Annotated in this window: 84 protein-coding genes and 8 pseudogenes (2 of these 92 only partly in view); 51 read left to right on the forward strand and 41 right to left on the reverse strand. The window is 62.2% G+C overall.

The features are described 5' to 3' along the window. From nthB to QFZ33_RS11245, 8 genes are all read left to right on the forward strand, one after another. Nucleotides 1-580 carry the 3' portion of a nitrile hydratase subunit beta gene (nthB, locus tag QFZ33_RS11210; protein WP_307027450.1) on the forward strand. The gene continues 125 nt to the left of window position 1, outside the view, so only the last 580 of its 705 coding nucleotides appear in the window; its start codon lies off the left edge, out of view; it ends in the stop codon at nucleotides 578-580. Between the two features lie 23 nt (nucleotides 581-603). Continuing rightward, the gene (gene nthA, locus QFZ33_RS11215; protein WP_307027451.1) at nucleotides 604-1,236 is read left to right on the forward strand and encodes a nitrile hydratase subunit alpha; all 633 of its coding nucleotides are present in this window, start codon (nucleotides 604-606) and stop codon (nucleotides 1,234-1,236) included. Next, on the forward strand, nucleotides 1,233-1,595 hold the full coding sequence (locus QFZ33_RS11220; protein WP_307027453.1) for a nitrile hydratase accessory protein: 363 nt from the start codon (nucleotides 1,233-1,235) through the stop codon (nucleotides 1,593-1,595). Before nthA ends, QFZ33_RS11220 begins: the two co-directional genes overlap by 4 nt. Before the next feature lie 102 nt (nucleotides 1,596-1,697). Beyond that, entirely contained in the window at nucleotides 1,698-1,892 is a 195-nt protein-coding gene (locus QFZ33_RS11225; RefSeq protein WP_307027455.1) for a hypothetical protein, read from the forward strand. 18 nt (nucleotides 1,893-1,910) lie between these two features. Further along, nucleotides 1,911-3,365: an amidase gene (locus QFZ33_RS11230; protein ID WP_307027457.1), complete on the forward strand. Its 1,455-nt coding sequence runs from the start codon at nucleotides 1,911-1,913 to the stop codon at nucleotides 3,363-3,365. A gap of 43 nt (nucleotides 3,366-3,408) precedes the next feature. Then, nucleotides 3,409-3,606 (forward strand): CbtB domain-containing protein, encoded by a 198-nt coding sequence (locus QFZ33_RS11235; RefSeq protein WP_307027459.1) that lies wholly within the window; start codon nucleotides 3,409-3,411, stop codon nucleotides 3,604-3,606. Continuing rightward, a complete protein-coding gene (locus tag QFZ33_RS11240; protein ID WP_307027461.1) occupies nucleotides 3,597-4,379 on the forward strand; it encodes a CbtA family protein in 783 nt (260 codons plus the stop codon). Before QFZ33_RS11235 ends, QFZ33_RS11240 begins: the two co-directional genes overlap by 10 nt. Next, a complete protein-coding gene (locus tag QFZ33_RS11245; RefSeq protein WP_307027463.1) occupies nucleotides 4,376-4,870 on the forward strand; it encodes a histidine phosphatase family protein in 495 nt (164 codons plus the stop codon). Before QFZ33_RS11240 ends, QFZ33_RS11245 begins: the two co-directional genes overlap by 4 nt. A gap of 106 nt (nucleotides 4,871-4,976) precedes the next feature. On the opposite strand, the gene QFZ33_RS23910 is transcribed toward QFZ33_RS11245, so the two are convergent. Together QFZ33_RS23910 and QFZ33_RS11250 are read right to left on the reverse strand one after the other, a co-directional pair. Further along, the gene (locus QFZ33_RS23910; protein WP_373427260.1) at nucleotides 4,977-5,189 is read right to left on the reverse strand and encodes an SDR family oxidoreductase; all 213 of its coding nucleotides are present in this window, start codon (nucleotides 5,187-5,189) and stop codon (nucleotides 4,977-4,979) included. A 67-nt stretch (nucleotides 5,190-5,256) separates the two neighbouring features. Further along, on the reverse strand, nucleotides 5,257-5,772 hold the full coding sequence (locus QFZ33_RS11250) for an OsmC family protein (RefSeq protein ID WP_307027465.1): 516 nt from the start codon (nucleotides 5,770-5,772) through the stop codon (nucleotides 5,257-5,259). 1,647 nt (nucleotides 5,773-7,419) lie between these two features. Between QFZ33_RS11250 and QFZ33_RS11255 the strand changes: the two genes are divergently transcribed. From QFZ33_RS11255 to QFZ33_RS11270, 4 genes are all read left to right on the forward strand, one after another. Further along, nucleotides 7,420-7,728, forward strand: a complete 309-nt coding sequence (locus tag QFZ33_RS11255) for a hypothetical protein (protein WP_307027466.1) — start codon at nucleotides 7,420-7,422, stop codon at nucleotides 7,726-7,728. A gap of 36 nt (nucleotides 7,729-7,764) precedes the next feature. After that, nucleotides 7,765-8,460: a hypothetical protein gene (locus tag QFZ33_RS11260; protein WP_307027468.1), complete on the forward strand. Its 696-nt coding sequence runs from the start codon at nucleotides 7,765-7,767 to the stop codon at nucleotides 8,458-8,460. Between the two features lie 515 nt (nucleotides 8,461-8,975). Continuing rightward, on the forward strand, nucleotides 8,976-12,746 hold the full coding sequence (locus tag QFZ33_RS11265; RefSeq protein ID WP_307027470.1) for a hypothetical protein: 3,771 nt from the start codon (nucleotides 8,976-8,978) through the stop codon (nucleotides 12,744-12,746). Nucleotides 12,747-14,278: 1,532 nt separating this feature from the next. After that, a complete protein-coding gene (locus QFZ33_RS11270; RefSeq protein ID WP_307027471.1) occupies nucleotides 14,279-16,366 on the forward strand; it encodes a helix-turn-helix domain-containing protein in 2,088 nt (695 codons plus the stop codon). 311 nt (nucleotides 16,367-16,677) lie between these two features. On the opposite strand, the pseudogene QFZ33_RS23915 reads toward QFZ33_RS11270, so the two are convergent. The 6 genes and pseudogenes from QFZ33_RS23915 to QFZ33_RS23920 all read right to left on the reverse strand — a co-directional run. After that, nucleotides 16,678-16,791: pseudogene (locus QFZ33_RS23915) on the reverse strand (transposase); the annotation flags it as partial. A 267-nt stretch (nucleotides 16,792-17,058) separates the two neighbouring features. Beyond that, the gene (locus tag QFZ33_RS11280) at nucleotides 17,059-17,970 is read right to left on the reverse strand and encodes a hypothetical protein (RefSeq protein ID WP_307027475.1); all 912 of its coding nucleotides are present in this window, start codon (nucleotides 17,968-17,970) and stop codon (nucleotides 17,059-17,061) included. 52 nt (nucleotides 17,971-18,022) lie between these two features. Further along, entirely contained in the window at nucleotides 18,023-21,367 is a 3,345-nt protein-coding gene (locus QFZ33_RS11285) for a WD40 repeat domain-containing protein (protein WP_307027477.1), read from the reverse strand. Next, nucleotides 21,364-22,014 (reverse strand): hypothetical protein, encoded by a 651-nt coding sequence (locus tag QFZ33_RS11290; RefSeq protein ID WP_307027479.1) that lies wholly within the window; start codon nucleotides 22,012-22,014, stop codon nucleotides 21,364-21,366. Before QFZ33_RS11290 ends, QFZ33_RS11285 begins: the two co-directional genes overlap by 4 nt. Before the next feature lie 52 nt (nucleotides 22,015-22,066). Next, nucleotides 22,067-22,384, reverse strand: a complete 318-nt coding sequence (locus QFZ33_RS11295) for a hypothetical protein (protein ID WP_307027481.1) — start codon at nucleotides 22,382-22,384, stop codon at nucleotides 22,067-22,069. 834 nt (nucleotides 22,385-23,218) lie between these two features. Continuing rightward, nucleotides 23,219-23,770, reverse strand: coding sequence for an HNH endonuclease (locus tag QFZ33_RS23920; RefSeq protein ID WP_373427346.1), 552 nt, complete (start codon nucleotides 23,768-23,770; stop codon nucleotides 23,219-23,221). 469 nt (nucleotides 23,771-24,239) lie between these two features. On the opposite strand from QFZ33_RS23920, the gene QFZ33_RS11300 reads away from it, so the two are divergent. The 4 genes from QFZ33_RS11300 to QFZ33_RS11315 all read left to right on the forward strand — a co-directional run bounded on the left by QFZ33_RS11300 (nucleotide 24,240) and on the right by QFZ33_RS11315 (nucleotide 29,249). Continuing rightward, a complete protein-coding gene (locus QFZ33_RS11300) occupies nucleotides 24,240-25,109 on the forward strand; it encodes a hypothetical protein (protein WP_307027484.1) in 870 nt (289 codons plus the stop codon). A gap of 133 nt (nucleotides 25,110-25,242) precedes the next feature. Continuing rightward, the gene (locus QFZ33_RS11305) at nucleotides 25,243-25,629 is read left to right on the forward strand and encodes a hypothetical protein (RefSeq protein WP_307027486.1); all 387 of its coding nucleotides are present in this window, start codon (nucleotides 25,243-25,245) and stop codon (nucleotides 25,627-25,629) included. A 1,606-nt stretch (nucleotides 25,630-27,235) separates the two neighbouring features. Further along, nucleotides 27,236-27,838, forward strand: a complete 603-nt coding sequence (locus QFZ33_RS11310) for a hypothetical protein (RefSeq protein WP_307027488.1) — start codon at nucleotides 27,236-27,238, stop codon at nucleotides 27,836-27,838. Between the two features lie 229 nt (nucleotides 27,839-28,067). Then, entirely contained in the window at nucleotides 28,068-29,249 is a 1,182-nt protein-coding gene (locus QFZ33_RS11315) for a hypothetical protein (RefSeq protein WP_307027490.1), read from the forward strand. A gap of 747 nt (nucleotides 29,250-29,996) precedes the next feature. Here the strand turns inward: QFZ33_RS11315 and QFZ33_RS11320 are convergent. From QFZ33_RS11320 to QFZ33_RS11360, 9 genes and pseudogenes are all read right to left on the reverse strand, one after another. After that, nucleotides 29,997-30,194, reverse strand: a complete 198-nt coding sequence (locus QFZ33_RS11320; RefSeq protein WP_307027492.1) for a hypothetical protein — start codon at nucleotides 30,192-30,194, stop codon at nucleotides 29,997-29,999. 1,189 nt (nucleotides 30,195-31,383) lie between these two features. Then, on the reverse strand, nucleotides 31,384-32,871 hold the full coding sequence (locus QFZ33_RS11325; protein WP_307027495.1) for an NAD-dependent succinate-semialdehyde dehydrogenase: 1,488 nt from the start codon (nucleotides 32,869-32,871) through the stop codon (nucleotides 31,384-31,386). An 86-nt stretch (nucleotides 32,872-32,957) separates the two neighbouring features. Beyond that, nucleotides 32,958-34,617: pseudogene (locus tag QFZ33_RS11330) on the reverse strand (thiamine pyrophosphate-dependent enzyme). Nucleotides 34,618-34,941: 324 nt separating this feature from the next. Beyond that, the gene (locus QFZ33_RS11335; RefSeq protein ID WP_307027497.1) at nucleotides 34,942-35,607 is read right to left on the reverse strand and encodes a 4-carboxy-4-hydroxy-2-oxoadipate aldolase/oxaloacetate decarboxylase; all 666 of its coding nucleotides are present in this window, start codon (nucleotides 35,605-35,607) and stop codon (nucleotides 34,942-34,944) included. 15 nt (nucleotides 35,608-35,622) lie between these two features. Continuing rightward, a complete protein-coding gene (locus QFZ33_RS11340; protein ID WP_307027499.1) occupies nucleotides 35,623-36,534 on the reverse strand; it encodes an ABC transporter substrate-binding protein in 912 nt (303 codons plus the stop codon). A gap of 22 nt (nucleotides 36,535-36,556) precedes the next feature. Then, nucleotides 36,557-37,588 (reverse strand): amidohydrolase family protein, encoded by a 1,032-nt coding sequence (locus tag QFZ33_RS11345; RefSeq protein WP_307027501.1) that lies wholly within the window; start codon nucleotides 37,586-37,588, stop codon nucleotides 36,557-36,559. Further along, complete coding sequence (locus QFZ33_RS11350; protein WP_307027503.1) at nucleotides 37,585-39,168, reverse strand: FAD-binding oxidoreductase; 1,584 nt, start codon at nucleotides 39,166-39,168, stop codon at nucleotides 37,585-37,587. Before QFZ33_RS11350 ends, QFZ33_RS11345 begins: the two co-directional genes overlap by 4 nt. Beyond that, nucleotides 39,165-40,943: an FAD-dependent monooxygenase gene (locus tag QFZ33_RS11355; protein WP_307027505.1), complete on the reverse strand. Its 1,779-nt coding sequence runs from the start codon at nucleotides 40,941-40,943 to the stop codon at nucleotides 39,165-39,167. The genes QFZ33_RS11350 and QFZ33_RS11355 overlap by 4 nt, the downstream gene beginning before the upstream one ends. Before the next feature lie 115 nt (nucleotides 40,944-41,058). Continuing rightward, the gene (locus QFZ33_RS11360) at nucleotides 41,059-41,919 is read right to left on the reverse strand and encodes an IclR family transcriptional regulator (protein WP_307027507.1); all 861 of its coding nucleotides are present in this window, start codon (nucleotides 41,917-41,919) and stop codon (nucleotides 41,059-41,061) included. A gap of 549 nt (nucleotides 41,920-42,468) precedes the next feature. On the opposite strand from QFZ33_RS11360, the gene QFZ33_RS11365 reads away from it, so the two are divergent. The 13 genes and pseudogenes from QFZ33_RS11365 (at nucleotide 42,469) to QFZ33_RS11420 (ending at nucleotide 56,735) form a co-directional block, all read left to right on the forward strand. After that, nucleotides 42,469-43,596: an alcohol dehydrogenase catalytic domain-containing protein gene (locus QFZ33_RS11365; RefSeq protein WP_307027509.1), complete on the forward strand. Its 1,128-nt coding sequence runs from the start codon at nucleotides 42,469-42,471 to the stop codon at nucleotides 43,594-43,596. 169 nt (nucleotides 43,597-43,765) lie between these two features. Next, entirely contained in the window at nucleotides 43,766-44,191 is a 426-nt protein-coding gene (locus QFZ33_RS11370) for a cupin domain-containing protein (RefSeq protein WP_307027511.1), read from the forward strand. A gap of 123 nt (nucleotides 44,192-44,314) precedes the next feature. Then, nucleotides 44,315-45,835 (forward strand): SLC13 family permease, encoded by a 1,521-nt coding sequence (locus tag QFZ33_RS11375; protein WP_307027513.1) that lies wholly within the window; start codon nucleotides 44,315-44,317, stop codon nucleotides 45,833-45,835. 866 nt (nucleotides 45,836-46,701) lie between these two features. Next, nucleotides 46,702-47,664, forward strand: a complete 963-nt coding sequence (locus tag QFZ33_RS11380) for a PDR/VanB family oxidoreductase (RefSeq protein WP_307027515.1) — start codon at nucleotides 46,702-46,704, stop codon at nucleotides 47,662-47,664. A 72-nt stretch (nucleotides 47,665-47,736) separates the two neighbouring features. Continuing rightward, nucleotides 47,737-49,020 carry a cytochrome P450 gene (locus tag QFZ33_RS11385; RefSeq protein ID WP_307027517.1) on the forward strand — a complete coding sequence of 428 codons (1,284 nt, stop codon included), beginning with the start codon at nucleotides 47,737-47,739 and terminating at the stop codon, nucleotides 49,018-49,020. Between the two features lie 460 nt (nucleotides 49,021-49,480). Next, nucleotides 49,481-49,606 carry a variable surface lipoprotein gene (locus QFZ33_RS23925; protein WP_373427261.1) on the forward strand — a complete coding sequence of 42 codons (126 nt, stop codon included), beginning with the start codon at nucleotides 49,481-49,483 and terminating at the stop codon, nucleotides 49,604-49,606. Then, a complete protein-coding gene (gene hxlB / locus QFZ33_RS11390) occupies nucleotides 49,606-50,205 on the forward strand; it encodes a 6-phospho-3-hexuloisomerase (RefSeq protein ID WP_307027520.1) in 600 nt (199 codons plus the stop codon). Before QFZ33_RS23925 ends, hxlB begins: the two co-directional genes overlap by 1 nt. Before the next feature lie 58 nt (nucleotides 50,206-50,263). Continuing rightward, nucleotides 50,264-50,887: a 3-hexulose-6-phosphate synthase gene (gene hxlA, locus QFZ33_RS11395; protein ID WP_307027522.1), complete on the forward strand. Its 624-nt coding sequence runs from the start codon at nucleotides 50,264-50,266 to the stop codon at nucleotides 50,885-50,887. A 156-nt stretch (nucleotides 50,888-51,043) separates the two neighbouring features. Then, on the forward strand, nucleotides 51,044-52,597 hold the full coding sequence (zwf, locus tag QFZ33_RS11400) for a glucose-6-phosphate dehydrogenase (RefSeq protein ID WP_307027524.1): 1,554 nt from the start codon (nucleotides 51,044-51,046) through the stop codon (nucleotides 52,595-52,597). Beyond that, nucleotides 52,594-53,599 (forward strand): annotated as a pseudogene (locus tag QFZ33_RS11405) (glucose-6-phosphate dehydrogenase assembly protein OpcA). Before zwf ends, QFZ33_RS11405 begins: the two are co-directional and overlap by 4 nt. A 681-nt stretch (nucleotides 53,600-54,280) precedes the next feature. Next, nucleotides 54,281-55,102, forward strand: coding sequence for an IclR family transcriptional regulator (locus tag QFZ33_RS11410; RefSeq protein ID WP_307027526.1), 822 nt, complete (start codon nucleotides 54,281-54,283; stop codon nucleotides 55,100-55,102). 117 nt (nucleotides 55,103-55,219) lie between these two features. Continuing rightward, the gene (locus tag QFZ33_RS11415) at nucleotides 55,220-55,381 is read left to right on the forward strand and encodes a hypothetical protein (RefSeq protein WP_307027528.1); all 162 of its coding nucleotides are present in this window, start codon (nucleotides 55,220-55,222) and stop codon (nucleotides 55,379-55,381) included. Between the two features lie 805 nt (nucleotides 55,382-56,186). Beyond that, the gene (locus QFZ33_RS11420) at nucleotides 56,187-56,735 is read left to right on the forward strand and encodes an AMIN-like domain-containing (lipo)protein (protein WP_307027530.1); all 549 of its coding nucleotides are present in this window, start codon (nucleotides 56,187-56,189) and stop codon (nucleotides 56,733-56,735) included. A 690-nt stretch (nucleotides 56,736-57,425) separates the two neighbouring features. On the opposite strand, the pseudogene rraA reads toward QFZ33_RS11420, so the two are convergent. Both rraA and QFZ33_RS11430 read right to left on the reverse strand, forming a co-directional pair. Next, nucleotides 57,426-57,749: pseudogene (gene rraA, locus QFZ33_RS11425) on the reverse strand (ribonuclease E activity regulator RraA); the annotation flags it as partial. Nucleotides 57,750-58,065: 316 nt separating this feature from the next. Beyond that, nucleotides 58,066-58,302 (reverse strand): Lsr2 family DNA-binding protein, encoded by a 237-nt coding sequence (locus QFZ33_RS11430; RefSeq protein WP_307027532.1) that lies wholly within the window; start codon nucleotides 58,300-58,302, stop codon nucleotides 58,066-58,068. A 929-nt stretch (nucleotides 58,303-59,231) separates the two neighbouring features. Between QFZ33_RS11430 and QFZ33_RS11435 the strand changes: the two genes are divergently transcribed. Continuing rightward, nucleotides 59,232-59,498 (forward strand): hypothetical protein, encoded by a 267-nt coding sequence (locus tag QFZ33_RS11435; RefSeq protein WP_307027533.1) that lies wholly within the window; start codon nucleotides 59,232-59,234, stop codon nucleotides 59,496-59,498. A gap of 113 nt (nucleotides 59,499-59,611) precedes the next feature. Further along, nucleotides 59,612-60,091: a hypothetical protein gene (locus QFZ33_RS11440; RefSeq protein ID WP_307027535.1), complete on the forward strand. Its 480-nt coding sequence runs from the start codon at nucleotides 59,612-59,614 to the stop codon at nucleotides 60,089-60,091. A 1,691-nt stretch (nucleotides 60,092-61,782) separates the two neighbouring features. Here the strand turns inward: QFZ33_RS11440 and QFZ33_RS11445 are convergent. Both QFZ33_RS11445 and QFZ33_RS11450 read right to left on the reverse strand, forming a co-directional pair. Continuing rightward, nucleotides 61,783-62,589 carry an IclR family transcriptional regulator gene (locus QFZ33_RS11445; RefSeq protein ID WP_307027537.1) on the reverse strand — a complete coding sequence of 269 codons (807 nt, stop codon included), beginning with the start codon at nucleotides 62,587-62,589 and terminating at the stop codon, nucleotides 61,783-61,785. 142 nt (nucleotides 62,590-62,731) lie between these two features. After that, nucleotides 62,732-63,452, reverse strand: a pseudogene (locus QFZ33_RS11450) (catalase); the annotation flags it as partial. A gap of 58 nt (nucleotides 63,453-63,510) precedes the next feature. On the opposite strand from QFZ33_RS11450, the gene QFZ33_RS11455 reads away from it, so the two are divergent. Further along, the gene (locus QFZ33_RS11455) at nucleotides 63,511-63,837 is read left to right on the forward strand and encodes a DUF6457 domain-containing protein (protein WP_307027540.1); all 327 of its coding nucleotides are present in this window, start codon (nucleotides 63,511-63,513) and stop codon (nucleotides 63,835-63,837) included. Nucleotides 63,838-64,081: 244 nt separating this feature from the next. On the opposite strand, the gene QFZ33_RS11460 is transcribed toward QFZ33_RS11455, so the two are convergent. Together QFZ33_RS11460 and QFZ33_RS11465 are read right to left on the reverse strand one after the other, a co-directional pair. Next, on the reverse strand, nucleotides 64,082-65,980 hold the full coding sequence (locus QFZ33_RS11460) for a BCCT family transporter (protein WP_307027542.1): 1,899 nt from the start codon (nucleotides 65,978-65,980) through the stop codon (nucleotides 64,082-64,084). A gap of 705 nt (nucleotides 65,981-66,685) precedes the next feature. Further along, nucleotides 66,686-68,098, reverse strand: a complete 1,413-nt coding sequence (locus QFZ33_RS11465; protein ID WP_307027544.1) for an MFS transporter — start codon at nucleotides 68,096-68,098, stop codon at nucleotides 66,686-66,688. A 744-nt stretch (nucleotides 68,099-68,842) separates the two neighbouring features. Between QFZ33_RS11465 and QFZ33_RS23930 the strand changes: the two are divergent. After that, nucleotides 68,843-68,950 (forward strand): annotated as a pseudogene (locus QFZ33_RS23930) (LuxR C-terminal-related transcriptional regulator); the annotation flags it as partial. 207 nt (nucleotides 68,951-69,157) lie between these two features. On the opposite strand, the gene QFZ33_RS11470 reads toward QFZ33_RS23930, so the two are convergent. From QFZ33_RS11470 to QFZ33_RS11485, 4 genes are all read right to left on the reverse strand, one after another. Beyond that, nucleotides 69,158-69,427 carry a MoaD/ThiS family protein gene (locus QFZ33_RS11470; protein ID WP_307027546.1) on the reverse strand — a complete coding sequence of 90 codons (270 nt, stop codon included), beginning with the start codon at nucleotides 69,425-69,427 and terminating at the stop codon, nucleotides 69,158-69,160. A 6-nt stretch (nucleotides 69,428-69,433) separates the two neighbouring features. Continuing rightward, a complete protein-coding gene (gene moaA / locus QFZ33_RS11475; RefSeq protein ID WP_307027547.1) occupies nucleotides 69,434-70,561 on the reverse strand; it encodes a GTP 3',8-cyclase MoaA in 1,128 nt (375 codons plus the stop codon). 503 nt (nucleotides 70,562-71,064) lie between these two features. Next, nucleotides 71,065-72,480, reverse strand: coding sequence for a ferredoxin reductase (locus QFZ33_RS11480; RefSeq protein WP_307027549.1), 1,416 nt, complete (start codon nucleotides 72,478-72,480; stop codon nucleotides 71,065-71,067). Further along, nucleotides 72,477-73,781 (reverse strand): aromatic ring-hydroxylating oxygenase subunit alpha, encoded by a 1,305-nt coding sequence (locus tag QFZ33_RS11485; RefSeq protein WP_307027551.1) that lies wholly within the window; start codon nucleotides 73,779-73,781, stop codon nucleotides 72,477-72,479. Before QFZ33_RS11485 ends, QFZ33_RS11480 begins: the two co-directional genes overlap by 4 nt. Before the next feature lie 162 nt (nucleotides 73,782-73,943). Between QFZ33_RS11485 and QFZ33_RS11490 the strand changes: the two genes are divergently transcribed. Further along, a complete protein-coding gene (locus tag QFZ33_RS11490) occupies nucleotides 73,944-74,876 on the forward strand; it encodes a LysR family transcriptional regulator (protein WP_307027553.1) in 933 nt (310 codons plus the stop codon). 1,380 nt (nucleotides 74,877-76,256) lie between these two features. On the opposite strand, the gene katG is transcribed toward QFZ33_RS11490, so the two are convergent. The 7 genes from katG to QFZ33_RS11525 all read right to left on the reverse strand — a co-directional run bounded on the left by katG (nucleotide 76,257) and on the right by QFZ33_RS11525 (nucleotide 86,159). Then, complete coding sequence (gene katG / locus QFZ33_RS11495; protein WP_307027556.1) at nucleotides 76,257-78,551, reverse strand: catalase/peroxidase HPI; 2,295 nt, start codon at nucleotides 78,549-78,551, stop codon at nucleotides 76,257-76,259. Between the two features lie 404 nt (nucleotides 78,552-78,955). Continuing rightward, the gene (locus tag QFZ33_RS11500; protein ID WP_307027558.1) at nucleotides 78,956-79,450 is read right to left on the reverse strand and encodes a molybdenum cofactor biosynthesis protein MoaE; all 495 of its coding nucleotides are present in this window, start codon (nucleotides 79,448-79,450) and stop codon (nucleotides 78,956-78,958) included. After that, entirely contained in the window at nucleotides 79,437-80,318 is an 882-nt protein-coding gene (gene fdhD / locus QFZ33_RS11505) for a formate dehydrogenase accessory sulfurtransferase FdhD (protein ID WP_307027560.1), read from the reverse strand. Before fdhD ends, QFZ33_RS11500 begins: the two co-directional genes overlap by 14 nt. Next, the gene (locus QFZ33_RS11510) at nucleotides 80,306-81,622 is read right to left on the reverse strand and encodes a molybdopterin molybdotransferase MoeA (RefSeq protein ID WP_373427262.1); all 1,317 of its coding nucleotides are present in this window, start codon (nucleotides 81,620-81,622) and stop codon (nucleotides 80,306-80,308) included. The genes fdhD and QFZ33_RS11510 overlap by 13 nt, the downstream gene beginning before the upstream one ends. A gap of 111 nt (nucleotides 81,623-81,733) precedes the next feature. Next, nucleotides 81,734-82,951, reverse strand: a complete 1,218-nt coding sequence (fdhA, locus tag QFZ33_RS11515; RefSeq protein ID WP_307027562.1) for a formaldehyde dehydrogenase, glutathione-independent — start codon at nucleotides 82,949-82,951, stop codon at nucleotides 81,734-81,736. Between the two features lie 284 nt (nucleotides 82,952-83,235). Then, complete coding sequence (gene folE / locus QFZ33_RS11520; protein WP_307027564.1) at nucleotides 83,236-83,835, reverse strand: GTP cyclohydrolase I FolE; 600 nt, start codon at nucleotides 83,833-83,835, stop codon at nucleotides 83,236-83,238. Then, entirely contained in the window at nucleotides 83,832-86,159 is a 2,328-nt protein-coding gene (locus QFZ33_RS11525) for an FdhF/YdeP family oxidoreductase (RefSeq protein WP_307027566.1), read from the reverse strand. Before QFZ33_RS11525 ends, folE begins: the two co-directional genes overlap by 4 nt. A 582-nt stretch (nucleotides 86,160-86,741) precedes the next feature. Between QFZ33_RS11525 and QFZ33_RS11530 the strand changes: the two genes are divergently transcribed. After that, the gene (locus tag QFZ33_RS11530) at nucleotides 86,742-87,437 is read left to right on the forward strand and encodes a GntR family transcriptional regulator (RefSeq protein WP_307027569.1); all 696 of its coding nucleotides are present in this window, start codon (nucleotides 86,742-86,744) and stop codon (nucleotides 87,435-87,437) included. Here the strand turns inward: QFZ33_RS11530 and pabB are convergent. The 5 genes from pabB to purU all read right to left on the reverse strand — a co-directional run bounded on the left by pabB (nucleotide 87,421) and on the right by purU (nucleotide 94,359). Further along, nucleotides 87,421-89,244: an aminodeoxychorismate synthase component I gene (gene pabB / locus QFZ33_RS11535; RefSeq protein WP_307027571.1), complete on the reverse strand. Its 1,824-nt coding sequence runs from the start codon at nucleotides 89,242-89,244 to the stop codon at nucleotides 87,421-87,423. The two genes, QFZ33_RS11530 and pabB, sit on opposite strands and share 17 nt — an antisense overlap. A gap of 26 nt (nucleotides 89,245-89,270) precedes the next feature. After that, nucleotides 89,271-90,146 carry a bifunctional 5,10-methylenetetrahydrofolate dehydrogenase/5,10-methenyltetrahydrofolate cyclohydrolase gene (locus QFZ33_RS11540; RefSeq protein WP_307027573.1) on the reverse strand — a complete coding sequence of 292 codons (876 nt, stop codon included), beginning with the start codon at nucleotides 90,144-90,146 and terminating at the stop codon, nucleotides 89,271-89,273. Further along, on the reverse strand, nucleotides 90,143-90,769 hold the full coding sequence (locus QFZ33_RS11545) for a cyclodeaminase/cyclohydrolase family protein (protein WP_307027575.1): 627 nt from the start codon (nucleotides 90,767-90,769) through the stop codon (nucleotides 90,143-90,145). Before QFZ33_RS11545 ends, QFZ33_RS11540 begins: the two co-directional genes overlap by 4 nt. 128 nt (nucleotides 90,770-90,897) lie before the next feature. Then, nucleotides 90,898-93,390, reverse strand: a complete 2,493-nt coding sequence (locus QFZ33_RS11550) for a GcvT family protein (RefSeq protein WP_307027577.1) — start codon at nucleotides 93,388-93,390, stop codon at nucleotides 90,898-90,900. Between the two features lie 54 nt (nucleotides 93,391-93,444). Continuing rightward, nucleotides 93,445-94,359 (reverse strand): formyltetrahydrofolate deformylase, encoded by a 915-nt coding sequence (purU, locus tag QFZ33_RS11555; RefSeq protein WP_307027579.1) that lies wholly within the window; start codon nucleotides 94,357-94,359, stop codon nucleotides 93,445-93,447. A gap of 137 nt (nucleotides 94,360-94,496) precedes the next feature. On the opposite strand from purU, the gene QFZ33_RS11560 reads away from it, so the two are divergent. The 16 genes and pseudogenes from QFZ33_RS11560 to QFZ33_RS11635 form a co-directional block, all read left to right on the forward strand. After that, a complete protein-coding gene (locus QFZ33_RS11560) occupies nucleotides 94,497-95,177 on the forward strand; it encodes a GntR family transcriptional regulator (protein WP_307027581.1) in 681 nt (226 codons plus the stop codon). 201 nt (nucleotides 95,178-95,378) lie between these two features. Next, the gene (gene glyA, locus QFZ33_RS11565; RefSeq protein WP_307031774.1) at nucleotides 95,379-96,677 is read left to right on the forward strand and encodes a serine hydroxymethyltransferase; all 1,299 of its coding nucleotides are present in this window, start codon (nucleotides 95,379-95,381) and stop codon (nucleotides 96,675-96,677) included. After that, nucleotides 96,677-97,894, forward strand: coding sequence for a sarcosine oxidase subunit beta family protein (locus tag QFZ33_RS11570; protein ID WP_307027583.1), 1,218 nt, complete (start codon nucleotides 96,677-96,679; stop codon nucleotides 97,892-97,894). The genes glyA and QFZ33_RS11570 overlap by 1 nt, the downstream gene beginning before the upstream one ends. 27 nt (nucleotides 97,895-97,921) lie before the next feature. Next, nucleotides 97,922-98,338, forward strand: a complete 417-nt coding sequence (locus tag QFZ33_RS11575; RefSeq protein ID WP_307027585.1) for a sarcosine oxidase subunit delta — start codon at nucleotides 97,922-97,924, stop codon at nucleotides 98,336-98,338. Then, nucleotides 98,335-101,295, forward strand: coding sequence for a sarcosine oxidase subunit alpha family protein (locus QFZ33_RS11580; protein WP_307027587.1), 2,961 nt, complete (start codon nucleotides 98,335-98,337; stop codon nucleotides 101,293-101,295). The genes QFZ33_RS11575 and QFZ33_RS11580 overlap by 4 nt, the downstream gene beginning before the upstream one ends. After that, nucleotides 101,288-101,926, forward strand: coding sequence for a sarcosine oxidase subunit gamma (locus tag QFZ33_RS11585; RefSeq protein WP_307027588.1), 639 nt, complete (start codon nucleotides 101,288-101,290; stop codon nucleotides 101,924-101,926). Before QFZ33_RS11580 ends, QFZ33_RS11585 begins: the two co-directional genes overlap by 8 nt. Next, nucleotides 101,927-103,300 carry an L-serine ammonia-lyase gene (locus tag QFZ33_RS11590; protein WP_307027590.1) on the forward strand — a complete coding sequence of 458 codons (1,374 nt, stop codon included), beginning with the start codon at nucleotides 101,927-101,929 and terminating at the stop codon, nucleotides 103,298-103,300. 105 nt (nucleotides 103,301-103,405) lie between these two features. After that, nucleotides 103,406-104,320, forward strand: a complete 915-nt coding sequence (gene pdxS / locus QFZ33_RS11595; RefSeq protein ID WP_307027592.1) for a pyridoxal 5'-phosphate synthase lyase subunit PdxS — start codon at nucleotides 103,406-103,408, stop codon at nucleotides 104,318-104,320. A gap of 16 nt (nucleotides 104,321-104,336) precedes the next feature. After that, a complete protein-coding gene (locus tag QFZ33_RS11600) occupies nucleotides 104,337-104,552 on the forward strand; it encodes a hypothetical protein (protein ID WP_307027595.1) in 216 nt (71 codons plus the stop codon). Between the two features lie 109 nt (nucleotides 104,553-104,661). After that, nucleotides 104,662-105,861 (forward strand): pyridoxal phosphate-dependent aminotransferase, encoded by a 1,200-nt coding sequence (locus QFZ33_RS11605; RefSeq protein WP_307027597.1) that lies wholly within the window; start codon nucleotides 104,662-104,664, stop codon nucleotides 105,859-105,861. After that, nucleotides 105,858-106,817, forward strand: coding sequence for a 2-hydroxyacid dehydrogenase (locus tag QFZ33_RS11610; RefSeq protein ID WP_307027599.1), 960 nt, complete (start codon nucleotides 105,858-105,860; stop codon nucleotides 106,815-106,817). The genes QFZ33_RS11605 and QFZ33_RS11610 overlap by 4 nt, the downstream gene beginning before the upstream one ends. Before the next feature lie 266 nt (nucleotides 106,818-107,083). After that, nucleotides 107,084-108,637, forward strand: coding sequence for a Re/Si-specific NAD(P)(+) transhydrogenase subunit alpha (locus QFZ33_RS11615; RefSeq protein ID WP_307027602.1), 1,554 nt, complete (start codon nucleotides 107,084-107,086; stop codon nucleotides 108,635-108,637). Further along, a complete protein-coding gene (gene pntB / locus QFZ33_RS11620; RefSeq protein WP_373427263.1) occupies nucleotides 108,634-110,106 on the forward strand; it encodes a Re/Si-specific NAD(P)(+) transhydrogenase subunit beta in 1,473 nt (490 codons plus the stop codon). Before QFZ33_RS11615 ends, pntB begins: the two co-directional genes overlap by 4 nt. Nucleotides 110,107-110,200: 94 nt before the next feature. Next, entirely contained in the window at nucleotides 110,201-110,413 is a 213-nt protein-coding gene (locus tag QFZ33_RS11625; RefSeq protein ID WP_307027604.1) for a hypothetical protein, read from the forward strand. Nucleotides 110,414-110,478: 65 nt separating this feature from the next. After that, nucleotides 110,479-110,868: pseudogene (gene aspA, locus QFZ33_RS11630) on the forward strand (aspartate ammonia-lyase); the annotation flags it as partial. 461 nt (nucleotides 110,869-111,329) lie between these two features. Continuing rightward, nucleotides 111,330-111,608: pseudogene (locus QFZ33_RS11635) on the forward strand (DUF4193 family protein); the annotation flags it as partial. A 541-nt stretch (nucleotides 111,609-112,149) separates the two neighbouring features. Here the strand turns inward: QFZ33_RS11635 and QFZ33_RS11640 are convergent. Further along, complete coding sequence (locus QFZ33_RS11640) at nucleotides 112,150-112,941, reverse strand: DeoR/GlpR family DNA-binding transcription regulator (RefSeq protein ID WP_307027606.1); 792 nt, start codon at nucleotides 112,939-112,941, stop codon at nucleotides 112,150-112,152. A 108-nt stretch (nucleotides 112,942-113,049) separates the two neighbouring features. Beyond that, nucleotides 113,050-115,343, reverse strand: partial view of a 4-hydroxythreonine-4-phosphate dehydrogenase PdxA gene (gene pdxA / locus QFZ33_RS11645; protein ID WP_307027608.1) — the 3' portion only. 73 nt of this gene lie beyond the right edge of the window; the window shows 2,294 of its 2,367 coding nt (coding positions 74-2,367); its start codon lies off the right edge, out of view; its stop codon occupies nucleotides 113,050-113,052.

Genomic DNA, 115,343 nt, shown 5'->3' on the forward strand with positions numbered 1-115,343 from the left:
TGGCGTCTGGCTCACAGCTGACGAGGTACGCCATGCAATTGAAAAGATTGGCCATGGCACGTATCTGACCGCAAGCTACTACGAGCACTGGCTGCATGCCTGGGAGCCGCTACTCATCGAGAAGGGCTTCCTCACCGAGGAGGAACTGCGGTCGCGACAGCAAGCCGTCCGGGACGGCGTGGATGTCAGCGTGCAGGGACCGCCGACGACTCAAGCCGAAATCGACGAGCTCTCGAAGGCCCTGGCGAAAACCATCTGGGAAGGCGTCCCCGCCGACCGGAAAATCGACGCCCGCCCGGCCTTCTCAGTGGGAGACCGTGTAGTTGCTGTGCCCCGGCCGGTCCCGACGCACACTCGCTCACCCCGATATATCTGGGGCCACACCGGCACGGTAGTAATCAGTCACAGCGGCTACATCCTTCCCGATGCAGTGTCGCAGCACCTGGGTGAAAACCCGGAGTACCTGTACTCGGTGAAATTTGAGGGCAACGACCTTTGGGACGACCAGGCTGAGCCCGGCACACACTTCATCGTGGATCTGTGGGAGAGCTACCTGGCCCCTGCAGGGACGACAAACTAAAACCAGACAAGAGAGGACGAACAATGTCTCACGATCATGGCGCTGGCGGCCACCATCCCGGGGAACTCTCAGACGGCGAGGTCAGGGCGCGTGCCCTGGAATCACTGTTTCGCGAGAAGGGATACATCAAAGGCAACGTCGTTGACGAAATCATCGACACCTACACACACGACATCGGACCCCTGAACGGCGCCCGCGCCGTTGCCAAGGCCTGGGTCGATCCGGACTACCGCGAGCGGCTCCTTGCCGACGCCACCTCTGCACTGAAAGAGCTGGGGATCGGTGGGCTGCAGGGCGAGCATATGGTCGCCGTTCCCAACACCAACGAGGTACACAACGTGGTGGTCTGCACCCTTTGCTCGTGCTATCCGTGGCCAGTCCTTGGTCTGCCGCCCCGCTGGTACAAGGACGCCCCATATCGGGCGCGTGTGGTCCGTGAACCCCGTAAGGTACTCGCCGAGTTCGGTACAACCCTCCCCGCGGAAACCAATATTCAGGTATGGGACTCCAGCGCGGAGGTCCGTTACCTTGTGGTGCCGCAGCGACCTGCCGGCACGGAAGGCCTGAGCGAGGAGGACCTCGTCCCACTCATCACACGGGACTCCATGATTGGTGTGACACTACCGTCGGTTCCCTCCGAGGCGGTGGCAAAATGAGCCCCAACTGCCCCTCACCGGCTGAGGTCTCTGAATCCACCTCCCGGGTCCGTCTTGACGATTTGAATGGCGATGCCGCGGTACCCCGCAGCAACGGAGAGATCATTTTTGATGCGCCTTGGCATGCCCGCGCCTTTGGGATGGCAGTAAGCCTCTGCCAGGATGGCCACTTCGAGTGGTCCGAATTCCAGAAGGCCATCTCGAATGAAATCGCCCGCACAGGCCAACAAGGCGTTGACGAGTACTACGAATGCTGGCTGGCAGCGCTTTCGGAGGTCATGTCGTCACAAGTGGATCCGACCGACTTGGCCGAACGCGAAGGCGAGTTCCGCAGCCACGACCGCGACGAAGTGTTCTAGTCCGTTCGAAAAGCTCCGCCGGCAGCAGCGCCGAACCGGCTTCCCCACCACTTACGGATATCTGCTGCCGGCTCGTACACACCACCGGACGGAAGGGCACAAGTGACTACAACCCCCCACACACATCGAACTGTCGTCGAAGCGTTGCTGCAGCAGCACCAGCTCGAGGTACCGGCGGAGGAGCTGGACCTGCTGGTCCAGGCTTACCCCGCACGCCGCGCTGCCGTACAGGCTCTCTATGAACTTGACGGTGTCCGATACGAAGAGCCGGCCGTTATTTTCGAACCCCGAGTCTGACCAGGAGTCATTTCCTCAATGAGCATTTCCCCCCTCGCCGGCACCGGCGGAGAGCAACGTCCAGCGACGTTGGCCGAAATGGCAGCCGCGATACGTTCCGGCAAGACAACCAGCGTGGCCGCCGTCGAACAATCAATCGCTGCGGCGGACAAGTACGACGAGGCGGTCGGCATGTTCCTGGCGCGCTTTAATGAACAGGCGCTGGAAGCAGCCACAGCAGCAGATGAAGCCTTGGAGGCCGGAAAGCCGGTTGGGACGCTGCATGGTGTGCCCTTGGGCATCAAAGACATATTCGGGACCACTGAGGGCCCGACCACGGCGCAATCCCTCGTTCATGACCCGCAGGTACTGCAGGGCGATGCAGCTGCAGTGCAGCGGCTTCGCCAGGCCGGAGGCATCATCATGGGCAAGCTGACGACGATGGAATTCGCCACCGGTGAACCGGACCCGACCAAGCCCTTCCCGGTCCCACGATCATCCTGGTCGCTGAAGCACTGGGCCGGGGGAAGCAGCTCCGGTTCGGGCAGCTCGGTCTCACTGGGTGCAGCGTACGGGGCACTGGGAAGCGACACCGGAGGGTCAATCCGCATCCCGGCCGCTTACTGCGGCATATCAGGACTCATGCCGACCTACGGACGGGTACCAAAGTCGGGAACGGTGCCGCTTGGCTTCACTGTCGACCACGTAGGTCCAATGGCACGTTCGGCGCAGGACTGCGCCCTCATGCTTGACGTTCTCGCGGGCCCGGATGCGTCGGATCCCACAGCATCAGATGTTCCTGTGGGGCAGTACGCTGCCGGTCTCACAGGCGACCTGGCAGGCGTGCGCATAGGCGTCGACCGCATGGAAAACGTAACGGACGAGTACGATGCCGCCCTCTCCCCGGCATTCGATGCAGCGCTGGAGGTGTTTGCCAAGCTAGGCGCCGACATCGTGGAAGTGAAGATTCCGCACTACGCGGAGATGACCACCGTGGACGAGATCCTGATGTACGGGGAGGCACTTACTTATCACCTTCCCGACATGCAGCGACGGTGGAAGGACTACGGGCTGGCGACCCGCCTTGCAATAGGCACGGCACTCTTTTACAGCGCCACCGACTATGTCCAGGCCCAACGTGCGCGCCGTGTTGGGCAAAAGGCCATCAAGGAGACGTTCAAGCATGTTGATTTGATCCTGATGCCGACTGCCGGCGGCGGAGCGGCGGCCTTGGAACGGATGGAAAAGGGTTACTTCCACGGTTTCGGGCCCATCTACACCGCCTACTGGGACACGCTGGGCAATCCCGTCCTCGGTATTCCTTTCGGATTCACCGACGAACAGCTTCCACTTGGCCTCCAGATTGCAGGCCGGCCGTTCGAAGAGGAGCTCATTCTCAGGGCGGGGGACGCTTTCCAACGCCTGACTGACTGGCACCTGAGGGTGCCGGACCCGCTCGCCCAAGTCGTCGCCGCTCCAGCGCCGAAACTTTGACCATCGACCACATCCAACTCCATCAACGCAAGGAGAAGCAATAATGAGCACCATCATCCCCTCCCTGGTCCGGCGCAGTCCAAGTGCCTTGGCGGTCGTCGGAGCGCTGTTCGCCGTGGCGGCGTCGCTAGTCGTTCTTTACCTGGTGCAGTTCGACGCAGGGCAACTGTCCCGGGCGGGCATGCTGCTTCACGAAGTCATGCACGATGGCCGGCACCTCCTGGGCGTCCCATGTCACTGACCGCAGTCAAGAACGTCGTCGATCTTACGCTGCGCAGCGCTGTACTCCGCGGCCTGCTCGCAGGGCTGATCGCCGGTCTCCTGGCCGGTGGCGTCGCCTATGTCACCGGGGAAAGCCTGGTGGATCAAGCCATCTCAATAGAGGAAGCCGGCGCCGCTCCGCACAGTCATGACTCGACTGTGGCAGGGGAAGATCACAAACACGGCACTGAAGACAGCCCGCTGATTTCACGCGACGGGCAACGCGCCGGACTGTTTCTGGCGACGTCTTTAACCGGCGGCGCCTTCGGGGTGCTGCTCGCCGTCGTTTGGTTTGCACTGACTCGAAAGCTGGTTAATGGGCCAAAGACGCAAACCATCCTGTCCCTCGCAGTGGCAGGATGGACCGCCACAGCCGCAGTTCCCTGGCTCTTGGTACCGCCAAACCCTCCGGCCGTGGGTGCCACCGAAACAATCGACTATCGAACCCACCTATGGGTCATTGCTGTGCTTCTTGGCCTGACGGCCGTTATCACCTGGTTCATGGTGTGCCGGTGGGAGGAATCCCGGCCCGGATCATCAATACTCCTCAAAGCTCTTCCAGGCCTGGCAGCGGCAGCCATAGTCATCGTGGGCTGGCGGATACTTCCTGAAAGCGGAACGGACTACTCCGGTTTCCCTGCCGACCTCCTTTGGAATTTCCGGCTCGCCTCCGCAGCAACCCAGCTCACTTTGTGGCTCGCCCTCGGTATCGCGTTCCAATTCCTCATTGAACGCAGGGCAATGAGAAATTGAACCTCACCTTCATCCGTCACGGGCTTTGCAGGCAAACCCGAGAGGCCCGTTTCGGCGCAGACGGCCCTCTCGACAGTTCATGCGTACCCCTAGCCCGCATAGAAGATACCCCGGCTGTTTGTTCTCCAACCGCCATCAGCCGGGAGTCAGCCGCGGCACTGGGACTCAAGGCTGTTCCGGACCCGAAATTGTCTCCAGCCAACTACGGTTACTGGAACGGACTGCCGCTGCAGGCCGTCCAGCCGGACGAACTTCGGCAGTGGCGATCAGACCCAGACTACAGAGGTCACGGGGGCGAGAGCATCGTCGACTTGCTGCAGCGCACAAGCCAATGGCTGGGGCAGCTGGACCGGACGCAGGACTTGATTATCGTCACTCATGCGGAAAACATCAGGGCCGCGGTAGCCGTCACTAGCGACAACATCGATGCCTACTGGTCAGACCCCCTGTGCCACCTTCGCGCCTTTGACTCCTACGCCCTGAGCCTCTGACCACGGCTTGCATCTGACCGGAACCGAGACATGGGCAGGTCGGGGTATCCGTGTTCGGCCAGCCGCCGTCGACGGTGATGCTTTCCGCGTTGATGTAGGACGCGTCTTAGGAAGGGAGGAGGACTGCCATGGATGCGATTTCATCCGGTTGGGCGCGGTGCTTTGCCGAGATTCGCTCGAGGTAGGCATTCATCACTCCCGGCAAAGCGGTCAATGAGCGGGTCAGCGGAGTGGACACCAGTCCCGGCGAGATGGTGTTGGCCCGGATGCCGTGCTCCCGCGCTCTTCCCCAGCAAATTCTTGCTCGCCGATATCGCACCTTTCGCCAACTTGAAGGATGACGAGTCCGGCGTCTGGATGCTGCTTCCTGATCAGTTGTTCTCGGCTCAGCCGATCACAACGGTCAGCTCCACTGGGACAGCGCGGCGGACTGCATCGTCGACGGGGGAATGCTCGTCTGCCCATCGAACGATGTCGCGGAGAGCGGCCTCTTCGGTGTCTTTGGCTGCTATGCGGACCACTGTGCGCAGTGCGAGGGGTCCTGCAGGAGTGTCCTTACCGATTCCCAGCAGACCGCGGTCATCAGATTCACTGTCCACATCAACTTCGAGCAGGTTTAGGCTCACTCCCTTTTCGGCGGCACGCATGGCGATGAGCGAGACCAAGCAGGCGGCGCTTGCCGAGCGCAGCATCCATCCAGGAGTAGGCGCCGAACCCTTCCCGCCAACTCCTGGCCCCATGTCCGTCACCAAGGACCAGCCGTGGGGGCCGTCAACCCGGACCCGGAGCCCATCTTCCAGCACGGCAGTGGCCGTTGAGTCGCGGGAGCGGGCCTTCTCCGGGCTTTCGTTCAAGTACTGCCGAGACCTGCTGATGGCTTGGGCTACTTCCGATTGCGACATATCCGGCACTCCCTTTCCGCCGTGGACCGAATCGGGCAAGAATACACCTCTACGAGTCAGGGTGGCTGTCTCATGGCAGCGAAGCGAGAATCTCCTGCGGCCATACTTTGGTAACAACGTCGTTCATGTCCCCGTGCTGCTCGCACAATAAGGTGTATGGCCCGGGTTCAGCACGGTGAGAGTCACCGGGGCGCCGAGAAGGCCCCGGGGTTGGACCTTGTTGGCCAGATGCCCAGCGAGTTTCAGGTCGCATACTCGGGCGCGTTCCAGACGCGGTACGCGTGCTGGAGGTCGTCAGGACGGATGGCGATCCAGACCCCAAAGCGGAATTCGTGACCGCCTTCGAGTTTGACTGGCAGCAGGGCGCGGACGACTGATGTCAGGACATCGCATGAGCGTCGCCTTATTGAGGTCCGGGTCGCTCAACGAGCTGTCTTCGGCACGGTGCTGCAAGGGGCTTTCCAGGACCGGGTCCGGGAGGCGGAAGCGCACGTCCCCGTCGTGGGGCCGCCGTCTTCCGCCCACACATTCCGCACGTGTGCTTTTCCGCAGAGACTATCCGTCCCCCGTTTATTGTCCTCTCCGGGCGAGTCTACGCGGACCGGAACGCCGACAATGGGGATTGTGTCCAGCTGGAACGCGCTGGGCTTTGAGGCCGTCCGATGCCCTCTGTGGGGCAGGTTCGGGTCATACCCTTTCGGCTTGTCCCGCCCATGAGATGTTCGAAGGAGGTCGCAGCGCCATGTCGTCCACTGACCCGCAGCCCTTGGCTTGCCCCGGGCAGAAATGCCCGCTTAAGGCCGTTTGTCGGGGTCAGGCTGAACCTGGGTATGTGCTGACTCCAGGCGTAACGACGGCGAGGGGTGGAGAAGGATTCCCCACCGCGCCAAGGGGTGCCGCACTCCGCTGGGTAGGCGGAGCAAAACCGTCAAAAAAGAGGGTGTGGACAGTGTCCACACCCTGGGCTTCGGATTCGGTTGTACTGGTGCCGGACTGGGCTGGACTGGGGATGTTTTTGGGGGAGTGGCGGATTTTCAGGGGGAGCGGCTGGTTCGAGTCCCACCTCGGGCACAGTGTTTTCGCAGGTCAGGCGCCTTTTGCCTTTTTACTGTTGACAAAGCTTGACTTTTCGGCAGCCTCCATGCTGGACAATCCTCGCGTCTCACGTCTCTCCTGCTGCGAACCTGCGCCGAAGCACGCTCTAAATCAGCCAGGAGCGGCAGGTGCGCTTGGAGAATACCTACTACCTCAGAGGCTCTGCTCGAGCTGCTCCGACGCCGTGGGCGCGCGGGAACCACTGGTCTCTAGCGGCCGGACGGTAATGCGGATGCCGCCCTGATCGAGGGGGAATGGGAGGTTGCGTGACGACTTGTGCGGATGCGTATCCGGGGGGTCGAGGCGGCGGCGCTGCCAGGGGTGGCGTCGGGCACCGGCGGCACTTTCCTCCGATCGCGGCAGTTCCCAAGCCTGCCAATTCGGTTCCCTCACTGAGGCAGACGCGGGCGGAAAGATCCGCGGCGTGGAACTGGTCGCCCCAATTATTACAGGGCGGCCTGGCTATATCGATCGACCTGTGCACGGTGAACACCGCCACAGGGTCCCCCAGCAACTGAGAAAGCGCGGGTACCGCCTCCGGGGGAACTTCGCTTGACACCGCCAAGTATCTCTTCGCGCCTGTGGGCCACCACAGCCGGGCACTCCTTTGACGGAACAGTCAGCCTGCCGCAAGCCGAGGAAATAGCGGCTGCATTGACGCTCTGCCCGGATCGCCCAAAGCGGGGAGTCCTGGAAGCAAGCGCTGCTGCCGGCGGAGCCCTGGAGGCCGACCGTACCAACGGCAAGCTTGTCTACACGGTGGAGAACTATGGGGAAACCTCAGACGCCCAGGGCAACGTCCTCGCCAACAACTTCGTAAGTGGCCCCCACAATTCACCATCGTCATCCGGGAGCGGCTAAAGGCCGCTGGGGTCCCGTCTTGTAGAATCAACAGGCTTGGGCGCATCCAAGCTTTATTCGTGTGGGGGAAAAATGAGCGACATTCTAATAATCGGCCTTGCGTTCGTGGCCTTATGTGTCTTGGTGATTCTGCTGTTCAGGAAACCGATCAGCGGACTCTTGGATAGAGCAGTTTCGGCTGATATCGAGGTGACGCCACAGTCGTTCAAATTGTCAGCCAGCTCCCGGGACGCGAATAGAGAACTTGCACGGGACAGTTCGGTCCTTGCGGAAAGCGTAAAAGACGCAAATCCCGGGACTGTGAAGCCCACCGCGTCCCAGCAGGCGTTGCCAGAAGAATCTGTACAGCAACCAGAAGCCGAGAATATCGACGCGCCAGCGACTACGCGCGAGCTTTTATCCATTGGTGCCGACTGGGCTGGCTTGATGAGTGACGCGCAGAAGATCGTGGAGAACTACAGGATCTCCGAACCGGAAGATGAAGCTTCCCTCAGTGAAGTGCTTCAGGTGATAGAGGATTCTTGTCCCGGCATTCTTCCTGAACGAGCTGTAAAACTAGCAGAAAAAGCCGCTGAAGTTCTTCAACAGTTCATGGCTGCATCACCGGGAGAAGTTACTCACGAGGATGCTCGTCTCTTCAACCTCACGCTTAGTTCCCTTCACGTGATCCTAAGCAAAACCGCTTCAAAACTCCGGCATCCCTCCAACTCCCAATATTGGATGGAGAAATAAAATCTTCTACGAGCTACTCCCCTTATAGGGATACGTCGAAGGGCGCCCGGATGGCTGCGAATGCTGGTCTCTTGGCGGGGGGCGGCTTAGCGTTGCAGGCGTGGCCCTGCTCGGTTTGGATAGCAGCAGGTTGCTCCCGCGTGAGCGTAGCGGTTCGCCGGGCTCCGGCCGCTCGCGATTCAGGGCCCACGACGACGTAGCGTTCGAGACCTTTTGTTTGCCGCAGTTAGCTGGCAGGCATTGGCAACCGCTGACTACGAGCCAACAGGACGGCGAAGTCCCTTTGTGGAACGACGGGGGAGTGAATCCCTTTGCTCGTTCGATCCGGCGACACGTTTCTAACTGAATCTATCCACCGTCTACCAGCTGTGCTGGTACGCCTACCTGGATCCCGAAGATCTTGATGATGCCCATGGCGTCAGCGACGTTGCCGCATGACGAGGAGAGGCGCGCCTATCGAAAGACCTCGGTCTTGCGAACTAGGGTTGAAACGAGGGGTGAAAGGAGGCGGCTACATGACGCTTAGTGGGGGCTTGCCCCATCTGGCAGGCGCCAACGAGCTTGAGCGCTGGGCTGATACCCGATCTGCGCAGGCTGACCTTCCGATCCTAGTGCGCCGGCTCATCCGGGCCGAGAATGATCAGGTCCAGCGCGTTGAAATGCGCGGCGGAGACAGTGTCGGGCTGAACGGGTACGACGGCTATGTTGAAGCGTTTCGATCAACACCGTTTGTGCCTGATGGTTTGAGCGTCTGGGAGATGGGTGTCGGAGGCGACCCCGAGAAGAAGGCGCAGAGCGACTACCGGAACCGGACGGGTAGCCCGAACGGCGTTGACCAATCGCGCACGACCTTCGTTTTCGTTACGCCCCGGCGCTGGGAGAAGAAGAAGGCGTGGGAGCAGCGGCGTAGCAACGAGAAAGTGTGGCGTGACGTCCGGGTCCTCGATGCAGATGACATCGAGCAAGCGCTGGAGGTATCTCCAGCGGTTCAGGTCTGGCTTTCCGAGCTGCTCGGAATGGATCCGTTTGGTGCAACCTCGGTTGAGGACTGGTGGGATCGGTTCTCCCGAGGTTTCAGTCCCACATTGACTAGTTCGGTCGTGCTGGCTGGGCGGGAGGACCAAGCTGCGGCGCTTACACGCCGCCTTGCTGACGAGGTCGGCCGAACCTTCATTCGCGCACCAAGCATCGATGACGGACTCGCGTTCGCCGCGTGCTCGATGCTGATGATGGCACCGGACAACTCCGAGTCAATGCTGGCTAAGTCTCTACTCGTTCACGATGGCGCCACGCTTAGGCGGCTCGAGCGGACGTCAAGCCTGCTCATTCTTCTGCCGTACGAGGAGCATCTGCAGCGGGAGGCGCACCTGATCGACAACCACCATGTCGTTTTTGTGACTACTAATATCGACGGAGATGCTGACGTCGAGCTTCCGCCGTTGAACCACTTGGCCCTTCGGGCAGCTCTCAAGGAGGCCGGGGTGCCCGATGCCGACCTGGATCGGTACATGCGAGCCGGGAACAAAAGTCTCCTCGCGTTGCGACGTGTGTCTACCCAGTCGCGCGACCCGGAGGCATGGGGTGCTGATCTCGCGGATCGATCCATCCGCCGTTCTTGGCTTGCCGGAGCGTGGAATCAGAAGCGAAGCGGAGATACCGAGGTGATGGAGGCACTCATCGAGACGGGTGTCGACGAGCTCGAGGAGCGGCTTACGGTCGCGATTCGACAACCTGATCCTCTGTTTACAAAAGTCGGGGCTACTTGGGCCGTTGCCGCACCAGAAGACTCATGGCGGGTGGTTAGGCAGGTCATCGCTGACCGTGACCTCGATGCTCTTGAACATGCGATCCAGACAGTGTTGGGTGCTGTCGATCCCAAGTTAGAGCTTCCGGTCGAGGACCGCTGGCTCGCGGAGATACACGGTAAGAGACGGATCCATTCCAGTGATCTGCGGAAGGGACTGGGCCGTTCGCTGGCGCTCCTCGGTTCTCGCGGGGACGAGCTCCGCCTGTCCGGGGGCCGAAGCGCCAGGCAGTGGACTGAGCGGGTCGCTTGGAATCTGTTTGAGCGTGCAACCCATGACGGGTCGGCTCAACTGTGGACCTCTATGGAGGATGTCGTGCCGCTGCTGGCGGAAGCTGCACCAGACTTGTTCCTGCGTGCGTTGTCTCAGAGCACCACTGGCACCCAACCGCTCGCTGGAAAGCTCTTTCAGGACGTCGACCAGCACTGGAACGCGGGAAGCCCTCACACTGGTTTTCTATGGGCCTTGGAAGGCCTTGCATGGTCCGAGCAGCACATGGGTTATGCCGCAGAAGTGCTGGCACAGCTCGCAGAGATTGATCCAGGAGGTCGGCTCAGTAACCGTCCGTCCGCCAGTCTTGAAGCGATCTTCAGACCTTGGTATCCGCAAACCTCGGCGCCGCTGGCGGCGCGCGTGCAAACACTCGATGCTTTGATCCGGCGCCATCGTGACGTCGCTTGGAACTTGCTGATCGAACTGATTCCAGAGCCCTCGGCATTCGCTATCGAAAGTCGCCGCCCTGAGTTTCGCGCCTGGGGAGGTCCGCGCGAACCATCTATTCCGCGCTCGGAGTTCATCGAAATGGTAGAGGCTGCCGTTGCTCGAGTGCTGGTGCTCGCGACGGAGGAGCCGAACAGATGGGCTTCTGTCCTGCCGAAGTTGAGTCATATGCCCGCTGAGTTGCGCCGGCGCGCTTTGGACGTGCTCGGATCTCTCGATCCATCGGGTCTCGCTCCTCAGGACAGGCTGACGCTCTGGGAGACGATCGATGGTCTTGTACGGCGGCATAGAGAGCACGCGGAGGCTGACTGGTCGATGGACGACGAGTCTCTGACTGCGCTCACTGACCTTCGTGACCGTGTGAAGCCTGAACTGCCTAGCGATGTTCATCGGTGGTTGTTTGACGATTGGCACCCGAACATCGGGATATCTCATGCGGACAACCTGGAGAACTACGATGCAGCTCTTGAGACTGCCCGTCAGCAGGCGATCCTTGAAGTACTGCTGAGCGAAGGCTGGGAGGCGGTTCTTGCCCTAGCGGATGCTGCAGAGCTTCCCTGGTCGGTTGGTTTCTCGCTCGCTCATGTAAGTGATGTCAACGATGTCCGCACGTTCACGCTACTTGAGGATCCGGATCGATCGCGGATCCAGTTCGCTGAAGGATACGCGCGTGCACGTCTCGGTGGTGATCTTGAGCGCATCCGAGAGTGGGCTGAGCGGTTTACTGGGCACCCTCTGGTCCAAGCACGACTGCTTCAGTTGAGTGCTGATGTCGAAGGTGCCTGGCGGCTGCTGGTTGAATATGGGCCGGATGTCGACTCTGCTTACTGGTCCGCGTTCATGCCTTACGGACGCGGCGCGGATTTTCCGTTCGTCAACGAAGCCTCGCGTCAGTTGCTCGTGCACGGCCGCGTCGCGATGGCCCTTGACACGCTAAGCCTGTATGCGACAGGCCAGTCTGAACTTGATGCCGATCTGATCATTCAAGCATTGAAGACCTTTGAAACAAAGGAGGACCCAGAAGCCGCGTGTGTCTCGAGCTACGACATCTCAAGGCTGATTCAGTACCTCAAGGAAGAGGGTATCGACGAGGAGACCGTCGCAGTCCTGGAATGGAGGTACCTTCCGCTCCTCCATGACGATGCCCGTACGTTGACGCTGGAGAATCTTCTTGCCCGCAACCCTCGAACCTTCGTCGAACTAGTGGAGCTGGTGTTTCGGCGTGCTAATGAGGACGCGGATAGTCAACAGCGGGAAGCCAATCCCACGCTGGCCTCGAATGCATATCGGCTTCTTCGTGAGTGGAAGGTCGTTCCTGGCACCCAGGAGGACGGCATCGTGGATGGGACTGCCCTCAGCGAATGGCTCGCAGAAGCGCGCCAACTTCTCATCGAAGCTGATCGAATCGACGTAGGTGAGCTCCACATTGGAGAGGTTTTGGCGCACGCTCCAGAGGACCCAGATGGCACTTTCCCCACGTTGCCAGTCAGGGACGCACTCGAAGCTGCTCCCAACGACCGCCTTGAGCGTGGCTTCAGCATCGGCCTCTTCAACAAGAGAGGCGTCACGTCACGAGGAATGTCGGATGGTGGGGAGCAGGAGTATGCTTTGGCTGCCAAGTACGAATCGTGGGCCAACGCTGTGCAAGCCACGCACCCCAGGACGGCTTCCGTGCTGAGAGAAACAGCAGAGAGCTACCGCCATGAAGGCCGGCGCAACGACGAGGAGGCGAGGCGTTACTTGGAAGGTCTCGATTTCTAGCGAGCTCGATCTGCTAGTCACACAGGCACGCCAGTGGTCGCCCACGTCGAGTTCCGGTCCCTGCCCATATCACGGGGCTCTCACTCGACTCAGGGCGAGTATGTGAGGTGGTGGTCGGCGACGAAGAGTGCCTCGTGCAGTCGGACCAGGCGACCACGGCGGCGTGCACCGGCCGACTCATCCACTGCTTCCCACTTGTTGTCGAGGATAATCTGTACGTCGCTGAAGATGACGACATGCGCGTGCGGACTGCGCGCCCCGGCTGTCGTAGTGTCGAACGCGGTGGCGATCGCACCTCTGACGTCGACTTGCGCGCTTCTTCAATCCCTTTTCTGATTTTTGGCGGAATTCCGGCAACGCGCTAAAACCCGACGATCGACCAGCCCACGGACACCAGGAGGAGAAGCCTAAAAAGGCCCTCCGTAAGTATCCGAATCGAGACTAGATTTCCCAAGCAGCTACATAAGACCGAGGCACTTCAAACCCTTTGTCGGTAAATTTCCTACATATTTGGCGTCCGGCAAAGGGTGTTCTTTTTTCTGCTGGTATACGAAAATCGACTTCAACCGATCTCAGGAGGGGTCGTGGCCGATTCATCACAAGGAGGGGCGATCGTGAATCCCAGTATGAACGGCCCACAGGTATTGGAACTTCGCGTCCACGGGATCAAGAACACAGCGCCACACGTTTTATTGGACTGCGATGTCGACGCAATTGAGCCAGTGGGTGATAGCGATTCACTCAGCGGATTTTGGAAAGAAAAAGCTCCGGCGACAAATGCCCCGACCCGGGTTGAAGCCTACAGTTGGGGAAAGGCAGCAAGAACTTCTCCGGCATCGTCCTTTCTTAAGGGCGTCGGACGTGTGGTTGGGCAGGCGCTTTGGTTTCTCGTGGTCCCGTTCGCACTGGCTAACGCAGCTTACTGGGCGAGGAAATTGCCCGACGGCGGCGCTTCGGAAAGACCGCTAGCGGCTGGGACCGGCGCTGGAACAGTCAGGCTCTTTGCGCTGTTTCTTAGCCTCGTATTCACAACGACTTTTTGCACAGTTGCGTTCGGGCTCCTGGCAGTGGAATGCTTCCCAGCCACACAGGAGCAGCCAACACCAACCGCCATGTGCAAGCAACTGCCTGAAGCATTCGACTTCCTGACCGGGTGGTCACGGGGCCAGCGACTGGCTATGTTCACTCTCCTGCCGATTGCAGCCATTCTGGCTGCGTTCGTCACGGCGAAGCTGGCCACCGTTAGAAATCTTGCGCCTCAGAGGGTGAAATGGAACGAAGAACCTGCAACAGGGGATGGTGGCCGCGAGGCCACAGACCCGTTCTTGGCTTCGCCGGGTTTATGGACCCGCCCCCACATCTCGTCTGCAACTGGCAGGGTCCACATATCCGCTTGCCTTGCTTTGATCTGCGTTTTGCTCCTGTCAGACAGTCTCGGGGCGCTATGGCCGCCCGATTGCCAAACCGCGCCTAGGATGCTCAGCCCCGAATGCATTCAGCAAATGTGGCCGGAGGTGGGCCAGAGTGGCCCGGTGGCACCACTCTTAGCCCTAGCGATCCTTGTTTTGCTCGTGTCAGTGTTCGGGGTCGCATTATTTTCCTCCGAGACGCGTGCCCCGGCGAACAGTGAAGCAGAAGAAAAGTGGTCTAAGCGCCTTTTGATCAGCGCAGTGATCCTGATGCCCGTGACTGCTGCTCCGCTGGTTTTCGTTGCCATGCCGGAGGCTGTACCGAATCGTGCCTTCGCAGGAACGTCAGTTGCTTCGCTCCTCCTGCTGACGGCACTGACGATCTTGGCCGTTTCCGGGCTGTTCATGCGCCGAGGGCGTGCCTTCCATCTTGCATCGGTAAGCGGAGCCTTGATCTCTCTGGTGCTTATCCTGTGGGCGCTTGGCATGTTTGAGGACTGGGTATTACTCATCGCGGCAGCAATAACCTCTGTCCTCCTCATCTTTTACTACCGCTTGAACATCCTCGGAAAGGACAGGAAGGCGGTCCTGCGCGATGCGAAGAAGGAGGGGTGGGACGGTCGGGGTCCAGGTATATTCATGTTCGCTGCCATCCTCGTCGCCTATTTCTTGTCCAGTGCGCTGGTGTTGGGAACCAGGAGTCTTCTGGAGTGGCCGATGAGAAAGGAACTCCCTGCCGAACTAAAGGAATTATGGCGCGGCGCGGGTGGTTCCGAGGTGAATCTTTCCGAGTCCTTGCAAGTTCCCCCCGTATACGCGGCAATAGGCGGACTGCTTCTTTTTGGGATTCTCCTTGCCCTTCTGGGGATGCTGCCTGCCTGCTGGTGGCTGATATCCGAACGTGGGCTCTCACCCATGAGACCTCCACCCAGCGCGGAACCGCTGCCTCGTCAGCCCCCCACCTACTACAACGACATAGATGTGGAACCTGGCGCCACGGAACCTGGATCCCAGCGTCAGGATATGACCTACCGGCGGCGTCGGCTCTCAGCGGCGACCCAGCGCGGCGAAGCGGCGTTCGGACTTCTCACTCTGTTGACATGGGTCGCCGTCGTTCTCGCGGTTGCCGCCAGCGCACTCCAAAACGGTCAAGAAGCTAACACGACGGGCATTCGCACCTTTCTGAAACCTTATGCAGACTTGATTCAGGACGATTTCGCCGAATGGGGCGTCATCCTTGCGGCGACGCTCATCCTCGGCTTTATGGTGAAGAACGCCGCAACTTCCGCAGACGATAGGCCACTCGCAGTCCTTTGGGACATTATGTGTTTCCTCCCAAATGCCGCCCACCCCTTTGGAGCTCCCAGTTACTCAAACCGCGTGGTACCAGAGCTCGCACGGCGGATGCATGACTGGCTCCAGAATCCATCCTCCAGTGGGGGACCTTCAAAGGTTCTCCTGTCGGCCCACAGCCTTGGCGCAGTGCTGGCTATCGCCGCAATTTTCCATCTCAAGGCATGCAAACCAGACGTGGACTTCACGCGAGTCCGGCTGCTCACATACGGCGTGCAGCTTCGGTCATATTTCGGCAGATTTTTTCCAGAGTTGTTCGGACCACAAGTCTTGGGGACCATACCCACCCGCGGGCCGAGCTTGTTCAGCATAGATCCATGGAAGAAGGCCAGGCAGAACGAGGGAGCAGATCCATCGTTGGACGGATTCACACTGGTGCACCTCTTGGGCGGTGTCGTGTCAGCCGGACCAACATCATCGACGATCTCCACGTCGCCGGTATGGAAGAACATTTGGCGCCGAACTGACTATCTGGGCTTTCCTGCCTACGCACATTCTGAAAACTGCATAGACGAATACGCTGACGAAACCGAGCCTCGATGTTCACAGTTCAAAGTGGCGACCCATGGCAATTACACCGCGACGACTACGTACTTAGAGGTCCGGGACCAAATGCTGTCAGATTGGCCTTTGATGCTCTCCTGGGAGCAGGTCAAGGAGATCCTGAACCTTGAGTTGCCGGTTATCGACGGCCTGGTGGAAAGCGGTGAGCTGAGGGCAGCGGGGTTTGACGGCCAGAAGATCCGGCGCGTACGGGCAGACGATGTCGAGGCGTACATGGACAAGGCCAGCGCGAAGAACGCAGAGAGCATCACGTCGGGCCATTCGGAAACCGAGACTCCCACAGACAGCAAATAAATCATCAAACGAAACTTAAGTCATCACACGAAACTGAAGACTCTCCCCGGCACCCATACAGTGTGCCTGCATCTGGTCGTCCAGCAGCTTTGATCGGGATGTAGGAGCGTGCGCTCGATGCCATGACTTGGCGGCAGTGGGCATGCTTAGAGGTAGTGTTCAGCACCGCACTGGGCCCGGAGATGCTCTCGTCTGTCGAGGCAAGGTTGAAAGCCCGCGAGCTGGCGCACGAGGTTTCCCGTTCGCCATTTCACCCACACTCATAGGGGCTCTTCACGGTTCATGGGGAAACGGGTCCCTGGAATGGAGTGTCAGGCCGCCGTCCGGACGGCACTTCTCAAGAGGATAACTGATTTGTAGTTGCGGTACCCGCGGGCCGTTCGCTTGATGTTCTTGATAGCGGTGTTGTTGGCCTCGACCCCGGCGACCTTCGCGATCGATTCGTTGGCTAACCCCTCCGCGGCCATCAACAGAACCTGAGCCCTTTGAACCTCGCGGTGGGATGCCGTCCGCGACTTCGACAACACCTCTAGGGCAGCACGTTGACCATCAGAAACCACCAATGCAGGAGCCGGGTTCGTCATATCCCCAGTTAACGACACACCAGCAAGCTATTTTCGAGACACGCCACTAGTACGTGACCATCGCCCATTCCAAGCGACCACGTCCGAAGACTGCCTATTACTCTGCATTCAGGAGGATGGAATCAGGTCATCGACTCCTTGGTCATACCTAAACGTTATGTCCCTAATAGTGCCGGCCGCGCAACTGGGGATGCAGTTGTTTTGGGACAGGATGATCATAAAGTCCGGGCTTGACCCGAACCTGACCTTCGCGTTGTAGAACCGGCCGCCGTAGCTTCTGGGGAAGGAGTCTGTCCCGAAGTCTTCGATTCCCTCCTTAGTGGCCTTCAGCACAATGACGCCGTTGTGACGTCCGGGGTTGTAGGTGATGAACATGAAGCCCCCGGCGCTTTTGCCTTCTATCCCTAGTTCGTACAGCATGTCGTTGATTGCCTTGTCGTAGAACAGGTGGCTGTCGCTCTGGGCGACGATGCGGTATCCCGATTTGGAGTCGTTTGAAGTGGGAAGTGGTCCCTCGGCGTAGGTCTCCAGTCTGACCTGACCCCATGTGGGGTGGGTGAAGCTCAGTGCGCCCGTGACTCTGCAGGCAGGGCATCCTGCGTTGTCGGACGGACTCGGGGCCGGGCTGTGCCGGGAAGTATCGGAGACGAGTTGAGCGAAGAGCTCAGCACCGGAGGTCTGCCATGCCGAGGGCAGGGTGTCAGCGAGTTGGGCTCGGAAGTAAGAGTCGGTGCAAGCAGCAAGGGGCGCGATGGCCGCCTGAGCCTGGCTACGTGAGGGGTTCTGGGTCAGGCTCTTAGCGTGAAGGAGTGCAGGCGCTCCGGCTGAAAGGTCTTCCTTCAGTCTCTTGGCGTCGATGGTGGCGTCGGTGCAGCTCGCTACCCATCTGCCTAGAAGTGCTGTGGGAGCAGGAGAGACCGAGCTGCTGGTAGTCGCAGTCTCCGTTTGAGTCGGGCCCGCACAGCTGATGGTCACTGTCGCAAGAATGCCCATCAGGGCTAGGCGGATGAGTTTTCTCATTTCTTCTCTGTCTCTGAGATGGAGCGGGTATCTGGCCGGAGGATGTGCATCATCAGTCTTGGTTGTGACATAAGGCGGGTCGTGGCGAGCTCAGCTGCAGGCTGGCCCACTCTCCAGCGGTGAGGTCGGAACCAGCTACCGCGCAAAGATAGTTTTCCCAAGTGTTTGACGAGAGATCCCACAGAGCGTATGTGGGGGCCTGCGGCTTGCCGGCGCTGCTCTTTTTCAGGCCGAGACCTACGAAAGTCTGGCCATCCGGTGCCCAGGCGCCCGTCACCGTGGCTCCCCTGTGCTGGTCGAACATGGGAGGTGCCGCCGGGATGAAGTCGCTCGTGCTGAGAATCTTCACGGTCCCGTCCTGCTGGATGGCCGCCAAGAGCTTCCCGTCCGGGCTGGCGACAATGTCTCTGGTGGGCGCCGCCAGCTTGATGGACTGAAGTTCGCTGCCGTCCGACTCGCTTCGGATCACCATTGTCTGGGGGTCTTCGAGGACGGCGATTGAGTTCCTGCCGGCCAGTGGGGTGGCGGCGGCCGCGTTCGGGGCTGCCATACTCCAGCGGACGGAGAAGTCAGTAGTCGACAGCATTTGGAGGGTGATATCTCGGCCGTCGCTACTGAACGAGGTCCCGGACAGGAGGAGCAGGGAAGCTTCGTTCTGAGTTACGGCAAAGGCTCGGTTCGCGCTGCCGATCGACTTTGAAGCGATTGGTGTCATGTCGGGAAGACGGAACGACCTGACAGTGCCTGACCGTATGTTGTACGCCAGAAGGAGGTTCTTGTCCTCGATCAGCTTGACTTGGGTGACGATGTCGGGGGTATCGAAGGGGGCAGCCGAATTTTCGCCGCTGAAGTCGATGATCTGGACGGGCTCCTGCTGGTCACGTTTCCACAGGACGAGCACGCCCTGCCTCTTCCGGTCGGACCCGGACTGGCCTGCTGCTGCCAGGTACTCTGCTCCCGCGTCGAGGTTGTTAACGTAGATTGGATCGGCACCGCGCGTGATGCGGTACGTGTCAGGCTCGCTCGTTGGTTGCGACGCAACACTGTTGGCCGACTTCGTCCGCTCGATAGTGGTCACTGCCATTGGGGACCTCGAGGCGTCTGCTGTGAACAGGCTTCCGTCGGGGGAGAAGGCAGCAGCTGACGCCCTTGTCCCGTTCGTGCCTTGCCCGGTTCTCTTTGGTCCGGGCCTGATATAGGTGATTCGCCCGCCGACATCGCCGACAGCCAGATAGCCGCCGGACATGGCCATGGATGTTAGGTGCCGGTCACCAGTACGGGTGAGCGTAAAGGACAGGGTCGACCCGTCGAACACGGGAGCGACAGTGAGCCCGTCAGAGCCAATGATCGCGAGGCCGCCGTCGAATGCTAGATTGTTCGCCGTGAGCGCGATGCTCTGGGCATCGCTTACACCCACTGAAGGGACAGTCGTGGCTGTCTTGGTCACGTAGTCCACGGAATAGAGTCCTTTGCTAGTTCCCGCGAGGATTTGTGTACCCGGCAGTGCCTCCACTGAGTAGATGGTTCCGCTGAGTGCGCCTTGGGGTGCGACCGTCGAAACCGCCAGGGGTTCGGTTCTAAGATCCAGGACTCGACCCTTGGAGGACGCCAGCGTGACTGTAGATCCTCCGGATTCGTAGGCGAGGTCATTCCCTGCCGTGGTGACGTTCTCGTCGTCTTCACCGGTCAAGGGGATACGCCCAAGCGTCCTTCCCGAGCCGCTGAATACTGTGGCTGATTTGTTCGAGATGAGCAGCACGTTATGGGTGGAGAGTGAGGTCTTGCTCGCGGCGACTACGTATACTCTCAGCTGCTCCCGAAGCTGCGCTACGTCCTGCAAAATAACTTTGGACAGGGATGGGGTTCCCGAAGTGAGGTCGTAGGTCTTGATCGTGTGGTCGTCCAGGACAACCAGAGTCGTCCCATCCGGACTGACCGCCAGGTCCTTCACACGGCTGTCTGCTTGGAACCTCCAGGACTCTACCTTGCCGTCGTTGTCGATCCTTAGGATGTTGTTATCGCCCGCGACGACGTACAGCCCACGCCCGAGGCTGTCCGTCCTAATGAGGCGGATTGCTTGATCGGCCACAGGCAGGGTAGCCACAATGTTAGGGTTTTCCGCGGCAACGTTGAAGACATTCTCGCGCGTCGCCACGCTGGAACCGAGCTTGTTAGCGGCGAGTGCATAAAGGGCGGCCTTTCTGGGGTCGGCGGCAAGTTGAGCCTGCGACTTGTTAATGAGGCTCTGGACGTCGGCGGCTACGCCGGCGCGCTGTACTTGGCCAGCCAAGGCGGCACCAGTGACCAGCATTCCGACGAACGCTGCAGCCAAGGCAAAGATGATGATCCTGGCGGTCGGATTGGGCCGATTCCGCACGGCGCGAACCGTGCTTGCCAAGTCATCGGCGGGTGTGGCGGTCGCTGCCAGACGTGTCGCGATGGGTTCCGCGGTTTCCCTGTCGATTGCCGGGTAGACGATTCTTAGTCCACGTCCTTCCGCGGCCTTGAATTTGTTCTCGTAGCCTTCCACGGATGCCGGGCGTGCGTGCTCAATCCGTCCTGTCACTGCGCACAGCGGGTCGAGCTTCTTGAGCCTGAGCAGGGTCAAGGCCTTGCCGAGCCGAAAGGAGTCCAAGGCCACGAACCACGCGAGCCCTAGTGAGTCGCCCGCGACCTGCTGTACTGGCTGACCTGTGGCGGCGTCTCTGATCTCCCAGATGAAGGAGCGCTTCGTTGTGTTCTCTGGGACTAGCGCCCATGCGTTGGCGATCGCTCGTTGGAACGAATCGTCAGCAGCCAGGAAGGACATGGATTGTGGGTCCGGATGAAGTCCCGCGGGCCCGTCGGCTGTCTCGCTGACGATGAGGTAGCCTACGCTGCCGGCTGTTGTCTGATCGAATAGGACCGGCATCTCGACCTTACGCACAATTTTGATGTCTTGGCCGGCCAAACGTCGTGCAAGCAGGACAGTGAAATCGGCCGAGGGATTGCCGGGGCGGAGGAGTTCAATTTCACTGAGCACGCGGTCGAGCGGTGTCTCCGTCGGCAGCGCGAAGGGCTCATGCGATGCTGACGGGCTCGTGAGCCCGCATTGATTAAAGACGTCCAATGCGAGCCGTACTGACTCCTCAGTGAACCGATCGTCGGATAGGGCGCGAGCGAGGCCAAGGACAGCTCTGGCTGTCGTCGTTGCTGTTACGGGCTCAATGCCGGTAGCAGATGGCCGAAGATGGCGCCTCTCGGCAGCGAAAGCATCCCAGTACGGCGTACGCTGCGCAAGCGCCGCAACGTCTCCCTCCCTGACCGCTGCGCGGCAGATGTTGACCCAACCCCTTTCCGGGAGGAGAAGCCGGGTGAGCAGCTGGTGGCGTTCCTCCCGGTCCTGGCCCGGTCTCATGAGTTGTAGCGGAGGATCTTGGCCAGACTGTCGGAGAAGGCCGATCCCTTGGGGGCCTTCTCTGCGATCGACTTCCACGCTTCGAATGTTTCCGGTCCTGCACCAGCGATGCTCTCTGCGAGCAGACCCTCCGGGAGGGTAGACATGCCGGGAAAGTCTAGTCGGCTCAGATCGACGGACACGGTGAACTTGCTGGTTGCAAGCGGAACACTCAGATCGGAAACCACATATTCCGAGTCGTAGCCCGCGAAGGCCAACAGGTAGGTAACGTGGCCCACTTCCGTGGTGACTCGGACGCGAACTCCTGAGAGCGGTGGGTATTCGGTTGATAACGCATCGAGTGTGACATGCAAAGAAGTTCCTCGCCCATCGATGGTCCAGCTTGCGCCGATGGCACCTAACGCTACAGATCCCGTCTGCTCGGTGTGTTCGCTCTTTGCTGCCCGGACGTAGTCAGACTGGGTGAAGATGTCCACGAACCCGGAGGAGACCCCGACATTGTCGTCCGCGTCCGCCAAGACGAGGTTGTTCTGGGCGCGGGCAGGGAGGGTATGCGGGGGCGCCTGGTGCGCGGCAGCGGGGACGCGAGACTCCGGGATAGATTCATCCTGATGTTGCCGCAGTGACTTGCGGTGAACGGGACTCATCAGCAGAGCGTTGGCCAAGTCACCCCAGAAGGAATCACTGCGGACCCGTGGCTTACTGGACACGGTGTTCCTCCTCCGCCTCGGTGAATTCGGGCATCAGTTTTCCGGCCAATAGGGAGAGCAGGAGCATAGCACTGATGCCTGCTGTGAAGTTCCCCGCCCTGCCCTCCATGCCCCAAGCGAATGCTCCCCCAAGGATTGAGAAAAAAATGCCAGCGATAATGTGGGCCAGAAAGAATCGCACATACTTGGTTTCGGTACGGGCGTGGTTAAGCCTGACGAAGTTGATGAGGAGGCGGCCTGCTCCGAGTGTGGCGCCACCGAGCATTCCCTGTAGCCATGTTTCCGTCAGCATGAAATCAATGTTCATCGTTCCCCGTATCCATACCGCCTGAGTGGTATCAGATTACAGGGCTCTTCCAGAATCCGGTCGGTGAGTATGCCTCTCCATTTTGGGTCTAGGTCCTGATCGTAAGTGTCCAGGGTGACCTCGATCTGGTCCAGCAGGCACCGTACGGCCAGCTCCTGCACCACGCAACTGGAGTAGGTCCATCCGGCCGCCAGTTTGGCGGTCATGTCCGCGGCTACGACCAGGAAACTCTGGGCGAACAGTCCGTTGTACTTTGGCGCGCGCCTACTACTGCGGAAGGCACAGAAAAGCCCAGCTTTACGTCCGCTATCAGCTTTTTGCCCTAGCAAAGGATGCGATGGAAAGGGGAAGGGCCTAGACGGTTTCCTTGTGAACGTGAGTGACTTTGAGGTTCGATCAGTCCTTCAGACTGTTTGCTTCATGGAGATCACGCGAACAAGCGCGGACCATCTCGTCAAACCTCGGGTGACGAGTTATGGCGATGTGCTTGCTATGACGTCGGATGTGGAGACTAAGCATAGCGGCCATTCTGCCAACAGTGACCTGCTTCAAATCGCTATTGAGGGCGCCAGCAATTGAACAAATAGAATGCCAAGCGGCCCGCTGGCTGGGGAGCAGCTGGCGAATTGTCCCACCCAAGAGGAGTATTCGTTGCACCCGGTCCCGATATGACTCGCTGAGCTTATCGCCAGTTCGCCTTGAAACTCGCCACTGCTTGTCCATCCGGCGCAGACGGGTTTGCGTGGGTGGAATCCGATCCCCAAGGCAGTGTTTTCGCTCGTGTAACTAGTTCTGAAGCGGGCCTGACACGACGCCCTTGGTGCTTTCGGCTCGTCACGGACGACTCGTTGTACGGCCAGGGTTACTTTCGATAATGGCTTTGAGTTCGGCAACACTTCTTGGTGTACTAACGCCCCTATGCGCCATGGCATGGCAGTTCGCACACAGGGGAACAAGGTCTTGAACCGGGTCGAGTCGGTAATCCGTCCCGAGCTGGGAAATCGGGACGATGTGATGCACGTGAATGAAGTCCTTGCCGATGCCTCCGTACACGGCTTCGAAGGAGAACCCGCAGGCTTCGCACGTGGTTCCGCGGTGCTTGATGCAGTCTCGCCTGGCGTCCGTGCTTCGCTCATAGCGATTGACCTCAACACGGCTAGCTGCGCCTTCCGGATAGGTCCCAGGAACGGCATGCGCGGGGTCAGATTGTTCCGGACCCAGTTCGCCCCACAGAGCACGGAGCTTGGGCTCTTCCGAGGGAGCAACTGTTCGCCCAGATTCGAACAAGGCATCCCAGGGAACCCCCGGGACGGCCTGCTTAAGGACTGCAGGGTCTATCTGCTCTCCCAGCGGCAATAAGGCATCAAATTCCACACGGACGTACATGGTGTTTTTGTTTGGATCGGCGTAGTGCTTACCCGGCTCCGGCTCCGAGAGTACGACGCCGTGCCCGACTAAGCCGCGACCGTAGTTTCCCTGCAGAAGCAACCGTGTCGGCCGCTGGCTACGGATCAGCGACACACCACGAGAAGTTCGCTGAGTCCCTGAAAGACAGCGGTGGCACCGAGAACCAAATTTGTGGCCGCCTCGCCGCTGCCCTCAGCGACGGCTGACACCCGTAGCAGCCGTCACCACGGGCAAAGGCGTAGCCAAAGCCCGAAAGTCCCGCGCAGGAACGGCAGTGGGCGGCGCGGACCGAGGCAAGAACGGGCGCAGTCTCTAGACCATAGGGCGCCGTATCCGAGGGTAAAAGAAGGTCATCTGGAAAGCAACTGCCGTAGCAATCAAATGACTACTAGTACCTGGTCTAGCTTTAATTCACCGTCAGCCACGGAACGTCTGGGAGGAAACCACGATGTCTTTGCCGAACCCCCACGCCGGATCCCCCTTCCCCAACCCCGACCTGGACCTCTCCGACGTCATCACCAACCTCAGGAGGGTCCGTGTCGCCAGTAGAAAAAAACTCGCCAACGACGACCTCACCCGGGCATTCCTCGACGCTGCCCTGAAACTGACCGAAGACCTTTTCGTAAGAGCACCCTCGAACAACGACGAGGGGGTGCGGCCGACCATGTCGTACCTGTCGCGGCCAAAGGTCCTAGCCAAGACCCAGCAAGACCACGGGCACCTTGTCCCAACAGGAGGCAAATTCCGCGACCGCTGGGCATCCCAGCAGCACTTCCTCGCCGACTTCATCTCCTATGCCCTCAGAGCAAGGCACTGGAGCCTTCACATCGCTCTTGCTGGACGGTCCAAGGAACTTCTAACCAAAGGGGAGAATTTCTCAAAATCCGTTCACCAACTGGCTTATGAAGACTTGATGCTTGTGCTGGACCTTCCGGCTTATAGATTCCAACTGCTCGCCGTGGCCTCTGCTGAAGCGGACACTGTTGCATCCACGGCACTCTCCGCCATGTACGCAACCCTTTCGCAGGCATGGTGCGACCTCTATTCCAACGTCTTCAACCACTACGGAGTGAGCTTTCGACCAGGGCTCACCCTCGAAATGTTCAACATCATCCTGCAGTCGACGGCCGAGGGCATGGGAATGCGTCTACTCGCCGGGGTGAAGGAACCACTCGTTAATCACGAGGAAAAGTCCTCCCTGCTTGGCACGGCAGCGCTTGCCCTCATGCTGGCCTTCCTAGACACCGGCGACAACATGACGCTGGAAACCCTGGCCGAAGCATCCTTGCGCCGGCCCAATCCAAACACCTCCTGGTAGGGAGGACATCGGTGGGACCACACGACAAAGTGCACTCCTTCGGGCATCTAGGTAGCAGCGTTATTGCTTGCTGAAATGGTCGTGTACCCGGTGAACCCGCACCGAGTACACGACCCCCATCAGGAGGCCCAGAATGCTCACCACGCTGGCTAAGATTGGCACCGCTTTGGCCATCGCCCTTACCCTGACCCTGGGAACGGTAACGGCCGCATCCGCCGCACCTTCCACCCAGTCACGCTCCATCTCCTCAGTGGCCGCGCCCCAGGCCGCTCCTACTGTCCTCGTCCGCACCGCCCTGCCCACGGGCTACGTCTTCAACAAGACCATGGCATTCCTCGGTTGCATCACCGGAGTGGGGGTACCGATCGGCGTGGGGTGGGCGATCCTCTCCAGCACCGCCGCCGTGGCTGCCATTGCCAGAGGAGGGCCCCTTCCAGCCTCAGTCGGCGGCGCGGTCTACAAGGCAGTGTCAGGCTGGTGGTGGTACATCAAGGGCACCTGCGGATACGCCCTTCGTTAGCAGCTAGACACGCAGTTGCCCCATTCAGCACGCGCTGAATAGGGCAACTGCCATGTGCGGATGTGCAATTCCCCGCTGTTGCCTGCGACAGCTTTCCCAGGGTTGGCACAACGGGCTTAATTGCTGGCGTCTGGGGCGCCTTCAACGTCCCCGCTCCGCGGAGTACTCAGATGAACGCATAGACCGGAAGATGCTTGGATCAGCGATCCAATCTGTCCGGTAGGGGCAACGTCCAAGCCCTTCCCTTGATCCGCGACGATGTCGCTCTTGGGCTCGTCGGCCCGCCCTACGTCCGGAACGTCGAGTAACTCGTCTTGGGAGCCGTCCACGTGGGTCATGACGGTATAAGGCATCGCACTATTTGGCATTCAGCAAGCCCCTCTAGCCTTTAGCCGGGACCCGCCGGCCGCTGTCCAGAGTAACCGCGACCGGGCAGTAATGAGGATCAGCCCAGACTGCAAGGTTGGGCGAGGAATTCGGTGCACAGTCCTCCGGATGAACGTCCGATTGGGGGAAGGACTGGGTGGAGGGCCCGGGGATCACGGTTCTCGGACGTTTCCACCGGCACCCTAAGAACAGGCGCCAAGGAAGGTGCAGCTGATGCAGCCGGGCTGTATTCCGATCGCAGCGGCGAACAACTGGCACGAATGAGAGAAGAAGAACAACGCAACATTGCCGCCGCAGAAGAACAGCGCGCACGGCAACTGCAGGAATGATTCGAGGCCCAACGCGCAGCAGCGCGCGCCCAGCTCGCACCCACCGCACGTGACAACTGGTGGGACAAAGCCCACACCCGGCATGATCGAACAAGCCCATCAAACAGCCACGGCGTGGAAGGCATACGACCCCGAAGCGGCCCAAGCATCAGAACACATCCGCGGTCAGGTACAGGCCCGGTACGGCATCGCCGTCAACAACACAGGAGTGGACGAAGCGTCCGTTTCCGCGGCCCTCAACCGGGCACAGCAAGCACGAACCGAAGCCGAAAGCGAACGGACCAAAGCCTCTGCTGCACGCACCGGTGAAGTGGTGGCCGAGCTGCGGTGGCGGGCGCCAATAGGCAGGACAAAAGGCACAGGACGAACCGGGCTACGACGCCCCGGAGCGGCGTCAGCAGCTGGCGGAAAGCCTCGAGGGCAAGGGCGACCGTGAAGCGGTCAGCTTCCGACTCCTCGCGGACAAACACCAAGGCACGCCGGCGACTGCCGCCGTAGCTCCAAAACCGTCTCTTTCTAAGACCTCAAAGACGGCCAAGTAAGTGGGCAAGGGGAGGACTTTGGAACGCGGAGGACTCGAACGTTAGCTGTCACGCGTGGCGGTTAGGCCGAGAAGCCTGGAGTAGGTAGATGCTATTCAAAGGCTAGAACCGACGGTTTACGGAAGAGGCGCTGTGACTGTACAACGAAGCGGAATGATGTTCGCGACCATGAAGGTTATCGTCTTCTGTTTGGCACTAACTTTAACTCTGACAGCCTGTGCTCCAGGGCCAGCACCAGAGCCCTCCGAAAGTTCCACGACAAGATCAGCAGAACCGACCAAAAGTGAGTCGCCGGCGCCCACAAAAGGTGACCCCGTTCCGACGTCTACTGACGCAACCTTCAACGGCGTGGGATTTGATGTAGCTTTCTCCTTCGACTACCCCGCAACGTGGACCGTGACAAATACTGGCCCGCCCAACCAAGAGGGGGGTCCCTTCGTGATCTCAAATGAAGCGGGCGTCGAAGTCGCCTCCCTTGTGGTTCAGCCATATCTCGAGGTTGAACCGTGCCGGGGAGTGTGCGGCGATATGGCTGTTAGCTACCTCGGCGAAGTCCCTGGGCAGGGAATGCTGGGCGACAAATCATACGCAGTTCAAACCAAAGCTATGGACCTTACTTCAAGGGAGGATCTTCAGAAGGGGAACAGGTGGGCAGGCAACGTTCGGCTCATTGTAGGAGTAGTTGGCAACCCTTCCACAACACAGGCAGAGGATCCTTTCCACTTCACTACCCGTGCGGGCATTGATGTTCCGTCAACCAGCAGCCCCGTTCGTCCGATTATTTTCGCGGCCGACCGGTACTTCGAAACGATGACCGAAGCGAAGGCCTACACCTCATCGAATGAGCACACACGGATTCAGGCGATGATGCGATCGCTCAAGGCAGCAGCCATCACCGGCACCGGAAGAGGTACACCCACCCCTACAGCGACACCGACAGGGCTTCGCTAGCGGAAGCTGTTGTGCTTAAAAGAGTTCTTATGAGATCCAGAGCGCATTAAGAAAAGGGGCTCCGGCCCGGGTTGAGGACGTTCTGCAGCAAACTGGTTGCATGTCCGAGCGATACAACGGACGACATGCAGTAGTTTCTAAGAAGGAGTGACCGACGACTCGCATCGGTCACTCCTTCCGTCTTCTGATCCAGTCATCGACAGGCTGGAGCTGCACCTGAAGGGACACCATGCTGGGTTTTTTGTCTAACCTGAGGGATGTCAAAAGCGCGTTGAGTGCCGGCATGTTGTTGCTGTTCGCAGGATGGTTGCTGCTGGGCGATGAGGTAGCGAGGGTGCGACCAACCGACGAAACCCTCGCTGGTCGGGTAGCAATCCTGGTTGACTACATTGGGCCTGTGGCAACGCTCGCCGTTCTTCCGTTCGTCGCGTACGTAATTGGACTCATCGTCCCCCTCCACTTTGTAGGGCAATGGATTATTGCCAGTCGGAACAGGAGGCAGCAGGAGAATGATGAAGATTCGCAGGGGTCACCGCTGCAGGACTTCATCTTGTCCCAAATCAAGCGGGCAGCGAGAGAGAAGTCTGTTAGGGAGATGCTCGGACAGTTAAACCGGGAAGTCCCGGGTTTCGTAAAGATGCGAATCTCCTACCCCGTCTGGATGCTTCTCTTCCCGCGCAGGATCAGGCAGCGAATCAAGCATCTTTGGGGACGCAGATTAGTGGTTCACGCCCTTGAAGATCACTCGGGAGACGAGGAAGCCAAGAACGACAAGGTGACGACGCGGGATGGCGGTGCAGCTTCAACAGTCGAAAGGAAAGAGGAGGAGATGCTGGCGAATATAGTGCTTCTCCGCGTCCGCCGGCGACGAGCTCTTATGGCGGCCGCTCTGGCCCAGGCGGACAGCGGAGCTTACGAGCGATTCGATAAGGCACAAAGCGAATCCGATTTTCGTGCTGGGCTCTGTGTCCCTTTGCTAATTCTCACCATCGTCACCGCACTGCAGATTCCGCTCGACTACCAGACCTGGCAAGAAAGCCCTGTGCTCGCGATCCTTTGGCTGGCTTCAGGAGCTGCGGCCGCATTCGGTATTGGATGGGGAGTCGTGAAACAACTCGAAATCAGGACAAGAGCAGTGGCTGCGTTCGCAGTCGGCTGGGGAGCTGTGGGTGCCCCAGGGGTGTTCGGGGTTCCTTGGGGACCGGTGGGAGTGTTGGCAGCGGGATGCCTCGCGGTTCTGGTACTTGCACTATGGGCGTCTCACAAGGGCGCCGAAGCGCAGGCTGAATTGGACAACGCCATCATTCTTGGACACATCGGGGTCCTCGAGTTGAAGGTACTAGGAACCAGCGAGACGCTTATTCCAAATCTGCGCACTCGGCTGTGGAATGCTCTTCGAGCTAACCAGTAACGCTGCCTTACTGGTAAGGGAGCGAAGTAAGGAGTGTCCGTCAACGCCGGTTGACATAACGTCCGCTATCCGTGAGCTGAGGCCTGATATCCAGGGGTGGTCAGTCCTAGACCGGGGAGACCCGAACCGCATAAAGGCCCTGACCAACGGAGAGCAATACATAAACACTAGGCAATCAGGGCCAGCCGACCCGCCGTATTCTTGCTTTGGGATGTTTCCACTCCCAGGAAGCCTCTCAGTACTTACTGACAGGCTTCCTAAGTTTGAGCCCGACGGGCATGCTTTCCTGGCGCCATTCCCTGTCAAACCCCCAGGAGGCGGAACGTATCGCAGAGCCGACCGAACTCTTTGCTTTCGCCACTTCTGGGTCATTTCAGAATGCCGATATCCAAACTTCTGTCGGCTTTAGCAGTGGGCGCCCAACGTTGCGGCTGGCCGGAATTTCGTTTCGGAAGGCTCCTGGTGGCGAAATACATGGCTGCGGCGCCCCGGCTTAGGGACCGCCTTAGACATGCTCTGGACTGGTGAAAAGTGGGTGTGGACATTGTCCACACTTTTGGCTTCCGACTGGCTATTACATCGGGAGGACTCGCTCGGATTGCCTATATTTTCTGGAGCGCCCAGTGTTTGCAAGGGCTGGAATGCGGTTCGAGTCCCACCTCGGGCACGTGTTTTCCCTGGTCAGGGGCTTATTAGCCTCTGACCGTGCACATTTTGTTCACTTGTAGGCCCCTTCGGGGGCCTTTTTCAGTGGTGGCCGGTGGTGTGGCCGGATGCCTCCTTGCCTTCCTGGATCGACGGTGCGTCCTTCGTTACTTGTTCATGGACGTCCGTGGCCTGGGCAACATGACCTGGGAAGAATTTGATGCGGGTTTCTCTATCGCATCGCTGCGTGTTCACGAGGTTCCTCCTGCTCGGTTTTGGGTGGCTGTTGTTCTTCTTCATGGTGGGTCCTGAGGATGGCGACGTGACTTGCGCTCGACCGGTAGGGAATCGGTGTCGCCGGGCGCTGACAGCCTGTCCGATACTGCCCGACGGCGAGGCGTTGCCCTGCGTTGTAGCCCATGATGCTCACCGCCCTTCTTCCTGGGATCGAGGGTTTTTCTGTTGATAGGTGTTCATCGTTGCCCTAGGAGTCGACGACGTGACGCTGTGGATTTTTTGCCGCGGTGTCCCCGAAGCAAGGTACTGCTGCCTGGCTGGTCTCTCATGTCTGTTCATTGCCGGCCTGTTGGATGACTGCATGAGGGAATGATGAGCCGCCGAACCACCCTTAGTGGAGAAGAGCCCACAGGTCAGGCTGTGGTGCGGCTCTGTCTTCTTCGGCGACTTGTCTGCAGACCTCCGCAAAGCCCCTTCCGCAGGCGTGCAGGCTCTTGCCCAACCAGTTTCGACGTCTCTGGTGCGATGCGCGGGGGTGTCCCTGTCATGTGGCGATCCAGGTGTTTCGAAAGCCGCCGTCAGAGACGAAGGAAGCGGGCCTTACCTCGACAGCCCGGCGGCTCCCTGACCGACGTCAGGCTGGGGTGTGCTTAATTTGCACAGAGGCCATCGGAGGCAGGTGCCGTCGACGCTGAACCCGTCCCAGGGCCCATTTGCTCCGACAAATGCAGTTCGTCGCCGATCTCCTGGCCTAGCCTCAGGTCCGCGAAGTCGATGAGACTCTGCTGGCGTTTGGAGAGTACGGAATACGCCACAACGCCTCGCGCCGCGTGCTATCTGATTTCAGAAACACGCCACACTAATACGGCGTCCGTGCGAGTAAATAGTCTCCGTCCCGCACCATTGTTGAGGTACAGCCAAAGGACCAGACCGTCTTCGGTCACGGCATCAACTCGACCGGATAGTTCAGGCGCGTCATTTTCGACCAGGAGAACCTGTTCTCCTGGGGCCAACAATGCCGTCTGATGACGACTCTCCGTTTTACGTTATGCAAGTAGCAGTGGACGGCCACGGGCCATTTTTCCTCCATCTGATATTTCGAACCGGGCAACTTAGGCGCATGCTTCTTGGGCTCCGAGGGGGGCAAACGTTTTGAGTGTTTTAGGTGATCACTGATTTATTGAGGGGTTCGGCCTCCCCCTGGGCATTTGAACCGACGAAACCCTTGAGAATCGATCGTCGACGGCGGGGTCTAGCCCGTGTGGGGGTCGTTGATGCCGATGTATTGGGTGGTGGTGTATTCGGTGATGCCTTCGGTGCCGCCTTCGCGGCCGAGTCCGGATTGTTTGACGCCGCCGAAGGGTGCTGCGGCGTTGGAGATGATGCCTGCGTTGAAGCCGACCATGCCGAAGTCGATTTGTTCGGCCACGCGCAGGAGCCGGTTGAAGTCGCGGCTGTAGAGGTAGGAGGCGAGACCGTATTCGCTGGCGTTGGCCAGGCGGATGGCGTCGTCCTCGGTGGTGAAGGTGGTGACGGGGGCGACCGGGCCGAAGATTTCCTGGCGGAGGATTTCGGCGTCGTTGGGGACGTTGCCCAGGACTGTGGGCTGGTAGAAGTAGCCGGGCCCGTCCACGGGTGCGCCGCCGGTGATGGCGGTGGCTCCGGCGTCGACGGCGGCACTGACGAGGGCGTGGACGTCGTCGCGGGCGCCGGCGTCGATCAGGGGTCCGACCTGGGTGGCGGGTGCGGTGCCGCGGCCGGTGGCCAGGGTACCCATCGCAGCGGCGAACTTGGCAGTGAACTCGGCGGCGACGGATTCCTGGACGAGGAACCGGTTGGCGGCGGTGCAGGCTTCGCCCATGTTTCGCATTTTGGCGGCCATGGCACCTTCGACGGCGTTGTCCAGGTCGGCGTCCTCGAACACGATGAACGGGGCGTTCCCGCCGAGTTCCATGGAGGTGCGCAGGACGTTGCCGGCGGCGTCGGCCATCAGGCGTTTGCCGACGGGGGTGGAGCCGGTGAAGGAGACCTTCCGCAGCCGGGAGTCCTTGAGCAGCGGTCCGGAAATTCCTGAGGCGGATGAGGACGCGACGACGTTGAGGACGCCGGCGGGCAGGCCGGCGTCGAGCATGGTCTGCGCGAAGTACTGGGCGGTGAGCGGGGTGAGCTTGGCGGGTTTGAGGACCATGGTGCACCCTGCGGCGACGGCGGGGGCGACTTTCCGGGTGGCCATCGCCAGCGGGAAGTTCCAGGGGGTGATCAGCAGGCACGGCCCGACGGGCTTGTGCTGGACCAGGATCTTGTTCTTGCCCTCCGGGCTGGTGAGGTAGCGGCCGTAGTCCCGGACGGTTTCTTCGGAGAACCAGCGCAGGAACTCGGCCCCGTAGGTGACCTCACCGCGGGACTCGGCCAGGGGCTTGCCCATCTCCAGCGTCATCAGCAGCGCGAAGTCCTCTGCCCGTTCGGTGACCAGGTCAAAGGCCCGGCGCAGGATCTCCGCCCGCGCCCTGGGCGCGGTCCGCGCCCAGGACGCCTGGGCGGCGTCGGCGGCGTCCAAAGCGGCAACTGCGTCGTCACTGGTGGCCGAGGCGAGGGTTGCGAGCACCTCACCTGTGGCGGGATCGTGGACGTCGAAGGTGCCGCCGTCGGACGCGTTTCGCCATTGGCCGCCGATCAGGAGGCCCTTGGGGACAGAATCCAGCAGTTCGAGTTCGGTAAGTGCGGGGATAGAAACAGTCATGGGTTTTCCGTTCGTTGAGCAGTTGCCGTGCGCGGGTGCAGAGGTTGTGGTCTTGTGCGGCGGGGAGAATGCGTGCCGCGGGTGGGTTAGTAGGCCTTTACGCGTTGTTCGACGACGAGGTGGATGAGTGCGAAGACGTGGTCTTCATCGATGGCTTTGAGCGCTGCTTCGACGGCCGCGGGGACATCGGCGTCCTGATCGACTTTGATGCCGAAGCCGCCGAAGGCCTGGGCCATGAGCGCGAATTCCGGGTTTTTCAGTTGTGTGCCGGAGACCCGTTCGGGGTAGTGGCGTTCCTGGTGGGTGCGGATGGTGCCGTATTCCTGGTTGTCCATCACGATGACCAGGGGAGTGGCACCGTACTGCGCTGCGGTGGCGAGCTCCTGGCCGTTCATGAGGAATTCGCCGTCACCTGCGATGGTGACGATGCGCCGGCCGGGGTATTCGAGGGACGCTGCGATGGCGGAGGGGACGGAGTAGCCCATTGAGCCGTTGCGGGCGCTGATCATGGCCGCGTAGCGCTGGGTGGGGAAGTAGCGGTGCGCCCAGTTGGTGTGTTCCCCTGCGCCGAGGGTGATCATGGCATCCGCGGGGAGGGTAGGGACGAGGTTCGCCATCAGGGTATCCATCCGGGCAGGACCGTTCGTCGGCGCCGCCGCGGGGAGAGCGGCGAAGGCTTCCTGTTCGCCGCGCATCCGTGCTGTCCAGGCTTTCCATTCGTCCTTGACCGGGAGGTCGATCTTGGCCAGGTCGCGGATGAACACGTCGGGCTTGGCGACGATCTGGTAAGAGACCGGCCCTGACCGGCCGCGGAGGGACGGGTCGATGGTGACGAGGAAGTTTTTCTTGGACCAGTCCTGGCGGCACAGGAACCCGTCGGTGATGACATTTCCCGGGACGGTGCCGACAAAGATCAGCAGGTCCGTCTCTTCGAGCAGGTCATAGGTCGGACGGGGACGCCCGTAGCCGATGGGCCCGACGTATGACGGGGAGTCGAAGGGCACGGTGCCCTGGGTCCGCCATTCGGCGGCTGCCGGGATGTGGTGCTTTTCCAGCCACGCGGTGAACTGGTCAGCGCCTTCCTGGGTCCAGTCGTTGCCGCCGGTGACGAAGAGCGGCTTGCTGGAGCTGGCCAGGGCTGCGGCCAGGGCATCGGATTCCACCGTGGTCATGCCGCCGGTGGCTACGGGGATTGGTGGGTGTAGTTCGGCGGGGATCTGTTGCCGGATGACGTCCTCGGGCAGGCCGATGACGACGGGGCCGGGCCGGCCGTTCATGGCCGCGAACAGGGCTTCGGCGACGATTTCTGAGGCACGCTCGGCGTGGTCCAGGACCATGACGCGCTTGGCGCCGGTGTCGAACCAGGCCTTGATGTCGAATTCCTGGAATGCTTCCCGGTCTCGGTGCGTCGAAGGGGATGAGTCCGACGAAGAGCACCATGGGGGTGGAGTCCTGCCACGCGGTGTGCAGACCGACGTGGGCGTTCGCCGCACCGGGACCGCGCGTGACCATCGCGATTCCGGGGAGTTGGTTCATTTTGCCGTCTGCTTCGGCCATGTAGGTAGCACCGCCCTCATGGCGGCAGACAATGGTTTCGATGGGGGAGTCATGGAGTCCGTCGAGGACATCCAAAAAACTCTCACCAGGGACAACGTGGGCGCGCTTGATCCCGTGGGCGACGAGCGTGTCAACGATGACGTGCCCGGCGGATTTTGCCGCGCGGGCTGCAGTCACTGTTCCTTCCAAGCCCGTTGCTGTTGGGCGAGTATGGCCTGTTCCGCAGATGAGGACCCAACCGGCCCGGTCTCGGTTTCTATCTGTGATGTCATGTTTCTTATCTCTCGCTCTGCAATCCATACGACTAGTGGGTCGGGACGGGGGGATCGTGACGTCCACGAAAAACACATTGCGTCCGGCCTTGGCTGCTCGTTTGTAGACCACCGGTCTGCCGGGTAGCGGTGCCGGTGCGGCCCGGCGGACATGAGGACAGCGAAGGGCTGCTCACTGCTCATGTCCGCCGGGCCGCGGAATCGTGCGTCCCAATAGAGCTAGGGCAGGCTCACGCGGGCTCTAGGACAGGTACTGCAGCCCCTTGGCCTCCAAACGCGCACGCATGCCATCTAGAAGATCAAGACTTAGGTTGCCTTGGGCGTACAGTGCCCGTTTCTCCTCCTCGGCGGCTTCCCGACGCTTGGCCGCGGCAAGCACGCCGGGCGCGTCCTCGCGCCGGACTACGCAGACACCGTCATCATCGGCAACAATGACGTCGCCGGGGGAGATCATCCGGCCGCCGCACACGATGGGAACTTGAACGTCGGCGAGGGTTTCCTTGACACAGCCTTGTGCGCTGACCGATTTACTCCATACGGGGAACCCCATGCGCCGGAGGATGGCCAGGTCCCGCACACCTGCATCGATCACGAGGCCTCTGACGCCGCGTGCCATGGCGGAAGTCGCAAGCAGATCTCCAAAGTACCCGTCGTCGCACGGTGACGTGGGTGTGACGACGAGGATGTCACCTGGCTGCGCTTGTTCGAGCGCGACGTGAATCATCCAGTTATCACCCGGGGGGACTTCGCAAGTGACAGCGGTGCCGGCGATGGCGACGCCCGACTGGCGAGGTTGCAGACGCGGGTGGAGTAATCCCGCGCGGCCTTGCGCTTCGTGTGTTGTTGCTACGCCGAGCTCTGCAAATGCCGATGCTGTTAGGGCCGGGGTGCGTACGGTGTTGTTCATGACGCGTGCCATGGGTCACGCCCCCACGGTGAAGTTGCTGTCGACTACGCCGCCGGCGGTGGTCCGGTCCGACTCCTCGAGGAGTGCGGAGCTGATCATGACGTCGATCGTGGCGGCCAGTGCCTCGGGTGACACTCGCAGCCCGGCGGGCCACATGCCGAGGTCACGCGTGTATGCGAGCCCCCGGGCAGCCAGCTCGGGGTCGTCCGGCGTCGTGAGTCGCTGGTAGATGGGCAGCGTTACGGCGTCGTTTGCCGGGTCATTGACGAAGTCGTGCGCTTCGGAGAGGGCCGCCACAAGATCCTGCACCGTGTCCCTGTTTTCATCCAGCCACTGTTCATTGCCGATGATGGCGGCGAATATGATCTCCGGGATGACATCTGCAACTTCCCCGAGCAGGTTGTAGCCGGACCGTTCGGCAAGGAAGTTCCAGGGCGCCGGCTGGGGTGCGGCGTCGATTTCGTTATCCTGCAGGGCAGTCCAACGGGTGGTGTGCACGCCGGCGAGGACGAAGCTGTAGTCGTCGGGATAGCTTAGCCCGGCTTCTCGAAGCATAAGTTGGGTATAGATCGCGGTGCCTTCGGTGAGCGATGAAGTCCCGATCCGCTTGCCGCGCAACTGCTCAAGTGTGGTGATGCCTGGGCGCGCGACGAGTGACATGGGAAGTCGTTCGGAGTTGGAGCCGACGATGCGTAGGGTACCCCCGGATACGAAATCGGCAACTGCACCTTCTGGCGGGGTGATCGCCAGGTCCGTTGTGCCTTCACGCACAGCTGTCGTCGCTTTATCGACGGAGCCCAACTTCTGATAATCGATGCTGATTCCGTGCCGGGCGAAGATACCCTGTTCATCTGCGACGAATACCGGAAGCCAGTTGAATCCTTGCGCGGCACCTGAAAAGCGTACGTTTCTTGCTTTGTTGCTCATCTTTTCCTCCGTGTTCATTGGTTTACCGCCCCTGGGCGGCGAGTCGCGCGTCGAGGCGGGGGTAGACCCGGCGGGCATTTCCCCCGAGGACGGCATGTCGGTCCTTCTGGTCAAGCTGTAGGGCCTCTATGTACCGCTTGGTGTCGTCGAAGGGGTGGCCTGTCTCCGGGTCGTCGGCTTTGACGGCTCCGAGCAATTCGGAGCCGAACAAGATGTTTGAAGGGTCAATGACGGAGAACAGGGCGTTAACTCCCTCCTGGTGGTAGACGCACGTGTCGAAGAAGACGTTGCGCATCAGGTGCTCGGCCAGGGGCGGCTTGTCGAGCATCATGGCCAAGCCCCGGTAACGGCCCCAGTGATACGGGACGGCGCCTCCGCCGTGGGGAATAATCAGGCGCAGGTCTGGGTGACGCTCGAAGAGGTCTCCCGCCAGGAGCTGCATGAACACCGCGGTGTCGGCAGCGAGGTAGTGGGCGCCGGTGGTGTGCAGCGCCGGTGAGCATGATGCTGAGACGTGGATCATCGCAGGTACGTCGAGTCGTTCCAGCGCGTCCCAGAGCGGGTCCCACCAGGGATCGGGCAGCGGCGGGGCGGACCATTGTCCGCCGGAGGGGTCGGGGTTGAGGTTGCATCCCACGAAGCCGGCTTCAACGCACCGTTCCAGTTCTTCGATCATCGGGCCCAGTTCGCCTTCGATGGTTTGGGGGAGCTGGCAGACGCCCGCGAAGTTCTGGGGGAAGAGCTCGCAGATCCTTGCGATCGTGTCGTTGGACAGCCGCGCCCATTCGTTCGCGGTGTGCTGTCCGGGGACGTGGTGGCCCATCCCTGATGCCCGGGGGGAAAGGATGGTGACATCTGAACCGCGTTCGCGCTGTAGCCGCAGCTGGTTTGCCGTGATGATCTCGCACAGTTCTTCGTCGGGTATCCCGGCATATGGGTCGGGGACATCTCCTCGACCTTGGGCGTGGGCGATCTGCGCGGCACGGTGGGCATGGAAGTCGGCCGGTTCGGTAGTGAAGTGGCCGTGGCAGTCGATGGTGAGGGTTTGTGTCATCGGGGGTCCTTGGAGGAATGCGCTCCGGCGGGGCAGGTGGTTGTTGGCCAGATGCCATGCCGGCCGGGGGACAGGATGCCGTCCGGGTCGAGTGCGTCTTTGATGTGGGTGGCCACGCGCCGGTAGGCGTTGTCGTTGAAGCTGTATTCGGCGGCGGCCAGATCCATGAATTCCAGGTGGGGGCGGCTGTCGCCGAAACCCAGTTTTCCGAGTTCGATGATGAGGCTACGGGCCAGCGCGAACGCTGAGCGGGTGGAGCCTTCGTCCGTCTTGTCGTAGCGGATGCCTGCGATCACCACTGCCGATCGTTCCCCGGTCACCATGATCCCGGCGCCGAAGTCGCGGCCAGCCGCCGCGAACTCCCGACGTATCAGTTCGATGACGTTTCGCATCGTGGTGCCCTGCAGGGGCACGACGGGTGAGACATCTACGTGTGCGATGTTGGGGGGAGTGTTTTGGATTGCCTTAAGCGTTGGTTCGCCGGCCATGATCTGCTCTGCGGAGTATTCAAGTTGGTCGTACTCGTCGGGGGAGTAGGTGCGTCGAGCTTCGACGCGGCCACTGGGGATTGTTTCCCAGGCGTTTCGGATTCGGCGCAGTTTGGCCTCAACGATTTCTGGTTCGCCCCATATGGCCGCTCGTACCGCCCAGGCGCCGACGCCTGCACGGTTGCCAATGTCGCGCAGCTCAGTGTCGGTGAAAGGGCTGGTCTGCGCTGCAACCGGGGCGTCGCGCAGCATGTGGCAGGCCCTGAGGGTGGAATACACTGCCGGCATGCCTTCCAGATGACCTGCAAGACGGAGCTCACGGAGTGTATCAACCGCCGCTTCAAAGTCCGCCTCATCGTCGACCGCAAGCACCAGGGGGGCGAATGAGGCAGGACGGCGCGTGAGCCATATGCCCATCTTGGTGACGATGCCGAAATTCGACTGAACGAACAAGGGTTCGAGGTTCGGGCCCAGGCTTCGCTTATAGAGGTGCCAGGAAGGGCTCGACGGGATCGCGCCTTGACCTGTGCGCAGGATATCGCCGGTCGGCATGACGACCTCAAGGCCCGCGGGCAGCATGTAGTCCGGACCGTATCGCTGGTAAGTGTGGCCGCCGTCCATGGTGTTTCCCACGATCGAACCCCAGCCAAGGTCCGGGCACGGGGTTGAAAGGTCGTAGCCCTTCTCGCGCACGGCTTGGTGAAGATCGAACCATGTCACTCCCGGCTCCACGACGGCGTAGGCGAGCTCCTCGTTGATTTCGAGGATCCGGTTCATGCGTTGGAAGCCGAGCTGGATTGATCCGCGTACTTTCGGGGATGCACCTCCGTGGCCCAGATTGCGCCCTTGGCTGTGGGGCCAGACGGGAATGCCATATCGCCGTGCAATGTCCAGGATCCCTTGGACCTGCTCGGTGGTGGTTGGCTGCACGACGGCCGATGCGGCATACGTTTCGTCGCCGGTGGGCCAGTAATCGTCCTTGAACTCATCGATGCGGGAGCGCTCGATATGTACCGCATCGGTTCCCAGGAGCACGACCAGCTCCTGCGCCATGGCCTCGGAAATTGTAGGCAGCGCTGCAACTTCACTCATGGGACGCTGACCATGGGGCTTGCGGTGGAGGGCAGGCGCACTCCGAGGATGCCCGTTAAGGCCGCGGAGAGCATCTGTTCGGCCCTTTGTCCGGCTGAGTGCATGGAGCGCCACGCGACGACGCCGTCTGGCCGCACCAGCAGCGCTCCGTCCTCGTCAATCTCACGGATCTTCTGCCAGCTTTGGTAGAGGTCCTGGGCGTCGGGTTCACCGATCACCCTGACGCGTACGCGTGGGTGCCCGATCTCCGCGACCGCGTCTACCCAGGCGCTACCCGAAAGTCCGGTCAAGATCGTGAAACAACCATCCCCGACCAGATCGAGCGTTGAGATGCGGTGTCCGGATGCGTCGACGAGCCAGGCATGGGGGATTTTCGCGCCTGGACGCGTCGAAGCCTGCGCGTAAAGCTCCTTATCCTGAGGCCACACCTCGGGCTGATCGGTGTCGGGGAGCACAGCTGCGGACTCGTAGCGGTGATTCATCTCGACACCTTGGGCGTTGAACTCGTAGTTCCTAAGTTCAAGAGCCCGCGCGAGTTTCGCCCGCGAGGCGGCACCCTCTTTTGTGGGAGCTGTCAGCTTTTCCAGTCCTGCCGGCCCGCCGAGACGATCAGCCGCGAGGACTTCCTTCAGTGGTGCGAACTCCCGACGCGACTGGTTGGCGCGCTCGACGATCTGCCGGCCGATTGGTGCCCTCTCCTGGGTGTAGGAATCCAGCAGTGACGGCGCCGCATCGCCGTTGATAACGTAAGCGAGCTTCCACGCAAGATTGAATGCGTCCTGAATGCACGTGTTGGATCCAAGACCATTTGACGGGGGATGGCGGTGAGTAGCGTCTCCGCCGCAAAAAATGCGTTTGTTGGAGTAGTAGGGTGCGTAGGCTTCGTTCACGTACCAAGGACTGACCGAGGTGATTTCCGGTTCGAAGTCCGGGTCGCCGATGTAGGCTTTAATCCGTGTCCTTGCGGTTTTGAAGCTAAGATCAGGGTCCCCCTGGGAGATATCAAATCCCCAGCCGGCGATCCAACGATCCCACGGGCGCACGGCACGCAATAGCCCGAGCCCGATCTCACCTACGGCTGCGTCCTGGTTCACGATCCACGTCATGATGGCCGGCCGGTGCGCGACGTATTTGGAAAGGTCACCGTTAAACTGCGCGTAAACCGTTCCGGCTCGGGCCAGGACACCCTCGATGGGCAATCCGGCATCTTCAGCGACTTGGGATCGTGCCCCGTCCGCGCCAACCAGGTACCGGGTGCGGTGTTCGTAAACCCGCCCGCTCGGTCGATGTTCGAGCGTGACCGTGACCCCGTCCTCGTCCTGCACGCTTGAGCGGTACAACGTGTTGAATTCGAAGGAAGCGCGACGCTTTGCCGCGCCGTTGAGGATGATCGGTTCCAGCTCTGATTGCGGAATGTCGACCATGGTGCAGGGACTGGAGCGGCGGTAGTCTCCAGAGCGTTCGTCGCCTGTTCCGTAGCTGCTGAGGCGGGCGATCTCCCTCCCGGCGAGACTGGTCGTGAACTTTGTCTCGCCCATGAGCTCCCAAGGGGTGGCTTGCCGCTTCACCTCTTCCTCGAGGCCCAGGCTACGCAACACTTCCATTGCACGGAGGTTGGTGATGTGGGCTCGCGGTGTATGCGCGAGCCAGTTTTCGCGGCTGATGGCCAGTGTACGTATGCCGTAGGTTGCGAGTGCAAGGGCGGTGGTGGCGCCCATAGGGCCTGTGCCGACGACCAGCACATCCGAATCAAACGGCGCATTAGCGAGTGTCATGTGCATCCTTCATTGGAAATCATTCATCGGCATTGGGCAGAGGACGGCCCCGAGTGTTGTGGCCCGTGCGGGTTCAGGGCGACATCCATCGGTGGGTCCTCAGCGGAGGTAATACTCAGGCCAGTGATTCACCTGGGTCCTGGGCTGTAGTCAGTGAGTGGCTGCGTTCAATGTGGACTCGTGAGAGCGCCGCTGCCGCCTCGCGCACAGCGCCGGCATGGCGTTCCAGTTCTTGCTGGCCTCCACGTTCGCTGGGAATGACCAGGGAAATGGAGGCGAGCACGAATCCGTCGGCGGCGAGGACCGGCGCCGCCACTGCGCAGACCCCGGGCTTCCATTCCTCGTTATCGAATGCGATACCGGCGTCCCGAACCGCGCGCCACTTCTTTCGCATGGAATTCACGTCGAGACCGTGGGGCGTGGCATGGGACAGAGATGCATATCGTGCGTCCCAAACTACCTCTGGCGCGAACGCCACGAGGACCTGCGCGTCGGCGGTCATGAGCCCGCGGACCACCATTCCGGCTGAGGTGAATGGTTGGAAGTGCCTCTGCGTCGTGACGAGGTCCAGTGACAGGGCTCCCTCGTGGCCCCATACCGAAAGAAGTGCGGACTCGGTAGTAGCCTGAGCGAGCTGTTCCAGGTATGGCCTGGCTTCACTGACCAGCACGCTTGCCGATGTCTTCGCGAACAGGCTTTGAAGCATTCGGGGGCCCAGAGTGAGGTTGCCAGCGGCATCCTGCTCAACCCAGCCCAGCCGCTCCAGCGTAAGCATAAGACGCCGCACTGTCGCCTTCGCCAACTGCGATTCTTCCCGCAGTTCCCGAAGTGTCCAACTTGGCCGCTCTGTTGTGAAGAGCCCCAGCAGATACAGTCCGCGCTCGAGTGTACCCAGCGGCGCGGCCCCCTCAGACTGCGGGCCTGCAGGTTCATAGCCGGCATTGCTTGCCGTGAGGGTGTTTGCAATGTCCGTCATGGCTCTTCCCCTTTCATCGACGCTGATGTTATGCTCCTCACAGGGTTCATTCAGTGGATCCAAGAGATTCACTGGTTGAACCGTAGCAGGAAATTTCAGTGATAGCAATGGATGTTTTGCAACTGGATCAAGGGAGATCAGCTATGGAAAACGCAGCCTCGTGGCAGCGCCTTCGCGCCACTGCTTAGGACGCCGGCCTTGGCCTGAATTGGCGAACGAGGGCGGATGTCCGCCATGCCCGCTACCGGCGAGTGAGATAAAAACCGAGATAAAGGTTCCGTGGGCCGCCCCTAGTTAGCCGGGGAAGCGGCTCGGAACCGAGGTATCTGCCTTGCCTCCCACATCGGCTTACAGGCGGAGCAAGGCATCGCCCACCGTGGGTGCCAGGGGCGAAGTCCCCGTGTAGCAAACCTTCTGCCCAGGCAATGGGCAGGGTCCAGATCAAACAGGTCGACAAACCCAATCGGATGCCGCCGCCAACGATCGGCCCTGGCGCCGGTCCCCATGAAATAGCCCCACCGAGCCGGTGGGGAGAGGAGAAGAACGACAATGACTCAGACCATGACAGCAGCACGGATGCATGCAGTCGGCGAACCGATGGTGCTTGAAGAAGTACCACTGCCCATACCGACAGGCGCCGACGTCCGCGTGCGTGTGGAGAGCTGCAACATCGTCCCCAACCTCGCGAATATCCTTGCGAATTGGACCACCTGGTTTCCGCAAAACCCGCTGCCGGCGCTTCCGGCCATTTTTGGGCTGGATCCGGCAGGTGTGGTCGAAGCAGTTGGTCCGGACGTTAGAGTTTTCGCACCCGGGGACCGTGTTTACGTGAATCCGGGTCGTTCCTGTGGTGCATGCAAAGAATGCCGGAGCGGCAAGATCATGCACTGCCAGCACTTCGCGTTCGCAGGCTACTTCGGACTTACCCCGACGTCGTCAGTCATGCTGGACCGGTACCCCTACGGCGGTCTGGCCGAGTACACCCTTGCTCCCGAGGGTTCTTTGGTCCGTCTGCCCGATAATCTGAGCTTCCACCGGGCAGCACGGTTCGGTTACCTCGGCACCGGGTACGCAGCCCTGCAGAAGGCACAGCTGGGACCTGGCAGCAGCCTGCTGATCAACGGCATCAGCGGAACCCTCGGACTCGGCACAGCACTGTTCGCTCTCGCCCAGGGAGTAACCACCATTTTGGGCACGGGCAGAAACCGCGAACTGCTCGAGCGGGTGCGCGCAATCTCCCCGGACCGCATCCAGGTCTTTTCCACCGACGACGGGCCCATCGACAAGTGGGTGTCGGAAGTGACTGACGGTGGTGTGGACGGATACATCAGCGCACTCGGACCCAACACCCCGCACGCTCCTTTCCTTGAAGGGCTGCGGTCGCTGCGCAGGGGCGGTGTCGCAGTCAACGTCGGCGCAACGGCCGGCGATGTCCCGATCGACGTTCATCACCTGATGGACCAGCAGCAATCCCTCGTGGGATCCTGCTGGTTCTCGCCCGGAGAAGGCCAGGAAATGGCAGCCCTTGCCGGTTCAGGCGCGGTCGATTTGTCAGTGTTTGAAGATGTCGTCTTCGGCCTGGAAGACGTCAACGACGCTATTAACGGCCTGGAAAACCGCAACGGAGGCTTCAGCAACTACGTCATCTCTCCCAACGGTGGCAATGGCAATGACTGAGCCGGTCACCCGGCCTACGTTTCACGTCGGGCTCAACGGCGTTGCTCCTCCAGGGGAACCGACCGCCGCCATTCGTCGAGTCGTGACAGGCATTTCCGCTGACGGAAGTTCCTGCGTCGTCAGCGACGGTATGCCGCCTCGCTCCCACGAGCATCTGGAGACGCCGGGAATGGTGAACACAATTGTCTGGGCGACACCTGCGTCGTCGCGGCCCATGCACCTCGATCTCACCTCGGACCTTGTCAGCGTTGTCCCGGGCGACGGGGAATCGGTGGCTTTGGTCGTCACCTTTCCACCGGATTCCGTTTTCGCGGACCCGCTATTTGATCCCGCCAAAGCGGCGCAGGAACAGCTCGAGGTCACACCCGGACTCGCTGAATTGTTCGAGCAGGACAACCCGGGGTTCCACACAACCCCCACGATCGACTACGGAGTCGTGCTAAGTGGAGAGATCGTGCTTGACCTCGACTCGACCCGCACTGTCCTGCGACAGGGGGACATTGTCGTGCAAAACGGAACCAGGCACGCCTGGCGGAACGTGACCGAGGAACCGACGAGGGTCTTCTTCGTGCTCCTCGGAACGAAGCGAGCATAGGGCAGCGCGCCTTCTTAGACCCATAAGCCGGTCGACGTCCCGCAGCGCAATGTTGCGTTGCGGGAAGGACGCCTCCCACCCACATCAAGTGGTCCGGAATTACCAATACCGAAAGAAATGATCATGACTCAAACAACTGTGAGGAGTGCCGGGTCGACGGAACCGACCACGGCAATGAAGTCGTCCTATCTCCTCCACACGCTGGTCGGACTCGTCCTGATGGCAGTGATTTCCTTCCTCCCGGCACCGGCGCCGGTGACGTCCACTGGGATGGTGGTTATTGGCGTGTTCGTCGGAGTCCTGTACCTCTGGACGTTCGTCGACCTCGTATGGCCGAGTGTCCTCGGCATCGCACTAAGCTCCTTCTTCATCAATTCAGTCATGGAACCCCCGGGCCTCCACGGCGTTTGGAAGGCACTACAGGAATCAGCGGGCAGCTGGGTCGTGGCCTTCGTCGTCGGCAGCCTCCTCCTCACCTATGCTCTGAACGAATCCGGCCTAACCAGCAGGATTGCGGACTGGTTCCTCTCCCGACGTTGGGCCCAGCGAAGCCCATGGTCATTCACCTACAGCTTGTTCGCGTGCTCTTTCATCCTGGGCATGTTCCTGGACCTCATCCCCACCCTGGTCTTCATGATCGCCCTTCTGAACGTCGTTTTCCGCAAACTCGGGTACACGTACGGCGAAAAGTATCCTCTGGCAGTCATCATCGGCTGCACCTTCCTGATCAACATTGCATTCGCGATCAGCCCGATCTCACACCCGGTCACGCTCATCGGCTTCGGCGTTTTCACGGGCGCATCCAAGGGCGCTTCGATCGGATTCGTCGAGTACATGATCGTCGGGATCCCCGTAGGGATCATTGCCGCCGTCCTCATTGCCCTGTTTCTGCGATACGTCGCCCGCCCGAACACGGACAGGTTCAAGACGGTCAACTACGCTGAACTGGCCTCTGAGAACGCCACACCGCTGAGCCGGCGCGAAGTGGCCACAGCAGTAATCTTCACCCTTGTGGTGATCACCTGGATTTTGCCGGGCCTGATCAGCCTTTTCGCGCCCCAATCGCCGATCGTTGCGTACTTCGACGACGTGACCTTGATCGTCCCGACGCTCTTCGGGGTTATCCTCCTGATGCTCCTACGTATCGGAGGTAAACCTCTCCTTGATCATGCGGCGGCATTCCGCTCCATCCCTTGGGGCGTCATTTCGCTCGTCGCATGCGCGATTCTCTTCGGTACGTTGCTCACCGAAGACAGGGTAGGGCTGAACGCCTTCCTCGTCGGAGCACTCAGCCCACTATTCGCCTCAGGGATGAGCCCGTTCTGGGTCATGCTCCTCCTGGTCCTTGCGATCGCACTCATCACCAATGTCGTGAACCATGTGCCGGTGATCATCATGTTCGTCGCAGTTTGCGTGCCCCTTGCCGAATCGCTCGGGGTGGATAACCGCCTGATCGGAACGCTCGTGATCCTGGCGGCACAAATGGGTTTCGCCTTGCCGTCGTCGCTCGCGTCAGTTGCTTTGATCTTCGGCGATCCCTGGGTAAAGCCTGCCGCGGTCGTGCGATACGGAGCGTACGCAACGCTGGTTTCCGCACTTACCATCGCCTTGATCGGCTACCCGATCGCAAGCCTGGTCTTCTGAGCCGGATAACAACCGCGAAGAGCACCGCATCCTATCGAATCGCCCCCGTTGCTCTCCTATACCGCTTAGAAGAGTCACATTGACCGTCGGCCAAGACCTCATGTCCTTCCTGGTCTCCGACACCGGCGTAAAGGTCCAGAACCCAAGCAAGGGCTGACTTCGGTCTCGCGGTCGCTGCGCAGAGGCGATGCCACAACCCGCACTCTGCGCAGCAGCGGCGCTGTCCCCATCGTCATCAGCGGATGGCCCAGCAATCGCTCGCCGGAACCTGCTGCTCCTCGCCCTTATGGCGGCATTGGGTTAGACCGGCGTGGTACTGCAGGCCTGCTCCGGACCGGTTCCTCAGTCAGCTTGCCCGTCCCTTCGAACAACGACGTTCAACCCCAAGCATGGAAGGCAGTACAATGCATCTCTTGAAGACCCTGCTCCTCCTCAGTTCCGGACAGGCCTCGGCCCCACACCCCATCACCAGCAATGTCCAGCCAGCGTTTCCCACGGGCTTCCTGACATCCAATGCTTGGGAAGGCTGGTGGCATGACGACACCCCTCACCCCGGAACACCTGCACACCCGGAGAACTAGTCCTACAACAATTTGCTTTGTACCCCTCGAAACGAAACAGGCATAGGACAACACGTCTTCCTACACCCACCCATCAGCCTGTGCACGTCCCGCAGGGGCCCCACGTTCAAGCCACTCATGCAACATGAAGCTTGACATCCGACCCTGGCGCCTCGCGTTTTCCCGTCCAGTGGGAAAGCCATGGATTTACCGACGTGTGACCGGCAACACTAGGCAGGCGGGCGGGAAATCGGCGACTAGTGACGTGGCTGGTGCGCCCATCTACTTACTTATCGGAGGTTTTGTATGGAACTGAATGAACCGGAGCTCAAGCTCCGCGTCCAACGGAAACAAAGCACTGCAGATGGCGTCACAGCTTTGACCCTCGTCGACGTCAAAGGGCGGCCATTGCCGCCATGGTCTGCCGGTGCCCACATCGAACTCGACCTGGGCTCGGAGCTGATCCGTCAGTATTCTCTCTGCAGCCCCCTTGACGATCGGACGGAATGGAAGGTGTGCGTCCTCCGGCAGGCTGAGGGCCGAGGTGGTTCCCGCCACATCTGCGACAACGTTGAAGCCGGGGACGTCCTCATGGCAAGAGGGCCGCGGAACAACTTCGAACTGCTGGCAGCCAAACGCTACATCTTCATCGCGGGAGGTATCGGCATCACCCCGCTCCTTCCCATGATTGAGCAGGCCGAGGCGGACGGAATCCCTTGGACCCTGACTTACGGCGGCCGAACACTGGGCAGCATGGCAGAGGCTCAAACGCTGCGAAACAAGTACTCCGACAAAGTCGTTCTTTGGCCGCAGGACGAAGCCGGGCTGATGGACCTGAGAGCCATCATCAGCTCTGCTGGTGAAGAATCACTAATCTATTGCTGCGGACCCGAACCGCTGCTCCAAGGGCTCGAAACAGTACGGGTAGAAGCAGGACTGGCCGCCGGGAGGGTACGCACCGAACGCTTTGCTCCGAAGGTACTTGCCGAGCCAGCCCGACAGAAAACTTTCAAAGTCGAATTCGCCCGCTCCCGCATCGCCGTTGACGTCGGGCCGGGCATCTCAATCATGGACGCCGCCAAGGCAGCCGGGGTACCAGTCCTCTTCTCCTGCTCAGAGGGAACATGTGGCACCTGTGAGACCGGCATCATCGCCGGAGCGGTCGAGCACCGGGATTCGGTACTGACGCAGGAGGAACAGGAGGAAAACCAGACAATGATGATCTGTGTCAGCCGGGCGGCCTGCGACAAGCTGACACTCGACCTTTAGTCCCGGAACCGGCATAGACGCACCGGGACAGTAATCAGCAAGAACACTACAGCGAGTACAAGGACGTGCCCCATGACTTCACCAACCCCTGCCGCTGCAACTGCCCCTTCGGGCCGCTGCCCATTCTCCGGGGACGCCGGAGACTTCTCCTCCTTCTTCTCGGGCCCTTACCAGCAGGATCCAGCCGCTTCCCTCAAACGGGCCAGGACGGAAGAACCTGTTTTTCACGACCCCGAAACCGGCTACTGGGTGGTAACGCGCTACAAAGACGTCAAGCGCGTCTTCAGCGAATCAAAATCCTTCTCTGCAGCTGTGACACTCGCGCCGGTCATGCCTCCCTCAGCGGAAGCTGGAGAAGTCCTGCAAAAATACGCTTTCGCGCCGAGCCCTGTCCTCATTGATTCAGACCAACCCGTACATCGCACTATTCGGCGACTCAACGCTCCGGTTTTCATGCCTGAAAACATCGACCGCCTGGAAGATTTCATCCGGACCACGACAAATCGTTACATTGACCGTTTTGCCGAGAAAGGTCAAGCTGACCTGGTCGCAGATCTCCTCTGGGATGTTCCCTGCCTCATCGCCCTGGAATTCCTGGGTGTCCCCGAGGAAGACGTCGACACCGTCAGGAAGCTTGCGACATCCATGACGGAGTTCATCTGGGGTCAGGCGTCGCCGGAGGAACAGGTTCACGCGGCCGAAGGCCTGGGCAAGTTCTGGGCTATGGCCGGGCGTATCGTCGAAAAGATGAAGCAGCTGGACAATCCGCCGGGCTGGATCGGCCACACAGTTAAGCTTCAACGAGAACATCCTGAGTTGTTTCCCGACTCCTACCTGCAGACGAACGTAATCGGCGGGACTATGGCCGCTCACGAAACCACGACGAACGCTACCGCTAACGCCTTGTTGACCCTGCTGCAAAATCGCGGCCAGTGGGACTCGATCTGCAAGGACCCGTCGCTAATTCCGGCAGTGGTCGAGGAGTGCCTTCGCTACAGCAGCTCCGTGGTCGCTTGGCGCCGGACGGCAAAGGTAGATGTTGAGATCGGCGGAACAACCATTCCTGCCGGAGCCAACGTTCTGATGGTTATCGCCTCCGCTAATCATGACGAGGACATTTTTGATGCGCCCGACGAATTTGAACCGACGCGGTCCAACAGCACCGCCCATATTGCCTTCGGCCACGGTCCGCACATGTGCCTGGGCAACCATCTGGCGCGATTGGAGATGAAAATCTTCCTCGAAGAGCTCTCACGGCGGCTGCCCGGCATGCGCCTTGATGATCAGGAATTCACTTACCTGCCCAACACCTCATTCCGCGGACCTGAAAAGCTTCAGGTCAGCTGGAACCCGTAAATCCCTGATCGACCCCATACAGGGAGAACGCAAGACGACGACGGCGATACGCCTAGATCTCCATCCTTCACTGTAAGGAAAAGTTCCTCCAAGGTTGGCCTTCGCATGTTGCGCGCGTACAACCTCGCCGAGTGGGGTGCCCAAATCGGCAGGACCAGCTGCTGCCGAAACTCTGTACAGGGTCGAAGGCTGGCGGTGCCCGATGCCCTGTCCGATGTGCTGTGCCCAAGGAGAAGCTCCAGCTGCTCGTAACAACTCAGAGGGGCGGACCAACAGCACTGACCCACGCACATGAACCTTGAGTAATCACCCACGCAACTTTCAACCGACCGCAAGTCACTACAGAACGAAAGAACACTCGGCCTAACAGCATTCATTCCGGGGGTCATCCGGATCGAGACAACTTTCCGAACTCCACGCACGATCCCATAAAGAAATCATCAGAAAGCGAACAATAACAATGCAACGACGCATTACTAGGGCCCTTGGAGCTGCTGCGATATTCGCATCTATTCCACTCGTCGCCGCGGGCTGTAGAGGCAAAAAGGAACAGCCCGCAGCCACAACCGCGCAGGGTTCCCACTGATGACCCAGAGGAACGTTGCGACATCCACCGTGGACGAAACAGCACATTCCCTAGCCCTCAACCTATCTCTCATCCGTGACGAGATCGCTGCAACAGCTGCCGGGATAGACCAGCGGCAATTGGCGGCATTGACAGCGCATATCGGACTGGCCGACAGGATCTTCGTCGCCGGAGCCGGGCGGAGCGGCCTGATCCTTCGGACCGCAGCCATGAGATTGATGCACCTGGGCCATACGGTCCACGTCGTCGGCGACACCACCACACCGGCGATAGCTTCCGGTGACCTGCTCCTGGTTGCTTCCGGCTCCGGAACCACATCCGGGGTCGTCAAGGCGTCTGAAACTGCAGCCCGGGCGGGGGCGCGGATCGCTGCATTCACCACCAACCCGGAGTCACCGCTGGCGGCACTGACCGATGCCCTGGTCATCATTCCTGCAGCTCAAAAGACCGACCATGGATCCAGTCTTTCCCGCCAATACTCAGGAAGCCTTTTCGAACAGACCTTGTTCATCGCCACGGAATCTGTCTTCCAGACCCTCTGGAACAACACCAATGAGCCGGCCGAACAGCTCTGGCTCAGGCACGCAAACCTCGAATAGACGTTCCCGCCTAGTTTTCCACTCACCGCAATTCATTACAGAAAGAAACAACATCATCATGAAACTCCAAGTTGCTATGGATCTCCTCACCGTCGAAGACGCTCTCGAGCTGGCTGGTAAGGTCGCTGAGCACGTTGACATCATCGAGCTCGGGACACCGCTGATTAAGGCAGCCGGTCTCTCCGCTGTAACCGCGGTGAAGAATGCCCATCCTGACAAGATCGTCTTCGCTGATATGAAGACCATGGATGCAGGGGAGCTGGAGGCCGAGATTGCTTTCAAGGCCGGTGCCGACCTCGTCTCTGTGCTCGGAAGCGCCGATGACTCTACCATCGTGGGAGCCATCAAGGCAGCAAAGGCCCACAACAAGGGCATCGTTGTAGACCTTATCGGTGTTCTCAACAAGGTGGCCCGGGCCAGGGAAGTGCGTGCCCTCGGCGCCGAATTTGTCGAGTTCCACGCCGGCCTGGACGAGCAGGCACAGCCTGGCTTCGACTTGAATGGTCTGCTGCAGGCCGGTGAAGAAGCCAAGGTCCCGTTCTCTGTCGCAGGTGGCGTAAACGCATCGACCATCGAGGCTGTCCAGCAGGCCGGAGCTGATGTTGCCGTCGCCGGCAGCGCCATCTACAGCGCAGCCGACCCGGCCTTGGCCGCCAAGGAACTCAACGCAGCCATCGCCTAAATTACCGCCACATCCGGCCTGCGGCGGCGGCCCGCACCTGACGGTGTCGGCCACCGCTGCAGGCCACTAGGCATCGCAATATGATCAACCCCTTGGGTCGTTCGTTTTTGGCCCCAAGACTCCGCCCTGCAGCAAATTCAACACAAGAAAGCAGCAATGCACACCACTCTTGAACGGCGCCGGCAGCGGGCGAGTAATCCGCTCCGTGACCCACGCGACCGCCGCTTGAGCCGGATCGCCGGTCCGTCGTCGCTGGTGCTCTTCGGAGTGACCGGTGACCTTGCCCGCAAGAAGCTCATGCCGGCGGTGTATGACTTGGCGAACCGTGGGTTGCTGCCGCCCAGCTTCGCGCTGGTCGGTTTCGCCCGGCGTGAATGGGACAAGGAGGACTTCGCCGCTGAGGTGAAGGCCTCCGTGCAGGCCTACGCGCGCACGCCTTTTGACGAGGCGGTGTGGAACCAGCTCTCGGAGGGCATCCGCTTTGTGCAGGGCGAGTTCGGCGACGACGGCGCCTTCGAGCGGCTCGGCGAAACCATCAAGGAACTCGACGACGTCCGCGGCACGCGCGGCAACCACGCGTTCTACCTCTCGATCCCGCCCAAGGCGTTCGAACAGGTCTGCCGGCAGCTGTCCAAGCACGGCCTGGCCCAGGCCGACGGGGACAAGTGGCGCCGCGTGGTGATCGAGAAGCCGTTCGGGCACGACCTCGAGTCGGCCCGGAAGCTAAACGACATTGTGGAGTCGGTGTTTCCTGCGGACGCTGTGTTCCGGATCGATCATTACCTGGGCAAGGAGACGGTCCAAAACATCCTGGCGCTGCGCTTCGCGAACCAGCTGTTCGAGCCGCTGTGGAACGCGAACTACGTGGACCACGTCCAGATCACCATGGCCGAGGACATCGGCACCGGCGGCCGGGCAGGGTATTACGACGGCGTGGGCGCGGCCCGCGACGTCATCCAGAACCACCTGCTCCAGCTGCTCGCCCTGACCGCGATGGAAGAGCCCATCTCCTTCAACGCCGATGACCTGCGCGCCGAGAAGGAAAAGGTCCTCGCCGCCGTCAAGCTCCCCGACGACCTGTCCACGCACTCCGCGCGCGGCCAGTTCACCGGTGGCTGGCAGGGCGGCGAACAGGTCCAGGGCTACCTGGAGGAGGAAGGCATCCCCGCCGATTCCACCACCGAAACGTTCGCCGCGATCCGGGTGGACATCCACACCCGCCGCTGGTCCGGCGTGCCGTTCTACCTGCGCGCCGGCAAACGGCTGGGCCGGCGCGTGACCGAAATCGCCGTTGTCTTCAAGCGCGCTCCCAACCTGCTGTTCCGCGACCACAGTGAAGATGACTTCGGCCAAAACGCGGTGGTGATCCGGGTGCAGCCCGATGAGGGCGTCACCATCCGGTTCGGCTCCAAGGTCCCCGGCACCCAGATGGAAGTCCGGGACGTGACCATGGACTTCGGCTACGGGCACTCCTTCACCGAATCGAGCCCCGAGGCTTACGAGCGGCTGATCCTTGACGTGCTCCTGGGCGAGCCGCCGCTGTTCCCGCGGCACGAGGAAGTGGAGCTGTCCTGGAAGATCCTGGACCCCTTCGAAGAGTACTGGGCCGGGCTGGGTGAACAGCCCGAGCCGTACGCGCCCGGCAGCTGGGGCCCGGCCTCGGCCGATGAGCTGCTAGCCCGCGACGGACGCACGTGGAGAAGGCCATGATCGTAGACCTGCCCAACACCACGACCTCGAAGGTTTCCAAGAAGATCCAGTCCCTGCGCGAGCAGGGCGGCGTGATCGCGCTCGGCCGGGTCCTCACCCTGGTGGTGGTCACCAAATCCGGGCTCGAAGAAGAAGCGATCGAAGCGGCCAACGATGCGAGCCGCGAACACCCCTGCCGGATCATCGTCCTGGCCGATGCCGGGGCAGACGCCGAGGACAAGCTGGACGCCCAGATCCGCGTCGGCGGTGACGCGGGAGCATCAGAAGTGATCGTGCTGCGTGGTTACGGCCAGTTGGCGCACGAAAGCGAGTCCCTGGTGGCCGCGCTGCTGCTGCCGGACGCACCCATTGTGGCCTGGTGGCCGCACGGGGCACCGGAAAACGCCTGCGAAACCTCCATCGGCCGGATCGCGCACCGGCGAATCACGGATTCCGCGAACGAACCGGACCCCCAGCGTGCACTGGAGAATATCCGGCAAACCTACAAGGCCGGCGACACCGACCTCGCCTGGACCAGGCTGACGAACTGGCGGATCCAGCTCGCCGCCGCCCTGGACCAGGTGGACGGTGCCCCCGTCACCGCCGTGGCCGTCGAGGGTGCCTCGGACTCTCCCAGCACCATCCTGCTCGCGGCCTGGCTGACTCTTGCCCTGGGCGCACCCGTGACCATCGTGCCGGACCCTGCCGGGACCGGCATCCGCCGCGTCCGGCTCTCCCGCCCCCGGGGGCGACGTCCAACTCTTCCGCCCGGGACTGTCAGTCGCCGAACTGACCCAGCCGGGCCAGCCCGCCCAGCGCATCTCCCTGCCGCGCCGCAGCCTGCGCGACTGCCTCGCGGAGGAGCTGCGCCGCCTCGACCCGGACGAAGTCTTCGGGGACAGTGTTCGTGACGGACTGACCGCCATAAAAAGGGCGACGCCCTTAGTACCCGCTGAGCTTCCGCAGGCTGGCGGCACCGGCTCTGAACATCAAGGAGTGCCATGCCTCAGCGGCATCAGCTAGTGAAAAGGCAACCCGTGGCGGTTGCTTGCATGTCCCGGATGGGACCCAGCACCACTCCTAATCCTCCGGGCCTGACTCCCATCCTGAATTGGTCAAACCTGACACAGGCTGACCAAGTAATGATTTACGAGGACGGATCACCCATCGCTTCAGGACGTGTGGACATGGTCGCCAGCGACGCAGCGTGTTGTGGCTTCAAGCAGACGGCACCGACTTGCGCCGTCTCTACCTGCGCCGCAACGTCACGGTGTACAAACGTGCCGCCCCGTAACGTCCCGCACCCCCACAGGAAGTGCTCCTTCGTAAAGAACGAAGGCAGGCTTTTCCCAACAGAAAGGAATCTTGAGAATGACCACGCCTGACATAGTTACGACCGTATTAGACGCGGCACAACTCGAGCCTGTTCACGAGCTGAGTTCAACCTCGTCAATGGACTGCCTGGCCTCACCGGACCAGCTGTGAAAACTTTCCACCCCAGCGGAAGGAAGTTGTTAGCGGGATCGGAAACTGTCGGACTACGGCTCCATCCTCAGTACGATAGGCCGGCCAATCCAACAGCACTGCTGTTTAAACCGCGGTGCATCGGTTGGACCTGCCACAAGACATGGAAGGGGCCCAAAGATCTACCATCTAGTACATCAAGGAACCCGATACGACGATGCGGGGGGGGGGGGGAGGTGCATGGCTGGAAACAACGCTAAGGCCGGGTTATCGGTTGTTAGCAAGACGGTAGCCATCTTAGGAGCCTTCTCGGGCGAACGGACCGAACTGGGACTGACAGAACTGTCCCATGCGACTGGCATGCCCACGAGTACGGTCCATCGATTAGTTCAAGAGCTTGTGCAATGCGGGGCGCTCGAACGAACGGCAACCGGGCGGTACGTCGTCGGACTTAAGCTGTGGGGCATTGCCTCACGGACGCCCTACAGCTATGCCCTAAGCGATGCTGCCATGCCCTACCTGCAGCAGCTACTGGAAACGACCCGCGGCCATGCACATCTCGCCGCGCTTCACGGCCAAAGTGCTCTGGTCTTGGAAAAGCTGTCCTGGGCGGAGTCCGAGCAGACCATCTCACGCATCGGCAGCAACTTGCCGCTGCACGCCACCGCGACCGGCCAAGTCCTGCTCGCGTATGCACCCCGCGCCTTACAGGAGGAAGTCCTAGCCGGTCCGCTGCCCGCATTTACATCGCGCACGATTACCGATCCGCTCATGTTTCGTCGGCTCTTGGCTATGATCCGGCACCAAGCAGTCTCGCGTAGCCTGGGTGAACTTGTCCCAGGCCTGGATGCGTGCGCGGCGCCGGTTTTCTGGCCAGACCGGCAGATTGCCGGCAGCATCGGCAGCGTCGTCGTTTCAGGATCCTGCCCGCCCGCAGATCTCGAAGCGGCCGTCAGGAAAGCAGCCAAGGGACTTAGCGGTTTTCTTGAAAGCCCGGACTACGGCCTTGGTTCACGGGCACTATTTCGCCCGGTTCTAAGACCATCACACCCGCCGGAATGAAGTGTCGCTTTTGTACCATGCGGGCTGACATACCAATGATTTAGTGCAACTCACGCGTGGCGACGATCGCCGTCGCAGTAACGAACTTAGGAACCACCTACGCAGCATAGGAGACCCATGGTGGCCACAACAGAAGTTGAGCCTGCCCATCCGCGCGACGAGCCGCAACTCACGGTGGTGGCGGAAGCCATCCGGATACTACTTGACCAGCCACTCGAAAGCGACGAACTAGTCGCTTGGCCCTGGATCGGCCTTCACCTCAAGAATGAGCACTTGTAGCACCAGTCCGCTGGCAAGTTCCTCCCGGAACTTCGCAGAAAGAGAACGGCGACATGGATGCTTGAACCTCGATCGATGTTCGGATTGGATATTGGCCTGCCCACGGCACTGTAGTGCTCGTGGCGGGTCGACCGACCTAGGTCTATTGACTCCATCGCTCCGAGGGCTGGAGCGGAAACCCGGCCGTCTAAAGCAACTAATTGACTGACTGTAGCCCGCTGGTACGGCTCGTCCCCTCGCCCAAAACCCAAAGGAAGAGCCGATAACCGGCCTTTCGTAAACTTTTGAGGAACTACCGCAGGGCTCTCTGTCCGCCGATGCGCTTATCCGAAGCCCCCTTATCAGGTGCAGGTGAGAACCAGCCCGTCGGCATGTGGCCGCAGCACTTGCAGGCGCTGGGCAGCACTAGGCTTGTGGGGCGGCTTTATGCTGTCGCCTTCTTCCCAGGCGATGCCGGTGCTGGTGCGCAGGTCGAATTCCCGCAGCGGATGTCGTTCAGGTGGAAGCGTCCGACTGGAACTCTGTGCCACGGATAGGGACCCTAGGTGCCAATAAACGGACCCGGAGTGCCCTACCCTTGGCTACCGGCGCGTATTGGCCGTTACCAGCGGTAACAGCCGTGTGGAGAAAGGGCCACAAACGTCTTTCGACGGCCCCAATATGCGCCCCGGAATTACGGTCCCGTGATTCGATTCCCGGCCGCCTAACGGTTGCACGAAGAACCGGAAACACCCCTCGTATCGGGCTGTTGGCGCTCCTACGCTGGAGTCATCCAATCACTCGCACCCAAAAAAGGGGTACCCACATGAAAAAACTAAGCGCCTGGCTCACTGCCATCATCATGGCACTCGGGCTGGGCCTGCTGGCTCCGGGGTCCGCCTCGGCAGCCTCTTACTGCGGACTGGTCTGGAGTTCGCTGGCGAAGTCCAACCAGGCCATGAGCGGCGCATCGGTCACCAACGTGCGCTCGGGCCAGCACTCCTGCTTCGACCGCCTGGTGATCGACATCAAGGGAAAGGCAGCGGGCTACAACGTCCGCTACGTTTCAAAGGTTGTACAGGACGGGTCCGGACTGCCCATCAAGCTGAGGGGCGGTGCATTCCTGCAGGTCACCGCCCACTCGCCCAGCTATGACAGCGCCACGGGCAAGGCCACCTTCGTGCCGGCCAACCGCTCCGAGGTGACCAACGTTTCGAAGTGCAAGACGTTCAGGCAGGTGGCCTGGGCAGGCAGCTTTGAGGGCTACACGACCCTGGGCCTCGGCGTCCGCGCCCGGCTGCCCTTCAAGGTCTACACCCTTGCGGGCCCCGGCAGCGGATCAAAGCTCGTGATCGACGTCGCCCACCAGTGGTGACGCCAGATGTGACGACCGACAATACTGAGTAATCGAGCCAGGTATAGCGAAGCCCCGCTCTCAGGGAGGCGGGGCACCGCTTTGCCATCGCGCGGCAAAGCTAGTCGGAAACTACAAAGAGGCTCGTCGGGCTTAATGAAGCGGGGCACCTGCCGGCAAGGGCCGGCTCCGGGACAGGCACAGATCATCCGGATCTATGCCCAGCGGTCGTTGCCAGGTTCCTGAGAGGCCAGGACCGATGCGATGACGCCAACGCCGGCGCAACTGTAAATCGTAAATGACCAGGCGGCGTTGGCTTAGATGACAACCAATTGCTCTGGCATCTTCGGCTACATCAAGCACGTAGCCCTGTGGTTGGTTCCCTCTCATGGCATCCACGACTGCCTGCGCGAAGGCGCCATAGGTGGTGGCGTCGGAGGCCTGCCAGTCTCGTACGCGTCCCAGGTGATGGTAGCGGCGGAGTCGTTGATGCCCGGACCAGTGGCGAGGTAGAAGAACGACGCCGTGACCTTACCAAACGTATGCTTCGTCTGCGATCGTTGAAGGCTCCTCCCGGGCTCGTTCCACGCCGATAATGCAGATTCCGTAAAGCTGGAAAGTGTCAGATTGGGGTGTGCCTCAGCCAGACATCCAGGTAAGACAAGCTGCTGCCTCTAGCCCCCCCCGGCAACGCACAGCGGGGCGGCATTATTACCGCTCGACGAGGACTCCATCCTCGTCGCTGTAGAGGTGCGCACCGACCTTGAACATCACCCCACCGAACACGACATGCAGATCTACCTCGCCAGTGCCCTCTTTCGCGCTTTTACGTGGGTTGGTTCCGAGCGCTTTGACGCCAGGCGGAACTTGATTGATGGCGTTCTGATCACGAATAGCGCCGTTAATTACGACGCCAGCCCATCCGTTTGCAACGGCAATCTCAGCGATGATGTCGCCCATGAGCGCACGCTCTACTGAACCTCCTCCGTCGACCACGAGCACTGAGCCATGGCCAGGGGTGGACAGTGTGGCCTTGAACTTCCATCATCGGAAGACCTCGCCCCCTACCCGGCAACTGACGCGCCACCCCGACTCCACCCTCAAATGCGATGAGCCTGTTATGCCTAGTCGGTTCCAGGCAATAGCACGATGGTCAATTCGATCGGAAAATCGGTTGTGGATGGCAAAGTCGGAGAAACGCCCGCGTCGCGCTCAAGGATTATCCCAAAGCGAGGGGTAATGCACAGGTTACTTTCGCATATCGCGCGTGGTAGCTTCGGATAATGCGCTGCAACAAAACAAATCAGGCTCGGATCGTTTAGATTGCGAGCCTGATTGTACGTCTAGGTGGCTAATGCGCAGGCAGGTATTTCTTAACGATATCAGCCTGTATTCGGCCGCGAGTGTTGACCTGGAGGCCGTTATCTATTGCCCACATCCGAATAGCTTTGGCGTCACTACCAGCACCGCCGGATTTGCGAGATACCGGCCGGCCGCGGCCGCCAGTAACTTTACGGGCCGCGTTGGTATAGCGGATTAGAGCGCTACGGAGTTCGTTTAGCGTGGTCTGTGTTAAGGTCAATCTCATATTCCGCGCCGTCGACGGAGAAGTTTAGGGCGGTAGGGGACCAGGTGGAGATTCTCCGGAACTGGAAATCCTCGACGGGCTTTAGGACGTCGCACCATTCCGGTGGACAGAAGCAAGCTGCGCAAATGGCCCACCTGTCGGCCCGAGGTGGGCAGGGTCCACGGGTGGCTGGGGCTAGTGAGGGAATTTGCATATGGTAGCCGCACAATGCACCACGGCACCCGGGCCCATAGCTAGGCTCCGAGGAAGTACAGGTCCCTGTGCGGGGCATCCTCAATAAACTGCTGGAAGTCCTCGTCGATTCGGAGGAATATGAGGCGTTGCTTTGTCTGGGGCTGCACCGTGTGCCCGGCGGGAGTTTCCCCGCCTCGGCGCGGTGGCCCGGTTCTGGCGATTATGACGGGGCGGTCGAACTGAACCAGGACCTGAACATCTTGCTTTCCGGCCTCGCAGCGCATCTGCCCCCGCACCCCCCCCGGGGCGTGACCGGGTCTCCTGTTAAGGGCACTAGCAAATGCTTCGATTCTTCGTCCTTAAGGCCGTCCGGCGCGCTCTGCCCGGACGGGAATCAGCTGCCGGTGCTGCGGGCAGTTCGTACATCGTCGTCACTCGAAGGACGGGGCACCAGTTCACACTGTTCCTCATTCCCGTCCTCACCACGTCCTGGTCCTACCGCTTCACCTGCTCGAACTGCGCACTCGACGTCCTATGTGTGAGGAAGCCTTTCAGGAACGGGGCGGACAGCTTTTCTTGGGAAATGGAAGCCCCTGCCAGCCTGGGCAGGCGTCTGGAGTGAGGAAAAGCGACCTCGTAGGATCCTCACCGATTGGGATGGTACCCAGCCCGAGGTGGGGAGTTTTTGCGATCACTCTTGCTATCGTGCTCAGTAAAGTTGTCCATCCGGGTTCGGCGAAAGGTAGGAGTTGGACATGTTTGGGCGCGCACACGCACTCATGAAGGGGCAGGAGCTTGTCCGCGAGTCCGATGACGTTGTGCCGGCCGCCGTTGGCCGTCGCGGACGCCGACCGGGTAAAGGTTCCCGGATCGGGTGGATCGTCGCCGGTATCTTGGCCGTCGCTGTCACGCTGACGGTAGTCGTGTGGGAGGTCCTTAACCGGGCTGAAGATCCCGATGCCGAGCGAACCGGAGAAGAGTCTGTAGCGCCGGCACTCTTGCCGACCCGCGAGAGCATGTGACGTCACAGGCGGTCCGCCGGAGCCATTGTGTCGAGGAGTCCGAGCGGAAGGCCGGGGATGGGTCTAGGGTAGGGTCTGTCGGCAATCGCCGCGACTACCCTCAGGGAGGGTGCATGAACTCCATCCAGTCCAGCTCCGAACAATTCGGGCAGCATCTGAAAAGTGTCGGGGGCTCAGAAGCTGACGTTAGCGGCTCAAACTACCTCGTCACGCCGGAAGACACCGTTGAAAGCGCGGCGTCGGGCCTGCGGATCAAACAGCAGCAGCAAGGCAACGTCCCGAGTAAACAGTCCACTCTCCATGCGGCCGCGGAGGTGCTGATAAGCCGACGGGACGAGCAGGACCCCGGAAATCATCCCGGGACGTCCCAGCCAGGGGAGTACCAACTGGACATCCACCTCGAGACGGGCCGCACTACGCGGGAACCGATCCCGGAAACTGATCTGGAGGCGGCCCAGATTTGGGCCCAGGAACGGATCGAAGCTGACGGCGCTAACTTTGGCGCCATCTACTTCCCGGCAGGAGGAGGCACTGAGTCAGGTACAGGCGCGCTGGAGTGCAGCTACGACCGCGCCGTTGGCTGGTACCGGTAGCCCAACCGACCAGCTGAACGCCGCGCCGCCGACGCGGTACCAAGCATCACCCGCCGCCCCTGATGTGCCCGGACGGGCTCGTACAACCCTCGAGAGTCGGATGCCGCCAGAACCCGCATCCGCGTGCAGCAGATCAGCGGTTTCTACTGGGACTCCCTTAGCTTCAGTGCACGGGATCCGCACGGTCAGGGGCGCGATGCCATGGGTCCCTTGTTTGGACATTGGTCTGTCGGCTAGTTTCGGTCGTTGGCACCCGCCCTGTGCCTGCAGCTGTTCGACTCGATTCCCGGACGCCGATAATCGACGTTTCGTCATTCTGGACCGCGCAACGCCATGTGTCTGTCCGATGCTCGATAGGGCGAAGTTCTGGTCATGGTCTCTTCTACTGTGTCGTCCACTAAATGGTCGAAGGAGGGGGCCACGCTATGACGTGCACTGAATCCCAGTCCTCGGATTGCTCCGTGCATCAATGCCAGGTCAAGGCGGTGCATCGCGTTCGGGCTCAAAATCGCTTCCACAGCGTGGAGGGACAGCACACGGTGAAGCGGGGGCTCTCAGTCTGCGAAGGGCAGCTGCACCTCGCTTGGCAAAGCAGCAGAAATGCTCACAAAGAGGATGTGCATAATGTCCACACCCTGGGCTTCGGATTGGGTTGTACCGGTATCGGACTGGGTTGGATTGGGGAGGTTTTCGGGGGAGTGGCGGATTCTCAGGGGGAGAGGCTGGTTCGAGTCCCACCTCGGGCACAGTGTTTTCCCTGTTCAGAGGCCCTTTGGCCTCTGAGTGTGGACAAATTGTGTTGTGAAGGGCCCCTTTGGGGGCCTTTTTCATTGGTGGCCGTTGGTGTGGCCGGCTGGCTCCTTCCTTCTCTGGTCGGCGGTTTTGCATGGACGTGACTGGCTGAGGCAACATGACCTGAGAAAAATTCTGCTTGGGTTTCTTTTCTATCCGTTGGTTGTTCACGGGGCACCTCCTTTTCGGCTTGTGGTGGCTGTTCTGCTTCTTCATGGTGGGTCCGGGGGAGAGCGACGTGACTTGTGCCCAGCCGGTAGGGAATTGTGGCCGCCGGACACCCGCAAGCACTCTGATACGGGTTATCGTGCCCGACGGGGTACCAGCATCGCCGTATTCGGCCCCATGAAGTTCACATGCCGTTCTTCCCTGGATCGACGGCTTTTCCGTCGATATACCTGTTCATGGTTGCTTTCGGCGTCTACTACATGAAGGTGTGGGTTTTTGGCACGTCCCGAGTTGAGGTGCCTGCTGCCTGGCTGATCTTTCATACTCGTTCATTCCCAGCCTGTTGGATGACTGCATGAGGGCATAGTGATGCACCGACGCACCCTCAGCTGACGCAAACCCAAATGTGACTCCCGCTGTCACCCGCCTGCCAAGGAACCAGCCAGAAGTGTCAGGTTGAAATCTAGGACTGCGCAAGGTTACGTCCGCAATAAGGAAGATGGACTCCATTCCAACGGCTTTTGAGGCTGTTGCCTGACGTCAGGTTGGGGTGTACTTCAACCTGATGTCATCCCGTTCTGCCGGAGTTTGAAGAATGATCCACTTTGAAAAGGGCTCGCTCGGACTGCCGACGCATCCTTGAATGGCGCCAATTTGCCGCATGTTCGGATTACTGTTTCGGCAAGCTCAACCAGCGGCGAGGTTTTGTCAAGTTCAACCTGCGGCCGGGGTCACCGGTGGGTGTAGCCCATCTTTCCGCTGATGCTCAGGCCAGCTTCCTGCAGGCCCTGGATCAGGCCGGGCGTATTTTCCGGATCGAAGCGGAAGGCAGGCCCGGAGATGCTGACGGACCCGATTACAGTCCCGAAGTGGTTGTAGACGGGCACGGCAACCGCGGTCAGTCCGATCTCGAATTCCTCGTGGACAACTGCGTAGCCGTCGTGGGAGACGTCGAGGAGCTGGTTTTCCAGGGTGTCCCGGTCCGTGATGGTCCGCGGGGTGCGGGCCGGAAGGCCCACCTTGTGGAGGATTCGGGAGCGTTCTTCAACCGGCAGTGCTGCCAGCAGTACCTTGCCGCTGGAGTTGGCATGGAGGGGCGTGAGGCTGCCCACCCAGTCAGATGTTGCCAGCGTTGACGGGCCCATGGCCTGGTCCACGTTCACCGCGTAGTTGGACCGCAGGACGGCGAGGTTGACGGTTTCCTTGTATTGCTCTGCGAGGCTCTCCAGGATGGGACGTGCCTCGTGGACCAGATTCAGCCGGCCTGGAATGGAGCTCGCCAGCCGCAGGATGCCAAAGCCCAACTGATACTTGCCGCGGTCGTTGTTTTGCCGCACGATATCCTTGGACACCAGCGATCCGAGCAGCCGCGAAACGGTGGACTTGTGGACCCCCATTTCATCCGCGATGTCGCTGACGCCTGCGTGTCCGTCCCGGGCGAGGATCTCCAGGATCTGGAGGGCACGGTCGACGGACTGGACGCCTCCGCCTTGTGCGTCCGGATCCCTGCCAGTCCCCGGTTCGTCTCTTGCAGCCATCAGAGGTGCTCCCATGTTGTCTCGCCGTGACCGGCGGTCAGGCTCTGCGCCGTCCCGCCTGCTTCACACGACTGATCCTAGACTGCGGCGGACGCCCGCTCCTCATTTACCCTAGTCGCAGCGTCCGCGAAAGTACCTGAACTCAGGGAAACCCCGCCGCGGCTGTGAACGGGTCACTGTGCCGTGGCGGGGTTCCTGTTGCGATCTGGTGCTGCCAGCCGATCTTGTTGGCGGCTTCGGCGTCGGAGAGGGGTGCTGCGCTGAGGTTTGCGCGGAGCTTGGCGCCGAGTTCGGCGTCGTCGTTGGTCCAGTGCTGGATGGCGCGTTCCTTGATGCCGGCGGGCTTCACGCCGCCCACTGCACCGGTGATGGTGTCCGGGAAGCGGGCCTTTTCGCCGTCGTTGTAGACCTCGCGGTACAGCGCGCCGGCCTGGACGAAGTCGCCGTCCTCGGCTGCAGGGAGTGCGCGGCGTGCGTCAGCGCGCCGTCGTTCTCCCAGCCGGGGGCCGAGCTCTGTGGCTCAACGGCGGCGGGGCCGCCGAACGTGTTCGGTGCGTAGACGGGCACGGAAGGAGCGTTGAACAGGAAGCGTCCCGCGCCGTCCTGGCTGTAGTTGTTGACCTGGTTCTTCGGCTAAGCAGCTTGTCCGGGGACGCGGCGATGCCGGGCACGAAGTTCGACGGCGCGAAGGTAGCCTGCTCGATCTGCGCGAAGTAGTTCTCCGGGTTCCGGTTCAGTTCCATGGTGCCGACCTTGATCAGCGGGTAGTCCGCGTGCGGCCAGACCTTGGTCAGGTCGAACGGGTTGAACCGGTAGGTCTTGGCGTCCTCGTAGGGCATGACCTGAATGTGCAGGTCCCAGGAGGACATTGTAGGGTCAGGGCACCAGTTGAAGCGGAAGTGTTCTGTACAAGGAGAGGTCTTGTCCGTCGACAATGAAATGCAGATCCTGTCCGAGTGGTGCGAGCAGTTGGCGAGGGCGCTGGAGATCCCGGACCTCGACGTCGATCAAGAGTTGCTGCTGGATTTGGCGAGGAAATCTGCGGATCAAGTAATTCATGCCGCGGCGCCGGTGACGGCATCTATGGTGGGCTACGTGGCCGGCCATGAAGCCGGGAGGGGCAACATTGGTTCTGGGGGGTCAAGGGAGGCGACTGCGCGGGCTGCAGACATCGCGTTCCGGCTGTGCGAGAACCGGGCCAGCAGCAGCACGGAGGGCGGGAGCGGCAGCCCGGCCGGGGCGACGTAGCGGCAGTCAGTCAGTCGGTCTCGGGGCCGGAACAGAAAAACAGTCCTGATAGTCGCAGTCATCAACAGGGCGGTCTTCATCCGATTCGGTTTCAACGGGTGTCTTTGTGGGCGCCGATGCCATGGCCGATGCCATATGGGATGCCTTTCCTAGTGTGGGCCGCGAGTGCGTTTCTTTTAAGGGCCCAACATCAGAGCGGCCGGATCCAGGTGGCTTGCGCCGCCCGGATCCGGCCGCTCTGTGCTCAGTGCCGCTTGTCCCCGTCCGGATCAAGCTCACTCTTGGCGCACCGTTCATCGCATTCGTGTTTGGTCACCAGGTCGAACTGGCCGCCGCCGTGCTGTTCGACTCCGCTGCGGATGGACCGTTCGACGACGGACGTCACCAGCCGCGCGCGCAGCGACAGCGGGTCCCTGCGCAGATCCCTTGTCAGGGCAATACACATCAGGAACATCACTAGCACGAAGGGCAGGGCTGACACGATGGTGATCCGTTGCAGTCCGGCGAGTGCCTCGGCAGGCTTGTCACCGCCGGCAAGGAGCATCACTGCGGCCACGGCGCCGGTGAGGGCACCCCAGAAGATTACGACTCCGCGGCGTGGTTCTTCAGCACCGTCGGAGCTGAGCGATCCCATCACGATGGAGGCCGCATCGGCGCCGGTGACGAAGAAGATGGCCACCAGGACCATCGCCAGGACGGCGACCGCGCCGGCAATGGCGTTGGGCAGAGGCAGGTGGTGCAGCAAATCGAACAGGGCGCCGTCGAAGGAAATCGAGGGAGTCCCGTCGACGATCTTGGCCAGGCCATCGCCGGTGTCCGGGGTGGCATCTGCGGTGGCCTGGATGTTGATGGCGGCCCCGCCGAAGATGCCGAACCAGATTACGCTGACGATGCTGGGGACCAGCAGGACACCGGTGACGAACTGGCGGATGGTGCGGCCACGGCTGATGCGGGCGATGAACAGGCCAACGAAGGGCGTCCAGGAGACCCACCAGGCCCAGTAGAAAATGGTCCAGCCGGACATCCACGTGCGCAGGGCGTCATCGCCGACGGCCTCAGTCCGGGAGGCCATCTCGGCCAGGTCCCGTGCATAGTCGCCGACGGCCGCCGGGATCAGGTTCAGGATGAAGAGCGTTGGCCCGGCCACGAACACGATGATGGCCAGGACTGCGGCCAGTACCATGTTGATGTTGGAGAGCCACTGGATGCCGCGGCTGATGCCGGAGACCGCCGAGGCCACGAAGCAGGCTGTAAGCACGGCAACGATCACCACGAGTACGGGCGTGGCCAGCTGGCCGCTGATCCAGCCGTTGGACGCCATGCCGCTGCCGATCTGCAGAGCACCGAGTCCGAGCGATGCGGCGGTTCCGAAGAGTGTGGCGAAGATGGCCAGCATGTTGATGACCTTGCCGAGGGGGCCTTCCACCCTGCGGATGCCGAACAGCGACGTGAAGACCGTGGAAATGAGCTGCTTGCGGCCGAGGCGGTAGCTTCCGTAGGCCATGGCAACGCCTACCACCGCGTACATGGCCCACGGGTGCAGGGTCCAGTGGAAGATCGATGTTGCCATGGCCGTCTGGACGGCCGCGGGAGTCTGGCCGTCAACGGTGCCCGGCGGCGGGGAAATGTAGTGGTAGAGCGGCTCGGCCACGCCGTAGAACATAAGGCCGATGCCCATGCCTGCCGCGAACATCATCGAGACCCACGAGACCATGGAGTACTCGGGCTTTTCCGCGTCTTTCCCCAGCGGAATGTTGCCGAAGCGGCTGAGCGCCAGCCACAGCACATAGACGACGAACAGGGAGGAGAGGGCAACGAACAGCCAGCCCGTGTTCTTCATGACCCAGTCAAGGACCACTTGGGACGTGGAGGCCAGGTTCTCGCGGCCGGCAAAGCCCCAGATTACAAAGGCCACCGTGAGCAGTCCGGCGACGCCGAAAACTACCTTGTCGATGCCTCCCTTCCGGAACAACTGGCTGCTGCGCCGCGCTTCTTCGTGTTCTGATTCGGTTTCCCGCAGGGCCTGAAGGATCTGCAGGTCTTCCTGGGGAGTTTCAGGTTCTCGTTCCAACGCCGGTTCCACCCCCGAGGCCCGGTCGTCTTCACTGCTTTCATCGATAGTGACGTCACTATTGATTGTCATGAGGGGTTTCCTTAACTGAATATGTGGGACGGCTCAGCCGTGGCCGCAGGCGGTTACGCCCGGCGGCAGGTTCGGCTCGTCCACGGAGGACAGCCAGGATAGTCGCCGTCGACGATCCCGACTTCGTGAATGCGGACCGGCAGTTTCGCCGGGAGCCTTCTTTCGCTCGTAGTTCCGCCTTAATCAACACACTTCGTCTTCAGCAACAGAGTGCGCCATCTCACAGGCGTTGTCAAGAACTTTTTGTTGTACTGCCGGCACCTCTTGACAGTGGGCATATAATCCCAGCACTTTGTTGAGGCCTTCTCCGTGAAGACCCGACCCAGAACCTTGCCGTCGAGTGGCGCGCCGCTCGTTCTGGTCTAGCGTGCTCACTCACCTGTCGATTGAGTTCTATAGCCCCTACTGGAGCAGGTCATGACACCCAGGGTCGACAATGTCAGGTTGCGGTGCGGTCCTAACTGGATGCGCAAGCGCATTGACTAACAGGCCGACTTCCCAAGAGTTATGAGAAAGCCATTACGACGATAAACGGCCTGCGCTCGAGAATTATCTTGCAATCAACCATCCCGCGACTTCTGTGCCTGCTTGACGTACCTGATCCTTCCTCCGAGGAGGCCGGCATCCAAAGCGCGAATTTGCCCACTGGCAATGATCCGCCCGAGGGCCTTAGCTCTGACTCGAAGTCATCGTGCAGTCCCGGTGTCAGTGGGAGAAGTTTGCTGAGATCTCGGCGAGGGTGCGCCCCTTCGTCTCGGGCGCGAGCCATTGCGAGAGGCCTGCGCCGAGTAATGCGACGGCGGCGGCTACGACCATGGTTGCACCCATGCCGATGTTGCTGATCGCCCATGGCAGGGCGAAGGTGCCGAGTGCGGCTCCGATGCGGCTGAAGGCCGCGGCGAAGCCCGTGCCGATGCCGCGCAGGTGGCCGGGGAATACCTCGGCCGGATAGACCTGGGTCATCGTGGTGTAGCCGGCATTGAAGTAGGAGAAGGCGAGAAACAGGACGAGCACGAGGATCGCTGGTGCGTTCCCCCAGACTCCGATGACCAGCAGGATGCCTGCGCAGAGCCACTGCCCGGGCACGGTGAGGATCCGGCGGCCGAGCTTGTCAATCAGAAGCACGCTGGTGACAACGCCTGCGACGGCAAGTGCGGACAGGCCTACTCCACCGGCCCAGCCGCCGCCGAAGCCGAATTGGTTGAGCACCTCGTCGGCGAAGGTCGCGATCGCGAAGTACGGAGTGACCGCGCAGAACCAAAAACCTGCGGTGAAGAGGGTGGTGCGCCAGTACTGCCTCGAGAACAGCATCCCGAAGGAGGCGCCCTTGATTTTGGTCCTGCTCTGCGCGGCCTGAGCCTCCTGGATCATCCTCAGATCGATCTCTTCGGTGATGCTCTTGTGCATCTCGGGTGATTCGATGTATCTGCGTGCGATCGCGAGTGCTTCCTCACGCCGTCCCTTCGAAATGAGCCAGCTCGGCGATTCGGGGAGGCCGATGCGGGCGAGGAACAGGACAAATGCGAGTATCGCGCAGGTGCCGAGTACGAGGCGCCATGGGGTGCCGGCCTCGTGCAGGAGCGTGCCGATGATGAATGCCATCATGAAACCGACGTACCAGGCGATCAGCGTCAGCCCGAGCAAACGCCCGCGGAGCTTTGGAGGGGAGAACTCTGATAGCAATGGCCCGCCGATTGAGTACTCGCCGCCGATCGCGACGCCCATGACGAACCGGATGATGGCCAGCTGGATCACGGCCCCGTCTCCGGAGGTTATGAAGAACTGGGCCGCTGAGGCGACCAGGAACAGGCCCATGTCCACGAGGAACATGGGCTTGCGTCCGAACTTGTCAGTAGCCCAGCCGGCCAGCGGGGAGCCGACGAAGATACCAACCAGCGGGCCTGCAGCGATCATGCCCAGCGATAGTGCGTCGAGCTGGAGATCTGACCGCATGGGTCCGGTGACGGGGCCGATGATTCCGAGGATGTAACCGTCGAGGAACATCCCGCCGATGAAGACAGCGACAAGCCGCACCATGAAGCGGCGTTTGAACTTGGAGCTGGTCTCTTTTGATATGGAGGTGTCGACGGAGGCCGTCGTCCCGGGCGAATGGATCATTAAGATTTGTTCCCTTCTGTCTTCAGCGCAAACCGCTGACGGCACCAGGGCGCCGTTACCTAGATGCTCGGACAACCGCTGCCCTTAGCAACCGGTGGACGATGCCGGCTGGCTCAATGCCAGCCGATATGGCCGCAGGGCTCGCGAGATGGTTACGGCGTCGTCATGTATCACTGCTCTTCGAGATGGATATCCAGGGCCTTGGTTTCCGGCACCCTCGCGCCGACCCATCGAGATGAAAACCTCGAGTCGGGGTCGGCAACGTGTGACATACGACTCATATATCAAAACCCTAAGGGTGCGATCCGCCCGAGTCAAGAGCTTCAGGTTAATTTGGTTGTATCCGTCAACTGTCACCCGGGTCTGTCTGAACCGGCGCAGGCTCCGTGCTGCACTCATACGAGTTGCGGGGGCGCGTAGTGGACCGCCTCGAATTCGGTCGGCGTGGTCATTTGCGATGGCTGCCGTGGAGCCTGCAGGGGGAAGCCCGCAACACGTTGGCCAAGGCGGTGTTCTTCAACCCGCTCGGCAGATCAGCGACCGTTCCTTCAAGCAGCAACGCTACGGTGCCAGCGGACTGAATCTGCTCACGGCCGGGATGGACTCGTCCATGCGCTCAGCCTAAAGGACCAGGACCAAGACGGACCTTCGCTGCGCTCCGGCCCGTCACAAGCAAGCGGCCAGTCGCGCGGTGGTCCTGATTCAAGCCGTCACACTGGTCTTGAATCACGTTGACGTATTCACATCAGCGAAAACACCGTGAAGTTTCACATTCGGAACGTCTTCCGGAAACGTAACGTCCGCTCCCGCACCGAAGCAATCGCTCCGGCCCACAGCGCCGGACTCCGGTGACGCGACACGGCCAATATGCATGTCGCACCCTGGTGGGCCGTCGGTTGGCCTCTCTTTCGGGTCGCATCTTCGCCGATTTTGAAGGGCCAGATAAACGGACCTTTCGCCAACCACGAAGTTGTCAACTCCAATCAGGGCGCGCTTGGCGTTGCTGACCACAGTGCGTCATCTCAGGAAACCAAGTCTGCAAGGGGGGCTCTGAGGGCGCTATCCGCCCGCGAACGGCGGCAGGATGTCGATGACATCCCCCAGACGGAGGGCCGCAGAGCGGTCCCGTAGGGCGACCTCGTTGCGGAGGAAGCTGCACTGCGGGATGACCCCGGCCAGGGAAGGTGCATCTGCTGAGTATCCGTCGCAGCGTTCAATCGCCAGTATGGCGGCGATCAGCTCCTCGAAGGTGGTTCCTTCGGGAAGATCGAAGTGTTCCTCCTGGACGCCGGCCGCTGCGCAGGCGGCCGCGAAGTATCTTACGAGCATGATTCCTCAGCCTCCGATCGCACTCATACTGCGCTCTGGCTGCACAAACTCTTCGGTTCCGAGACCAGTCTGGTCCATGCCGTGCGCGCGGGGTTTCATCCACATGGCATCCTGCCAGCGCCGCACCAGTTCGTCGTCATGCGCACCGGTTCGCAAAGGCCCCAAGAGATCGAACTCGTCCCGGGAGAAGAGGCAGCTCATGACCTTCCCCTCAGCGGTAATGCGGGTTCGTCGGCAATCGGCACAGAAAGGTTCGCTGACGGACGCGATAATCCCCACGGTTCCCAAAACAGGTCCGGATGCCTCACCGGTAGCACCCTTCCGCCGTCGCACTTCAAACCGTTCGGCTGGCGCGCCGTCCCGCTGACGGCGATCCCGATCCAGGACAAAGTCTGCTGAGAGCAGGGCGCGGATTTCGAGGGCCGTAATCATCTCCCGTTCTGTCCATCCGCGTTGGGCATCCAACGGCATTTGTTCGATGAAGCGCAGTTCAAAGTTTCGCTCCAATGCCCATGCCAAGAGCCCCGGGGCTCCGTGGTCATTGATACCCCTCATCAGCACTGCGTTGATCTTGACCGGGCCTAGGCCAACGGCGCGGGCGGCTTCGACGCCGGCGAGAACCTGGCCGAGGAACGGGCGCCGGGTCAACTGCGTAAAGATTTCCTCATGCAGGGAGTCGAGGGAAACATTGACCCTGGTTAGCCCCGCCGCCTTGAGCGACTTCGCCTTCTTCTCAAGCCCGACGCCGTTGGTAGTCATGGAGATGGGGAGGCGGGGGTGGCGCTGCCGCAGTGCGGCGATAATATCCACGAGGTCTGGCCGGACCAGGGGTTCTCCGCCGGTGATTCGGAGTTCCCTCACGCCCAGACGCTCGACGCCGAGGCCGACGATTCTCTCAATCTCGCCCGCTGTCATGACGGCTTTTTTTGGCAGCCATTGCAAGCCTTCTGCCGGCATGCAGTAGGTGCAGCGAAGGTTACATTTGTCCGTGACCGACAGCCGCATGTCCGTTGCTTGACGGCCAAAGCGGTCCAGTAGTGCCGAGGGAAGTTCGGGCGGACGCGGATCCGGAGCGGTCCCCTGATAGTTGGTGAGGACGGGGCGCAATGCTGGGATACCTAGCTGAACGGTCATGGTTCAGGCTGATTCAGGGCGGTGGTCGCAGCCGCCGTCAGTGGATGCCAAGATCACTGTCAATGTACGAACCAGGGCGGTTTCCGTGGTCGTGCTGGCAACTGCAGTGACCATCCAGCTGTAGCCGAACGGTCACTGGACTGGATGATTCCAGTTGGATATCCACAGATTCCTTCCCGTTGCCGCTAACTCGAAGAGTATGTATTTGGTCGTTGCGCTGGGTCATGTAAAACCTTTCTAATGAGTTGGGGTGTGCCCAGGCGGCACGGGCTGCGGAGCCACATGCCACCACGGCGGGTTGGTGCATCGGTTTGATGGCCGGCATCTTGTCCCACATGGCCTCGAGTCAGTGGTGCGTTTATATCCCGGAAAGGCACGACGTGGATGGGGGAGCCCGCGGATCCATAGGGGGCAAGCGAAACGCCACGCCTGCATTCTCGGCCTTGTATTCTTGCCGTGAAAACGATCCCTGTTGCTGTCCGGCCTAGAGCAGGTGGAAGCGGCTAGGCATCGATCACCATATCGGTCCGCGCTGTGGAGCAGCAGGGCAGGAACTTGCCTGCATCGATTTCCCGTGCCCGGATCCCGCCCTGGTGGTTCATCTCGATCTCCCCGGAAAGTTTGACGATCTTGCAGGAGCCGCACATGCCTTCCTTGCAGTTCGCGCCGATCCTGACGCCCGCACGCTGGGCCGGACCCAGGATGTGCTCGGTGGGGTCGATGCGCACATTGATGCCGGTGCGCATGAAGGACAGGGTGAGGCTTCCCGTTCCGACCGTGTCGAAGCTCGAGGCGTCAGGGGTGGCAGCTTCTGGCCCCACGTCCGGACTGCCGTCGGGGGCTTCGGACGTGGGCGCGTCCGGGTCGACGGTTTCCAGCGGCAGCCCCGTGGCCTTCAGGGGTCCCTCGGCGTCGTAGCCGGGCTCGTAGAGCCCGAACGCTGTGGGCTGGCTTTCGTAGTAGTCCTCGGCGGAATCCGCGATTTCCTCGGCGATTTCCTCGGCAATGTCCACTGCAAGCGCGATCTCCGCCTGGTATTCAAGGATCGTCTGGCGGTCTCCCGTGAAGAATTCCATGTTGATGGAGGTGTCGTCGACCCCGATCTTCCCCAAGAGCTCGGTAGCGGTGTTCAGGTAACCCTCGGGGCCGCAGGCATAGACCTGGCGGCCGTTGGCATCGGGGGCAACGTCGTCGAGCATGGCCGCCGTCAGCCTTCCGCTGAGCCATTCCCACCCTTCGGGTTTACTGCGGTCGCCCAGGGCGTAGAAGACCTTGACTCGCGAGTCCACGGAGGCGATGTAGGCAAGCTCCTCGTGGAAGGCAAATCCTCCGGCCTCCGCTCCGTGGTAGAGCACCACGACATCGGCCGTTCCGGGCAGGGAGTGGATGGTCCGCAGCATCGACATGATGGGGGTGATGCCTGCGCCGGCGGCCAGCAAGAGGTACCGTGCCCGCCGGTCGGCATCGGGCAGGTGAAATGCCCCGACCGGTCCGAGCATCTCGAGGACGGTGCCGGGTGCGACGTTCTCGTGCACCCACGGTGAAACCAGTCCCGTGGGGTCGCATTTGACTGTGATGCTGAAGGTCCACGGCTCGGTGGGCGAACTGGACAGCGAGTAGCTGCGGTCCACCGGATCCTGGTCCTCGCCGTTCACGGGAAAGGCAACGTTCACGTACTGGCCCGCACGGAACGCCAGGGGCGCACCGTCGCAGCGGCGGAACACGAAGGTCATCATGCCGCCCGCCTCGGGAACGGTCTCGACACATTCGGCCATGAACTCCTGCGGATGCCAGGGGCCCAATGCGCGGGCGGCACCGGCGGGTCCCTCGGTGGTGCCCATCACCCTGTTCCACGGCATCTCCAGACCGCGAATGCGCTGTGGTTCCAGGATTGCCGCGACGGTGCCGAGTTCAATCATGCCAAGTGCTCCTGCACGCGCTGAACGTACCAGTTGATGAATGCCTCCACCTGGTACTCGCTCTTCATGTAAGGGCCGGGCTCGTAGGCGGGGCTGCCGGCGCCCGTCTGGCACAGCTCCACGAACGCCTTGTCCTGCAGATTGGTCTGCTTCCAGGTGTAGGTGAGTTTCTCCAGGTCATAGTCGACGCCTTCCTCGGCGTCGTCAGCTACCAGCCAGGTGGTGCGCACCAGGGACTGGTGTTCGTTGATGGGGAAAACGCCGAACGTGATGACGTGGTCGCTCTGGAAGTGGAACCAGCTGTTGGGCTGCAGGTGCATCGAGCAGCGGCCAAGGCGGAAGTCGGGCAAGTCGCCGAGCAGCTTCTTGGAGAGCCTGTGCCCATCGGGCGAGAACGATTCGCCGTCGCCGTCGAGCGATTCCCTGGAGATGCGGATTCCTGCGATGCGCGTGTCGAGTTCCTCCACCACCTCATAGGGAAGACCATAGCGGCGGCAACGCTCCTCGAGCGATGACTGTGCTTCCTTGTTGCGGTCCCACACTTCCTCCAGGTGGGCCGGGATGAGGCCCTCCGTCAGGCCCCAGGTGGGAAAGAGGGAACAGGCGAGTTCCGGGTGGCCGTCGCAGTGGTAGCACTCACGGTTGTTCTCCATGACGAGCTTCCAGTTGCCCTCCTCGACGATGTTCTGCTGGTAGGCGATTTTCGTCTTCGACAGATCGTGGGGCGCGAGGTAAGGCTCGAAGATCTTAGCGGTTTCGTCGAAATCCGCCGGCGGTTCGTCCGCAATGCAGACGAAGATGAGTCCGGCGACAACGCGGCTGTGGGCGCGCTTGAGGCCGAAGCAGCCCTTGTCGAACTTCGTTTCCCCCGGTGCCGAGGCGTGGATCAGATTGCCCTCCGGCGAGTATGTCCAGGAGTGGTATCCGCAGACCAGGTTTCCTGTTGACCCGGCGGGCTCAGTCAGGACGCGGGCGCCGCGGTGGCGGCATACGTTGTGCAGGACGTTCACGCCGCCGTCGTCATTGCGCAGCACGATCAGGGAGTAGGGTCCATAGTCAACGGTGACGTAGTCGCCAGCCTCCGGGAGTTCGGCGATGCTGGCGGCAAAAATCCAGTGCTGGCCAAAAATGGCTTCCATGTCGATCTTGAAAATCGTGGCATCGGTGTAGAAGGGCGCGTCGAGGGAATATCCCTTGCGCCGGAACTCGAACAGCTCGCTGATCTCCGCCAGCTGCTCTGCAGGCAAAGATGAAGCGAGTTTTCCGCGTGAATTGAGGGGCGCGTTCACTGAAGCAGTCATTGGGTGTCCTCCCGGAAGGGCTGGGGAAGTGTGGAATTCGTGGAGACCACGGAGTTGGTGGGTGCAACCGGCGTTGTCGCAAACGTTGTAGCGATGACATTAGTCACAAATCTTCTGCAATAAAAGCGTAAGATTTGATAGATAACAGTGCACAATGGGTGCATGATCGATTCAAGGCTCATCACACTTCGGGTCTTTGCCCGGTGTGGCACCGTGGGCGCAACTGCGGAGCTCATGGGTTATTCTCCCTCTGCCGTCTCCGCGCAATTGCGGGAGCTCCAGCGTGTGCTTGGGATGCAGCTGCTGACGAAGGACGGCCGGGGTGTGCGGCTGACCGCCACGGGCCGCTTTCTCGTGGCGGGCTCGGACACCCTCATTGCCGACTGGGAGAGCCTGCGCGCCGCTGCCATGGAGGCCGGCGACCAGGTCCAGTCTCGTTTTGGCCTCGGCGGATTCTCCACGGCGGCCGCCCAGTTGCTCGCGCCGCTGGCCGCCACCCTGCGCTCAACACGCCCCCTGGTAGAGGTGCAGGTACTCGAGGCCAACCCGGCCCGCTGCTTCGACTTGTTGGTTGCCGAGCGAATCGACCTCGCGGTCATCGTCGCCATGCAGTCCGACACCTATCTTGAGGACGATCCGCGCTTCGAGCAGACCGTCCTGCTCGACGATCCCCTGGACGTGATCATCCCCTCCGACCATCCGTTGGCATCACGGGAATCGGTGACGCTCGAAGAGCTGGCATCGGAACCCTGGATCACCGAGGCCGCCGGTTCCACCTACCATTCCCTGTTCACCGCAGCGTTCACGGCAGTCGGGGTGACGCCGCGGATTGCCCATGAGGCCGTTGAATGGGAAACCCAGATCGCCTTCGTTGGTGCCGGGCTGGGCGTGGGCCTGCTGCCGCGACTCGCACCCCTGCGTAGTGCCGAAAACGTGGTCCGACTGCGCATAACGGGCAAGGGGAAGCCCACACGCCGTATCGTCGCTGCAGTGCGCAGGGGCAGCATCACGTCGCCCCTGATCCAGGAGTCGCTCGGCATCCTGCAGGTCAGCGCCAATCGGATCCTCGCCGCCCGACCCGAAGACGATCTCTGAAATCGCATGGCCGCGAGTCGTTGTCGACGGACCAGCAGGCCCAGAAGGTGGCGACACGTCCGCGCGGCCGGGGCCTCGTCGAGCACTCGTGGCAACACGGCCAGACCGGTCCGGGCCGCAAGCGGTTCACACTCACTGAGCTGGGTCGGCAGGAATTCGAGGCTCAGGACGGCCTGGCGGAGAATGAACGAAGCTCTTAAGAGATCAGACGGCGCGACGGGAACAACCATGAGCTACGAGGAACGCAGGACTTCCAATCACCGAGTGCGTGGGCTGCCTGAGCCAGAAATAGCTGAAGCCTGGACGAAGTCCGGTCCCACGAGGCTGCCACAGGAACAGCCGCGGAAGCCGCATTCGGCACGGCCAAGGAGTATGCGAAGCAGCTCCCCAAGCCGAAGAGCCGGACGCGGGGGAAATACCATCACTGCAACCAGCACACCCTGGCTGCGGCTTATGTTCTGCTCGTGGTCGTCCTGGCGATTCTTAGGGTCGACATTCGTGAGCTCGTCGGTCTGGTCACGCTGTTGCCGGGCACAGGGTGTTGGTCCTGGCGGGCCTGCTGGCTGGATTCCCGACTGATTACTTCAGCCGGCGCAGCGCTCCACCACCCGCCAGTTGTGACTTTCTTTCCGCAACTTAGTACGCAGGCTCGCCGGATGTGACGAGGATGGTCCGCTAGCGATCAGAATGAGGTGCGGGTAGGTCCATGGAGGTGAGGGCGAGGTGCGGGCAACTAGGCGACGGGGTCCCGCTCGGGTTCGTTCCACCACTCGTCGGCCTTGTCCTGGCGTTGCCGGACCCATACCATCAAGCGCTCGATGTCGCCCTGGTGAAGCGGGTTTCGCCGGTTGCTGAGCCTCGTGTGATGCCGGATTCACGGCAGTAGCGCCGGAGTGCCGTCGTGGTCATCCCGAGCTCGGGCTACCTCCTCAGGGGTTCGGGACACGGGCACGATCAATTCATTAGTCATTCTGCCGATGCCAGTGCCCACCTGACGAGCCGGCGGCTCGTCAGAATGAACGGCGAGAATGAATGGAAGGGCTACCAGCATGTGAACTGCTGCCCGTGTCATACGAGGCGGAAGATTGCCTACAGTCTGGATGAGGCCGCTGCCCTAGTCGGATGCAGTACTACGCCCCTGCGGCGCCAAATCGAAAACAGCTAATTAGTAGCGTGCTACGTCAATTCGAAACCACTCATCGCCCATGAAGAATTGGTCCCATGGCTCAATAGCCTGCCGGCAGAGGCCCAGTAGCAGTTGGGACCTGTATCTCAACGACGAAACGCCCCGCCCTCCCTGGATGGAGGGCGGGGCGTTGGTGTTTGGCTTATGCGAGTACGCGGTCAGGGACCGTGATGGCGATGGCCCGGAGGCAGCGGTCAGTCCAGATCGAAGCGGTCAAGCTCCATGACCTTTACCCAGGCGGCCACGAAGTCGTTGACGAACTTCTCCCTGGCGTCGTCGCTGGCATAGACCTCAGACAGTGCCCGGAGCTGGGAGTTGGAACCGAAGACCAGGTCCACCGGCGTGGCCGTCCACTTCAGCTCGCCGGTGGCGACATCGTTGATCTCGTAGACGTTCTCCTCCGTCTCGGATGCCTTCCACTTGGTGCCGGGGGACAGGAGGTTGACGAAGAAGTCGTTCGTCAGGACCTGCGCCCTGTCCGTGAGGACGCCGTGGTTGGAGCCTCCGACGTTGGTGCCCAGGGCTCGCATGCCGCCGATGAGTGCTGTCATTTCCGGCGCAGAGAGGTCCAGCAGGTACGCCTTGTCCAGCAGGAGGGTCTCCGGCTGGAGCTTCTCGCCGGGGCGGACGTAGTTCCGGAATCCGTCCGCCCGCGGCTTCAGGTACTGGAACTGCTCGACGTCGGTCTGGTCCTGAGCCGCATCAGTGCGGCCTGGACGGAACGGCACAGTGACGGGGAACCCGGCGTCGCTCGCTGCCTTCTCCACCGCGGCACAGCCGCCAAGGACGATCAGGTCAGCGAGCGTAACCTTCTTGCCGTTGGCCTGGGCGGAGTTGAACTGCTGCTGCACCCTCTCGATGGACTGCAAAGCCGTTGACAGCTGCTCGGGCTCGTTGACCGCCCAGCCGCGCTGCGGCTCCAGCCGGATCCGTGCACCGTTGGCCCCGCCGCGCCTGTCGGTCTTGCGGTAGGTGGACGCGGCCGCCCATGCGGTGCCGGCAAGCTGGGAGACGGACAGGCCGGAGTCTAGGAGCGACGCCTTGAGGGACGCAATGTCCTGCTCATTGACCAGCTCGTGGTCCACTGCCGGGACCGGGTCCTGCCACAGCTGGGCTTCGGGGACCCACGGCCCGAGCATGTGCGGGCCGACAGGTCCCATGTCGCGGTGCAGCAGCTTGTACCAGGCCTTGGCGAAGGCGAGCTGGAACTCGTCCGGGTTCTTCAGGAAGCGCCGGCCGATCTCCGCATAGATCGGGTCGAAGCGCAGCGACAGGTCCGTGGTCAGCATGGTGGGCCGGTGCTTTTTCTCGGGGTCGTGCGCGTCCGGGATGATTTCCGGGGCGTCCTTGGCAACCCACTGGTGGGCGCCGGCTGGGCTCTTGACCAGCTCCCACTCGTATTCGAACAGGATCTCCAGGAAGCGGTTGCTCCACTGGGTGGGCCGGTCCGTCCAGGTGACTTCGAGTCCGGAGGTGATCGTGTCACCGCCCTTGCCGCTGCCGTAGGTGCTGAGCCAGCCCAAGCCCTGTGCTTCGAGGTCGGCGGCCTCCGGCTCGGGGCCCACGTGCGCATCGGCATCTCCGGCGCCGTGGGTTTTGCCGAACGTGTGACCGCCGGCGATCAGTGCGAAGGTCTCCTCGTCGTTCATGGCCATCCGCTTGAAGGTCTCGCGGATGAACGCTGCCGCCAGCTTGGGATCCGGGTTGCCCATGGGCCCCTCGGGGTTGACGTAGATCAGGCCCATCTCCGTGGAGCCCACTTCCTCCGACATCTGGCCTTCGCCGATGTAGCGTTCGTCGCCGAGCCACGTGTCTTCAGGGCCCCAGAAAATCTCTTCGGGCTCCCAGACATCCTCCCGGCCGAAGGCGAAGCCAAAGGTCTTAAAGCCCATGGACTCGAGAGCCACGTTGCCCGCGAGGACCAGCAGATCGGCCCAGGAGAGCTTCTGGCCGTACTTCTGCTTGACCGGCCACAGCAGCCGCCGGGCCTTGTCCAGGTTCGCGTTGTCCGGCCAGCTGTTCAGCGGGGCAAAGCGCTGGCTGCCGTCGCCTGCACCACCGCGGCCATCGTGGACACGGTAGGTGCCGGCGGCGTGCCAGCTCAGCCGGATCATTAGGCCGCCGTAGTGGCCGAAGTCCGCCGGCCACCAATCCTGGGACGTGGTGAGGACCTCGGTGATGTCCTGCTTGAGGGCCTCGACGTCGAGCTTCTGGAACTCCTCCGAGTAGCTGAACGTGGGGCCTAGCGGGTTACCCGCGGGATTGTGTGAGTGGAGCACCGAGAGGTCCAGCTGGTTGGGCCACCAGTCCGAGACGGTCCGCGGCCGGTGCCCCTTGGGCTGCGGCGAGTCAATGGCCGGGTTCTCACTCTCGCTGCCGTGCGAGGTCACGCTTCCGTGCGCCACCGGGCAGCCGCCCTCAACCTTGCTGTCCAGGCCTTGGGCGCTGCCCGGGGTGGGGACCGGAGGGTGTTCCTGTCGATCAGTCATGTGCTTCCTTCCATAGGCCGAGGCCGTGTGTTCTTGGTCGTGTGCTGGAACATGGAGCTAACCTTTGCTACGCACGTTGGAGGTGGGTGTGCATAGCGGCACGGGCCGCGAAACCACGTGCCACCAAGGCGCGTTGGTGCATCAGGTGAGCAGCTATTTAATGTCCGGGCCCGGACGCGGGCCTCAACGGTTGGGCGCTCCCCGTGGGAGTCCCTCCTGTACAGTCCGAGTCGGAGCATTTGTCGGCGCATTCGTGCTGTGTTAGGAGGTCGGACTGCTCGCCGCCGTGTCGTAGTAATCGTTCAGGATGATGGCGCCGTCGGCACCAACTGACCTAGAGCGTCCGTCGGACGTAACGGGGGCACCTTACTGGGTTGTTGAAATGGCAGTCGAAATGGTGGCAGTCATGATGCTCCTTTTTCTGGGCTTGGCGAGGTTGTGCGGGTGGCTATGGTTTGGCCTGCGCCGACCCACTCCACGGTGCCGTCTTCGAAGAACTGTTCTTTCCAGATTGGCACACGGGCTTTGATGCGGTCCACAAGTTCTGAACACAAAGCAAAGGCCTGGCCACGGTGGGCTGCCGAGACGGCACAGACCAGTGCAGGATCACCCACTTGGAGCATTCCGACGCGATGGGCGGCCCAGATGCGGACCGGTTTGTCGGCCTTCCCGGCATGCTCCGCGACCAGTTCTGTCACGACTTCGGCCAGGATGTGATGTGCTGTGGGGTGCGCCGAGTAGCTTAGTCTGCTGACGGCCATGCCGCCGTCGTGGTTCCGGACTACGCCGCTGAAGCTGACCACCGCCCCGGCTTCGTCGCCTTGGACTGCCGCTGTGGCCCGGTCGACCGAGATAGGCTGTTCACTGAGCTGGGCGAGGACTACGTCAGCGCCGGGCATAGGTTTCCTCGCGGATCACTTTCTGCTGAGGGCCCAGCCTTTCGCGTCCCGCATAGACATTCAGGCTGTGTCCCCTGCTGAATGCAACCAAGGTCACTCCGGTCTCGGCGGCGAGGTCGGCGGCCAGGCTGGAGGGCGCGCTCACGGCAGACAGGACGGGAATGGCGGCCATGGCGGCCTTTTGGACAAGCTCGAAGGAAGCCCGCCCCGAAACCTGGAGTACGGTGCCGCTCAACGGCAGCAGGTCTTGCCGCAGGGCCCACCCCACCACTTTGTCGACCGCATTGTGGCGGCCGACGTCTTCCCGGAGACAAAGCAGTTCAGGGCTGGTACCGTCCACCTTGAACAGGCCGGCCGCATGGACGCCGCCGGTCTTGTCGAACAGACCTTGGGCCTCGCGAAGCCGCTCCGGCAGTTCGGCGAGGAGATCCACGGGAATCCGCAGCGCGTCCTGGGCGGGATCGAAGGGCAGGGTCTTGCGGACGGAGTCGATGGAGTCTGTCCCACAGATGCCGCAGGAGCTTGAAGTATAGACATGCCGCATAGTCTCCGGCATGGGTACATCCGGCCTCAGTTGGGCCTCGATCACGTTATACGTCTGTTCTCCGCCGGCATCGCCGGCGCAAAAGCGCAGCGATACCAGCTCGGAGTGGGAACTGATGATGCCTTCTGAGACCAGGAATCCGGCCACCAGGTCAAAATCGTCCCCGGGGGTCCTCATGGTGACAGCGAAAGAGCGGCCGCCGATTCGGATTTCCAAGGGCTCCTCAGCGGCGAGTATGTCTTCCTTGAACCGTACCGCGTATTCAGTCCCGGACCGGTCCAGGTGGAAGCGGTGGATCTTTCGGCGCTGTGTCATGCGGGCCATGCGGTGCTCCGTGCTCGGTGTGTGGTGGAAGGATTTTTTTGATTAGCCTGCGTCCAGGGGAGGGGGAGCACAGGCACCGGCTCGCCGGACTGGACTCCGCCTGGGGGAACGGCCATGACGCCGTCGGCCCAAGCCAGTCCACGCATCATGCCGGGCCCTGTATGCGAGGCGGGGAAGGCCAGCCCCTCGATGAACCTGCAGGGAATAAGACGCGTACGGCCAGGGTACGGATCAACGTCAGCGGCGGAGGTCACCTGTCCAACGGCGCTCAGGGGCCTGCCTCCGAGTGCCGCCAGCAGCGGGTCTGCGAGCGTGATGAGTGCCATCATGGCGGCCAAGGGATTTCCAGGAAGTCCGACGACGAAGCGACTATCGGGGAGTTCGGCCAGGACGGCCGGGTGGCCGGGGCGCATAGCGATGCCGTCCAGCAGCAGGCGCCCACCGAGGGCGGCTACGGCGGCGCGGAAATGGTCTGTCCCTGAACAGCCGGTTCCGCCAGTGGTTACTATCACGTCCGGCATCACCCCGGGGAACGCATCTGAACCGCCAAGTGCCGCGAGCCAGTCGGGGTAGGAATCCCCGATCCGCAGGGAGCCGGCGGACGTGCCCCCCAGGAGGGAAATGACCGTGCCCAGCTGCGGACCGAACGTGTCCCTGACCTGTCCTGGTGCCGGAACGCCCTGAGTCACCACTTCGGAACCCGTCAGTACGATTCCGACCACCGGCCTGGGCTGCACCTGAAGAGTGTCGTGGCCAGCCACGGCGGCCAAGGCGATGTGGCCCGGATTCAGTGTTGTGCCGGCAGGGATCAGAAGTTCACCGGCCACAGCTTCTTCAGCTGCAGGCCGGATATGCTGGCCCAGACCCGGTTCGCCTTCCTTTGCGTTGTCATTGAGCCGCAGGAGAAGGCTGCCGTCAGCGTTTTGATGGAGCTGGCCGCTTTCCTTGCGGAGTATCGACTGGGTGCCGGCAGGTACAAGTCCGCCTGTGGCTATGACGATGGCACGCCCGGGGGACACAAAGCACCCATGGTCTGTAAGGACCCAGGGACCGCTGCCGTTGACGGCCCAGCCGTCCATGGCAGAGGAGTCATAATGGGGGAGTTTTTGCAGAGCGGCGACGTCGCGGGTCAGGGTGCGGCCTGCTGCCAATGGGAGCGGGACATCCAGGGGCGCAAGCGCGACCGCGCAATCGAAAGCCAGCTGCCGGGCTTCGGGCCAGGTGGGGGAGGGATGTCCGGGTGGGCATCCGGCAGAAGGTAACTCCGGAGTGGGACCGCTGGCGGCGATTTCGTGAGCGAGCAACGGTGCCCCTTTTCAAAAGGTAGTAATTCGCTGAAAGATGGGGGCCGGGAACCGTGAGGCCAGCACCAGGTGGTGTTTGCCTCACGGTTCCCGGCCCCATCAGCTGGGGTTCTACGCCTTGACGTATCCGTTTGGGTTCAGCACGAATTTCGTTGCCGAGCCCGCGTCGAATTCGGCGTAGCCGCGCGCGGCATCCTCAAGCGGGATCGCTTTGGCGTTCACAGCCTTGGCGATTTGGACCTTGTCATGCAGGATGGCCATCATAAGCTGGCGGTTGTACGACATGACAGGGCACTGGCCGGTGGTGAAGGACAGGGACTTTGCCCATCCTGTGCCCAAGGACAGGGACAGGGAGCCGTGCTTGGCGGCATCGTCAATTCCACCGGGGTCGCCAGTGACGTAAAGGCCTGGGATGCCAAGGGCCCCACCTGCGGCGGTGATGTCCATGAGGGAGTTCAGCACGGTGGCCGGGGCTTCGTGCGATGCGTCCTTGCCGTGCCCGCGGGCTTCGAACCCTACGGCGTCGACGCCGCAATCCACTTCGGGGACGCCAAGGATTTGCTCGATCTGGTCCTTCGGATCGCCATTGGAGACGTTCACCGTTTCGCAACCGAAGGAGCGGGCCTGCGCCAGGCGGTCTTCGTTCATGTCACCGACAATCACGACGGCTGCACCGAGCAGCTGCGCGCCGACGGCGGCCGCGAGGCCCACCGGGCCTGCACCGGCAATGTAAACGGTGGATCCGACGCCCACTCCTGCAGTGACGGCGCCGTGGAAGCCGGTGGGGAAGATATCGGAAAGCATGGTCAGGTCCATGATCTTTTCCAGGGCCTGGTCGCGATCCGGGAACCTGAGCAGGTTCCAGTCAGCGTAGGGGACCAGCACGTATTCCGCTTGGCCGCCCACCCAGCCGCCCATGTCCACATAACCATAGGCGCTGCCCGGGCGGTCTGGGTTGACGTTCAGGCAGATGCCGGTCTTGCGCTCCTTGCAGTTCCGGCAACGGCCACAGGAGATGTTGAAAGGTACAGAGACGATGTCTCCCACCTTGATGAACTCCACGTCCGGACCGATTTCCACCACTTCGCCGGTGATTTCATGGCCGAGGACCAGGTCCTTGGGAGCGGTGGTGCGGCCGCGCACCATGTGCTGGTCCGAGCCACAGATGTTAGTTGTCACCGTGCGCAGGATCGCGCCGTGGGTTACTTTTCGGCCCACGTTGGCCGGATTGACGCCAGGCCCATCCTTGAGTTCGAACGTCGGGTAGTCGGTGTTGATGATTTCGACGACACCGGGTTCTTTGTAGGCAACGGCTCTGTTTCCTGACATGGACACTCCTTTTGGCTGGGGGTCGTATTTGGCGCCAGGCCTGGCATTTCGATCGCCTTGCACTGGTCCGGCAAAGTTGCCGGCGCTGCCCCGTTGCCCGAAAGCGGTGCTTCGATGAGGCTACCTCCCCAGGTTTCAGGACATCGAAGCACCATTCACGGGCACGGGACAGCTCATCCTTTGGACGCTTCTCTGACTACACGTGGCTGATATTTTTATTTAGCAGAAAAGATATATCAGTTACACCGTAGTCGTAGCCAGGGGCGCATGTCCAGCAATTTTTCTCAGCGGCTGTGGATCAGGCTCAGCGCCTCGGCGCGGGCCGCCGGCAGGCGCAGTTCACCACGGACTGCTGACGTGATGGTCTTTGCTCCGGGCTTGCGGACTCCCCGCATGGACATGCACAAATGCTCACATTCGATCACCGCAATCGCGCCCAGCGGCCGCAGCGATGTGACCAGTGCGTCCACCACCTGGGTGGTCAGCCTCTCCTGCACCTGCGGCCTTCGCGCAAACACGTCCACCAGCCTGGCAAGCTTGCTGAGGCCTGTCACGAGCCCCTCGCCGGAGGGGATGTAGCCCACATGTGCCACGCCATGGAACGGCACCAGGTGATGTTCGCACGTGGAATAGAACGGGATGTCTTTGACGATGACCATTTCACCGTGGCCAATGTCGAATGTCCTGTCCAGGACGGCAAGGGGATCCTCATGGAGCCCGCCGAACATTTCGGCGGCGGCGCGGGCTACACGACCCGGCGTGTCCGCAAGTCCGGGCCTTTCCGGGTCCTCCCCGATGGCCAGAAGATACTCACGGACAGCCCGTTCCACCCTTGGCCCGTCCACGCCCTTTGCAGCGGTTGCTTCTGTCAGGGCGGCGCTCACGCTTCGGCCCGCTCAAGCCGCACAATAACGGACTTGGAGGTTGGCGTGCCGCTCGTGTCGGCCACTGAGTCAAGCGGCACGAGGACGTTGGTTTCCGGGTAGTAGGCTGCCGCGCAGCCCTTCGGCGTCGAGTATGAAACGATCCGGAAGTTTTCGGCCCGCCGTTCGGTGCCTTGGAATTCGGAGATGAGATGGACCATCTCCCCGTCTGTGAACCCCAGCTCAGTAATGTCCTCGGCGTTGATCAGGACTACCCGGCGCCCGCCGTGGATGCCGCGGTAGCGATCATCCTTGCCGTAGATGGTGGTGTTGTACTGGTCATGGGAGCGCAGGGTCTGAAGGACGAGCCGTCCCGCGGGGACCCTGATGAACTCCAGTTCGTTGCCTGTGAAGTGGGCCTTGCCCGAAGCGGTATCGAACTTCCTGGCGTCCCGGGGCGGGTGGGGAAGGACGAACCCGCCGGGGTTCTGGATCCGTTCCTCGAAATTCTCGAAGCCGCTGAGGACGGCTTCGATGTGTTTCCTGATGAGGGAGTAGTCGTCCCTCATGGCGAGCCAGTCTGCTTTGGGGGTATTGGGCAGCGGGAGGTTGTCGCTGCCGGTGAAGATTTTGGCGGCGATGTTGCACACAATGGCTACTTCCGAGTGCAGGTGCTCGCTGGCGGGTTTAAGGCGTCCGCGGGAGGCGTGGACCGCACTCATGGAATCTTCCACGGTCACCCTCTGGTCGCCGGTGCGCTGTGTGTCCTTCTCAGTACGTCCGAGCGTCGGAAGAATCAGCCCACGACGGCCCGTGGATACGTGGGAATGGTTCAATTTCGTGGAGATCTGCACCGTCAGGCGGGTGTTGGCCAACGCTTGCTCCGTGACCTCTGAATCCGGGGCCGCCCGCACGAAGTTGCCGCCCATCCCGACAAAGACGCGGACCTTGCCGTCCCGCATTGCGCGGATGGCGGCCACGGTGTCGAAGCCATGCGCCCTGGGGGAGAGGAATCTGAACTCATGGTCAAGCCGGTCGTGGAAGCTCTCGGGCATCTTCTCAAAGATACCCATGGTCCGGTCGCCCTGGACGTTGGAGTGGCCGCGGACGGGGCAGACACCGGCTCCCGGCTTGCCGATGTTGCCTTGGAGAAGCAGGACGTTGACCACGTCGCGGAGGGTGGGAACCGAGTGCTTGTGCTGGGTTAAGCCCATGGCCCAGCAGACAATGGTCGCGTTTGAGGCCAGGAGCCGCTCGCCAGTGGCCTTGATCTGTTCCAGTGTCAGTCCGGTGGCTTCGACGATGTCGTCCCATTCCGTCTTTTCGAGGTAACGCAGGTACTCGTCGATGCCAACGGTGTGGTCTTTAATGAATTCATGGTCCAGCACGGTGGGGAGGCCCGGGGTCTTGCGCCCCTGGGCCTCGGCTTCGAGAAGGAACTTGCCAAGCCCCTGGAAGAGGGCCTGATCGCCGCCGGCACGGATTTGGAGGAAGTCGTCTGTTAGTTGTGTGCCCACCACAATGCCGGAAATGTTCTGCGGATTCTCGAATCGCAGGAGCCCGGCCTCGGGAAGTGGATTCACAGAGATGATGACGGCGCCGTTCTTCTTCGCCTTCTCCAACGCGCTGAGCATGCGCGGGTGGTTTGTGCCGGGATTTTGACCCGCCACGAAAATCAGCGACGCCGTCTCCAGGTCCGTGAGGCTGACTGAGCCTTTGCCGATGCCGATCGTTTCCACCAGGGCCGAGCCGGACGATTCATGGCACATGTTGGAGCAGTCGGGCAGGTTATTCGTCCCAATGCCCCGGACGAGGAGCTGGTAGGCGAAGGCTGCCTCGTTCGATGTCCGCCCGGAAGTGTAGAAGACTGACTGGTCGGGGTGCTCCATGTTCCTGATCTCCTGGGCGATCAGCTCATAAGCGTCGTCCCACTCGATCGGCTTGTAGTGGGTTGCGCCTTCTTCCAGGAGCATCGGATGCGTAAGCCGGCCTTGTTGACCGAGCCAGTAGTCGTCCCGCGTTTTCAGGTCCTCGATGGAGTGGTTGGCGAAGAACTCGGGGGTGACGCGGCGGCGGGTGCCCTCCTCGGCCACTGCCTTCGCGCCATTTTCGCAGAACTCGGCTGCATTGCGCTTTTCGTGTTCGGGCCATGCGCAGCCCATGCAGTCGAACCCGTCGACCTGGTTGACTGCCAGCAGCGTTTGGACACTGCGCAGCGGACCCATCTGCTCGAGGGAGATCTTCAGCGAGTTCACCACCGCGGGGATTCCGACGGCCTTGGTCTTGGCTTTGGTGACGGTCAGCTTTGACTCGTCAATGTTATGTAGGGGGGCTTTTGAAGCCATGTGATCTTCCCTTCAGATCTACGCAGGAAACTGGGTGCTGGTGGGTTTGCTTGGTGGCTTAGCAGGGGCCTCCTGCGGCCTCGGGAGGCCGTCCAGGAAGCCGGGTAAGCGGCATAGGTCATTGAAGGTGTAGACGTGGAAAGCGGGCAAAGAGGGGATCACCTCCAGCTCTTGGTGGACTCCGCGAATCAGTCCGGCCCCCTGCAACTCCAGCAGCAGGGGGATGCAGGTGGACCTTGCTGGTGATGCTGCAGGCGGCCAAATGGGAACCCTCGGGGTACGCCAAGTGCGCCAGAGGCGTGGATGTCTCCACCTGCGTTCCGTGTGCGGAAGGCACGTCATTACTCAGGGAGCCCGGAGCTTTAAGCACCGGCGCAGCCGCGCCCTTGCAACAGCTTCATTGCCCATTGCTCTCCATTCGTGGCATACGGGTTGCATATTCCGTGCGGGGCCTTATTATCTGGAAGACACCCGATCGTTTGATATCCCTATGCTTACATATTGATATATCAGTTATGGGAATAGTATGTACTAGGAGCGGGGGCGTCAAGGCTCGGACGCACATGAGAAGGAGACTTGGACATGGCACATGCCAGCGGATTACCGGTCAAGGCGGAGGTTTCGTTGGTGCCGCTGAGGCAGGACGACGAGTCCTTCGCCGACTTCGCCTACAGGGTCTTGTGCGATGAATTGATCGTTCTGGACATTAAACCGGGCGAGCCGCTCAACGATGACGTCATTTCAAGGCGTCTCGGTGTTGGCAGAACGCCCATCCGGGAAGCTATGAAGCGGCTCGAAAGCGACCATTTGGTGGTGGCCTATCCCCGGCGTGGAACGTTTGCCGCGGGCGTGGACATGACTGACCTGGCTGAAATCTCGGAGATACGCCAGCTTCTGGAGCCGGCAGCAGCAGCGCGGGCTGCGCGCATGGCATTGCCGCAGCGTCGGCAGGAGCTGAGGGACTTTGCCCGGGAAGTCGGCCAGCTACTGCCCGGGATGCACTCGCAACGGGATCTCATGCGTCTGGACATGCGGGTCCACCGGATGATCTACCGCGCCAGTGGAAGCCGCCACCTTGAAGATATCCTGATTCGGTATGACAACCTGGCAACGCGGATTTGGAGCCTGGTGCTGGAAAAGCTCCCGCCGGTTTCCGAGCATATCGCCCAGCATATTGAGCTTCTCGAATGCATCGCGGAGGGGGACGCTGAAGCAGCTGCACGGCTGACCTCCCAGCACGTCACCGATTTCGAGAACCTCATCAGGGCTGTGCTGTAGCCCGGGCCAGGACCGGCTCAGCATAAGCGGATACGGGAAAAGTCGCCGCGAAAACTCCAAGGATGGCAGTGGCTTTGGTGTGGATCTCTGCCAGCTCTTCGTCGGGGTCGGAGTCGGCCGTGATGGCCCCGCCAATACCCACGGACAGCCGTTGCCCGCCCGCGGGTGGTTTCTGGAAGACGGCGCTGCGAATGGTGACCGACAGGTCCGCGGCGCCGTTGGGCGAAAAGTAGCCGACAACGCCCGAATAGGGCCCGCGCGGGTGGGATTCCAATCGGTCGAGGATGTCCATGCTGCTGATTTTGGGAGCCCCAGTCATCGAACCGGGGGGGTAGGCAGCAGCCACGACAGCCGCCCTTGACCGGCCACGGGCAATCGTGGCTTCGATGGTGCTCACAAGCTGGTGCACTGTTGCGTAAGTCTCCACGTCGCAGAGCCGTGTCACAAAGACCGTACCCGGTTCGGCATGGCGTGAGAGATCGTTTCGCATCAGATCCACGATCATGATGTTCTCCGCCCTGTCCTTTGCCGACGTTGTGAGGTTATGCTTCAGGCGTCTGTCTGCCTCCGGTGACGCGTCCCGTCGTCGCGTTCCCTTGATAGGTTCGGCACGGACGCGACCGTCTGCGGTGATACTAAGGAACCGCTCCGGCGAAGAACTCGCGATGGTTACCGCACCGAGTTGGACGAAGCTTGCGAACGGCGCCGGGCTGGCCCGGCGGAGCTGCCGGTAAAACTCCCACGGATCTACGCCCTCGTGGAGGTTGCTGAAGATCTGCGTCGTGAGACAGACCTCGTAGGAGTTCCCCTGCGTGATTTCGTCCTGGGACGCAGCGATCTTGCGCAGGTAGGAGCCGGCGGTGTCAGCTGCGCTGAACTGAACGGCGGGCAATCCGTTGCTCAGGGGCCGGGGCGCCGAGGGCAGGCGCCGGATCCGAAGGGCGGCGTTCCTGCACCATTGCCGGCCTTCCGCGCCGGCCTCCGCCAGAAGGTATACGCACCGCGCCTCATGGTCGAACACCACCGCCCGGCTGCAGCGGATCAATGAGGCATCCGGCAGCGGTGATTCCACCACACTTCCACCACACTCGCGCTTGAGCTCGTAGCCCAGGTAGCCCAGCCAGCCGAGGGCGAAATCCAGCCCGGGCGGAAGAGCCGGATCCGTTGCCTGACTGTTGCACCAATTCCTGTCCAGCCAGCTGAAGAAGGGACCTGGAATTCGGGCGACCACCAGCTTTGATTCCACGGTGGTCACGCCGTTCGCATGCTGTGCCCTCATTCCGCGGTTGCCGGAATCGTCAGTCATGATGCTGTAGCGGTTACGTCCCGCCACGGGATCCGTTGCCGTGTTCGAACTGTCCAGCCAGACGCGGTGGCTGGACAGCCCGTAGAACTCGTGGAAGGCCGCTTCCGGATCCGGATAGGCCGCTAGCGAAACACAGTGGAGGGCCGGGGAAGCGGCCAGTTGCCGCAAACCTTGAACTGCGGCGAGGGCGGGAAGCTGCGCCAGGGCCTCGGCAGCGTGCAGCGGCGCCTCCGGGTGTGAGGGGTCCAAGACTGCGATCTCCGCCGGCGCCCCGAACGGGGAGTCCTGCGGCCCGGGGAGAACCCGAAGCATGCAGTGCCCGGCGTTGCCTGGACCGGTCAGGAAAACAACATCGGGACATCCGCCGGGCGGGTGCAGCACATCCCGGTCTGTATGAGTCCGCGCCGTGCAGAAGGAATTCATGGCCTGCACCAGCGCGGATACAAAGGCCCGCTTTTCAGGCGCGTCGACGCCTTCGATGGATACGAGAACGGGTTCCACGGGGTAACAGTTGTGCCCGCGGTGGATCATCCGGCGGTTCCCGGGACCAAGGCACGCGACTGTTCCCGCGCGGCCTCGGTTGTGTGCAGGAGAAGCAGGGATGTGGTGACGGAGCCGACGCCGCCCGGGACCGGAGTCAGCGCCGCGGCGATGCCCCGCACGCTGGCCTCCTCGACATCCCCCACGAGGGACCCGTCAGGAAGGACGTTGGTGCCGACGTCTATCACCACAGCCCCGGAGGAAATGTGGCCGCCGTTCAGCAGGCCGGTACGCCCCGCGGCGACCACCACGACGTCGGCGGCCTTGGTGTATTTCTCCAACGGACCTGACCGGGAGTGGCAGACGGTGACCGTGGCGTCGCGCTCCAGCAGCAGCAGGGACAGTGGCTTTCCCACTACGGCGGAACGGCCAATGACGACCACATTCCGGCCCGCCAGTGGGATGTCGAAGTGGTCCAGGATCTCGATTACGGCGCGAGCCGTGGCAGGGGCGAACGAGGGCTGGCCAACGGCCAGGCGGCCAAGGCTCAAGGGGTTAGCGCCATCGACATCCTTCTCCGGGGCAATGTGCCCGACCAGCTCATCTGTTCCCACGCCTGGGGGCAGGGGCGTCTGGAGGATGATGCCGTTAACAAATGGATCCTCGCTGAGGTCCTTCAGGACTGAGGCCAGGACCTGTCCGCTGGCATCGGGACCAAGGTCCACGATCCGGCAACTGATGGCGGCGCTTTCGGCGGCCCGTTCGATGGACCGGACATACCAGTGGGTGGAGCCGTCGTCGGTGGCCACAACCACGGCGAGCGTGGGGCGCAGCCCGCCGGCTTCGAGCTCCCGGGCCTCATGGCGGGCCCTCTGCTGGATGGTCTCTGCCAGTGCTTTTCCGGAGAGGAGTACGGCGCTCAACCGAGAATCCTTCCACGCACGCGCCCCACGAGGGAGTCTGCTGCCAGGATGACCTTTTCCTCGAGGCCATCGGTTTGATCAGCCAACCGCGAACGGGCCGCGGCGTCTTTGATGGCCACCACGTTAATGTCGATGTTCACCCGGGCGGTGCTTGCGGCTGCGCGGGCTGCGTCGGCGGCGGCAGCGATGTCGCTAATCACATTGGCGTTCGCAACCTCGAAAAGTTCCGTGGCAAGATCCAGGATGACGCCGGCGAGCTTGATGAGCTGTGCGGGGGTTTGTGCGGCCAGGATGAGCGCATCCTGGATGGATGCCGTCCGTGCGGCTTTGAGGTCTTCGGTCCCGGACGGAAGTTTGTACGAGTCGATGACGCCTTGGAACGCAAGTTGGTCAGCGTCCGCCAGGCGCAGGGCCTCGACGACCAGTCCGTCGGCGGCGCTGATGATCCTTTGGACGAGGTCGGCGTGCTGCTCGTATTTCAAGCCGGTGGTGTATCTGGCCACCATGGCAACGAGCGCTGCCCCCTGGGCGGCGTGGAGCGCGGCGGCCGCGCCACCGCCTGGGGTGGGTTCTCGCGAGGCAAGCCTGGCGAGGTATTCGTTGATTGTTTCTGAGCTGATCATGTGTCTTCCTGGGCTGAAGCTTTAGCCAACTGGGCAGGGGGTCGAGACCTGATGGAAGAGCAGCGGCCCGGACTCTGGTTGCGAGGTGAAGAGTCCGGGCCGCGTGCCCTGAACGGTCTGGCGGGTGGTTAGCCGCGGAGCCTGGTCATCGTCGGGTCGTACAGCGGATCCGCGGTGACTGTGGCCTGGATGCGCCGCCCGAAATACTCGATCTCAACCGAATCACCAATGGACACAGCGGCCGGAAGATACGCGTAGGCGATCGGCTTGGCGACGGTGTAACCGTAGGCGGCACTGGTGACGTAGCCGACTGCCTGGTCCTTGTAGAAGACCGGTTCCTTGCCCAGCACGATACTCCGGCCGTCGTCGACCGTCAGGCAGCGCAGGCGGCGGGCGGAGTTCTCCTCGGTGCGGCCCTCCAAGGCGGCCTTTCCGACGAAGTTTTCCTTGGTCATCTTCACGGCGAATCCGAGGCCGGCTTCCAGAGGGTCGTGCTCCGTGGTCATGTCGGTGCCCCACGAGCGGTAACCCTTTTCAAGGCGCAGCGAGCTGAAGGCGGCCCGGCCCGCGGCGATGACGCCGTGAGGCTGACCGGCCTTCCACAGGGCATCCCAGAGGCGCTGGCCGTTGTCCGCGCTGGTGTACAGTTCCCAGCCCAGCTCGCCGACGTAGGACAAGCGCATCGCGGTCACGGTCACGCCGCCGATGACAACTTCCTTGGACCGGAAGTAGCGGAGACCCTCGTTGGAGAAGTCGTCGCTGCTGACGGTGCTGATAAGGTCCCGGGCGAGGGGTCCCCACAGGCCGATGCAGCATGTGCCGCCGGTGGTGTCGCGCACCTGGACCCAGTCGCTGGCGGTTCCGTTTTCGGTCTGGTGGCGTGCGGCCCGCTCAAAGTAGGCGGTGTCGATGTTTCCGTTGGCTCCGAGTTGGAAGGTGTCTTCGCTCAGCCGGGCGACGGTGATGTCGCTTCGGATGCCGCCGGCGTGGTCCAGCAGGAGGGTGTAAGTGACGGCCCCGGGCTTCTTGTCCATCTCCGCTGTGGTGAGCTCCTGCAGCAGCTTCAGTGCTCCCGGGCCGGAGACCTCGAGGCGCTTGAGCGGAGTCATGTCGTACATGGCCACCGCGGTGCGGGTCTTCCACGCTTCAGCGGCTGCAATCGGCGAGCTGAACATCCCGGACCAGGCATCCCGGGCCGGTGGCTGCCACTCAGCCGGCATCTCCTTCAGCAATTCTGCGTTGGCTTCAAACCAGTAGGGGCGCTCCCATCCGCCGCCCTCGAGGAAGAATCCGCCCAGTGCCTTGTGGCGGGCGTGAAAGGGGGTGACGCGAAGGTTGCGGGGAGAGAGCTTGGGCTGCAGGGGGTGCAGGACATCATAGATTTCCACGAAGTTCTGCTGGGATGTTTCGCTGACATACTCAGGGGTCAGCTGGACTTCTTCGAACCGGTGGATATCGCACTCACCCAGGTCGGTCTGGGATTTGCCGGTGGTCAGGAGTTCGGCAACAGCCCGGGCAATGCCGGCCGAGTGGGTCACCCAAACGGCCTCGGCGACGAAGAAGCCATCGAGCTCCTTGGACTCGCCCACCAGGGCCCCGCCGTCGGGAGTAAAGGAGAAGATGCCGTTGAAGCCATCCTCGATGTCGCTTTCCCGCAGCGCCGGAAGCAACTGCTTGGTGGCCTCCCATGCCGGGAGGAAGTCCTCCAGGGTGAAATCGAGGCGCGAGGGCATGTTGTGCTCGCTGATGCTGCTGGCGTCGTAGGAGCCCAGGTCCGCAAGATCCACGGGCATGGGGCGGTGCGCGTAGGAGCCGATGCCGTAACGGTCGCCGTGTTCGCGGTAATAGAGGTCCTGGTCCTGGTGCCGCAGAATCGGCAGGGAAGCACCATTGGGAAGTTCGTTGCGGCCCTTCTGTGCCGGCACCGGAGTGGTCTTAACGTACTGGTGGGCCAGGGGGAGAAGTGGGACGGACATGCCGATCATTTCACCGATTTTGGCGCCCCAGAAGCCTGCACAGGAGACCACGATGTCGGCGGGGATGACACCTTCGGAGGTCTCGACACCTGTCACGCGACGGCCGGACTGCTCAATGCCCGTAACCGTGGTGTTGCCCAGGTACTTGACGCCTGCGGATTCCGTGCGCTTCATCAGCAGTTGGACGGCGCGGGCGGCACGTGCCAGGCCGTCGCTGGGGACGTGGAGCCCTCCCAGGATGTCTTCCTCGTTCAGGAGCGGGTAGAGCTCCTTGCACTCAGCGCGGGACAGGATCTTGCCTTCGATTCCCCACGCGGCGGCGTATCCTAGCTTCCGCTTCAGATCCGCCAGGCGGGTCTCGGTGGTGGCGACTTCGAGGCCACCGACCTGGTCGAAGCAACTGACGCCGTCCTCGGTCAGGGACAAGAACTTCTCAACGGTGTACTTGGCGAAGGTAGCCATGGTCTTTGAAGGGTTCGTTTGGAAGACGAGACCCGGGGCGTGGGACGTGGAGCCGCCGGGCATGTTCAGCGGTCCCTGGTCCAGGACGGTGATGTTGTTCCAACCCCGGGCGACCAGTTCATCGGCCAGGTTTGTGCCGACGATTCCAGCTCCGATAATGACAATGCTTGGCGTCGATGCCATGTGGTTTCTCCTGCTGATTTTCGTGTGTTGTCTCTGCTGGGCGGGTGGTCGTGCTTAGCGGAACACGACAGTGCTGGTTTGGTCCAGCAGCACACGGTGTTCGCAGTGCCACCGCACGGCGCGGGACAGTGCCAGTGCTTCGGCGTCCTGTCCGACTGTTGAAAGGGTGTTCGGTCCGTAGCTGTGGTCGACCCTGATGACTTCCTGTTCGATGATTGGCCCCTCATCCAGTTCCGCGGTTACGTAGTGGGCCGTTGCGCCCACCAGCTTGACTCCACGGTCGTAGGCCTGGTGGTAAGGGCGCGCACCCTTGAATCCCGGGAGGAAGGAGTGGTGGATGTTGATAGCCCGGCCTTCCAGGGAGCGGCAGAGGTCATCGGACAGTACCTGCATGTACCGGGCGAGCACGACGAGGTCGATGTTGTGCTCGTCCACCAGTTCCAGCAGGCGACGTTCAGCATCTGACTTGGTCTCAGGGGTCACCGGGAGATAGATGAAGGGGAGGCCGGCGGCCTCGGCCATGGCCCGGTGGGTTTCATGGTTGGAAACTACAAGGGCGATGTCGCCGCCGAGGCTTCCGCCGCGCCAGCGGAAGAGCAGGTCATTCAGGCAGTGGCCGAACTTGGACACCATCACCAGGATGCGCTGTTTGGTCTGGTCATGGAAGCTGAACTTCATCTCGAAGCGGTCCGCAATAGCGCTGAACTCCTCCTGGAGCCTCTCCGGGGTGTAGGCCGACGAGCCGGTGAAGGCGGTGCGCAGATGCAGTGTCTGGCGGAGGCCGTCGTCGAACTGCTGGTGTTCGTCGATGTTAAAGCCACGCTCAAAGAGAAAGGTGGTGACCGCCTGGACGATGCCCGCGCGTTCGCCGCACGACAGTGTGAGCACGAACTTCTGCGTCTGGTCTTTCAAGCCGGCCTCCGACTGAGGCAGCGTGCCGGTAGATGAGTCTGTCGCCGCTAGGGTCATGTCTCCTCCTTCAGGTATTTTTCCATGAGATATATTTTCAAATCATGAACTGATATATTAGTGTTGCGAACCAGCGTATACTGGCCAGTGGGCGAGGTCAATAGCGTGTTTGGCTTGAATGGAAAGGGGTCCAGGTTATGGCAGTTGAAGCGTTGGCGGTCGCGGAAGATGCAGTGAAGAAGTCGTTGGCGGACGTGGCGTACGAGCGCCTCCGCGACCGGCTCCTGATGCTTGACATCAAACCCGGCGACCTCCTTAGCGACGACCACCTCGCCAAGGACCTCGGCATGGGACGGACTCCGGTGCGGGAAGCCTTGAAGCGGCTTGAGCTTGACCGCCTGGTGGTTTCGTATCCGCGCAGGGGCACCTTTGCCACCCGTGTGGAGGTGACCGACCTTGCTTTCATTTCAGAAATCCGGACGCAGCTTGAACCGCTCGCAGCTTCCCGTGCTGCCCGCGTGGCCACGGAACAGCAGCGGGAGCGGCTGCGGGCTGTGATGCGGGCTGTTGAATCCTTCGATACCCACGCGGCCTCCGTCGTCGAAACCCTGCGCCTTGATGCGCGCGTCCATCAAGGCATCTACGGGGCTGCGGCCAATCCCCACCTCGAGGACGTGCTGATCCGGTATGACAATCTCGCCACCCGCATCTGGTGCATGGTACTGGATCGCCTTCCCGACCTATCCCGTCACGTGCATGAGCATGTGGACCTGCTCCGTGCGGTTATCGACGGAGATGAGGCCCAGGCCGCGGCGCTTGCGCGGATACATGTCAGTGGCTTCGAGCACGCTGTGCGCGAAGGGCTTTTCGCCGCCTAGCCCAGATCCCCACGTCAGGAATGGAGCGCTGCCGGGAAGGGCTGCGATTCAGGCGTTCAGGGCCCCCTCTGCTGTGCGGCTCCTCTTGGGTCTGCTGGCAAACCCTCAGAAATCTGTTGACACCCTCCGGAGTCGATAGCATACTTGAGTCACATAACTAATATATCAACAGGATATTAGATAGCAGACTTAGGAGAAATGATGGTCGACGTTCTGACCCGCTCGCTCGCAGAGACCGATCCTCTGATCAACGCAGCTATACAGCAGGAACTTCTGCGCCAGCAGGGCACCCTTGAGATGATCGCCTCCGAAAACTTCGCACCGACCGCGGTCATGGAGGCGCAGGGATCCGTCCTGACCAACAAGTACGCCGAAGGCTACCCCGGCAAGCGTTACTACGGCGGCTGCGAACACGTTGACGTGGTCGAGCAGCTGGCCATCGACCGTCTTAAGTCATTGTTCGGCTCCGAATTCGCCAATGTGCAGCCCCACTCAGGTGCCCAGGCCAACGCAGCGGCGATGTTCGCCCTAATCCAGCCCGGCGACACCATCCTGGGGCTGAACCTCGCACACGGTGGCCACTTGACACACGGGATGCGAATCAACTTCTCCGGCAAGCTCTACAAAGTGGTCCCGTACGGAGTCGGCGAAGACAACATGCTGATTGACATGGCTGAAGTCGAGCGCCTAGCGGTTGAGAACAAGCCGAAGCTGATCGTCGCCGGCTGGTCCGCTTACTCCCGGCAGCTGGACTTCGCCGAGTTCCGCCGTATCGCGGATCTGGTTGGTGCCTACCTGATGGTGGACATGGCGCATTTCGCAGGCCTGGTGGCTGCAGGGCTTCACCCGAACCCCGTGCCTCACGCCCACATCGTCACGAGCACCACTCACAAGACCCTTGGCGGCCCGCGCGGTGGTGTGATCCTGACCAACGACGCCGACATCGCCAAGAAGGTCAACTCCGCGGTGTTCCCCGGACAGCAGGGTGGCCCGCTGGAGCACGTCATTGCCGCGAAGGCTGTTGCGTTCAAGCTCGCTGCGGAGCCGGCGTTCCGCGACCGCCAAGAACGCACCCTGGAAGGGGCGCGCATCATCGCCCAGCGACTGCTCGCCGATGACATTGCCGAGTCCGGAGTGACCGTAGTCAGCGGTGGCACTGACGTGCACCTGGTCCTGGTGGATCTGCGCAATTCGGAACTGGACGGCCAGCAGGGCGAAGACCGCCTGCACCGGATCGGCATCACGGTCAACCGCAACGCCGTGCCCTTCGACCCACGTCCGCCGATGATCTCTTCCGGTCTTCGTATCGGCACGCCAGCACTGGCCACGCGTGGCTTCGGGAAGGCAGAATTCACCGAAGTCGCGGACATTATCGCCGCAGCACTCAAGCGCGAGTTCAACGACGAGACCGTGGCGGAACTCCGGCAGCGGGTTGAAATCCTGGCCGGAAAGTTCCCCCTCTACCCCAACCTCTCCTCTGACGCGACCGAGGTGGCTTGATGGCCGATCTGCTCCCGGAGCACCCGGATTTCCTCTGGCGCAACCCGGAGCCCAAGTCCTCGTATGACGCCGTGATCGTCGGCGGCGGCGGGCACGGCCTGGCAACCGCGTACTTCCTGGCCAAGAACCACGGCATGACCAACATCGCCGTTCTGGAGAAGGGCTGGCTGGCCGGCGGCAACATGGCCCGCAACACCACCATCATCCGTTCCAACTACCTCTGGGACGAGAGCGCCGCCATCTACGAGCACGCCCTGAAGCTGTGGGAGATCCTGCCCGAAGAGCTGGAGTACGACTTCCTCTTCAGCCAGCGCGGCGTGATGAACCTGGCCCACACCCTGGGCGACGTGCGCGAGAGCATCCGCCGGGTGGGCGCCAACAAGCTCAACGGTGTGGACGCTGAATGGCTGGACCCGCAGCAGGTCAAGGAACTCTGCCCCATCCTGAACATCAGTGACAACATCCGCTACCCGGTCATGGGCGCCACCTACCAGCCCCGTGCCGGCATTGCCAAGCACGACCACGTCGCCTGGGCCTTCGCCCGCAAGTGCGACGAACTGGGTGTGGACATCATCCAGAACTGCGAAGTCACCGGCTTCGTCAAAGATGGCAACCGCGTAGTGGGCGTCAAGACCAACCGCGGCACGATAAACACCGAGAAGGTGGGCCTCTGCGCTGCCGGGCACAGCTCGGTCCTGGCGGAAATGGCCGGCTTCCGGCTCCCCATCCAGTCCCACCCGCTCCAGGCACTGGTCTCCGAACTGCACGAGCCCGTCCACCCCACCGTTGTCATGTCCAACCACGTCCACGTGTACGTCTCCCAGGCACACAAGGGCGAACTGGTCATGGGCGCCGGCGTCGACTCCTACAACGGCTACGGCCAGCGCGGCTCCTTCCACGTGATCGAGCACCAGATGGCGGCCGCCGTCGAGCTTTTCCCGATCTTTGCCCGGGCACACGTGCTCCGGACCTGGGGCGGCATCGTGGACACCACGCTGGATGCCTCGCCGATCGTGGGCACCACCCCGGTGGAGAACATGTTCGTCAACTGCGGCTGGGGAACCGGCGGCTTCAAGGGCACGCCGGCTGCCGGCCTGACCTTCGCGCACACCATCGCCACCGGCGCACCGCACAAGCTCAACAAGCCCTTTGCGCTGGAGCGCTTCGAAACCGGTGCCCTGATCGACGAACACGGCGCAGCTGCCGTCGCCCACTAGCCGCCGTCCACAAGAAAGAAGACGCACATGCTGCTCATCTCCTGCCCCAACTGCGGCTCACGCGACGAAACCGAGTTCCACTACGGCGGCCAGGCCCACGTACCCTACCCGGAAAACCCCAGCGGGCTGAACGACCGCGAATGGGCCGAGTACCTGTTCTACCGCGACAACACCAAGGGCACCTTTGCCGAGCGCTGGCTGCACAGCACCGGCTGCCGACAGTGGTTCAACATGCTCCGCGACACCGTGACCTACGAGATCCAGGCCGTCTACCCCATGGGTTCGCCCCGGCCGGATGCCGGCGGCAACGTATCGGCCCGGACAACCCCCGAAAACGGCACTGCCAGCACCGCCGCTGACAGCACCACCACCGGAAGCGCGGCTCCCAGCACGTCCACCACCAGCATCTCCAGCACCACCGCCCCGGAAGGAGCAACCCCGTGACTTCCCAGCATCCCGCGACTTCCCAGAACGCCCGCCTAGCCGCGGGCGGCCGCATCGACCGCAGCATCTCCTGGCGCTTCACCGTGGACGGCGAGGAATTCACCGGACACCCGGGCGACACCCTGGCCTCCGCGCTGCTCGCCAACGGCCGCGTCGCCGCCGGCAACTCCCTCTACGAGGACCGCGCCCGCGGCATCCTGGCCGCCGGCGTGGAAGAGCCCAACGCCCTGGTCCGGATCGAGGCCCGCTTCCCTGGCGACGTTGCCGAGTCCATGCTCCCCGCCACCACCGTTTCCCTGGTGGACGGCCTGAAGGCCGGCTTCCTGAACGGCCTGGGCAAGCTGGACCCGGCGGATGACCGCGCCGAGTACGACAAGAAGTACGTCCACACCGACGTCCTGGTCATCGGCGGCGGGCCCGCCGGCCTGGCCGCTGCCCGCGAAGCGGTCCGCTCCGGCGCCCGCGTCATGCTGATGGACGACCAGCCCGAACTCGGCGGGTCGCTGCTGTCCGGGTCCACCGCCCCCGGACTGGCGGAAACCATCGAGGGCAAGCCCGCCCTGGAATGGGTTGCCGACGTCGAAGCTGAGCTGGTCTCCGGCGCCGAAAGCACCGTGCTGAACCGCACCACCGCGTTCGGCGCGTACGACGCCAACTACGTCATCGCCGTCCAGAACCGCACCGACCACCTCTCCAGCCCGGCCGCCGCAGGCGTCTCCCGCCAGCGTATTTGGCACATCCGTGCCAGCCAGGTTGTCCTGGCCCCCGGCGCACACGAGCGTCCGCTGGTGTTCGAAAACAACGACCGCCCGGGCATCATGCTCGCCTCGGCCGTCCGCAGCTACCTGAACCGCTACGCCGTGGCCGCAGGGCAGCGCGTGGTCATCAGCACCACCAACGACTCCGCCTACGCCCTGGCTTCGGACCTGCGCGCCGCCGGCGTCAAGGTCGCGGCCGTCGTCGACGCGCGTCCCGCCCTCACGCCGGTGGCTTCCGCCGCCGTCGAAGCCGGCACCCGAGTGCTGATCGGCAGCGCGGTCGCCAACACCGCTGCAGACTCTCACGGCCGGCTGAACAGCGTCACCGTCCGCAGCATTAACGACGACGGCGAACTCACCTCGGGCATCGAAGAGATCGCCGCCGACCTGCTGGCAGTGTCCGGCGGCTGGAGCCCGCTGGTGCACCTGCACTCCCAGCGCCAGGGCAAGCTGCGCTGGGACGAGGAGCTCGCGGCCTTCGTGCCGGCCACGGTGGTTCCGAACCAGCAGACCATCGGCTCCGGCCGGGGCAGCTTCGAACTCGCTGACTGCCTGGCCGAGGGCATCTCGGCCGGAGCAACGGCTGCGATCGCCGCGGGCTTCGAGTCCGCCGTCGAGCCTTCCGCCCTGGCGGAGCCGAAGGCATCCGCCCCGACCCGCCAGCTGTGGCTGGTCCCCGGCCAGACCGGAACCCCCGATGACTGGCACCACCACTTCGTCGACTTCCAGCGTGACCAGTCCGTGGCCGACGTCCTGCGCTCCACCGGCGCCGGCATGCGGTCCGTCGAGCACGTCAAGCGCTACACCTCCATCAGCACCGCCAACGACCAGGGCAAGACGTCCGGCGTGAACGCCATCGGCGTCATCGCCGCGGCACTCCGCCAGGCCGGCGAGGCCTCCCGTGGCATCGGCGACATCGGCACCACCACCTACCGTGCACCGTTCACGCCGGTGGCCTTCGCAGCACTAGCCGGACGCCAGCGCGGCGAGCTGTTCGACCCCGCCCGCGTCACCTCGATCCACCCGTGGCACGTCGCCCAGGGCGCCCTCTTCGAGGACGTCGGGCAGTGGAAGCGGCCCTGGTACTACCCGCAGAACGGCGAGGACATGGACGAAGCGGTGCTCCGCGAGTGCGCAGCCGTCCGCGACTCCGTGGGCTTCATGGACGCCACCACCCTCGGCAAGATCGAGATCCGTGGCAAGGACGCCGGCGAGTTCCTGAACCGGATCTACACCAACGCGTTCAAGAAGCTGGCCCCGGGTTCCGCCCGCTACGGCGTCATGTGCCTCTCGGATGGCATGATCTTCGATGACGGCGTGACCCTGCGCCTGGACGAGGAAACTTACTTCATGACCACCACCACCGGCGGCGCCGCCAAGGTGCTGGACTGGCTGGAGGAATGGCTGCAGACCGAATGGCCGGAACTCGACGTGCACTGCACCTCGGTGACCGAACAGTGGAGCACGATCGCCGTCGTCGGACCGAAGTCCCGCGACGTCATCGCCAAGGTTGCCCCGGAACTGGCCGCCAACGGCGGCCTGGACGCCGAGGCGTTCCCGTTCATGACCTTCCGCGAAACCACCCTCGCGTCCGGCGTGAAGGCCCGCATCTGCCGGATCTCGTTCTCCGGTGAACTGGCCTATGAAATCAACGTGCCGTCCTGGTACGGGCTGAACACCTGGGAATCCGTGGCAGCGGCCGGCGCCGAATTCAACATCACCCCTTACGGCACCGAGACCATGCACGTGCTGCGCGCCGAGAAGGGCTACCCGATCGTCGGGCAGGACACCGACGGCACCGTCACCCCGCAGGATGCCGGCATGGAATGGATCGTCTCCAAGGCCAAGGACTTCATCGGTAAGCGTTCCTACTCCCGCATCGACCAGCACCGCGATGACCGCAAGCACCTGGTCAGCGTCCTGCCGGTGGACGGCTCGCTGCGGTTGCCGGAAGGAACCCAGCTGATCGAGAAGGGCATCCCGGCGAACCCCGCCTACGGCCCGGTTCCCATGGAAGGCTTCGTCACCTCCAGCTACCACAGCGCAGCACTGGGCAGGTCGTTCGGCCTGGCCCTGATCAAGAACGGCCGCAACCGCATCGGCGAAACCCTCGTGGCTGCTGCAGGCGACCAGCTCGTGGACGTTGTTGTCGCAGAAACCGTACTGTTTGACCCCGAAGGGACCCGCAAAGATGGCTGAAACAGCAGCACCCGCAACCTCCCACGAGAAGAACCTCTCGCTCCGTGTCAGCCCCGCCGCCCAGCTCCGCGCAGCGTTTGACACCGGCTCCGTTCGCGGAGTGGTGGAACTGTCCGAAGTGGCTTTCCTGACCATGGTGGGCCTTCGGGTCAGCCGGAACAGCGAGGCCGGACAGCGGGTAGCCACCGTCACCGGCGGCCTGCCCGCAGCCTCCGGCGGCGTCAGCGGCACCGGCGACACCAGCGTGCTGTGGCTCGGGCCCGAAGAGTTCCTCGTGGTGGCACCGATTGAAGCCCATGAGTCCCTCGGCGGCGACCTGATCCAGGCGCTCCGTGAGGCACTGGCCGACGGCGAAGGCCAGGTGGTGGACCTCTCCGCCAACCGCACCACCTTCGAACTCACCGGCCCGCGGTCCCGGGCAGTCCTTGAGAAGGGCTGCTCCCTGGACCTGCACCCCCGCGTTCTCAAGGCCGGAACGGCGCTGTCCACCGAAATCGGCAACATCCCGGTGGTCCTGTGGAAGACGGGTGAGGAAAGCTTCCGGATCTTCCCCCGCGCGTCATTCGCTGACTTCCTTGGCCGCTGGCTCCTGGACGCCATGCGGGAGTACGCCTCCCCCGAGGTCCCCTAGATGGCCCTCAGCGTCCTGGACCTGTTCTCCGTTGGCATCGGGCCGTCGTCGTCACACACGGTCGGCCCGATGCGGGCAGCAAAGCTGTTCGCCGACGGGCTCAAGGGCGACGGACACCTGCGCTCCACCCGGCGGGTGCAGGCCGAACTGTTCGGCTCGCTGGGCGCCACCGGGAGGGGCCACGGCTCGGACAAGGCAGTGGTCCTCGGCTTCAAGGGACTGGACCCGGAAACCGTGGACACCTCCACCGCCGATGACCAGGTAGCCGCCGCAGCCCTCGACGCCGAACTATGGATCGGCGGCGACCACCGCGTGGACTTCAACTGGGACGAGGACGTTGTCCTGCACCGGCGCAAGTCCCTCCCTGCGCACCCGAACGGCATGACGTTCCGGGCAATGGATCATGCCGGGGATGTGCTGAGTGAACGGAGCTTCTATTCGATTGGGGGCGGCTTCGTAGTTGACGGGGATGCCGACGCGGGTGACCGAGTGGTGGCAGATTCCACTGTCCTCCCCTACCCTTTCAACACAGCCGATGAGCTCCTCGAGATCTGCAAGCGAGAAGGAATGTCTATCTCGGACGTGATGCTCGCCAACGAGCTCGTGTGGCGGACTGAAGCGGAACTGCGGGAAAAGCTGCTGGGGCTCTGGGCCGTCATGCGCGAATGCGTGGACAACGGCTGCGCCGCGGAAGGCATCCTTCCCGGCGGACTGAACGTGAGGCGCCGGGCGCCGTCGTTGTTCCAGACCCTGACGGCGGACACCGGTGTGACGGACCCGCTGCGGGCGATGGAGTGGGTGAACCTGTTCGCCCTGGCCGTTAACGAGGAAAACGCGGCCGGCGGGCGCATCGTCACGGCGCCCACCAACGGCGCGGCGGGCATCGTCCCGGCGGTACTGCACTATTACGTGAAGTTCGTCCCCGGCGCTAACGACGACGGCGTGGTCCGCTTCCTGCTGGCCGCGGCCGCCGTCGGGATCCTGTTCAAGATCAACGCCTCCATCTCAGGAGCGGAAGTCGGCTGCCAGGGTGAAGTAGGGTCCGCCTGCTCCATGGCGGCGGCCGGTCTCTGCGAGGTGCTGGGCGGAACGCCTGCCCAGGTGGAAAACGCCGCCGAGGTGGGGATCGAACACAACCTGGGGCTGACCTGCGACCCCGTGGGCGGCCTGGTGCAGATCCCCTGCATCGAGCGCAACGCCATCGCCAGCGTCAAGGCCATCAACGCCGCCCGCCTTGCCCTGCACGGCGACGGCAGCCACAAAGTGTCCCTCGACAAAGCCATCAAAACGATGCGCGAAACAGGAGCCGACATGAAATCCAAGTACAAGGAAACCTCCCGCGGAGGCCTCGCCGTGAACGTGATTGAGTGCTGAGCCCGTGTAGTACCGGTAGCCCCAAGTGTCAATAGCCACCTCGGGGTTCGTCCCACTAGTAAATGCCTGGCATCGCCATGCATCCCGCCCCTTTGGAGCAAAGAAGTGACCCTTAGACCACTCCCACACGAACACGTCGCCGTCGCCGGCAGCAACCGCGTTAAGCGGGGCATGGCTGAGATGCTTAAGGGCGGCGTCATCATGGACGTCGTCAACGTTGAACAGGCCCGCATCGCCGAAGATGCCGGTGCTGTTGCTGTGATGGCGCTGGAGCGCGTTCCGGCCGATATCCGGGCCCAGGGCGGCGTGTCCCGGATGTCCGATCCGGACATGATCGACCAGATCATCGAGGCCGTGTCCGTGCCTGTCATGGCCAAGGCCCGGATCGGCCACTTCGTTGAGGCCCAGGTCCTGCAGTCCCTTGGCGTGGATTACATTGACGAGTCCGAGGTTCTGACCCCGGCCGACTACGTCAACCACATCGATAAGTGGAACTTCACGGTTCCGTTCGTCTGCGGTGCCACCAACCTCGGTGAGGCGCTGCGCCGCATCAACGAGGGCGCGGCGATGATCCGGTCCAAGGGCGAGGCCGGCACCGGGGATGTCTCCAACGCGACCGGGCACATGCGCCAGATCCGCGCCGAGATCGCCAAGCTTGCCGCCCTGCCCGAGGACGAACTGTACGTCGCGGCCAAGGAACTGCAGGCCCCGTACGAACTGGTCAAGGAAGTTGCCGCGGCCGGCAAGCTCCCGGTGGTGCTGTTCACCGCAGGCGGTATCGCCACCCCGGCCGACGCCGCCATGATGATGCAGCTCGGTGCTGACGGCGTGTTCGTCGGTTCCGGCATCTTCAAGTCCGGCAACCCGGCCCAGCGCGCCGCAGCCGTCGTCAGGGCGACTGCCTATTTCGATGACCCTGACGTTATCGCCAAGGCCTCCCGCGGCCTCGGCGAAGCCATGGTGGGCATCAACGTCGACGAAATCCCCCAGCCGCACCGCCTCGCCGAACGCGGCTGGTAAGGCAATCATGTTGGGTATGAGCCCAAGCAAGACCTCGGCCGGACGTTGGCCCCGTAGCGACTGGGCCCGGCTGACGGGTCACACGGTAGAGGTGCGGCTCTCGTCGGAGCACATCATGACCGGCGTCGTGGAACAAGCCGCTGATGATGGTTCCGTCCTTTGGATTTCGGCCGCCGGAGCCAGCACGCGAAGGCTCTTCGATAAGCCGACGGGATACCGGGTCCTGGCCTAGCCGTGAGCCTCGGAAAGGCATGGTTCAACCTGCCAAACCGCCGCCACGACGCAAAGCAGAATTATTACCGCAGAAGATTGATCACAATCTCGATGAGGAGTGGAACAGCATGCAGCAACTCGCGAAACGGCTCGAACGGCTGGGCACCGAAACTGCCTTTAGCGTCGCCCAAGCCGCGGCCGCCTGGAAGGCGAAGGGGAACGCTGTGTACCCCTTCCATCTCGGTGACATCAACATCCCGACCGCCCCCCATATCGTCGAAGCGATGAACCGGGCCATCGCCGACGGCTACACGGGCTATTGCCCCGGCCCCGGCATCCCTCAGTTGCGCGAGGCCCTGGCCGAAGATATCGGGGGCCGCCGGGGCATCGAGTTCTCCCCTGACAACGTCGTGGTGATGACGGGCGGCAAACCCGTTATCACGAAGTTCCTGCAGGCGGTCATGAACCCCGGCCAGGAAGTGCTCTATCCCAACCCCGGCTTCCCGATCTACGAATCGCAGATCGAGTACCTCGGTGGCACAGCCGTGCCTTACCGCTACCTGCCCACGCCCCAGGGCTTCGCGATCGACCTCGACCAGGTGCGCGCATCGATCACCCCCAATACTGTCGCAATCATCTACAACGACCTGCAGAACCCCATCTCGGCCGAGTCGACGGCGGCTGAGCGGGAGGCAATCGCACAGCTCGCACAGGAGCACGATCTCTGGGTGCTCTCCGATGAGGCGTACTTCGAGACGCGCTATGAGGGTGTTTCCAACTCCATCGTGTCGCTTCCTGGCATGGCGGAGCGCAGCGTGATCCTTTACACCTTCAGCAAGAAGTTCGCCATGACCGGATCCCGCCTGGGCTGCGCCGTCGCCCCGCTCGAGATCGCCAAAATCCTCAGCACACTCAACACCAACGATGAGTCGTGCACGACGCACTACGTGCAATGGGCCGGCATCGAAGCGCTCCGTGGCACCCAGGAACCCGTACAGCAGATGCTCGACATCCTGCGCGGGCGCCGGGACGCCGCATGTGAACTCGTGAACGACATCTCCGGCGTGCACGTCGCCGTCCCACAGTCGACGTTCTACCTATTCCCCGACGTCACAGACGCCATGGCGCGCATGGGTTATACGGCAGTCGGCGATTTCGCTTCCGCAGCCCTGCACGAAACCGGCGTCTCCTTCTGCACCCGTGAACACTTCGGCCGCCGCCAGCCCGGCGAAGACCGCCAGTACATCCGGCTCGCCTACTCGGGTATCGACGTCGCCGATATCCGAGACGGCCTCGGCCGTCTGCGCAAGTGGATCGAGACGGCATGAGCCGGGTCGTCGTCACGGGACGTGTACCCGAAACCGCACTCGAAAAGCTGCGCGCGGAGCACGAAGTCGATGCCTGGGAAGGTCCGGAGTCGATCGGCCGCGAGGAGCTCCTGCGCCTGGTAGCCGGGGCCGATGCCGTGGTGAGCCTGCTCACCGAACGCATCGACGCCGAGCTCCTCGACGCCGCCGGACCGCAGCTCAAGGTCGTCGCGAACGTCGCCGTCGGCTATGACAACATCGACGTGCCCGCCTGCACCGAACGGGGCGTGGCCGCCACCAACACACCGGGCGTGCTCACGGAGGCCACGGCTGACATCGCGCTCGGCCTCATCCTCTCGGCAACACGCCGGCTCGGCGAGGGGGAACGGCTCATCCGCTCCGGCAAGGACTGGAAGTGGGGCATGTTCTTCCTGCTCGGCAACAGCCTCCAGGGCAAGACCCTCGGCATCGTCGGCATGGGCGGCATCGGCCAGGCGACCGCACGCCGGGCCAAGGCCTTCGGCATGGAAATCGTCTACCAGTCACGCCGCGAGATCGATCCCGGGGTTGCCGCCGAGCTGGGCGCCCGGCGGGTCGAGCTGGACGAGTTGCTGGCCAACTCCGACATCGTCTCCCTGCACTGCCCCTACGGGCCGGCCACCCACCACCTGATCGGCTCCGGGCAACTCGCGGCTATGAAGGAATCGGCATACCTCATCAATACCGCGCGGGGCCCAATCGTCGACGAAGCAGCCCTCGCGGCCGCGCTGCGCGAGGGGCAAATTGCGGGTGCCGGGCTCGACGTTTTTGAGAACGAGCCCAGCGTGCACCCCGGATTGCTCGAGCTCGAGAACGTGGTGCTAGTGCCGCACCTCGGTTCCGCCACCGTCGAGACCCGTACCGCGATGGCGATGCTCGCCGCCGACAACGCCCTGGCAGTGCTCAGCGACGAACGACCGCCCGCGCCGATCAATTAGAGGCGACCGCGCCCGCGCGCGAGACGACAACCGGGCCGAGAAGAGTCCCGCCCCAAAGGGATGGGGCTCGTACTCGGCCTCCGACTTCGTCCGTCTCCGCGGCCGTGTCTCCGAGGAACATGCCCTCCGCAACAGGCACTGCGAAATACGGGGGCCAGCCCGGCGACGGAACCACCGTGGCCGCTGCTCTTGGTAGGCCGGACAGACTCCTACTGCCTCCCGGCAACAGCATTTACCGGGTATCACATCTTAGAGAGAGAATATAAGTGGCACATATTGGCATCGTGGCCGAGCTAGGTAATGAGTCAAGGGTGGCAGCGACGCCTGTCACCGTGAAGCAGTTGTTGGAGTTAGGCTACGACGTTGTGGTCGAGAAGGGTGCGGGGGAGTCCTCGTCCTTCAGAGACGACATGTACGCCGAAGCCGGTGCGCTGATCGTCGGTGCCGACGAGGCGTGGGGCAGTGAGGTGGTGCTGCGGATCAACCCGCCCACCGAGGATGAGATCGGCCGTCTGGCCGACGGTGCGACGCTGATCGCGATGTTGAGCCCCGGATTGCGGCCGGAACTGGTGGAAGCGTTGGCCGCCCGTCCAATCACAGCGCTGGCGTTGGACGCGGTGCCGCGGATCTCGCGCGCTCAGTCCATGGATGTTCTCAGCTCGATGGCGAACATCGCAGGGTACCGTGCGGTGATCGAGGCGGCCCACGAGTTCGGCCGGTTCTTCACGGGCCAGGTCACCGCGGCGGGCAAGGTCCCGCCGGCGAAGATCCTGGTCGCCGGTGCTGGTGTTGCCGGCTTGGCCGCGATCGGTGCCGCCAGCAGCCTCGGGGCCATCGTGCGGGCAACTGACCCGCGGCCCGAGGTCGCCGACCAGGTGAAGTCCATCGGCGGGACCTACCTCAAGGTGGAGGTCGCGGAGGAGATGCAGTCCTCGGACGGGTACGCGAAGGCCACCTCTGAGGCGTATAACGCCCGCGCTGCGGAAATTTACTCGGAGCAGGCAGCCGATGTGGACATCATCATCACCACGGCCCTGATCCCGGGACGTCCGGCGCCGAAGCTGCTCACGGCCGAGGACGTGGCAAGCATGAAGGCCGGGAGCGTGATCGTGGACATGGCCGCCGGGCAGGGCGGGAACGTCGAAGGCTCCGTTGCCGGGGAACGGACAGTTACGGATAACGGTGTGGTGATTCTGGGGTACACAGATCTTCCGGCCCGTTTGCCGGCCCAGGCGTCCCAGCTGTACGGGACAAACATGGTGAACCTGCTCAAGCTCCTGACCAAGGACAAAGACGGGCAGCTGAAGATCGACTTTGATGACGTGGTCCAGCGCTCCGTGACGGTGGTCCGAGACGGTGAGAAGACCTGGCCCCCGCCCCCGGTCCAGGTTTCCGCCGCACCCGCAGCCACGACCCAGGTCCCGGCCGCCGAAAGCACGGCGCCGAAGAAAAAGGAAGGCCTCAGCCCTGCCGGTAAGGCCGGGCTCTTCGCCGCGGGCATCGCGGTGCTGTTCGGGATCAACGCGGTCGCCCCGGCGCCACTGCCGCAGCACTTCACGGTGCTGATGCTCTCCATCGTGGTCGGCTTCTACGTCATCGGGAAGGTCCACCATGCCCTGCACACCCCGCTGATGTCTGTTACGAACGCGATCTCGGGGATCATCGTCGTCGGGGCTCTGCTGCAGGTCACCTCCGACAACGTCGTGATGCAGGTGCTCGCCGCCGTCGCGGTCCTGCTGGCCAGCATTAACATTTTCGGCGGCTTCGCCGTCACCCGGCGCATGCTCGCCATGTTCTCGGCCGGGAAGGCACGTTCATGAGCGCCGCCACCGAAGCAGCAGGAATTCTATCGAGGAGCCTTACCGTGTCTGACACCGTCTCCGGTCCGTTGACCGCCGACTCCATCGCGGGGGCGGCCTACATCGTCGCGGCCCTGCTGTTCATCCTCAGCCTCGCCGGACTGAGCAAGCACGAAAAAGCCAAGGCAGGGGTCATCTACGGCATCACCGGGATGATCATCGCCCTGGCCGCGACGATCTGGCTGACCCTCCAGGACGCCTGGGGCACCGGCGCCGGCCTCACCGGCCTGGTGCTGCTCGTCGCCGCGGTGATCGTCGGCGGCGCCATCGGGCTCTGGCGCGCCCGCGTCGTCGAAATGACCGGCATGCCCGAACTGATCGCCCTGCTGCACAGCTTCGTGGGCCTCGCCGCGGTCCTTGTCGGCTGGAACGGGCACCTCGAAGCCCCGGACCTCTCCCCGGACCTGACAGCGATCCACCACGCTGAGGTGTTCATCGGCGTGTTCATCGGCGCAGTGACCTTCACCGGCTCGATCGTGGCGTTCCTGAAACTCTCCGCCCGGATGAAGTCCTCACCCCTGATGCTGCCGGGCAAGAACGCGATCAACCTCGGCGCCCTCGCCGCCTTCATCGCCCTGACTGTCTGGTACGTCAACGACTCCCAGCTCTGGCTCCTCATCGTCGTCACCCTCCTCGCCCTCGGGCTGGGCTGGCACCTCGTGGCCTCCATCGGCGGCGGCGACATGCCCGTGGTCGTGTCCATGCTCAACAGCTACTCGGGCTGGGCCGCCGCCGCGGCGGGTTTCCTGCTGAACAATGACCTGCTGATCATCACCGGCGCCCTGGTCGGCTCCTCGGGCGCCTACCTGTCATACATCATGTGCAAGGCCATGAACCGGTCCTTCATCTCCGTGATCGCCGGCGGCTTCGGCATCGCCGCACCGGCCGCAGCGGACGCAGAGTACGGCGAGCACCGCGAAATCACGGCCCAGGCCACCGCGGAAATGCTGACCAACGCCTCGTCCGTGGTCATCACCCCCGGTTACGGCATGGCCGTCGCCCAGGCCCAATACCCCGTCGCCGAACTCGCCCACCAGCTCCGCGAGAAGGGCGTGAATGTCAGGTTCGGCATCCACCCTGTCGCAGGGCGCCTGCCCGGGCACATGAACGTCCTCCTCGCCGAAGCCAAAGTCCCCTACGACATCGTCCTGGAAATGGACGAAATCAACGACGACCTCGGTGACACCTCCGTAGTCCTCGTCATCGGCGCTAACGACACCGTCAACCCCTCCGCCGCCGAAGACCCCGGCAGCCCCATCGCCGGGATGCCTGTCCTGCGGGTCTGGGAAGCCGAGAACGTCATTGTGTTCAAACGCTCCATGGCCGCCGGCTACGCAGGCGTTCAAAACCCGCTCTTCTTCCGCGACAACTCCCAAATGCTCTTCGGGGACGCCAAAGCCCGCGTCGAAGACATCCTCAAAGCGTTCTGACAGAAAGCACGTCTTGGGCTTCCTGCAGTTCATCCCCCCGCACTGGCGGCGTACGTACAATCACCCAACCCCCAACGGAGATAAGGACAAAACCATGCCCCAAGACCGAGCTCCGCACAACCGCATTCGCCAAGATGCGGTCCGATCCTTTCCGTCCGCCCCGCCACAGACACGCGAGGATTCTGCCGCGCGGGAAATTCCTAGTATTGACGCCTTCGGCGCCTCACCCTGGGTCGGCCTTCACTACCGGCACGAGTTCCTGCTCCACCACCGGCACGAACTGCTGGCGCACCAGGGGGATGCATAGCACGGCAAGCTACTTGGCGAACACCCGTGCTGCCGCAGGGTGTCAGCATGGTCGGTCGCTGATCACTCTCCCAGGTTGCCTACGAAGTCATCGGCAACGACGTCACCATCATGGCCGCCGAAGCCGGGCAGCTCCAGTTCAACGCTTTCGAACCCCTCATCGTCCACAGCCTCCACAAGAGCATCTCCCACCTGGAAGCCGCGTACCGCACCCTCAAGGCCCGCTGCACCGGGGCATCACTGCCAATAAGGAACACCTCCGCCTCACCGTGGAGCAGTCCATCGGCTTGGTCACAGCCCTGAATCCCCACCTGGGCTACGCCACGGCAACCGCCATCGCGCAGGAAAGCACTCGGCACCGGCAAGGGCGTGGCAGAACACGTCCTCGATGACTCCTCACCAGCCCAACTGCAGGAACTCCTCAGCCCCGAACGCCTCGCCAACCTCAACATCTAGCTTGGTCGGCGTCCAATCCTCGAAAAGGCACCTCGGCCTGCACGCATCCGCACAGCCTCATATGGACTGTAGGTCCACCCTTGGCGGCCACGCTTCCGCAGGCCTATCCACACAAGGAGCTCTCATGAAGAAACGAAATTTCAGTACCCTTCATTACGCCCAGTCGAAGTCTCTAACGGTCGCCACGGGCGAGCACTGTCCTGAGACCGGCTGGTGGCACCCGGTCCAGCCGGAGAAACCAGGCACTCCAGCACCTCCTCGCTTCGTTGGCGAGGGAAGCGTTATGCCCGCGGTAGGCGGGACCTCCACTATCTGGGTGCCGGCCGGGACTGTCTGAATAACGGTGGATCCGCTGTTGGCCTGCCACGCCGGGTGTTGCCTGGCGGGGAGGACTGCTCATGAGCGGAACCATGGATCCCACGGCGACTGATGTGGATCAGCAAGAGTTAGCGCAGCAGCTCCTGGCCCAGGCCTGGGAGCAGGGCACCGACCGCGTCGGTCCGGACGGGCTATTGAACCGGTTGACGAAGAAACGCAGTGTCGTCATCGAATTGGACGAAACCGATGCCCTCGATGAGGGTCTAACTCCAGGGGGAGAACTTGTCTCCGAAGAACTCATCGTTCAGGTCGTTCCTCAGGCCACGGACGAATTCACCTGCTATTCAGGCTTTCTGGTCCGGCACCGGTCCCAAATAGCCCGCGAGAGCCACAGCCATTCATACTGCCTGGAGTGCGAAGGACTAACGCTAGATTTTTCCTTCGACGAGATCTTCCAGCGATCATCGGGTAACCGACAATCGCAGAAGTAGAACTTCAATCCAAACAGCCCCTTTGACGGGCACTCCCACGACCATTTTCAAATCACCGATAACCGGCCCTATGTCGGGTTAAAAACGCGATTCTCGCGGTCACGGACAACGATTCTAGACCTCTGCAGCTAATCCAGCCTTGGCACTCAGCGCAGCAGTTTGTCCGAAGCCATCGGCAAGATCCTTCTTCCCGTTGGAAGAGGGGACGGTCGCCGAAATTGGCCACCACCCACGGTAGGTTGTCGTCCACCAAGACCGCGCCCACCTGACTGCTGTCGGCGGGGAGCGCATCGAAGGCGACCATGCGGAAGGTCCGGATATAGGAAAGTAATGCACATCTTGATCTGCGGGCACCGTGAACTAGGTCAATACTCCTGCCAATGACCCGCATAACGCGAATACCCAGTTGGGCGCTTTGCTTGTCGACGAGGCTCAGGACGGATGTGCCCGCCCGAGCACAAACAGCGCAGGGTCAGGACAAGGCACGGGCCTCGCTCGATACGGTCACGACCTGAACCGCAACCCCTGCCTCCCGGAACTTCTGCACCTCGGTAGGGTCGGCGCCGTCGTCCGTTACCAAAGTCCACGGCAACGCTAAATGTGCCCAGGCGTGGAAGGGCCGCAGACCGAGCTTTGACGAGTCTGCCAGGACGTAGACGCTGTTGCCCCGCCGAGCCATGAGTTCTTTGAGCCGTGTTTGGGCGTGGTCTGCTTCGCAGATGCCGTCTTCGGCGGTGACGGCGTCGGCGCCCAGGAATACGCGGTCAAAGGTCACCCGTTCCAGGGCCGCTTCGGCCAGGGGTCCCACAAAGCTTTGGCTCAGGCTCCGCAGCCGGCCACCCAGGCAGTCCACCTCGATGTCCCCGGAATCGGCCAGCTCCTGCATGGTGTTGATGCCCGGCGTCGTCACGGACAACTTCTCAAACCCGCGTAGCTCGTGGGCCAGGGCACCCACGGTGGAGCCGGCGTCGAGCAGGATGTTCTCACCGGGCACGATTACGGACGCGGCCCAGCGGGCGATGGCCTGCTTCTGCTCGAACGCCTCGCCGGTACGCTGCCGCAGCGACGCCTCAGGGTGCGCGCCCAGCGCCATGGCGCCGCCGTAGGTGCGGGCCAGCCTGCCCTGCCCGTTCAGCAGCGCCAGATCGCGGCGGATGGTGGAGGCCGTCACCTTGAACCGGGCGCTCAGTTCCTCCACGGACGCCAGGCCGGTGGTCACGGCAAGGTGGTAGATCTCCTCCCGCCGCGCATTTGCGCTCAGCATTCCCGGTCTCCTTCCCGTGGCGGTGGATACCATGCTAGTTCCGGCCCCCGGCAAGTCCCCGCAGCATCGCCCTGTACCTTCCCAACATGGCCGCCAACATCAAGGCTGCTAGACGGCCACGCTGGGCCGGGTAGCCATCTCCGCGGCCTGGTGCAGCGCTTCCACCATGGAACGCGAGTCCGCGATTGCTTTGCCGGCGATGTCGAAGGCGGTGCCGTGGTCCACTGAGGTGCGGATCACGGGCAGGCCCACGGTGATGTTCACGCCGGCCTCGATGCCCAGCACCTTCACCGGGCCGTGCCCCTGGTCGTGGTACATGGCCACCACCAGGTCATAATCGCCGCGGCCGGCCAGGAAGAACAGCGTGTCCGCGGGAAGTGGGCCCACGGCGTTGATCCCGTCAGCCTGGGCGGCCTTTACACCGGGTTCGATCTTCTCGGCTTCCTCGCCCTGACCGAACAGACCGTTCTCGCCCGCGTGCGGGTTGATGGCGCAGACGCCGATCTTCGGGTTCGGGATGCCCGCGCGGACCAGGGCGTCGTGTCCGCGGCGGATGGTGCGTTCCACCAGGTCCGGGTTGATCTTGCGGATGGCGTCGACCAGACCGATGTGAGTGGTCACGTGGATGACGCGGATCTTGGGGGTGGAGAGCATCATGGACACTTCCTTCGTGCCCGTCAGGTGTGCCAGCAGTTCGGTGTGCCCGGGGAAGATGTGTCCGGCGGAATGCAGCGCCTCCTTGTTCAGCGGCGCGGTGCAGATGGCTTGCACCTTTCCGGCCATGGCCAGTTCGCTGGCCACCCGGATGTACTCATATGCGGCGTGGCCGGCCACGGGGGAGAGCTGGCCCCACGGCAGGTCCTCGGGCAGCAGCGCCAGGTCGATCACATTCACTCGGCCCGGCGTGAACACCGCGTCTTCCACGTTTTCGATGCTTCGGATATCCGCCTCGACGCCCAGAATATCCGCCGCCTGGCGCAGGCGAAGCGCGTCACCGATCACCACGGGCCGGCACTCGGCGTTGCTCTGTGGATCCAGCACTGCCGCTACCACCACCTCCGGCCCCACCCCGGCGCCATCGCCCATGGTGACGGCCACGTAGGGGAGTGCGTTCTGCTCGGTCTTGTTCGTTGCGTCGATTGTCATTTCTGCTCCAGGTCGTTCGGAAGTCTTGCTGGGAAGGGTGTTGGCGGGAGCTTGCGCGGACCGGCCGCGGTGCTCCCGGATTTCGTCGTAAAGCTGCAGGAGGGCGAGGTCATCGCCGAAACTGCCGGGTTTGGTGCCCACCAGCGTTCCGTCCTCGGCGCGGCTGAGCACCGCCCCGTGCTGCACGGCCGCGAGCGGCACCAGGCTGTGGCGGCCGACGGCGTCCAGGACCTCCCGGGCCGTCTCACCGCCGGTGAGGATCAGGTCTGCGTCTGTTCCCTTTGCTGCCTCGGCTGCAAATTGGGAGAGGGCCTGGACGATGCTGGCGGCGCGTGCCGGGTCCACCTTGCCTGCGGCCAGGGTGACGGCCACATTGGTGCCCGCCTGCAGCGCCTGCTTCGTTGCTTCGAGCTGCGGTGCGTAAGCTCCCGTGGCGCCGGCATACTGCGGGTGCAGCCGTATGACTGTGAACCCACGTGCTCCGAGCTGTGCGAGCTGCGCCTGCGCTGTTCCGGATGCGGAACCGACGACGGCGAGAACTGGCTTTGCGGTTCGCTGCGGTTCCACACTGGCTGCTTGAGCCCGTGCTTCGATCTGCGCGTTTCGCGCAAATTGTGCAGAGATGCGCTGCGCGAGGACGTCAGCGGTTCCACCGGTACCTACGAGCACCACGCGGCGGTTAGCGGTAGTGAATCTCAACTCCAGAAGGGCCTCCACGATGTGTTCCAGGTCCTGGATGGTTTCGCCGTCGGCCACCACCAGCGCTGGCTGGTCGGATTCCAGCAGTACGAACAGTTTGGTCGTCAGAGAATCGGACCGGACCTCGTCCAGGTTTAGCGTCTGAACCGAGGACGGCTCCTCCGGGCGGAGCAGCGATGGAATATCTGCCGGCGGGGCCGACTGCTCGGCCTGCCACAGGTTTGTCTGCGCGAGGGGAGTCCCGGCAACCAGCGGCTTTCCGTTTTGCACTGAACGCTGCAACTGGGGGAGTGCCCCCGCAATAACAGCGCTAAATCCCAGCGCCGTCAGTGCGGACACCTCGGCGCGGACGTTCCCACGCCAGAGGGAGTCGATCTTCTTGAACGCCACCTGCGCTCCCGAAGCTGCCGGAGCGGAGAAAGTCTCCTTGACCAACGCCTCGGCCGCGGATTCAGAAAGGCCGCGCGAATGGGTGTCGACCACCGCTACGTCGGGGACGAGCCCCGGCTCGGAGGCGCCGCCGTCATTCGTGCCAAGGAAGACCCGCGCGGGCAGGC

This window comes from Arthrobacter globiformis, assembly GCF_030815865.1.
GTDB lineage: Bacteria > Actinomycetota > Actinomycetes > Actinomycetales > Micrococcaceae > Arthrobacter > Arthrobacter globiformis_B.

Coding starts and splice junctions, on each gene's coding strand:
- nthA (WP_307027451.1), top strand. CDS start 604: ATGTCTCACGATCATGGCGCTGGCGGCCACCATCCCGGGGAACTCTCA.
- QFZ33_RS11220 (WP_307027453.1), top strand. CDS start 1,233: ATGAGCCCCAACTGCCCCTCACCGGCTGAGGTCTCTGAATCCACCTCC.
- QFZ33_RS11230 (WP_307027457.1), top strand. CDS start 1,911: ATGAGCATTTCCCCCCTCGCCGGCACCGGCGGAGAGCAACGTCCAGCG.
- QFZ33_RS11235 (WP_307027459.1), top strand. CDS start 3,409: ATGAGCACCATCATCCCCTCCCTGGTCCGGCGCAGTCCAAGTGCCTTG.
- QFZ33_RS11240 (WP_307027461.1), top strand. CDS start 3,597: ATGTCACTGACCGCAGTCAAGAACGTCGTCGATCTTACGCTGCGCAGC.
- QFZ33_RS11250 (WP_307027465.1), bottom strand. CDS start 5,772: ATGTCGCAATCGGAAGTAGCCCAAGCCATCAGCAGGTCTCGGCAGTAC.
- QFZ33_RS11265 (WP_307027470.1), top strand. CDS start 8,976: ATGACGCTTAGTGGGGGCTTGCCCCATCTGGCAGGCGCCAACGAGCTT.
- QFZ33_RS11280 (WP_307027475.1), bottom strand. CDS start 17,970: ATGAGAAAACTCATCCGCCTAGCCCTGATGGGCATTCTTGCGACAGTG.
- QFZ33_RS11285 (WP_307027477.1), bottom strand. CDS start 21,367: ATGAGACCGGGCCAGGACCGGGAGGAACGCCACCAGCTGCTCACCCGG.
- QFZ33_RS11290 (WP_307027479.1), bottom strand. CDS start 22,014: ATGAGTCCCGTTCACCGCAAGTCACTGCGGCAACATCAGGATGAATCT.
- QFZ33_RS11295 (WP_307027481.1), bottom strand. CDS start 22,384: ATGAACATTGATTTCATGCTGACGGAAACATGGCTACAGGGAATGCTC.
- QFZ33_RS23920 (WP_373427346.1), bottom strand. CDS start 23,770: ATGTACGTCCGTGTGGAATTTGATGCCTTATTGCCGCTGGGAGAGCAG.
- QFZ33_RS11300 (WP_307027484.1), top strand. CDS start 24,240: ATGTCTTTGCCGAACCCCCACGCCGGATCCCCCTTCCCCAACCCCGAC.
- QFZ33_RS11305 (WP_307027486.1), top strand. CDS start 25,243: ATGCTCACCACGCTGGCTAAGATTGGCACCGCTTTGGCCATCGCCCTT.
- QFZ33_RS11315 (WP_307027490.1), top strand. CDS start 28,068: ATGCTGGGTTTTTTGTCTAACCTGAGGGATGTCAAAAGCGCGTTGAGT.
- QFZ33_RS11320 (WP_307027492.1), bottom strand. CDS start 30,194: ATGAAGAAGAACAACAGCCACCCAAAACCGAGCAGGAGGAACCTCGTG.
- QFZ33_RS11325 (WP_307027495.1), bottom strand. CDS start 32,871: ATGACTGTTTCTATCCCCGCACTTACCGAACTCGAACTGCTGGATTCT.
- QFZ33_RS11335 (WP_307027497.1), bottom strand. CDS start 35,607: ATGAACAACACCGTACGCACCCCGGCCCTAACAGCATCGGCATTTGCA.
- QFZ33_RS11340 (WP_307027499.1), bottom strand. CDS start 36,534: ATGAGCAACAAAGCAAGAAACGTACGCTTTTCAGGTGCCGCGCAAGGA.
- QFZ33_RS11345 (WP_307027501.1), bottom strand. CDS start 37,588: ATGACACAAACCCTCACCATCGACTGCCACGGCCACTTCACTACCGAA.
- QFZ33_RS11350 (WP_307027503.1), bottom strand. CDS start 39,168: ATGAGTGAAGTTGCAGCGCTGCCTACAATTTCCGAGGCCATGGCGCAG.
- QFZ33_RS11355 (WP_307027505.1), bottom strand. CDS start 40,943: ATGACACTCGCTAATGCGCCGTTTGATTCGGATGTGCTGGTCGTCGGC.
- QFZ33_RS11360 (WP_307027507.1), bottom strand. CDS start 41,919: ATGACGGACATTGCAAACACCCTCACGGCAAGCAATGCCGGCTATGAA.
- QFZ33_RS11365 (WP_307027509.1), top strand. CDS start 42,469: ATGACTCAGACCATGACAGCAGCACGGATGCATGCAGTCGGCGAACCG.
- QFZ33_RS11370 (WP_307027511.1), top strand. CDS start 43,766: ATGGTGAACACAATTGTCTGGGCGACACCTGCGTCGTCGCGGCCCATG.
- QFZ33_RS11375 (WP_307027513.1), top strand. CDS start 44,315: ATGACTCAAACAACTGTGAGGAGTGCCGGGTCGACGGAACCGACCACG.
- QFZ33_RS11380 (WP_307027515.1), top strand. CDS start 46,702: ATGGAACTGAATGAACCGGAGCTCAAGCTCCGCGTCCAACGGAAACAA.
- QFZ33_RS11385 (WP_307027517.1), top strand. CDS start 47,737: ATGACTTCACCAACCCCTGCCGCTGCAACTGCCCCTTCGGGCCGCTGC.
- QFZ33_RS23925 (WP_373427261.1), top strand. CDS start 49,481: ATGCAACGACGCATTACTAGGGCCCTTGGAGCTGCTGCGATATTCGCA.
- hxlB (WP_307027520.1), top strand. CDS start 49,606: ATGACCCAGAGGAACGTTGCGACATCCACCGTGGACGAAACAGCACAT.
- hxlA (WP_307027522.1), top strand. CDS start 50,264: ATGAAACTCCAAGTTGCTATGGATCTCCTCACCGTCGAAGACGCTCTC.
- zwf (WP_307027524.1), top strand. CDS start 51,044: ATGCACACCACTCTTGAACGGCGCCGGCAGCGGGCGAGTAATCCGCTC.
- QFZ33_RS11410 (WP_307027526.1), top strand. CDS start 54,281: ATGGCTGGAAACAACGCTAAGGCCGGGTTATCGGTTGTTAGCAAGACG.
- QFZ33_RS11415 (WP_307027528.1), top strand. CDS start 55,220: ATGGTGGCCACAACAGAAGTTGAGCCTGCCCATCCGCGCGACGAGCCG.
- QFZ33_RS11420 (WP_307027530.1), top strand. CDS start 56,187: ATGAAAAAACTAAGCGCCTGGCTCACTGCCATCATCATGGCACTCGGG.
- QFZ33_RS11430 (WP_307027532.1), bottom strand. CDS start 58,302: ATGAGATTGACCTTAACACAGACCACGCTAAACGAACTCCGTAGCGCT.
- QFZ33_RS11435 (WP_307027533.1), top strand. CDS start 59,232: ATGTTTGGGCGCGCACACGCACTCATGAAGGGGCAGGAGCTTGTCCGC.
- QFZ33_RS11440 (WP_307027535.1), top strand. CDS start 59,612: ATGAACTCCATCCAGTCCAGCTCCGAACAATTCGGGCAGCATCTGAAA.
- QFZ33_RS11445 (WP_307027537.1), bottom strand. CDS start 62,589: ATGGCTGCAAGAGACGAACCGGGGACTGGCAGGGATCCGGACGCACAA.
- QFZ33_RS11460 (WP_307027542.1), bottom strand. CDS start 65,980: ATGACAATCAATAGTGACGTCACTATCGATGAAAGCAGTGAAGACGAC.
- QFZ33_RS11465 (WP_307027544.1), bottom strand. CDS start 68,098: ATGATCCATTCGCCCGGGACGACGGCCTCCGTCGACACCTCCATATCA.
- QFZ33_RS11470 (WP_307027546.1), bottom strand. CDS start 69,427: ATGCTCGTAAGATACTTCGCGGCCGCCTGCGCAGCGGCCGGCGTCCAG.
- moaA (WP_307027547.1), bottom strand. CDS start 70,561: ATGACCGTTCAGCTAGGTATCCCAGCATTGCGCCCCGTCCTCACCAAC.
- QFZ33_RS11480 (WP_307027549.1), bottom strand. CDS start 72,480: ATGATTGAACTCGGCACCGTCGCGGCAATCCTGGAACCACAGCGCATT.
- QFZ33_RS11485 (WP_307027551.1), bottom strand. CDS start 73,781: ATGACTGCTTCAGTGAACGCGCCCCTCAATTCACGCGGAAAACTCGCT.
- QFZ33_RS11490 (WP_307027553.1), top strand. CDS start 73,944: ATGATCGATTCAAGGCTCATCACACTTCGGGTCTTTGCCCGGTGTGGC.
- katG (WP_307027556.1), bottom strand. CDS start 78,551: ATGACTGATCGACAGGAACACCCTCCGGTCCCCACCCCGGGCAGCGCC.
- QFZ33_RS11500 (WP_307027558.1), bottom strand. CDS start 79,450: ATGCCCGGCGCTGACGTAGTCCTCGCCCAGCTCAGTGAACAGCCTATC.
- fdhD (WP_307027560.1), bottom strand. CDS start 80,318: ATGGCCCGCATGACACAGCGCCGAAAGATCCACCGCTTCCACCTGGAC.
- fdhA (WP_307027562.1), bottom strand. CDS start 82,951: ATGTCAGGAAACAGAGCCGTTGCCTACAAAGAACCCGGTGTCGTCGAA.
- QFZ33_RS11525 (WP_307027566.1), bottom strand. CDS start 86,159: ATGGCTTCAAAAGCCCCCCTACATAACATTGACGAGTCAAAGCTGACC.
- QFZ33_RS11530 (WP_307027569.1), top strand. CDS start 86,742: ATGGCACATGCCAGCGGATTACCGGTCAAGGCGGAGGTTTCGTTGGTG.
- QFZ33_RS11545 (WP_307027575.1), bottom strand. CDS start 90,769: ATGATCAGCTCAGAAACAATCAACGAATACCTCGCCAGGCTTGCCTCG.
- QFZ33_RS11550 (WP_307027577.1), bottom strand. CDS start 93,390: ATGGCATCGACGCCAAGCATTGTCATTATCGGAGCTGGAATCGTCGGC.
- purU (WP_307027579.1), bottom strand. CDS start 94,359: ATGACCCTAGCGGCGACAGACTCATCTACCGGCACGCTGCCTCAGTCG.
- QFZ33_RS11560 (WP_307027581.1), top strand. CDS start 94,497: ATGGCAGTTGAAGCGTTGGCGGTCGCGGAAGATGCAGTGAAGAAGTCG.
- glyA (WP_307031774.1), top strand. CDS start 95,379: ATGGTCGACGTTCTGACCCGCTCGCTCGCAGAGACCGATCCTCTGATC.
- QFZ33_RS11570 (WP_307027583.1), top strand. CDS start 96,677: ATGGCCGATCTGCTCCCGGAGCACCCGGATTTCCTCTGGCGCAACCCG.
- QFZ33_RS11575 (WP_307027585.1), top strand. CDS start 97,922: ATGCTGCTCATCTCCTGCCCCAACTGCGGCTCACGCGACGAAACCGAG.
- QFZ33_RS11585 (WP_307027588.1), top strand. CDS start 101,288: ATGGCTGAAACAGCAGCACCCGCAACCTCCCACGAGAAGAACCTCTCG.
- QFZ33_RS11590 (WP_307027590.1), top strand. CDS start 101,927: ATGGCCCTCAGCGTCCTGGACCTGTTCTCCGTTGGCATCGGGCCGTCG.
- QFZ33_RS11600 (WP_307027595.1), top strand. CDS start 104,337: ATGAGCCCAAGCAAGACCTCGGCCGGACGTTGGCCCCGTAGCGACTGG.
- QFZ33_RS11605 (WP_307027597.1), top strand. CDS start 104,662: ATGCAGCAACTCGCGAAACGGCTCGAACGGCTGGGCACCGAAACTGCC.
- QFZ33_RS11610 (WP_307027599.1), top strand. CDS start 105,858: ATGAGCCGGGTCGTCGTCACGGGACGTGTACCCGAAACCGCACTCGAA.
- pntB (WP_373427263.1), top strand. CDS start 108,634: ATGAGCGCCGCCACCGAAGCAGCAGGAATTCTATCGAGGAGCCTTACC.
- QFZ33_RS11625 (WP_307027604.1), top strand. CDS start 110,201: ATGCCCCAAGACCGAGCTCCGCACAACCGCATTCGCCAAGATGCGGTC.
- QFZ33_RS11640 (WP_307027606.1), bottom strand. CDS start 112,941: ATGCTGAGCGCAAATGCGCGGCGGGAGGAGATCTACCACCTTGCCGTG.